90 protein-coding genes and 3 pseudogenes (2 of these 93 only partly in view) are annotated in these 114797 nt (G+C 68.3%); 36 read left to right on the forward strand and 57 right to left on the reverse strand.

Annotated elements, in window-relative coordinates:
- From PHLH3_RS13895 to PHLH3_RS30410, 5 genes and pseudogenes are all read left to right on the forward strand, one after another.
- On the forward strand, window positions 1-653 hold the 3' portion of the coding sequence (locus PHLH3_RS13895) for an aldehyde dehydrogenase (NADP(+)) (RefSeq protein WP_213629936.1). It extends 925 nt beyond the left edge of the window; 653 of the gene's 1578 nt are visible here — the last part of the coding sequence; its start codon lies beyond the left edge, outside the window; it ends in the stop codon at window positions 651-653.
- A 2-nt stretch (window positions 654-655) separates the two neighbouring features.
- A complete protein-coding gene (locus PHLH3_RS13900; RefSeq protein ID WP_213629938.1) occupies window positions 656-1915 on the forward strand; it encodes an FAD-dependent oxidoreductase in 1260 nt (419 codons plus the stop codon).
- A 69-nt stretch (window positions 1916-1984) separates the two neighbouring features.
- A complete protein-coding gene (locus PHLH3_RS13905; RefSeq protein WP_213629940.1) occupies window positions 1985-2425 on the forward strand; it encodes a hypothetical protein in 441 nt (146 codons plus the stop codon).
- Window positions 2426-2851: 426 nt separating this feature from the next.
- Window positions 2852-3447 (forward strand): annotated as a pseudogene (locus PHLH3_RS30405) (cache domain-containing protein); the annotation flags it as partial.
- A gap of 198 nt (window positions 3448-3645) precedes the next feature.
- Window positions 3646-4353: a methyl-accepting chemotaxis protein gene (locus tag PHLH3_RS30410; RefSeq protein ID WP_244863069.1), complete on the forward strand. Its 708-nt coding sequence runs from the start codon at window positions 3646-3648 to the stop codon at window positions 4351-4353.
- Window positions 4354-4448: 95 nt separating this feature from the next.
- Here the strand turns inward: PHLH3_RS30410 and PHLH3_RS13915 are convergent, their stop codons facing one another.
- The 3 genes from PHLH3_RS13915 to PHLH3_RS13925 form a co-directional block, all read right to left on the reverse strand.
- The gene (locus tag PHLH3_RS13915) at window positions 4449-5135 is read right to left on the reverse strand and encodes a hypothetical protein (protein ID WP_213629942.1); all 687 of its coding nucleotides are present in this window, start codon (window positions 5133-5135) and stop codon (window positions 4449-4451) included.
- A 228-nt stretch (window positions 5136-5363) separates the two neighbouring features.
- Window positions 5364-5669, reverse strand: a complete 306-nt coding sequence (locus PHLH3_RS13920; protein ID WP_213629943.1) for a cyclic-phosphate processing receiver domain-containing protein — start codon at window positions 5667-5669, stop codon at window positions 5364-5366.
- A gap of 3 nt (window positions 5670-5672) precedes the next feature.
- Window positions 5673-6209 carry a hypothetical protein gene (locus PHLH3_RS13925; protein WP_213629945.1) on the reverse strand — a complete coding sequence of 179 codons (537 nt, stop codon included), beginning with the start codon at window positions 6207-6209 and terminating at the stop codon, window positions 5673-5675.
- Window positions 6210-6440: 231 nt separating this feature from the next.
- On the opposite strand from PHLH3_RS13925, the gene PHLH3_RS13930 reads away from it, so the two are divergent.
- Both PHLH3_RS13930 and PHLH3_RS13935 read left to right on the forward strand, forming a co-directional pair.
- Window positions 6441-7847 carry an aspartate aminotransferase family protein gene (locus PHLH3_RS13930; protein ID WP_213629947.1) on the forward strand — a complete coding sequence of 469 codons (1407 nt, stop codon included), beginning with the start codon at window positions 6441-6443 and terminating at the stop codon, window positions 7845-7847.
- A gap of 163 nt (window positions 7848-8010) precedes the next feature.
- Window positions 8011-8628 (forward strand): thioesterase domain-containing protein, encoded by a 618-nt coding sequence (locus PHLH3_RS13935; protein ID WP_244863034.1) that lies wholly within the window; start codon window positions 8011-8013, stop codon window positions 8626-8628.
- A 9-nt stretch (window positions 8629-8637) separates the two neighbouring features.
- Here the strand turns inward: PHLH3_RS13935 and PHLH3_RS13940 are convergent, their stop codons facing one another.
- Window positions 8638-9828, reverse strand: coding sequence for a PepSY domain-containing protein (locus tag PHLH3_RS13940; RefSeq protein WP_213629949.1), 1191 nt, complete (start codon window positions 9826-9828; stop codon window positions 8638-8640).
- Between the two features lie 261 nt (window positions 9829-10089).
- Here PHLH3_RS13940 and PHLH3_RS13945 point away from each other — a divergent pair, with 261 nt between their 5' ends.
- From PHLH3_RS13945 to PHLH3_RS13960, 4 genes are all read left to right on the forward strand, one after another.
- Window positions 10090-16575: a non-ribosomal peptide synthetase gene (locus PHLH3_RS13945; protein ID WP_213629951.1), complete on the forward strand. Its 6486-nt coding sequence runs from the start codon at window positions 10090-10092 to the stop codon at window positions 16573-16575.
- On the forward strand, window positions 16565-26866 hold the full coding sequence (locus PHLH3_RS13950; RefSeq protein WP_244863035.1) for a non-ribosomal peptide synthetase: 10302 nt from the start codon (window positions 16565-16567) through the stop codon (window positions 26864-26866). The genes PHLH3_RS13945 and PHLH3_RS13950 overlap by 11 nt, the downstream gene beginning before the upstream one ends.
- On the forward strand, window positions 26863-30060 hold the full coding sequence (locus PHLH3_RS13955) for an amino acid adenylation domain-containing protein (protein ID WP_213629953.1): 3198 nt from the start codon (window positions 26863-26865) through the stop codon (window positions 30058-30060). Before PHLH3_RS13950 ends, PHLH3_RS13955 begins: the two co-directional genes overlap by 4 nt.
- Before the next feature lie 456 nt (window positions 30061-30516).
- Window positions 30517-32931 (forward strand): TonB-dependent siderophore receptor, encoded by a 2415-nt coding sequence (locus tag PHLH3_RS13960; RefSeq protein ID WP_244863036.1) that lies wholly within the window; start codon window positions 30517-30519, stop codon window positions 32929-32931.
- Between the two features lie 455 nt (window positions 32932-33386).
- Here the strand turns inward: PHLH3_RS13960 and PHLH3_RS13965 are convergent, their stop codons facing one another.
- The 7 genes from PHLH3_RS13965 to PHLH3_RS13995 form a co-directional block, all read right to left on the reverse strand.
- Entirely contained in the window at window positions 33387-33749 is a 363-nt protein-coding gene (locus PHLH3_RS13965) for a DUF5064 family protein (protein ID WP_213629957.1), read from the reverse strand.
- 106 nt (window positions 33750-33855) lie between these two features.
- Window positions 33856-34404 (reverse strand): PqiC family protein, encoded by a 549-nt coding sequence (locus PHLH3_RS13970; RefSeq protein WP_213629959.1) that lies wholly within the window; start codon window positions 34402-34404, stop codon window positions 33856-33858.
- Window positions 34405-34421: 17 nt separating this feature from the next.
- Entirely contained in the window at window positions 34422-36071 is a 1650-nt protein-coding gene (locus tag PHLH3_RS13975) for an MlaD family protein (protein ID WP_213629960.1), read from the reverse strand.
- Complete coding sequence (locus PHLH3_RS13980; protein ID WP_213629962.1) at window positions 36052-36696, reverse strand: paraquat-inducible protein A; 645 nt, start codon at window positions 36694-36696, stop codon at window positions 36052-36054. Before PHLH3_RS13980 ends, PHLH3_RS13975 begins: the two co-directional genes overlap by 20 nt.
- Window positions 36693-37289, reverse strand: a complete 597-nt coding sequence (locus tag PHLH3_RS13985; RefSeq protein ID WP_213629965.1) for a paraquat-inducible protein A — start codon at window positions 37287-37289, stop codon at window positions 36693-36695. Before PHLH3_RS13985 ends, PHLH3_RS13980 begins: the two co-directional genes overlap by 4 nt.
- 153 nt (window positions 37290-37442) lie before the next feature.
- A complete protein-coding gene (locus PHLH3_RS13990; protein WP_213629967.1) occupies window positions 37443-38147 on the reverse strand; it encodes an NAD(P)H-dependent oxidoreductase in 705 nt (234 codons plus the stop codon).
- A gap of 103 nt (window positions 38148-38250) precedes the next feature.
- On the reverse strand, window positions 38251-39219 hold the full coding sequence (locus PHLH3_RS13995) for a helix-turn-helix domain-containing protein (RefSeq protein ID WP_213629968.1): 969 nt from the start codon (window positions 39217-39219) through the stop codon (window positions 38251-38253).
- A 570-nt stretch (window positions 39220-39789) separates the two neighbouring features.
- Between PHLH3_RS13995 and PHLH3_RS14000 the strand changes: the two genes are divergently transcribed.
- A complete protein-coding gene (locus PHLH3_RS14000; protein WP_213629970.1) occupies window positions 39790-40215 on the forward strand; it encodes a GNAT family N-acetyltransferase in 426 nt (141 codons plus the stop codon).
- A gap of 103 nt (window positions 40216-40318) precedes the next feature.
- Here PHLH3_RS14000 and PHLH3_RS14005 read toward each other — a convergent pair whose 3' ends face one another.
- The 5 genes from PHLH3_RS14005 to PHLH3_RS14025 all read right to left on the reverse strand — a co-directional run bounded on the left by PHLH3_RS14005 (window position 40319) and on the right by PHLH3_RS14025 (window position 44847).
- On the reverse strand, window positions 40319-41497 hold the full coding sequence (locus tag PHLH3_RS14005; RefSeq protein WP_213629972.1) for a PDZ domain-containing protein: 1179 nt from the start codon (window positions 41495-41497) through the stop codon (window positions 40319-40321).
- Window positions 41498-41753: 256 nt separating this feature from the next.
- Window positions 41754-42497, reverse strand: coding sequence for a class I SAM-dependent methyltransferase (locus PHLH3_RS14010; protein ID WP_213630550.1), 744 nt, complete (start codon window positions 42495-42497; stop codon window positions 41754-41756).
- A gap of 45 nt (window positions 42498-42542) precedes the next feature.
- Window positions 42543-43022, reverse strand: a complete 480-nt coding sequence (locus PHLH3_RS14015) for a hypothetical protein (RefSeq protein ID WP_213629974.1) — start codon at window positions 43020-43022, stop codon at window positions 42543-42545.
- A gap of 97 nt (window positions 43023-43119) precedes the next feature.
- Window positions 43120-43809: a GNAT family N-acetyltransferase gene (locus PHLH3_RS14020; protein WP_213629976.1), complete on the reverse strand. Its 690-nt coding sequence runs from the start codon at window positions 43807-43809 to the stop codon at window positions 43120-43122.
- Between the two features lie 282 nt (window positions 43810-44091).
- Window positions 44092-44847, reverse strand: coding sequence for a hypothetical protein (locus PHLH3_RS14025; RefSeq protein WP_213629978.1), 756 nt, complete (start codon window positions 44845-44847; stop codon window positions 44092-44094).
- Window positions 44848-45078: 231 nt separating this feature from the next.
- Between PHLH3_RS14025 and PHLH3_RS14030 the strand changes: the two genes are divergently transcribed.
- On the forward strand, window positions 45079-45513 hold the full coding sequence (locus PHLH3_RS14030; RefSeq protein ID WP_213629980.1) for an anti-virulence regulator CigR family protein: 435 nt from the start codon (window positions 45079-45081) through the stop codon (window positions 45511-45513).
- 11 nt (window positions 45514-45524) lie between these two features.
- Here the strand turns inward: PHLH3_RS14030 and PHLH3_RS14035 are convergent, their stop codons facing one another.
- Entirely contained in the window at window positions 45525-46271 is a 747-nt protein-coding gene (locus PHLH3_RS14035) for a transporter substrate-binding domain-containing protein (protein WP_213629982.1), read from the reverse strand.
- Window positions 46272-46413: 142 nt separating this feature from the next.
- Window positions 46414-46776 (reverse strand): DUF5064 family protein, encoded by a 363-nt coding sequence (locus tag PHLH3_RS14040; protein WP_213629983.1) that lies wholly within the window; start codon window positions 46774-46776, stop codon window positions 46414-46416.
- 246 nt (window positions 46777-47022) lie between these two features.
- Between PHLH3_RS14040 and arcD the strand changes: the two genes are divergently transcribed.
- Both arcD and PHLH3_RS14050 read left to right on the forward strand, forming a co-directional pair.
- A complete protein-coding gene (gene arcD, locus PHLH3_RS14045) occupies window positions 47023-48450 on the forward strand; it encodes an arginine-ornithine antiporter (protein WP_213629985.1) in 1428 nt (475 codons plus the stop codon).
- 156 nt (window positions 48451-48606) lie between these two features.
- Window positions 48607-49938, forward strand: coding sequence for a BRCT domain-containing protein (locus tag PHLH3_RS14050; RefSeq protein WP_213629987.1), 1332 nt, complete (start codon window positions 48607-48609; stop codon window positions 49936-49938).
- A gap of 64 nt (window positions 49939-50002) precedes the next feature.
- Here PHLH3_RS14050 and PHLH3_RS14055 read toward each other — a convergent pair whose 3' ends face one another.
- Entirely contained in the window at window positions 50003-51175 is a 1173-nt protein-coding gene (locus tag PHLH3_RS14055) for an alkane 1-monooxygenase (RefSeq protein ID WP_213629989.1), read from the reverse strand.
- 23 nt (window positions 51176-51198) lie between these two features.
- Window positions 51199-52233 carry a 2Fe-2S iron-sulfur cluster binding domain-containing protein gene (locus PHLH3_RS14060; RefSeq protein ID WP_213629991.1) on the reverse strand — a complete coding sequence of 345 codons (1035 nt, stop codon included), beginning with the start codon at window positions 52231-52233 and terminating at the stop codon, window positions 51199-51201.
- 142 nt (window positions 52234-52375) lie between these two features.
- Here PHLH3_RS14060 and PHLH3_RS14065 point away from each other — a divergent pair, with 142 nt between their 5' ends.
- Both PHLH3_RS14065 and PHLH3_RS14070 read left to right on the forward strand, forming a co-directional pair.
- Window positions 52376-53416 (forward strand): AraC family transcriptional regulator, encoded by a 1041-nt coding sequence (locus PHLH3_RS14065; protein WP_213629993.1) that lies wholly within the window; start codon window positions 52376-52378, stop codon window positions 53414-53416.
- A gap of 554 nt (window positions 53417-53970) precedes the next feature.
- Entirely contained in the window at window positions 53971-55293 is a 1323-nt protein-coding gene (locus PHLH3_RS14070; protein WP_213629995.1) for a glutamine synthetase family protein, read from the forward strand.
- 35 nt (window positions 55294-55328) lie between these two features.
- Here PHLH3_RS14070 and PHLH3_RS14075 read toward each other — a convergent pair whose 3' ends face one another.
- From PHLH3_RS14075 to PHLH3_RS14085, 3 genes are all read right to left on the reverse strand, one after another.
- Window positions 55329-56519, reverse strand: a complete 1191-nt coding sequence (locus PHLH3_RS14075) for a GGDEF domain-containing protein (RefSeq protein WP_244863037.1) — start codon at window positions 56517-56519, stop codon at window positions 55329-55331.
- Window positions 56520-56855: 336 nt separating this feature from the next.
- Complete coding sequence (locus PHLH3_RS14080; RefSeq protein WP_213629997.1) at window positions 56856-57392, reverse strand: hypothetical protein; 537 nt, start codon at window positions 57390-57392, stop codon at window positions 56856-56858.
- Window positions 57393-57549: 157 nt separating this feature from the next.
- Window positions 57550-58167 carry a TetR/AcrR family transcriptional regulator gene (locus tag PHLH3_RS14085; protein ID WP_213629999.1) on the reverse strand — a complete coding sequence of 206 codons (618 nt, stop codon included), beginning with the start codon at window positions 58165-58167 and terminating at the stop codon, window positions 57550-57552.
- A 120-nt stretch (window positions 58168-58287) separates the two neighbouring features.
- Here PHLH3_RS14085 and PHLH3_RS14090 point away from each other — a divergent pair, with 120 nt between their 5' ends.
- From PHLH3_RS14090 to PHLH3_RS14120, 7 genes are all read left to right on the forward strand, one after another.
- Window positions 58288-59124: an enoyl-CoA hydratase-related protein gene (locus tag PHLH3_RS14090; RefSeq protein ID WP_213630001.1), complete on the forward strand. Its 837-nt coding sequence runs from the start codon at window positions 58288-58290 to the stop codon at window positions 59122-59124.
- 48 nt (window positions 59125-59172) lie between these two features.
- Window positions 59173-60696: an NAD(P)/FAD-dependent oxidoreductase gene (locus PHLH3_RS14095; RefSeq protein WP_213630003.1), complete on the forward strand. Its 1524-nt coding sequence runs from the start codon at window positions 59173-59175 to the stop codon at window positions 60694-60696.
- Complete coding sequence (locus PHLH3_RS14100; RefSeq protein ID WP_213630005.1) at window positions 60689-61852, forward strand: FAD-binding oxidoreductase; 1164 nt, start codon at window positions 60689-60691, stop codon at window positions 61850-61852. The genes PHLH3_RS14095 and PHLH3_RS14100 overlap by 8 nt, the downstream gene beginning before the upstream one ends.
- A 77-nt stretch (window positions 61853-61929) precedes the next feature.
- Window positions 61930-63594: an AMP-binding protein gene (locus PHLH3_RS14105; RefSeq protein WP_244863038.1), complete on the forward strand. Its 1665-nt coding sequence runs from the start codon at window positions 61930-61932 to the stop codon at window positions 63592-63594.
- 51 nt (window positions 63595-63645) lie between these two features.
- Complete coding sequence (locus PHLH3_RS14110) at window positions 63646-64752, forward strand: alpha/beta fold hydrolase (RefSeq protein WP_213630009.1); 1107 nt, start codon at window positions 63646-63648, stop codon at window positions 64750-64752.
- A gap of 143 nt (window positions 64753-64895) precedes the next feature.
- Window positions 64896-65345: a GNAT family N-acetyltransferase gene (locus PHLH3_RS14115; protein WP_244863039.1), complete on the forward strand. Its 450-nt coding sequence runs from the start codon at window positions 64896-64898 to the stop codon at window positions 65343-65345.
- A 191-nt stretch (window positions 65346-65536) separates the two neighbouring features.
- On the forward strand, window positions 65537-65974 hold the full coding sequence (locus PHLH3_RS14120) for an EF-hand domain-containing protein (protein ID WP_213630011.1): 438 nt from the start codon (window positions 65537-65539) through the stop codon (window positions 65972-65974).
- A 138-nt stretch (window positions 65975-66112) separates the two neighbouring features.
- Here the strand turns inward: PHLH3_RS14120 and PHLH3_RS14125 are convergent, their stop codons facing one another.
- Both PHLH3_RS14125 and PHLH3_RS14130 read right to left on the reverse strand, forming a co-directional pair.
- Window positions 66113-68311 (reverse strand): OsmC domain/YcaO domain-containing protein, encoded by a 2199-nt coding sequence (locus tag PHLH3_RS14125; RefSeq protein WP_213630013.1) that lies wholly within the window; start codon window positions 68309-68311, stop codon window positions 66113-66115.
- A gap of 154 nt (window positions 68312-68465) precedes the next feature.
- On the reverse strand, window positions 68466-69428 hold the full coding sequence (locus tag PHLH3_RS14130) for a helix-turn-helix domain-containing protein (RefSeq protein ID WP_213630015.1): 963 nt from the start codon (window positions 69426-69428) through the stop codon (window positions 68466-68468).
- 108 nt (window positions 69429-69536) lie between these two features.
- Between PHLH3_RS14130 and PHLH3_RS14135 the strand changes: the two genes are divergently transcribed.
- A complete protein-coding gene (locus tag PHLH3_RS14135) occupies window positions 69537-70082 on the forward strand; it encodes a thioesterase family protein (protein ID WP_213630017.1) in 546 nt (181 codons plus the stop codon).
- A gap of 47 nt (window positions 70083-70129) precedes the next feature.
- Here PHLH3_RS14135 and PHLH3_RS14140 read toward each other — a convergent pair whose 3' ends face one another.
- From PHLH3_RS14140 to PHLH3_RS14150, 3 genes are all read right to left on the reverse strand, one after another.
- Window positions 70130-71170 (reverse strand): NADP-dependent oxidoreductase, encoded by a 1041-nt coding sequence (locus PHLH3_RS14140; protein WP_213630019.1) that lies wholly within the window; start codon window positions 71168-71170, stop codon window positions 70130-70132.
- 74 nt (window positions 71171-71244) lie between these two features.
- Entirely contained in the window at window positions 71245-72579 is a 1335-nt protein-coding gene (locus PHLH3_RS14145) for a DUF1329 domain-containing protein (protein ID WP_213630021.1), read from the reverse strand.
- Complete coding sequence (locus PHLH3_RS14150) at window positions 72572-72865, reverse strand: hypothetical protein (protein WP_213630023.1); 294 nt, start codon at window positions 72863-72865, stop codon at window positions 72572-72574. The genes PHLH3_RS14145 and PHLH3_RS14150 overlap by 8 nt, the downstream gene beginning before the upstream one ends.
- Window positions 72866-72999: 134 nt before the next feature.
- Here PHLH3_RS14150 and PHLH3_RS14155 point away from each other — a divergent pair, with 134 nt between their 5' ends.
- The 3 genes from PHLH3_RS14155 (at window position 73000) to PHLH3_RS14165 (ending at window position 74394) form a co-directional block, all read left to right on the forward strand.
- Entirely contained in the window at window positions 73000-73485 is a 486-nt protein-coding gene (locus PHLH3_RS14155; RefSeq protein WP_213630025.1) for a helix-turn-helix domain-containing protein, read from the forward strand.
- Between the two features lie 116 nt (window positions 73486-73601).
- A complete protein-coding gene (locus PHLH3_RS14160; protein ID WP_173175663.1) occupies window positions 73602-74123 on the forward strand; it encodes a hypothetical protein in 522 nt (173 codons plus the stop codon).
- A 37-nt stretch (window positions 74124-74160) separates the two neighbouring features.
- Complete coding sequence (locus PHLH3_RS14165; protein ID WP_213630027.1) at window positions 74161-74394, forward strand: hypothetical protein; 234 nt, start codon at window positions 74161-74163, stop codon at window positions 74392-74394.
- 34 nt (window positions 74395-74428) lie between these two features.
- Here PHLH3_RS14165 and phnE read toward each other — a convergent pair whose 3' ends face one another.
- Genes phnE through PHLH3_RS14185 form a run of 4 tightly spaced genes read right to left on the reverse strand, consistent with a single transcriptional unit; the run spans window position 74429 to window position 77659 of the window.
- Complete coding sequence (gene phnE, locus PHLH3_RS14170) at window positions 74429-75196, reverse strand: phosphonate ABC transporter, permease protein PhnE (protein WP_213630029.1); 768 nt, start codon at window positions 75194-75196, stop codon at window positions 74429-74431.
- A complete protein-coding gene (locus tag PHLH3_RS14175; protein WP_213630031.1) occupies window positions 75193-76020 on the reverse strand; it encodes an ABC transporter permease subunit in 828 nt (275 codons plus the stop codon). The genes phnE and PHLH3_RS14175 overlap by 4 nt, the downstream gene beginning before the upstream one ends.
- Window positions 76014-76811: an ATP-binding cassette domain-containing protein gene (locus PHLH3_RS14180; protein ID WP_213630033.1), complete on the reverse strand. Its 798-nt coding sequence runs from the start codon at window positions 76809-76811 to the stop codon at window positions 76014-76016. Before PHLH3_RS14180 ends, PHLH3_RS14175 begins: the two co-directional genes overlap by 7 nt.
- Entirely contained in the window at window positions 76808-77659 is an 852-nt protein-coding gene (locus PHLH3_RS14185; protein ID WP_213630034.1) for a putative selenate ABC transporter substrate-binding protein, read from the reverse strand. The genes PHLH3_RS14180 and PHLH3_RS14185 overlap by 4 nt, the downstream gene beginning before the upstream one ends.
- 151 nt (window positions 77660-77810) lie before the next feature.
- Between PHLH3_RS14185 and selD the strand changes: the two genes are divergently transcribed.
- Entirely contained in the window at window positions 77811-78845 is a 1035-nt protein-coding gene (selD, locus tag PHLH3_RS14190; RefSeq protein ID WP_213630036.1) for a selenide, water dikinase SelD, read from the forward strand.
- Window positions 78845-79945, forward strand: a complete 1101-nt coding sequence (gene mnmH, locus PHLH3_RS14195) for a tRNA 2-selenouridine(34) synthase MnmH (protein WP_213630038.1) — start codon at window positions 78845-78847, stop codon at window positions 79943-79945. Before selD ends, mnmH begins: the two co-directional genes overlap by 1 nt.
- Before the next feature lie 45 nt (window positions 79946-79990).
- On the opposite strand, the gene PHLH3_RS14200 is transcribed toward mnmH, so the two are convergent.
- From PHLH3_RS14200 to PHLH3_RS14230, 7 genes are all read right to left on the reverse strand, one after another.
- A complete protein-coding gene (locus tag PHLH3_RS14200; protein ID WP_213630556.1) occupies window positions 79991-80743 on the reverse strand; it encodes a UTRA domain-containing protein in 753 nt (250 codons plus the stop codon).
- A 47-nt stretch (window positions 80744-80790) separates the two neighbouring features.
- Window positions 80791-81387: a nicotinamide riboside transporter PnuC gene (pnuC, locus tag PHLH3_RS14205; protein WP_213630040.1), complete on the reverse strand. Its 597-nt coding sequence runs from the start codon at window positions 81385-81387 to the stop codon at window positions 80791-80793.
- Window positions 81388-81398: 11 nt separating this feature from the next.
- Entirely contained in the window at window positions 81399-82241 is an 843-nt protein-coding gene (locus PHLH3_RS14210; protein WP_213630042.1) for an HAD family acid phosphatase, read from the reverse strand.
- Window positions 82242-82251: 10 nt separating this feature from the next.
- Window positions 82252-84420, reverse strand: coding sequence for a TonB-dependent siderophore receptor (locus tag PHLH3_RS14215; protein ID WP_213630044.1), 2169 nt, complete (start codon window positions 84418-84420; stop codon window positions 82252-82254).
- A gap of 102 nt (window positions 84421-84522) precedes the next feature.
- Window positions 84523-85404 (reverse strand): rhodanese-like domain-containing protein, encoded by an 882-nt coding sequence (locus tag PHLH3_RS14220; RefSeq protein WP_213630046.1) that lies wholly within the window; start codon window positions 85402-85404, stop codon window positions 84523-84525.
- A gap of 9 nt (window positions 85405-85413) precedes the next feature.
- Window positions 85414-86565, reverse strand: coding sequence for a phosphotransferase (locus tag PHLH3_RS14225; protein ID WP_213630048.1), 1152 nt, complete (start codon window positions 86563-86565; stop codon window positions 85414-85416).
- Window positions 86562-87482 carry an ABC transporter substrate-binding protein gene (locus tag PHLH3_RS14230; protein WP_213630050.1) on the reverse strand — a complete coding sequence of 307 codons (921 nt, stop codon included), beginning with the start codon at window positions 87480-87482 and terminating at the stop codon, window positions 86562-86564. Before PHLH3_RS14230 ends, PHLH3_RS14225 begins: the two co-directional genes overlap by 4 nt.
- A 271-nt stretch (window positions 87483-87753) precedes the next feature.
- Between PHLH3_RS14230 and PHLH3_RS14235 the strand changes: the two genes are divergently transcribed.
- Window positions 87754-89649, forward strand: a complete 1896-nt coding sequence (locus tag PHLH3_RS14235; protein ID WP_244863040.1) for a diguanylate cyclase — start codon at window positions 87754-87756, stop codon at window positions 89647-89649.
- 24 nt (window positions 89650-89673) lie between these two features.
- On the opposite strand, the gene PHLH3_RS14240 is transcribed toward PHLH3_RS14235, so the two are convergent.
- Window positions 89674-90558, reverse strand: coding sequence for a LysR substrate-binding domain-containing protein (locus tag PHLH3_RS14240; protein WP_173175699.1), 885 nt, complete (start codon window positions 90556-90558; stop codon window positions 89674-89676).
- A gap of 99 nt (window positions 90559-90657) precedes the next feature.
- Here PHLH3_RS14240 and PHLH3_RS14245 point away from each other — a divergent pair, with 99 nt between their 5' ends.
- Window positions 90658-91644, forward strand: a complete 987-nt coding sequence (locus tag PHLH3_RS14245) for a DMT family transporter (protein ID WP_213630052.1) — start codon at window positions 90658-90660, stop codon at window positions 91642-91644.
- Window positions 91645-91656: 12 nt separating this feature from the next.
- Here PHLH3_RS14245 and PHLH3_RS14250 read toward each other — a convergent pair whose 3' ends face one another.
- On the reverse strand, window positions 91657-92049 hold the full coding sequence (locus PHLH3_RS14250) for a RidA family protein (protein ID WP_213630054.1): 393 nt from the start codon (window positions 92047-92049) through the stop codon (window positions 91657-91659).
- A gap of 143 nt (window positions 92050-92192) precedes the next feature.
- Between PHLH3_RS14250 and PHLH3_RS14255 the strand changes: the two genes are divergently transcribed.
- Window positions 92193-93119: a LysR family transcriptional regulator gene (locus tag PHLH3_RS14255; protein ID WP_173175705.1), complete on the forward strand. Its 927-nt coding sequence runs from the start codon at window positions 92193-92195 to the stop codon at window positions 93117-93119.
- Window positions 93120-93168: 49 nt separating this feature from the next.
- Here PHLH3_RS14255 and PHLH3_RS14260 read toward each other — a convergent pair.
- Window positions 93169-95204, reverse strand: a pseudogene (locus PHLH3_RS14260) (TonB-dependent receptor).
- Between the two features lie 398 nt (window positions 95205-95602).
- On the opposite strand from PHLH3_RS14260, the gene PHLH3_RS14265 reads away from it, so the two are divergent.
- On the forward strand, window positions 95603-95947 hold the full coding sequence (locus PHLH3_RS14265) for a hypothetical protein (RefSeq protein ID WP_213630056.1): 345 nt from the start codon (window positions 95603-95605) through the stop codon (window positions 95945-95947).
- A 10-nt stretch (window positions 95948-95957) separates the two neighbouring features.
- Window positions 95958-96182 (forward strand): hypothetical protein, encoded by a 225-nt coding sequence (locus PHLH3_RS14270; protein ID WP_173175711.1) that lies wholly within the window; start codon window positions 95958-95960, stop codon window positions 96180-96182.
- Between the two features lie 54 nt (window positions 96183-96236).
- Here the strand turns inward: PHLH3_RS14270 and PHLH3_RS14275 are convergent, their stop codons facing one another.
- The 15 genes and pseudogenes from PHLH3_RS14275 to katB all read right to left on the reverse strand — a co-directional run bounded on the left by PHLH3_RS14275 (window position 96237) and on the right by katB (window position 114300).
- Window positions 96237-97163: a hypothetical protein gene (locus tag PHLH3_RS14275; protein WP_213630058.1), complete on the reverse strand. Its 927-nt coding sequence runs from the start codon at window positions 97161-97163 to the stop codon at window positions 96237-96239.
- A gap of 15 nt (window positions 97164-97178) precedes the next feature.
- The gene (locus PHLH3_RS14280; RefSeq protein WP_348529846.1) at window positions 97179-97883 is read right to left on the reverse strand and encodes an HNH/endonuclease VII fold toxin-2 domain-containing protein; all 705 of its coding nucleotides are present in this window, start codon (window positions 97881-97883) and stop codon (window positions 97179-97181) included.
- Window positions 97863-98243 (reverse strand): annotated as a pseudogene (locus tag PHLH3_RS30810) (DUF4150 domain-containing protein); the annotation flags it as partial. The pseudogene PHLH3_RS30810 and the gene PHLH3_RS14280, both read right to left, overlap by 21 nt.
- A gap of 135 nt (window positions 98244-98378) precedes the next feature.
- On the reverse strand, window positions 98379-99302 hold the full coding sequence (locus PHLH3_RS14285) for an alpha/beta hydrolase (RefSeq protein ID WP_213630060.1): 924 nt from the start codon (window positions 99300-99302) through the stop codon (window positions 98379-98381).
- Window positions 99303-99318: 16 nt separating this feature from the next.
- Window positions 99319-101571 (reverse strand): TonB-dependent siderophore receptor, encoded by a 2253-nt coding sequence (locus PHLH3_RS14290; RefSeq protein WP_213630062.1) that lies wholly within the window; start codon window positions 101569-101571, stop codon window positions 99319-99321.
- Between the two features lie 316 nt (window positions 101572-101887).
- Window positions 101888-103225 (reverse strand): histidine kinase sensor domain-containing protein, encoded by a 1338-nt coding sequence (locus PHLH3_RS14295; RefSeq protein WP_213630064.1) that lies wholly within the window; start codon window positions 103223-103225, stop codon window positions 101888-101890.
- Window positions 103225-103947: a response regulator transcription factor gene (locus tag PHLH3_RS14300; RefSeq protein WP_213630066.1), complete on the reverse strand. Its 723-nt coding sequence runs from the start codon at window positions 103945-103947 to the stop codon at window positions 103225-103227. Before PHLH3_RS14300 ends, PHLH3_RS14295 begins: the two co-directional genes overlap by 1 nt.
- 57 nt (window positions 103948-104004) lie before the next feature.
- Window positions 104005-105573 carry a sensor domain-containing diguanylate cyclase gene (locus tag PHLH3_RS14305; protein WP_213630068.1) on the reverse strand — a complete coding sequence of 523 codons (1569 nt, stop codon included), beginning with the start codon at window positions 105571-105573 and terminating at the stop codon, window positions 104005-104007.
- A 118-nt stretch (window positions 105574-105691) separates the two neighbouring features.
- On the reverse strand, window positions 105692-106366 hold the full coding sequence (locus PHLH3_RS14310; RefSeq protein WP_173175729.1) for a nitroreductase: 675 nt from the start codon (window positions 106364-106366) through the stop codon (window positions 105692-105694).
- 150 nt (window positions 106367-106516) lie between these two features.
- Window positions 106517-107347: a hypothetical protein gene (locus tag PHLH3_RS14315; protein WP_213630070.1), complete on the reverse strand. Its 831-nt coding sequence runs from the start codon at window positions 107345-107347 to the stop codon at window positions 106517-106519.
- A gap of 94 nt (window positions 107348-107441) precedes the next feature.
- Window positions 107442-108935 carry an NAD(P)/FAD-dependent oxidoreductase gene (locus PHLH3_RS14320; protein ID WP_280527456.1) on the reverse strand — a complete coding sequence of 498 codons (1494 nt, stop codon included), beginning with the start codon at window positions 108933-108935 and terminating at the stop codon, window positions 107442-107444.
- Window positions 108936-109144: 209 nt separating this feature from the next.
- On the reverse strand, window positions 109145-109444 hold the full coding sequence (locus PHLH3_RS14325) for a hypothetical protein (RefSeq protein ID WP_213630072.1): 300 nt from the start codon (window positions 109442-109444) through the stop codon (window positions 109145-109147).
- 66 nt (window positions 109445-109510) lie between these two features.
- Window positions 109511-111577 carry a hypothetical protein gene (locus PHLH3_RS14330; RefSeq protein WP_213630073.1) on the reverse strand — a complete coding sequence of 689 codons (2067 nt, stop codon included), beginning with the start codon at window positions 111575-111577 and terminating at the stop codon, window positions 109511-109513.
- A gap of 680 nt (window positions 111578-112257) precedes the next feature.
- Complete coding sequence (locus PHLH3_RS14335; protein WP_213630075.1) at window positions 112258-112788, reverse strand: ankyrin repeat domain-containing protein; 531 nt, start codon at window positions 112786-112788, stop codon at window positions 112258-112260.
- 48 nt (window positions 112789-112836) lie between these two features.
- A complete protein-coding gene (katB, locus tag PHLH3_RS14340) occupies window positions 112837-114300 on the reverse strand; it encodes a catalase KatB (RefSeq protein ID WP_244863070.1) in 1464 nt (487 codons plus the stop codon).
- A gap of 266 nt (window positions 114301-114566) precedes the next feature.
- Between katB and PHLH3_RS14345 the strand changes: the two genes are divergently transcribed.
- Window positions 114567-114797, forward strand: the 5' end (the start) of a protein-coding gene (locus PHLH3_RS14345) for a hydrogen peroxide-inducible genes activator (protein WP_213630080.1). It continues 672 nt past the right edge of the window; the window shows 231 of its 903 coding nt (coding positions 1-231); its start codon is at window positions 114567-114569; its stop codon lies beyond the right edge, outside the window.

Here is a 114797-nt window from a genome sequence, read left to right on the forward strand (position 1 = left end):
TCGCGCCTCGCGGTGCGGCGCTGGATGCCTTCCTGGCCCACGCCGCCGAGCAGCTGCGCCCGTGCAAGGCCCAGGTGATGCTCACCCCCGGCATCCACCAGGCCTACGCGGCCGGGGTCGCGGCCCTGGCCGGGCACCCGCAGGTGCGCCGGGTCGCCAGCGGCGAACCCGGGGAAGGGCCGAACCGCTGCCAGGCACAGCTGTTCGTCACCGACGCCGAGGCCTTCCTCGCCGACCCGCAGTTGCACGGCGAGGTCTTCGGCGCGGCGGCGCTGGTGGTGCAATGCGAGGGCGCAGAGCAGGTGTCCCGCATCCTCGATGCCCTGGAGGGCCAGCTCACCGCCACCCTGCACCTGGACGACGCCGACCTGGACGCCGCCCACGCGCTGTTGCCGACCCTGGAGCGCAAGGCCGGCCGCGTGCTGGTCAACGGCTGGCCGACCGGGGTTGAGGTGTGCGATGCCATGGTCCACGGTGGGCCGTTCCCGGCCACCTCGGATGCCCGTTCCACCTCGGTGGGCACCGCCGCCATCCAGCGCTTCCTGCGACCGGTGTGCTACCAGGGCTTCCCCGATGCCTTGCTGCCGGCGGCGCTGCGCGAGGCCAACCCCCTGGGGCTGCGGCGGCTGCTCGACGGCAAGCGGGAGGCCTGAACATGGGCGATCACCAGCCAGCGGATGTGGATGTCGCGGTGGTCGGCGCCGGCGTCATCGGTGTCGCCTGTGCCCTGCAGCTCGCGCGCCAGGGGCTGCGGGTGCAGGTGTTCGACCCGGACGGCGTGGGGCAGGGCGCCTCCTTCGGCAATGCCGGGCACCTGGCCACCGAGCAGGTGTTCCCGATCGCCGACCTGTCGATCCTCAAGCGCCTGCCGGGCATGCTCCTCGACCCCATGGGCCCGCTGCGCCTGGACTGGACCTACCTGCCACGCGCCACCCCCTGGTTCCTGCGCCTGCTGCTCAACCTGCGGGCAGCGCCCTTCGCCCGCACCGTGGCCGGCCTGCGGGCCCTCAACGAAGCCAGCCTGGGTGCCTGGCGCCGCCTGCTGCAGGCCGTCGAGCGGCCCGACCTGCTGCGCGAGGACGGCTCGCTGCTGGTGTACGAGCAGGACGCCTCCCACGTGGCGCTGCAGGCCCTCCAGGCACGCATGGCGGGGCAGGGCGTGCCGGTGGCGTCCTGGGGGGCGGAGGCCGTTCACGCGGCGGCGCCCCAGCTCAGCGACGGGATTCGCGGCGGGCTGTTCTTCCCGGCCACCGGGCACTTCATCGACCCGCACCGCGTGGTCGTCGAACTGGCGCGGGCGGCCGAAGCGCTGGGCGTCACCTTCCATCGCCAGCGCGTACTCGACGGCCACCGGCTGGCGGAGGGCGTCGCCCTGAGGCTGGACGACGGCAGCCTGCGAGCCCGCCAGGTGCTGCTGGCCTGCGGCGCCCACTCCGCGCCCCTCACCGAGCGCCTCACCGGCACGCGGGTGCCGCTGGACACCGAACGCGGCTACCACCTGATGCTGCCCCGGGAGCAGGGGCGGCTGCCGTTCGCCGTCACCAGCCTCGAACGGCGCTTCATCATGACGCCCATGGCCGGCGGCCTGCGCCTGGCCGGCACCGTGGAGTTCGCCGGGCTGGAGAAGCCGGCGAACATGCCCCGCGCCTGGCAGCTGCACCGCCTCAGCCAGGGGCTGTTCCGTGACGAACTGGACACCGAGGGCGCAAGCCCCTGGATGGGCTTCCGCCCCTCGCTGCCGGACTCGCTGCCGATCATCGACCGGGTGGGCGAGGGCCGCGTCCTGCTCGCCTTCGGCCACCAGCACCTCGGGCTGACCCAGGCCGCCGTCACCGCCGAGTACATCGGCCAACTGGCCCAGGGGCAGGCCGTGGCGGGGCTGAAGGCGTACCGGCTGGGGCGCTTCGCGAGCTAGTGCACCCGGGTGCTGGCGCAGGCTGCTGAGGGCATCCAGAATGGCGGGCCTCTGCACAGGAGCTTCGCCATGGACGACCTTTTCCCCAACCCCTTCCTGCTGGCCGGTGGCGTCCTGAGCGCCATCGCCGCGCTGCTGCACCTGGGCTGCATCCGCTACGGCGCACCCTGGTATCGCTTCTTCGGTGCCGGTGAGCGCATGGCGCGCCTGGCCGAGGCCGGCAGCCCGGTGGCCACGCTGGTCACCCTGGCCATCGCCACGGTGCTGGGGCTCTGGGCGCTCTACGCGCTGCTGGCCGGGCTCGGCCTGCCACTTTCCCTGACACGGCCGGTGCTGTGCCTGGTCACGGCGGTGTACCTGCTGCGGGGGCTCGGCGGGCTGTTGCTGGTCAAGCGCGGGCTGGGCCGCAGCGCCGCCTTCTGGCTGTGGAGCTCGGCCATCTGCCTGACGCTGGGCGGGCTGCACCTGGTGGGGCTGGCGCAGGTGTGGGGCGCGATCCAGGGGACCTGACCCGCGAGCCGGCTGCCCGCCGGTGATTGCGCCGTAGGGGCATGCCGGCCCCGGGGGCCGGACGGGTGCGAACCCGCCGTGCGCCTGTGCCCACGTCCTCCCGCCCGACCACGGCAGGCCGTGCGCCTGCTGCCTGCGCGAGCGCCTGCGTCGTTTCCTGGTGACGATGAGGGGCTCGGCCGGCGCTCCGTCGTCCAGGCTGCCACCGTGCTAGAAGGCCCCGTCGACACTCACAGAGGGAATGACGGGATGAATCGCTTATCCATCAGGCAGAAGATCCTCCTCCTGGCGCTGCTGCCGGTCCTGGCGCTGGCCACGATCAGCGCCTGGCTGTTCGTATCCCAGGCCCGGGAACTGCGCGATCTCAGCCGCGACGACCTGCGCGAGTCGTTGCTGGCGGCCAAGCGCGAGCAATTGGCCAACTACATGGAACTGGCACTGAGCGCCGTGGCGCCCCTGGCCAACGGCGGCTCGGCAGCGGGCCGCGAGCGCATCAAGGAGGCGCTGCGCAGCCTGCGCTTCGACGGCGGCAGCGGCTACTTCTTCGCCTACGACAGCCAGGGCGTGCAGGTGATGAGCGCCGACAACCCGGCCCGCGAAGGCACGATCTACTGGGACTCCACCAGCCCCGAGGGTCGCCATCTGGTGCGCGAGTACGTCGAGGCCGGCGCCGCCGGGGGGGCTACGTGGAATACGGCTGGGCGCGGCCCGGCGAGGAGGAGCCCTCGCCGAAGCTCGCCTACGTGGTGCCGATGCCCGACAGCGACTGGGTGCTGGGCACCGGCTTCTACATCGACGACCTGGAAACGCAGCTCGCCGGGCTGGAGCGGGAATTCGCCGCTGCCGTGCGCCTGAGCTTGATCCGCAGCGCCGCTTCCGCCGCCCTCCTGCTGGCGCTGATCGCCGCCCTGGCGACCCTGCTGGCACGCAGCATCCATCGGCCCCTGGACCAGGCGGTGCGGACCATGGAGAACATCGCCCGGGGCGAAGGCGATTTGACCCGCCGCCTGGACCCTTCCGCCGGCCATGAGCTGGGCACCCTGGCGCGGGCCTTCAACCACTTCGCCGAACAGGTCCGCCAACTGGTGCGGCAGACGCGCTCGTCCGCCGCCACCCTGGGGGCCGCCAGCGAGGAGCTGGGTGCCTTCATGGAGCAGACCGGCCAGGGCATCGCCAGCCAGCATGTGGAAAGCGATCAGTTGGCTACCGCCATGGAGCAGATGTCGGCGGCGGCCCTGCAGGTCGCCAGCAGTGCGGCCGGCGCGGCGCAGGCGGCCCAGGCTGCGGAGAACCGGGTGCAGGGCGCGCAGGACCTGGTGCGCAGCGCCGCCGAGGTGATCGACGGGCTGGAGGGGCAGGTGGAAAGCGGGGTCGAGATCATCCGCCGGCTGGGCAGCGAGTCCGAGGGCATCGGCGGCGTGCTGGATGTGATCCACGGCGTCGCCGAGCAGACCAACCTGCTGGCGCTCAACGCCGCCATCGAAGCCGCGCGTGCCGGTGACCAGGGGCGCGGCTTCGCGGTCGTCGCCGATGAGGTGCGCACGCTGGCGGGGCGCACCCAGAGCAGTACGGCGGAAATCCAGGAAATGATCGGCCGCCTGCAGGCCGGCGCTCGCGAGGCCATCGCCGCCATCGGCCAGATCCGCGGCGGCAGCGCCCGCGCCGTGGTGGAGGTGGGCCGGGTCGGCCAGGCCCTGGAGGCGGTCGTCGAGGCGACCACCACCATCAACGGCATGAACGCGCAGATCGCCGCTGCGGCGGAGGAGCAGACCCAGGTCTGCGAATCCATCAACGCCAACGTGCACCAGATCGCCGCCATCGCCGAACAGACCGCCGCCGGCTCGCGCACCGCCAGCGACATCACCCAGCGCCTGGGTGAGATGGCCGGTGGATTGCAGCAGCTGGTGGGGCGCTATCGGGCGGATTGAGGGAAGAGGGCGGGTGCGTTGCCGATCGTCTCGGCGACGCACCGGGTGGCCTGCATGGCGGTGCATGGGCTCCCGGGCTGAAACCCGGGCCAGGCCTAGATATCGGTCAGGGATACCAGCACTTCCAGGCGCGCCGCCGGGGCACTGTGAGCGGCTAACTGCATCCGATTGAGCCAGTCGAGCGTGGCTTCCGTGCTGTCACGTACGGCCTTGGAAGAGAGGTCGAAGGTCACCGAGTGGCGCAGCGAGTGCAGCAGCTCCCAGAGTTGGCAGGGGGCCTGGCTCTCGTTGATGATCTTGAGTATCTCGCTATTGATCTCGCTGATGCGGCTATGGATCAGGCTGCTGGTATTGCCCGTGGGGAACAGCTCCTTGGCTTTGAGGCGGATGGCACTCATGCGCTTCACATGCAGGCTCGGATCGTCCTTGGTGTCTTCGTAGGTCGAGCTGTCTCGCAGGTAGGTCGCGAACTGGTCGATGCTCTTGCGAACGATCTCGATGGCCTTGTTGATGTCGGCCCTGTCCGGTACCAGGTTGGCCGGCGTGCTGTTCAAGCGTTTGGCAATCATCAGCATCACCCCATCCGGGGTACTGGGGATGCGCTTCCACTTCCTGGATATCAAGGGAGCCGTCAGGTTCCGGTAGAAGTCCTTTGTCGATATGGAGTCGCTCTTCAAGGCGTTGAAGGTGGCTTCGGCCAGCTTGCGGATGACCTGGCTCCAATGGAGCATGTGACGCCTGTCCTCCACATGGCCCTTCTTGGCGTTCTGGTTGACCTTCACCTTGGTCGCCTGGGAGGTCCAGGCTGGCCGGCCCTTGATCCTGATCTTCCGCGTGATCGGGTCCGATTCGATCCGGAATCGGCTGGTCTTCCTGGGGCCCCGTGGCATTTGGCGTTCCTCCTTGGATTGGCTGCTGCGAAAGACTAGACCAGATCGCCTTCCGTGCATGCGCCTGATCCAGCAGGTGGGGCGTGGCGCAGTGCCCGGGCTCCCGGGCTGAAGCCCGGGCTACGTCTGGCGGTTGCCTTGCGCCAGGGCTTCGATGGAGCGCACGCCGGCCTGCATCTTCAGCACCGCCGAGGCGTTGGCCGAATGCACGGCGATGCGCGGCGGCACGAAGCCGTGCAGGGCCACCGCTTCCTCGATCCACAGGATCACGTCGTAACCGGTGCCGCGCTCGTCGTCGCCCAGGTCGTGGTCCAGGCTCAGTTCGCTGACCTGGCCCGTCTTCAACAGCTCGATCACCTCGAGCGGCCACCAGGCGCGGACCCAGCCGTCGGGCGTGGCGCGTTCGTCGTCCAGATAGACCTTCATTGCTCAGGCTCCTGTCGCCCAGCTGTAGAGCAGCCAGGTATCGCGGGTTTCGCAGAAATAGAGCTTCTCGTTCCAGTTGTCCTGCAAGGCCAGCACCGATTCGGTCAGCGGCTCAGGGAGGATCGGGGTGTCCAGCGGCAGTGGCTGGCCGTCGAGGAAGATCCCCCAGCGGTCGCTGTACCAGGGGCGCGCAGGATTGGCGCGGCGCTCCATGATGGCGTTGCGGATGGCGTCCCCCAGGCTGGCGATCTCATGAGTCGCCTCCTGCGGGTCGATGCTGACAGGACGAGCGTTGACGAGTTCCGGCAACAGCCAGCGCTGCAGCAGGTGGTCGACATGCTCTGGAGTCGTTTCCTCCATCGCCCAATCCTCCACCCGGTGCAGTTCGTGATTGAGCAGCGCGACCAGGGCCTGGGCGGGCGTGGCAACGTCCGACCTGGCGCAGCGGTAGAGCCTGGCGTCACAGAGGCCCTCGTCGTGGGTGCGGAATTCCAGCGTCTCCACGCGGATCGCCAAGGCATGCAGAAGGTGCTGGCGCATCAGGCCAGCTGTGGTGAGCAGTTCATCTACCAGGGAGCGGTCCACTTCGATTCGATTCGCCGTGCGGCCAGCCGGGAGCGGGCAAGGCCGCGCAGTTTATCCTGCGCTGCAACGGGCTTCACGCGTTCCGTCTAAATCCCCACCTTCGCCCATCGTCTCCTCTGCACAAGGCCGAGAAGCGCCACAAGCGCACGGCCCGGAGCTTGATGCCACTTTATCGAGGGTCGAAGGATGCAAGCCGCTACCAGCCTCAATGCCAGCCTGCCGCTGGCCGCTGAAGAAGAGACGCTCTACCAGTTCGAGGAGTCGCCGCTGCTGGCCCGCCAGAAGCAGCAGGAATCCAACGCCCGCAGCTACCCCCGGCGCATCCCCCTGGCGCTCAAGCGTGCGCGTGGGCTGTATGTCGAGGACGTCGAGGGCCGCACCTTCATCGATTGCCTCGCCGGTGCCGGCACCCTGGCGCTGGGTCACAACCACCCGGTGGTGATCGATGCGATCCGCCAGGTGCTCGCCGACGAGCTGCCGCTGCACACCCTGGACCTCACCACCCCGGTGAAGGACCAGTTCGTCCAGGACCTCTTCGGCCTGCTGCCCGAGGACCTGGCCCGCGAGGCGAAGATCCAGTTCTGCGGCCCCACCGGCACCGACGCGGTGGAGGCGGCGCTCAAGCTGGTGCGCACCGCCACCGGGCGCAGCACCATCCTCTCGTTCCAGGGCGGCTACCACGGCATGAGCCAGGGCGCCCTGGGGCTGATGGGCAACCTGGGGCCGAAGAAGGCCCTGGGCGCGGTGCTCGGCAATGGCGTGCAGTTCGCCCCCTATCCCTATGCCTACCGCTGCCCCTTCGGGCTGGGTGGCGAGGCCGGCGTACGCGCCAACCTGCATTACCTGGAGAACCTGCTCAGCGACCCCGAGGCCGGCGTGCTGCTGCCGGCGGCGGTGATAGTCGAGGCGGTGCAGGGCGAGGGCGGCGTGGTGCCGGCGGACATCGAGTGGCTGCGCGGCCTGCGCCGCATCACCGAGAAGGCCGGCGTGGCGCTGATCGTCGACGAGATCCAGAGCGGCTTCGGCCGCACCGGCAGGATGTTCGCCTTCGAGCACGCCGGCATAGTTCCCGACGTGGTGGTGCTGTCCAAGGCCATCGGCGGCAGCCTGCCGCTGGCGGTGATGGTCTACCGCGAGTGGCTCGACGTCTGGGGCCCGGGTGCCCACGCCGGCACCTTCCGTGGCAACCAGATGGCCATGGCCGCCGGCTCGGCGGTGCTGCGCTACCTCAAGGACCACGACATCCCCGCCCACGCCGCCGCCATGGGCGAGCGCCTGGCCGGCCACCTGCGCGAACTTCAGCGCGACTACCCGCAGCTGGGCGATATCCGTGGGCGCGGGCTGATGCTCGGCGTCGAGCTGGTTGACCCGTCCGGCCCCCGTGATGCGCTGGGTCACCCCCCGACCTTCAGCGCCCTGGCCTCGCGCCTGCAGGCCCAGTGCCTCAAGCGCGGGCTGATCATCGAACTGGGCGGCCGCCACGGCAGCGTGGTGCGCTTCCTGCCGCCGCTGATCATCACCGCCGAACAGGTGGACGAAGTCGCCCGCCGCTTCGCCCGTGCCCTGGCCGCCGCCCTCGTCGAACCGGCCTGAGCCCGTTCCCGCCCGCAATGGGCCGCTTGCACGCCCCGCCCGACGGAGGCGTGCGGCGGCCATGCCGTCCATCACGAGCCGAAGCAATGCACGCCCTGTCCGATCGCCACGAGCTGCCGCCCCTTGCCCCGCGTGGGTGGTCGGCTGCCTGTCGGTGGGCTGAATGACGCCCGCTCTGCGACTGTTCTGCGTTGCCTGCCCCGGCGTCGGCGCGGTGGACTACCCGGCCTGGGGCGCGCTGTTGCCTGCCTGGGTGCAGGTCCGCCCCGTGTGGCTGCCGGAGGCGCCCGGGCTGTCCGCAGCCGTCGCCGGGCAGCTGGCGCGAAGGGTGGAGATGGACGTGCGACGCCTGCCCTATGCGGTCATCGGCCACGGCTTCGGCGCGCTGGCGGCCTGCGAGATGCTCTATGCCCTGCGCGAGCGGGGCGCGCCAGGCTCGCTGGGCCTGTTCGCCTCGGGCTCGGTCGCGCCGTCGCGCTGGGCCGAATACCAGCGCGGCATCGCCAACTGGCGGCCCGACGCCGGCGTGCCCCAGGCCGCCTATCGGCACCGGCCGCGTACGCCGCTCGCTTGCCCTGTGCACGTCCTGGCAGGAGTCGACGATGGCCCCCGCAAGGCGCAACTCAAGGCCTGGAGCGAGGAAACCACAGGCCGGCTGCAGCTCAGGCTCTTCGAAGGGGACCATCGCTTCATCCGCGACCGGCAGGCCGACGTGCTCGCCTACCTCGTCCGCCAGCTGGACGGGCTCGCCGGGCGCTGGCCGGGTGCCGAGGCCGTCTGACCCCTTGGCCTATTCCCGGCATGCCACGGGCGGCTCACCCATCGGCCGGATGCCGGCCAGGCGCTGGTTGCGCTTCACCAGCGCCAGGGTCGCCTGGGCGGTGCGCTTGCTCCAGATCAGGAAGCCGCTGAGCACCATCAGGCTCAGCAGCAGGCCGAAGACGAACCAGATCGCCTTGCTCCAGAGGCCGCCGAAGTCGCCCGTGTGCAGCGGGTGCATCGACTCGGTGACGAACTCCAGCGGCGTGCGGTCGCCGAGCCTGCGCACGGCCTCGACATGACCGTCGAACGGGTTGAGCGCAACGGACTGGTACATCAGCGGGTAGCGGCTGTTGCCGTAGATGTACAGGGCGCTGTAGGCGTCCTCGGGGAAGTACAGGGCGTTGGCCTCCAGCGTCGGGATGGCCTGGCTGGCGATCTCGATGGCACGGTCCAGGCCGATCCGCTCCACGGGCTTGCCCGGCTGCGCCACGGGCACGGCGTCCCGCGCCAGCACCGGCGGGATGCCCTCGCTGGACAGGGTCACGTGGTTGTCGACGAGGATCGCCTGGACCAGGAACCACAGGCCGGTGATGGAGATGACCGCGATGAACCAGATCGACCAGATGCCCGACAGGCGATGGAAGTCGCCCCAGAAGATGCGGGCGCCCTGGTCGATGCGCAGGCGCGGCGTGAGAAAGCCCTTCCAGAACCGCTTGTAGACCACCAGGCCGGTGACCAGCGAGGCGAGCATCGGCAGGCCGAGCAGCGACACCAGGTACCAGCCCCAGCTGTAGCCGTTGGTGAAGGGCACCAGCCACCAGCCGTGCAGGGCGCGGGTGAACTGGCGGAAGTCGAAGCTGGAGCTGCGCCCCTGGATCACCCCCGTGTAGGGGTTCACGTAGAGGCTGGCCTCGCGGGTGTCGGGGTAGCTGACGTCGACGACCAGCGCGAAATGGTCCTCGCCCGGCCGGCGGATGGCGCTGATCGAGGCCTCGGGCTGGGCGTCGCGGATGCCCGCGACGATCCGGTCGTAGCCCAGGCGGGGCATGTCGGCCTGTGGCCGGCTCGCGCGGACTTCCGGCTTGGCCAGCCAGACCAGTTCCTGGCTCACCACCGCCAGGGTGCCGGTCACGCAGACGATCAGCATGAAGCACCAGATCGGCAGGGCCAGCCAGCTGTGGACGAGGAACCAGAGGCGGGAGCGGGACTTCTTCGGCATGGGCGGGGCTGTTCCTGGGGAATGACGACGCTGCGCGCTTCGTTGCCCGAAAGCGGCGCTGCCTTATGGACGAACGAGGCCGCGAAAAATTTAGGACGCGCCCGCCGATGGCCCGTTGGGGGCCTTCCTGCCGTGGCGCGGGTGCGGTCGTCGTGCTGTGTCCGTGGCATTGCCGCGCAGGTAATTTTCCGCACCTGCCGTCCGTTCTCCTTGAGCAATCGAGCACGCATTGCGTGCTGCCCACGAGTACGGAAACGACAGATGAACGCAGAAGACTCCCTGAAGCTCGCCCGCCGCTTTATCGAGCTGCCCCTGGAAAAGCGCCGGATGTTCCTGGAGAGCCTGCGTGGCGAAGGGATCGACTTCTCGGTCTTCCCGATTCCCGCCGGCGTCGAGCACGCCGACAGCCAGTGCCCGTCCTATGCGCAGCAGCGCATGTGGTTCCTCTGGCAGCTGGACCCGCAGAGCGGTGCCTACAACCTGCCCAGCGCCGTGCGCCTGAGCGGCCCCCTGGACGGGGGCGCCCTGGAACGGGCCTTCGCCGGCCTGGTGGCGCGGCATGCCTCGCTGCGCACGGTGTTCGACGCCTCCGGCGAGCGCCTGCAGCTTGGCCCCTTGCAGCGGCCGCTGGCCGTGGCATTCGAGGACTGCAGCGCGTGGGCGGAAGCGGCCCGCGAAGAACACCTGCGCCAGGAGGCGCTGGCCGAATCGTTGCGCCCGTTCGACCTCGAACAGGGCCCGCTACTGCGGGTCCGGCTGATCCGGCTGGGCGCGGAGCAGCACGTCCTGCTGCTCACCCTGCACCACATTGTCTCCGACGGCTGGTCGATGAACGTGCTGATCGACGAGCTCGGGCAGCTCTATGCCGCCGCCGTCGAGGGGAGGGTGGCGAGCCTGCCGGACTTGCCGGTGCAGTACGCCGACTACGCCCTGTGGCAGCGCAGCTGGCTGGAGGCCGGCGAGCAGGAGCGCCAGCTGGCCTACTGGCGTGCGGCACTGGGCGACCGCCAGCCGGTGCTGGAGCTGCCCGTCGACCATGCCCGTCCGGCCCGGGCCAGCTACCGTGGCGAGCGCCACGAATTCACCCTCCCCATGCCCCTGGCCGGCGCCCTGCGCACGGCGGCGCGGGAGCAGGGGCTGACGCTGTTCATGCTGCTGCTGGCGGGGTTCGAGGTGCTGTTGCAGCGCTACAGCGGGCAGGACGACCTGCGGATCGGCGTGCCTGTCGCCAACCGCAACCGCGCCGAGGTGGAGGGGCTGATCGGCCTCTTCGTCAACACCCAGGTGCTGCGCGCACGGTTCCAGCCGGAGCTGCGGGTCCGTGCGCTCCTCGAACAGGTCCGCGAATGCGTGCTCGGCGCCCAGGCCCACCAGGACCTGCCCTTCGAGCGCCTGGTGGAAGCGCTGGCCGTGGAACGCACCCTCAGCCATGCGCCGCTGTTCCAGGTGATGTTCAACCACCAGCCGCACGTGGCGGACATCGAAGCGCTCGGCGCGCCGGGCGGGCTGCGCTTCGCACCGCTGGACTGGCGCAGCCGGACCACCCAGTTCGACCTCAGCCTGGATACCTACGAAAAGGGTGGCCAGCTCCATGCCGCCCTGACCTACGCCACCGACCTGTTCGACGCCGCCACCATCGAGCGCATGGCCGGCCACTGGCTGGGCCTGCTGGAGGCCATCGTCACCCGGCCCGATGCGCCCATCGCCGAACTGCCGCTGCTCTCGCCCAGCGAGCGCGAAACCCAGCTGCACGGCTGGAACGCCACGGCCACCGCGTACCCGCTCGATACCCCGGTGCACCAGCTGATCGAAGCCCAGGTGCAGCGCGCTCCCGATGCCCCGGCCCTGGCCTTCGGCGCTGAAACGCTCAGCTACGCCGCACTCAACCAGCGCGCCAATCGCCTGGCCCATGCGCTGATCGCCCGGGGCGTCGGGCCGGACAGCCTGGTGGGCATCGCCGTCGAGCGTTCCATCGAAATGGTCGTGGGGCTGCTGGCGATTCTCAAAGCCGGCGGCGCCTATGTGCCGCTGGACCCGGAATACCCGGCCGAGCGCCTGGCCTACATGCTCGACGACAGCGGCGTGAAGCTGCTGCTGAGCCAGTCGCACCTGGAGCTACCGCTGGCCGAAGGTGTGCAGCGCATCGATCTGGACATTGAGTCGCTGGCTGATTTCCCGGAAGCCAATCCGGGTGTCGTGCTGGATGCCGAAAACCTCGCCTATGTGATCTACACCTCCGGCTCCACCGGCAAGCCCAAGGGCGCCGGCAACCGTCATTCGGCGCTGACCAACCGCCTGTGCTGGATGCAACAGGCCTATGGCCTGGATGACCGCGACAGCGTGCTGCAAAAGACCCCGTTCAGCTTCGACGTGTCGGTCTGGGAATTCTTCTGGCCGCTGATGACGGGCGCCCGTCTGGTCGTTGCCGCTCCGGGCGATCACCGTGATCCGGCCAGGCTGGTGGCGCTGATCGAGCGCGAAAACATCACCACGCTGCACTTCGTCCCTTCCATGCTCCAGGCCTTCCTGCTGGACCCTCAGGTGGAGCGCTGTGTCAGCCTCAAGCGCATCGTCTGCAGCGGTGAAGCCCTGCCGGTGGATGCTCAACAGCAGGTGTTTGCGCGCCTGCCGCAAGCCGGGCTCTACAACCTCTACGGCCCCACCGAGGCGGCCATCGACGTCACCCACTGGACCTGCGTCGACGAAGGCAAGGATGCGGTGCCCATCGGCCAGCCCATCGCCAACCTGGGTTGCTACATCCTCGATGCCAACCTTGAGCCGGTGCCGGTGGGCGTCCTCGGCGAGCTGTATCTGGCTGGCAAGGGTTTGGCCCGGGGTTATCACCGTCGCCCAGCGCTGACTGCCGAGCGCTTCGTCGCCAATCCCTTCGTGGCCGGCGAGCGCATGTACCGCACCGGTGACCTGGCGCGCTATCGCCAGGACGGCGTGATCGAGTACGCCGGGCGTATCGACCACCAGGTGAAGATCCGTGGCCTGCGCATCGAGCTGGGCGAGATCGAAGCGCGGCTGATGGAGCTGGATGAGGTCCGGGAAGCCGTGGTGCTGGCCGTCGACCAGCGACTGGTGGGTTATGTGGTGCCCGCTCAACGCGATCTGGACACCGAACAGCTGGCCAGCCAGCTGCGCCAGGGGCTGCCGGACTACATGATCCCGGCCCAGTGGGTGCTGCTGGAGGCCATGCCCCTCAGCCCCAACGGCAAGCTGGAGCGCAAGGCGCTGCCGCAGCCGGATGCCGTGCAGTCGCGCAAGGAATACGTGGAGCCGCAAGCCGGCCTGGAACGCCAGCTGGCGGATATCTGGCAGGCCCTGCTCGGGGTCGAGCGGGTTGGCCGCCACGACGGCTTCTTCGAGCTGGGTGGGCATTCGCTGCTGGCCACCCAGGTGGTGTCGCGCGTACGCCAGCAACTGCAACGGGAGGTGTCGCTGCGCACGCTGTTCGAGCACCCGCAGCTGAGCGATTTCGCCCGGGCCATCGAGCGACCGCTGGCCCAGGCCGAGCCGCCGCTGCTGCCGGTTTCCCGCGAGCAGCCGCTGCCGTTGTCCTATGCCCAGGAGCGCCAGTGGTTCCTCTGGCAACTGGAGCCGGAAAGCGCCGCCTATCACATCCCTTCGGCGCTGCGCCTGAAGGGCGAGCTGGATATCGCCGCCCTGGAGCGGGCGTTCAGCGACCTGATCGCACGGCATGAATCGTTGCGCACCCGCTTCATCCAGGACGGGGAGCAGCTCTGGCAGGTGGTGGATGCACCGCAGGCCGTGCGTATCCAGGCCGAGGCGCTGGCGCCGGAGGACCTGGAGAACGCCATCGCCCAGGAAGCACGACGGACGTTCGACCTGCGCCAGGGACCGTTGCTGCGGGTGCGCGTGTGGCGCCTGGCGGCGGATGAGCACGTACTGCTGTTGACCCAGCACCACATCGTTTCCGATGCCTGGTCGATGCGGGTGATTGTGGACGAGCTGCTGGCGCTCTACGCCGCTCACCAGCGCGGCGAGGCCGCGTCACTGCCGGCCTTGCCGATCCAGTACGCGGACTACGCGCAGTGGCAGCGCCAGTGGATGGGCTCCGACGCGCGCCACCGGCAACTGGATCACTGGCTGGCGCAGCTCGGCCAGCCGACGACGCCGCTGGAGCTGCCCACCGACCATGGGCGGCCCCTCGACCGGACGATGCGAGCGGCGCGTTTCGACCTGGCCGTCGAGGAGGCCCTGGCCGAGCAGGTCCGAGCCTGCGCCCGGGAGCAGGGCGCCACGACGTTCATGGTCCTGCTGACGGCCTTCCAGGTCTTGCTGGCGCGCTACAGCGGCCAGGCGGACATCCGCATCGGCGTGCCCATCGCCAACCGCAACCGCCTGGAAACCGAAGGCCTGGTCGGTTTCTTCGTCAACACTTTGGTGCTCAGGGGCGAGGTGGACGGGCAATCCTCGTTCACCCAGCTTCTGCAGCGCACCCGACAGACGACGCTGGAGGCGCAGGCCAACCAGGACCTGCCGTTCGAGCAACTGGTCGAGGCGCTGCAACCGGAACGCAGCCTGGGCCGCAGCCCACTCTTCGACGTGGCCTTCAACCACCAGCACGATGTCCAAGCGGAGCGTCCCGGGCTGCCGGGGCTGGCCTTCGAGCAGATCGCCGTGCATGGCCGCGATGCCCAGTTCGACCTGACCCTGGATATCGTCGAGGGAAGGGGGCTGCAGGCCATCTTCACCTACGCCAGCGACCTATTCGAAGCGACCACCGTAGAGCGCATGGCCGATCACTGGCGCAACCTGCTCGGCGCCATGGTCGCCAGCCCCAACCAGCGCCTGGCCGAGCTGCCGATGCTGTCCAGCGCCGAACAACAGGCCAACCTGCTGGCCTGGAACCCCGCGCCCACGCGCTTCCCGGTGGAGTCCTGCCTGCACTCGCTGTTCGAACAGCGCGCCGCCGAGGCGCCCGACTCCATCGCCCTCAGCTTCGAAGGCCAGACCCTCGCCTATGGCGAACTCAACCGCCGCGCCAATCGCCTGGCCCATCGCCTGATCGCCGAAGGCGTGCGACCGGACACCCTGGTCGGCCTCGCCGCCGGGCGGGGGCTGGAGGTGATCGTCGGCCTGCTGGCGATCCTCAAGGCGGGCGGTGCGTACGTGCCGCTGGACCCGGCCTACCCGGAAGATCGCCTGGCCTACCTGATCGAAGACAGTGGCTTGCAACTGCTCCTGGCTGAAGACAGTGCCCGCGAGCGGCTGGTCATTCCCGCTCAGGTCCGCGTACTGCCCCTGGAAGCCGATAGCGGTGAAGGCCGTGACGACAACCCCAACGTGGCCCTCAGCCCCGCCAACCTGGCCTATGTGATCTACACCTCCGGCTCCACCGGCCAGCCCAAGGGTGCGCTGCTCAGCCACGCCAACGCCCTGCGCCTGTTCACCGCCACCGACGCCTGGTTCGGCTTCGGCCCGCAGGATGTGTGGAGCCTGTTCCACTCCTTCGCCTTCGACTTCTCGGTGTGGGAGATCTTCGGTGCGCTGCTCCATGGCGGCCGCCTGGTGATCGTCCCGCAGTGGGTGACCCGCTCGCCCGATGAGTTCCACGCACTGCTTTGCCGCGAAGGCGTCACGGTGCTCAACCAGACCCCGTCTGCGTTCAAGGCGCTGATGGGCGTGGCCTGTGCGGCGAGCGATCAGGCGTCGGCACTGCGCTATGTGGTCTTTGGCGGTGAAGCGCTGGAAGTAAAAGGCCTGGCGCCCTGGTTCGAGCGTTTCGGCGATACCCAGCCGCGCCTGGTGAATATGTACGGCATCACCGAAACCACGGTTCACGTGACTTGGCGTCCGCTGTCGAAGGCCGACCTGCACCAGGCCGCCAGCAGCCCCATTGGCGAGGCCATCCCCGACCTGACCTGGTACCTGCTCGATGGCGCCCTCAACCCGGTGGCCCAGGGCTGTACCGGCGAGTTGTATGTCGGCGGCCCCGGCCTGGCGCGGGGTTACCTCAAGCGCCCGGCATTGAGCGCCACACGCTTTGTGCCGGACCCGTTCTCGGCAACAGGCGAGCGGCTGTACCGCACCGGCGACCTGGCGCGCTACCGCAGTGATGGCGTGATCGAGTACATCGGCCGCCTGGACCAGCAGGTGAAGATCCGTGGCTTCCGCATCGAGCTGGGCGAGATCGAGGCGCAGCTGCTGGCGCACGCGTCGATCCGCGAAGCGGCGGTGCTGGCCCAGGACGGCAACGGCGGCCCGCAGCTGGTGGCCTACCTGGTGCCTGGCGGCGACTTCGACGAAGCCAGCCTGCGCGAGGCGCTGAAGGCCCACCTGCGCGAACACCTGCCGGACTACATGGTGCCGGCGCACCTGCTGTTCCTCGACCACCTGCCGCTGACCACCAACGGCAAGCTCGACCGTAAGGCGCTGCCGGCCCTCGATGCTGCGCTGCAACAGCGTGCCTATGCCGCGCCGGCCAGCGAGCTGGAAGAGCGCCTGGCCGACATCTGGCAGGGCCTGCTGGGGCTGGAGCGGGTGGGCCGCCACGACAACTTCTTCGAGCTGGGTGGGCACTCCCTGCAGCTGGTCATGCTGTCCTCGCGCCTGCGCGAGGAGCTGGGCATCGAGGTGCCCCTGCGTGATTTCTACCTGGCCCGCACCCTGGCCGAGCTGGCGGCCTACCTGGAGCCCAGGCTGGGCGCGGGCGGGCTGGAGGATGAGTACGACATGATTTTCGACGCGCTGGACGAACTGGAGAAAGATGATGCTTAAGCAAGGCGCCGCACGGGATATCCGCGCCGAGGAACTGGTCGAGCGCCTGCGTGGCCTGGACGCCGGCAAGCGTCGGCAATTCTTCGCCAAGCTCGGGCAGATGGGCATCGATGTGGCGCGCCTGCCCATCGTCCCGGCCTGCGAGCGCGGCCGCCATGCGCTGTCCTACGCGCAGCAGCGGCAATGGTTCCTTTGGAAGCTCGACCCGCACAGCGCCGCCTACCACATCCCCGTGGTGCTCCGGCTCAAGGGGACAGTGGATGCCGGCGCGCTTGAGCAGGCCTTCCACGCCCTGATCGAGCGCCATGAAAGCCTGCGCACCCGCTTCGTCGAAGAGGATGGCGAGGTCTTCCAGCAGGTCGAGGCGATGTTCGACTTCAGCCTGGAGACGACCCGCCTGCCGGTCGCCGAAGGGAGCGGGGAAGGGCGGCCGGCGCTGCACGACTACCTGGAAGCGCGCATCCTGCAACCCTTCGATCTCGAAAGGGGCCCGCTGATCCGTGCGGCCCTGGCGCGTACGGGGGAGGCGGAGCAGGTGCTGGTGATCGTGCTCCACCACGGCATCACCGATGGCTGGTCCATGGGCGTGATGGTCGACGACCTGCTGGCGTTCTATAAAGCCGCCGTCGATGGCACCGCGGCGCAGTTGCCACCCTTGCCGATCCAGTTCCGCGACTACGCCGCCTGGCAGCGCCAATGGCTGGAAGCCGGTGAGCGCGAGCGCCAGTTGGACTGGTGGAAGGCACGCCTGGGTGAAGGCCGGTCCATGCTCGAACTGCCGACCGACCATGCCCGCCCGCCGGTGCAGAGCCACCGTGGCGCCCGCTTCGCCATCCCGGTGGCTCCGCAGCTGGCCCGGGCGCTGAAAGGCCTCGCCCGCCAGCAGGACACCACGCTGTTCTCCCTGCTGCTGGCCTCTTTCCAGGTGCTGCTGCACCGCTACAGCGGCCAGGCCGAGGTGCGCGTCGGCGTGCCCATGGCCAACCGCAACCGCCGCGAGTGCGAGCGGCTGATCGGCCTGTTCATCAACACCCAGGTGTTCCAGGGCGTGATGGACGGCAACACGCGCTTCAGCGAGCTGCTGCAACAGCTGCAACGGATGGGGCTGGAAGCCCAGGCCTACCAGGACCTGCCCTTCGAGCAACTGGTGGAAGCCCTGCAACCGGAGCGCAGCCTCAGCCACAACCCGCTGTTCCAGGTGATGTACAGCCACCAGGCCAAGGCGGCGGGGCTCTCCGGGCTGCCCGGCCTCAAGGTCGAGGGCGTGACCTGGGACAGCGGCACCGCGCAGCTGGACCTGACCCTGGAAACCTGTGACGAGGGCGACGGCCTCGCCGCCGCCCTGGTGTACGCCACCGACCTGTTCGAGGCCGCTACCATCGAGCGCATGGCCGGCCACTGGCTGGGCCTGCTGGAAGCCATCGTCACCCGGCCCGATGCGCCCATCGCGGAGCTGCAGCTGCTCTCGCCCGACGAGCGTGAAACCCAGCTGCACGGCTGGAACGCCACGGCCACCGAGTACCCGCTCGTTATCCCCGTGCACCAACTGATCGAAGCCCAGGCACAACGCACCCCCGATGCCCCGGCCCTGGCCTTCGGCGCTGAAACGCTCAGCTACGCCGCACTCAACCAGCGCGCCAACCGCCTGGCCCATGCACTGATCGCCCGTGGCGTCGGGCCGGACAGCCTGGTGGGCATTGCTGTCGAGCGTTCCATCGAAATGGTCGTGGGCCTGCTGGCGATTCTCAAAGCCGGCGGCGCCTATGTGCCGCTGGACCCGGAATACCCGGCCGAGCGCCTGGCCTACATGCTCGACGACAGCGGCGTGAAGCTGCTTCTGAGCCAGTCGCATCTGGAGCTGCCGCTGGCCGAAGGCGTGCAGCGCATCGATCTGGACCAGGCGCTATTCGATGACTTCCCGGAGACCAATCCCGGTATCGCGCTTCACGCCGAAAACCTCGCCTATGTGATCTATACCTCCGGCTCCACCGGCAAGCCCAAGGGGGCCGGCAACCGTCATTCGGCGCTGACCAACCGCCTGTGCTGGATGCAGCAGGCCTATGGCCTGGATGCCCGCGACAGCGTGTTGCAAAAGACCCCGTTCAGCTTCGACGTATCGGTCTGGGAATTCTTCTGGCCGCTGATGACGGGCGCTCGCCTGGTCGTTGCTGCCCCGGGCGATCACCGTGATCCGGCCAGGCTGGTGGCGCTGATCGAGCGCGAAAACATCACCACGCTGCACTTCGTGCCTTCGATGCTTCAGGCCTTCCTGCTGGACCCGCAGGTGGAGCGTTGCACCCGCCTCAAGCGCATCGTTTGCAGCGGTGAAGCGCTGCCAATGGATGCTCAACAGCAGGTGTTTGCGCGCCTGCCTCAGGCCGGCCTGTACAACCTCTACGGCCCCACCGAAGCCGCCATCGACGTCACCCACTGGACCTGCGTCGACGAAGGCAAGGACGGCGTGCCCATTGGCCAGCCGATTGCCAACCTGGGCTGCTACATCCTCGATGCCAACCTCGAACCGGTGCCGGTGGGCGTCCTCGGCGAGCTGTATCTGGCAGGTGCCGGCCTGGCCCGGGGCTACCACCGTCGCCCGGCACTGACCGCCGAGCGCTTCGTCGCCAATCCCTTCGTGGACGGCGAGCGCATGTACCGCACCGGTGACCTGGCGCGCTATCGCCAGGACGGCGTGATCGAATACGCCGGCCGTATCGACCACCAGGTGAAGATCCGTGGCCTGCGCATCGAGCTGGGCGAGATCGAAGCGCGGCTGATGGAGCTGGATGAGGTCCGGGAAGCCGTGGTGCTGGCCGTCGACCAGCGACTGGTGGGTTATGTGGTGCCCGCTCAACGCGATCCGGACACCGAACAGCTGGCCAGCCAGCTGCGCCAGGGGCTGCCGGACTACATGGTCCCGGCCCAGTGGGTGCTGCTGGAGGCCATGCCCCTCAGCCCCAACGGCAAGCTGGAGCGCAAGGCGCTGCCGCAACCCGAGGTGGGGCAGTCGCGCAAGGCCTATGTGGCGCCGGCCACGCTCGTGCAGCAGCAACTGGCTGCGATCTGGCAGGCGGTGCTGGGCATCGAGCAGGTGGGCGCGCGGGACAACTTCTTCGAACTGGGCGGCGATTCCATCGTCTCCATCCAGGTGGTCAGCCGTGCGCGCCAGCAGGGCCTCCTGATCACCCCCAGGGACCTGTTCCAGCACCAGAGCATCGAAGCCCTGGCCGCCGTCGCCCGCCGTGCCGAGGCGCAGGAACTCGCGGAGCAGGGCCCCCTCAGCGGTGCCACCGCCATGCTGCCGGCGCAGACGATGTTCTTCGCCGCCGATTTCCCCGACGCCCATCACTGGAACCAGTCGGTGCTCCTGCAACCGACGCAGGCCCTGGATGCCGCTGCCCTGGAGCAGGCCCTGGCCGCCCTGGTGAAGCGCCACGACGCGCTGCGCCTGCGCTTCGCCAGGGGCGCCAATGGCTGGCAGGCCCGGTTCGCCGCGCCGTCGAACGCGCCGCTTCTGGCGCACCGCCGCCTGAGCGACGAGGCGCAGCTGCCGGCGCTGTGCGACGAGGTGCAGGGCAGCCTGGACCTGGAGCACGGCCCCTTGCTGCGCGTGGTGCTGATCGACTTGCCCGATGCCAGCCAGCGGTTGCTGGTGGTCATCCACCACCTGGCCGTGGACGGCGTGTCGTGGCGGGTGCTGTTCGACGAGTTGCAGCAGGCCTATGGGCAGGCGGCTACGGGCGCCACCCCTGCCTTCGCGCCGAAGAGCGCGTCGGTCAAGGCCTGGGCCGAGCGGCTGCAGGCCCATGCCAGCCGCGCCGGAGCGGAACAGGAACTGGGCTTCTGGCAGGCCTACCTGGGCGGCGCCGAAGTCGGCCTGCCGCAACGGCGCGAGGGCCGTGCCAGCTACCGCCAGGCGGCGCACGCCAGCACGCGCCTGGACAAGGACCTGACCCGGCGCCTGCTGCAGGACGCGCCTGCGGCCTATCGCACGCGCATCAACGACCTGCTGCTGACCGCGCTGGCGCGGGTGCTGTGCCGCTGGACCGGCCACGCCTCGGCCCTGGTGCAGCTCGAAGGCCACGGGCGGGACGGCCTGCCCGACGGCCCGGACGTCAGCCAGACCCTGGGCTGGTTCACCAGCTTCTTCCCCGTGCACCTGCACCCGCAGGACGACCTGGCCGGGTCGATCAAGCGGATCAAGGAAGACCTGCGCCGCGTGCCGGACAACGGCATCGGCTTCACCGCCCTGCGCTACCTGGGTGGCGAAGAGATGCAGGCGCGGATGGCGGCCCTGCCGCAGCCGGGCGTCACCTTCAACTACCTCGGGCAGCTCGATGGCAGCTTCGCCGGCGAGGGCGGCCTGTTCGTTCCGGCGCGGGAGCCGGCCGGGCGGGAGCAGAGCCTGGAGGCGCCGCTGCCCAATCGCCTGGTGCTGAACGGCCAGGTCTACGACGGGCAACTGGCCGTCGACTGGTGCTTCAGCCGCGAGTGCTTCGACGAGGCGACGCTGCAAGGCCTGGCCGATGCCTATGCGCAGGCGCTGCGCGAGCTGGTCGAGCACTGCTGTGCCAGCGACAACCGTGGCGTTACGCCGTCCGACTTCCCGCTGATGCCGCTCACCCAGGAGCAACTGGACGGCCTGCCGCTGGCACCGGCGCAGCTGCAGGACATCTACCCGCTGTCGCCGATGCAGCAGGGCATGCTGTTCCACAGCCTCTACCAGGGCGCGCGAGCGGAATACATCAACCAGCTGCGCGTCGATGCCGACGGCCTGCAGCCGCAGCGCTTCAGGGCGGCCTGGCAGCAGGCGATGGACCGCCACGACGTGCTGCGCAGCGCCTTCCTCTGGCAGGCCGACATGGAGCGGCCGCTGCAGCTCGTCCAGCGCCAGGTGGAGGTGCCCTTCGAGGTGCTCGACTGGCGCGGGCGCGACGGTCTCGACCAGGCCCTGGATGACCTGGCGGCCGCCGAGCACGCGCGCGGCTTCGACCTGGGCGTCGCGCCGCTGCTGCGCATCAAGCTGGTGCTGCTGGCTGAGGGGCGCTGCCACCTGGTCCTGACCCACCACCATATCCTCGTCGATGGCTGGAGCCTGTCCCTGCTGCTGGGCGAGGTGCTGCAGCAGTACGCCGGGCAGGCGCTGCCCAGCCGTGCGGGGCGCTACGCCGACTACATCGCCTGGTTGCAGCAGCGCGACGCGCAGGCCGGCGAGCGCTTCTGGCGGCCGTTGCTGGCGAGCCTGGAAGAACCGACCCGCCTGGCCAGGGCCAACCCCATGCCGCTGGCCGGCAGTGGCCATGGGGACCACCGCGTGCAGTTCGACCGTGCAGCCAGCCAGCGCCTGCAGGACGCGGCCCGGCAGGCCAAGGTGACCCTCAACACTCTGGTGCAGGCCGCCTGGCTGCTGCTGTTGCAGCGCTACACCGGGCAGGCGACGGTGGCCTTCGGCGCGACGGTCGCCGGGCGCCCGGCCGAACTGGAGGGCATCGAGGAGCAGGTCGGCCTGTTCATCAACACCCTGCCGGTGATCGCCGCCCCCGCGCCGCAGCAGCGCGTGGCGCAGTGGCTGGAGCAGGTGCAGTCGCTCAACCTGGCGCTGCGCGAACACGAGCACACGCCGCTCTACGACATCCAGCGCTGGGCCGGGCAGGGCGGTGAGAGCCTGTTCGACACCCTGGTGGTGTTCGAGAACTACCCCATGTCCGCCGCGCTGCAACAGGGCGCCCCCCAGGGGCTACGTTTCGGCGAGGTGGCCAATCACGAGCGGACCCATTACCCGCTGACCCTGAGCGTGAGCCTGGACGACGGCCTGGTGCTGGAGTTCAGCCATGACCGGGCGCACTTCACCGATGCGGTGGTGCAACGCCTGGCGGGCCACCTGACCTGCCTGATCGGGCTGATGGCCGCGCACCCCCACGCCGCCCTCGGCAGCCTGGACTACCTGGCGGCGGACGAGCGGCAGCAGCTCGTGGAGGCCTGGAGCAGCGCGACGCTCGACTACCCGAGCGAGCGCTTCGTGCATGAGCTGTTCGCCACCCAGGCGGCCGTCACCCCGGACGCCGCGGCGCTGCTGTTCGAGGAGCGCGAGCTGTCCTATGCCGAGCTCAACCTGCGTGCCAACCGCCTGGCCCGGCACCTGATGGCGCTGGGCGTCGGGCCGGACGTGCGGGTCGGCCTGGCCGTGGAGCGGGGGCCGGACCTGGTGATCGGCCTGCTGGCGGTGCTCAAGGCCGGCGGTGCCTATGTGCCGCTGGACCCGGGCTACCCGGCCGACCGCCTGCTGTGCATGATCGAGGACAGCGGCGCGGCACTGGTGCTGACCCAGCAGACCGTGCTCGACAGCCTGCCGATCCCCGCCGGCCTGCCACGCCTGTGCCTGGACCAGGGCGATGCCTGGCAAGGCCTCGAAGGCAGCGACCCGCAGGTGCGCCTGCACCCGCACAACCTGGCCTACGTCATGTTCACCTCGGGCTCGACGGGGCGCCCCAAGGGCGTGGGCATCAGCCACCAGGCGCTGGCCCGGCATGCCTGGGTGGCCCTGGACTTCTTCGACCTGCGGGCGCAGGACCGGGTGCTGCAGTTCTCCACCTTCAACTTCGACGGTTTCGTCGAGCAGCTCTACCCGGCGCTGATCTGCGGCGCGGCGGTGGTGCTGCGCGGCAACGAGATCTGGGACAGCGAGACCTTCTACCGCGAGCTGATCGCCAAGCGCATCAGCGTCGTCGACCTCACCACCGCCTACTGGAGCATGATCGCCCGCGATTTCGCCGAGGTCGGCCCGCGCCCCTACGGCGCGCTGCGGCAGGTGCACAGCGGCGGCGAGGCGATGCCGCCGGAAGCGCTGTCGGCCTGGCGCCAGGCGGGCCTGGGCGGCATCCGCCTGCTCAACACCTACGGGCCCACCGAGGCCACCGTCACCGCCACCACCCTCGACTGCGCGCCCTATGTGAGCGAGGCGCGGCCCCTGCCGCTGACCCTGCCCATCGGCCGGGTGCTGCCGGGGCGCAGCATCTACCTGCTGGACGAAGTGGGCCTGCCCGCGCCGGTGGGCATGATCGGCGAGCTGGTGATCGGCGGCGCGCTGCTGGCACGGGGTTACTTCAACCGCCCGGGCCTGACCGCCGAGCGCTTCATCCCCGACCCGTTCTCCGCCGAACCGGGCGCCCGCCTGTACCGCACCGGCGACCTGGCGCGCTACAGCGCCGAGGGCGAGATCGAGTACGTCGGCCGCGTCGACCACCAGGTGAAGATCCGGGGCTTCCGCATTGAGCTGGGCGAGATCGAGGCGCGCCTGCTGGAGCAGGACAGCGTGCGCGACGCCGTGGTCCTGGCCCTGCCGGGTGCCAACGGCCTGCAGATCGTCGGCTACGTGGTGCCCCAGGACAGCACGCTGCTCGGTGCCGATGCCGAGCAGCAGGCGAGCTGGCGCGCAGCGGTGGGCGAGCGGCTCAAGGCGCAGTTGCCGGACTACATGGTGCCCGCGTGCCTGGTGCTGCTGGAGCGCTTCCCCCTCAGCCCCAACGGCAAGCTGGACCGCAAGGCCCTGCCGGCCCCCGATGCCGCCTCGCAACAGCAGCGCTTCGAGGCCCCGGCCGATGAACTGGAATGCCGCCTGGCCGAGGTCTGGCAGGGCGTCCTCGGGCTGGAGCGGGTCGGCCGTGGCGACCACTTCTTCGAGCTGGGCGGGCATTCGCTGCTGGCCACCCAGGTGGTGGCGCGGCTGCGCCGCTGCATCGAGCAACCGGTCAGCCTGCGCGACCTCTTCGAGGCGCCGGTCCTCGGCGCGCTCGCCCAGCGCCTGCGCAGCCGTTCCCCGGAGCCTGTGCAGGTCGCCAGGCCGCCGGTCACACCGCGCCGCGGTGCGCCGACCTTGTCGCTGGCGCAGCGGCGGTTGTGGGTGATCGAGCAGTTCTCCGCCAGCGGCGCCTATGGCATGCCCATGGCCCTGCGCCTGACCGGCGAGTTGCAGGCCCCGTTGCTCGCCCGCGCGCTGAACGCGGTCATCCGCCGCCACGACGTGCTGCGCACCGCCTATGTGGCCGATGACGAAGGCGACCCGCAGGCCGTCGTCACCGAGGACCTGGAGATCGAGCTGCCGCTGCTCGATCTGTCCGCGCTGCCGCCCGATGCGCGCAGCGCCTGCGTGGCGGAGGCGGTGGAAGACAACGCGCGCAGCCCCATCAGCCTGCTGCAGGCGCCGCTGCTGCGGGCGCGCCTGCTGCGCCTGGGCGCCGAGGAGCATGTGCTGCTGTTCGCCATGCACCACATCGTCTCCGATGGCTGGTCCCTGTCGGTCCTGGCCGGCGAGGTGATGGAAATCTACGGCCGCCTGCGCGACGGCGACGCCTCGCCATTGCCGCCACTGCCCCTGCAGTACGCCGACTTCGCCGAGTGGCAGCTGGGCCTGGAACGCACCGGCGTGCTGCAGGCACAGGCCGGGTTCTGGGCCGGTGCGCTGTCCGGCTACTCCGGGTTGCTCGCGCTGCCGACGGACCGCAGCCGCCCGGCCAACCCCACGCTGGCGGGCCGCGAACGCTCGTTCGTGATCGCGCCGGCACTGGGCCGCCGCCTGAACGCGCTGGCCCGCGCCCAGGGCACCACGCTGTACAACGTCCTGCTGGCGGCGTTCCAGCTGATGCTGCACCGCCTCGGCGGCAGCGACGACATCGTCGTCGGGGTGGATGTGGCCGGGCGCGAGCAACTCGAGCTGGAGGCGCTGATCGGCTTCTTCGTCAACGTGCTCCCGGTGCGCTCGCGGTACGAGGCCGGCAAGGCCTTCTCGGCCTTCCTCGACGAGACGCGGCAGGCCGCGCTGGACGCCTTCGAGCACCAGGACCTGCCCTTCGACATGATCGTCGAGGCCGCTGCCGCGCCGCGCCACAAGGGCGCCAACCCGCTGGTGCAGGTGCTCTTCGTGATGAGCAACCTGCCGCTGGCGAGCCGCTCCATCGCCGGGATGCGGATCGAGCCGATCGACTCGGCGACCGCCTATTCCAAGTTCGACATGGCGCTGTTCGTCGAGGCGGACGGCGATGCCCTGCAAGGCACCTGGCAGTTCGCCAGCGACCTGTTCGACGGCGAGCGCATCGGCGCGCTGCTGGAGGGCTGGATCGGAATTCTTGAACAGATCACAGGCGACCCGAATATCAGATCGGAGGATATCGACATGCCGACTCACACAGCGGCCAGCGCCGAGGCGCCGGTCCGCAACAAGGCGGACAAGCTGGGCAAGTTCCTCAAGAAGGCCCAGGGCGGGGCACCCGCGAAAGCCCAGGGACCGATCCGGGAGACCCTCGTGGTGCCCGGGCAGGACTTCCCGCTGATGATGGAGCCCAGCGACCCGGGGATCGACCTGGTGCTCTGGGCCAAGGCCAACCGGCCGCTGCTGGAGGAGAAGCTGGCCCGCCATGCCGCGATCCTGTTCCGTGGCTTCGCCCTGCGTGACATCCACGACTTCGAGGCCTTCGCCGAGGCGGTGCAGCCCGGGCTCTACGGCCAGTACGGCGACCTGCCGAAGAAGGAGGGCGGCAAGAACACCTACCGCTCCACGCCGTACCCCGAGCAGAAGATGATCCTGTTCCACAACGAGGGTTCGCACCAGGACCGCTGGCCGCGCAAGCAGCTGTTCTTCTGCGAGCTGCCATCGCCCATCGGCGGCGCCACGCCCATCGTCGACTGCCGGCAGATGTACCGGCGGATGCCCGAAGCCCTGCGCGACCTGTTCGAGAGCCGTGGGCTGCTCTACGTGCGTACCTTCAGCGGTGACCTGGACGTGCCCTGGCAGCACTTCTTCAAGACCGAGGTACGCGCCGAGGTGGAGGCGCGTTGCGAGGCCGCCGGCATCCAGTGGTCGTGGCTGGAGAACGACGGGCTGCAGATCCGCACGCCGTGCCCGGCGATCATCCGCCACCCGGTGACCTTTGAGAAAAGCTTCTTCAACCAGGTCCAGCTGCACCACATCCACTGCCTGGACGCCGACGTCCGCGACGACCTGCTGGCCCTCTACGGCCTGGAGCGCATGCCGCGGCACGTCTACTTCGGCGACGGCTCGCCGATCAGCGACGCGATCATGCAGCAGGTGGGCGAGCTCTACGAGGCCTGCGCCGTGCGCCCGGGCTGGCAGAAGGGCGATGTGCTGCTGCTCGACAACATGCTCGCGGCCCACGCCCGCGACCCCTTCGAGGGGCCCCGCAAGATCGTCGTCGCCATGAGCGAGATGTTCGATCGGCGCGAACTCGAACGCCCGTCCGCGGCGCAGGTGCAACAACTGGATAACGAGGTGCAGGCATGAGCATGGATGCAGTGAACAGCGGGTTCCCCTTGCTGCCGGAGCAGCAGCGCCTGCTGGACAAGGCCGCGCAGCAAGGCACCTGGGCCGAGGTGGCGCACCTGGTGCAGGTCGAGATCGCGGGCGAGCTCGACCTGGCCCGCCTGCGGGGCGCGCTGGACGCTTTGGTGCAGCGTTTCCCGGTGCTGGCCACGCGCATCGGCCAGGTGCCGGGCTACAACGGCCTTCGGCAACTGGCGGGCGAGGGGGGCGGCTTTCCCTTGCAGGTGGTGGCCGAGCCCGGCCCGGCGGCATCGGTGGCGGCGCTCTTCGAGGCGTGGGCCGGTGCGTCCCACCCGATCCCCGGCGGGGTCCACCTGGGCGGCCTGCTGCAATGCCTGGAGCCGGGTCGCTGGCGCCTGAGCCTGGGCGTGGCGCGCTTCATCGTCGATGCCCGCAGCATGGGGCTGCTCTGCGAGGCGCTGTTCGATGCCTATGCGGGCCGTGGACAGGGCGCTGGCGATGACGACGCGGCGGCCAGCTTCGAGCAGTACCTGGAATGGCACGCGGAGGTGGCGGTGGATGAGGACGCCGCCGAGGGCAAGCGCTACTGGGCGGAGCACCTGGGCGCGGGCGGTGCGTCCCCCGACCTGCCCTACCGCCGCAGCGGGCGCGTCGCGACCGGCCGTGGGGAGGTGCTTGAACGGCGGCTGGCCCCGGCGCTGGTGGCCGGCCTCGAACGTCTGGCGCGGGCCGATGGGCTGCCGGTGGAGCGGGTCCTGCAAGCCGGGTGGTGGGCGCTGCTGGCCCGCATCAGTGGCCGTTCGACCCTGCTCGCGGCGTGGCGGCACGATGCCCGCTGCACCTATGAATTCTTCGCCGGGGCACCCGGCGTGCTGGAAAGGACCCTGCCGCTGTGCCAGGCGCTCGACGGCGATGGGCGCCTGCGTGCGGCCTGCACCGCGCTGGCAGCGCGCCTGGAGCAACACGAAACCTGGCAGGAATACTGGATCGCCGGCAGCGGGCCCGCCGCCCCCACGCTGGCCTGCGGGTTCACCAGCCGACCGGCGCTGCCCGGGCGCGAGATCGCCGGCAGCACCTGGCAGGCGCGGGCGCTGCCCGACCAGGCGGCGGAGTTCGACCTGCTGCTGCAGGTGCTGAGCGAGGAGGGCGTGCCGGCGACGCTGGCGCTGGAGTACCGCGCGTACCTCTACGGCCAGGCCGCCATGCACGGGCTGCTGGAGCAATACCTGGGCCTGCTGCAGGCGATGCTGGAGGGTGACCCCCAGCTGTGCGAACTGCCGCCGCCGGGTGAGGCGGAGCGCGCGCGCCTGCTGGCGCTCAACCCGGCACCCCGCGATCTCGGGCAGGCCGAGGGGCTGCTGCCGCAACGCATCGCCCGCTGGGCCGAGCGGACGCCGGACGGCATCGCCATCGCCTGTGGCGAGGAGGCCCTGACCTGGCGCGAACTGGACGCCCAGGTGCGCCAGCTGAGCGCCAGGCTGCACCGCAGCGGTGTCGGCGCGGGCGATCTCGTCGGCCTGGCGCTGCCGCGCTCGATCGCCTGGGTGGTCTCCCTGCTGGCCGCCTGGCGGCTCGGTGCCGCCTACGTGCCGCTGGACCCGCTGTGGCCCCCGGCGCGCCAGGCGCAGGTGCTGGAACAGGCCGGGGCGCGCCGGGTCCTGGTGGCGACCGAGGTGGCCGATATCGCCGGCGTGAAGGCCTTGCAGGTCCCGGGCGGGCCCGACGAGGCCGCGGGGGACGCGCCCCCGGCCCATGCCACGACGGGGGAGGAGGTGGCCTATGTGCTCTTCACCTCCGGTAGCACCGGCCTGCCCAAGGGCGTGGTGATCGAGCACCGCAACCTCTTCAACTACACCGCCGCCGCCAGCGAGGCGATGGGGCTGGAAGACTGCCGCCAGGTGGCTTTCTCCTCCAGCGTCTCGGCCGACCTGGGCAATACCGCGCTGTTCGGGGCGCTGTACAACGGCGCGACCCTGCATGTGGCGGATGACCCGACCATGCAAAGCCCCGCGGCCTTCGCCCGCTACCTGGAGGCGAACCGGATCGACTGCCTGAAGATGGTGCCCTCGCACCTGGCCGCCTTGCTGGAGGCCGAGCGGCCGAACCTCCCCCGCACGCTCGTCCTGGGCGGGGAAGCCTTGCCGCCTGCGCTGGCGGAGCGGGTGCTGCGCATCCGTCCCGACTGCCGGCTGTTCAACCACTACGGGCCGACCGAGACGACGGTGGGGGTGCTGGTCCATCCCGTGGTCGAGGCCGACCTGGGCGAGCTGGGCATCCCGCTGACCCGGGTGCTGGCGAACAACCGCGTGCATGTGCTGGACGAGCAACGCCGGCCGGTGCCGGTGGGCGTGCTCGGCGAGCTGTACATCGGCGGGCAGCAGGTCAGCCGTGGCTACCTGGCTGCCAACGCCGAGCAGCGCGAGGCCTTCGTCGCGGATCCCTTCGACCCGGGTCAGGTGCTCTACCGCAGCGGCGACCTGGCGCGCTACCGGCCCGAGGGCGGCATCCAGCTTTACGGGCGCAAGGACCAGCAGGTGAAGATCCGTGGCCATCGGGTGGAGCCGGCCGAGACCGAGCAGGCATTGCTGCTGCTGCCCGCGGTCACCGAGGCGGCGGTGGTGGTCCGGCACCCGGGCGAGGGGGCTGAACTGGTGGCCTTCGTCGTCGTGCAGGGGACGTTGCCGGAGGACCCGGCCAGCGAGCTGCGTGGCGCCCTGCGGGCCTACCTGCCCGAATCGATGCTGCCGGCACAGGTGCAGGTACTGGCGGACATGCCGCGCCTGGCCAATGGCAAGATCGACCGCCAGGCCCTGCAGGGCCGCGAGCTGCAAGCGGTGCAGCGTGACTTCGTGGCACCCCGGGACGCCCTGGAAGAACTGCTCTCCACGCGCATGGCGCAACTGCTCGGGCTGGAGCGCCTGAGCATGGACCAGGACTTCTTCGCCGCCGGCGGGCATTCCCTGCTGGTGATCAAGCTGGTGGCCGGCATCCGCAAGCTGCTGCAGTGCGAGGCCAACCCGGGCATCGTCTTCGACCACCCGACGCCGGCCGCCCTGGCGCAGGCCCTGCGGGCGCTGGAAACGGTGCCGGGGCAACTGCTCAAGCTGGCCCAGGCGCGCCTGCGGCTCGATGCCCTCAGCCCCGAGGAACGGGCGGTGCTGCTGGAAAAGGCGCGTCAGCTGCAAGCCACCTGAGGCGCCCACGACGACGCCCGGCCCCAGGGCCGGGCGTCGTGCATCCAGGCGATTTCGCAGGATGTCGGGCGGCGTTCCGCGAGCGCAGCGAACCCCATCACGCGGCGCCGAGAGAAGGGCCTGGCCATCCAGGCATGGAACGCACTTCGGGCTGTCGAAAGGCGGCCTTTGACTGATTCGATGTACCCGGGTTCACCGTTCGATTAAATTTTTTTTATCGCTATCCGTCCTGTAAGTGCCCTCATCCATAACCGCATTCCCCAAGGGCGCAGTCGGCAGGGCACATCCGAACATCGGCGCTTCACCAGCGAAGTGGCGCCGCACTCTCACGACAGGACGGTAAAGCATGCAGAAGTACGATGTTGAACGGCGTTCATGGAGATTGCCCTATGCCTCGCGGCGGCCATTGAGCGCGCTGTTCTCGGCGATGGTGCTGGGGCGGTCCTGGGCGGGCCGGTGAGTGCAGCCCCGAAACAGCTGGATATCCCCGCGCAAGCCCTCGACCGGGCGCTGACCGCCCTGAGCGAGCAGACCGGCGTGCAGATCCTCTACAGCGCCGATCTGGTCAGGGGCAAGCTGTCGACCACCGTGAGCGGCAACATGGAGGTGGAAGCCGCCCTGGAAACCCTGCTCAGGGGCGCTGGCGTCACCTACCGCATCGAGAACAACACGGTCCTCCTCACCGGCGGCGCCGGGGAAAGCAGCGTCCTCGACCTGGGCACCACCTTCGTCTCCGGCCAGGGGATGGGCGAGGCCACCGAGAATTCCGGCTCCTACACCACGGGGCTGACCAGCGTGGGCTCCAAGACGCCTACCAGCCTCAAGGAAACCCCGCAGTCGGTGTCGGTGATCAGCAGCCAGCTGATCGAGGACCGGCGCATGACCACGCTGTCCGACGCGATGAAGATGACGCCGGGCATCACCGTCAAGAACGGCACCTACCGCCTGCCCAAGCTGGCCTCCCGTGGCTTCGGCATCGACAACGTGCAGATCGATGGCGCGGCGCCGATGGACATCGGCTCCGGCGTGGGCACCTTCTACGGCAACAAGCTGTACAACCTGGCCGAGTACGACCACATCGAGGTCCTGCGCGGCTCCTCCGGCCTGCTGGGCGGCACCGGTGACCCGGGCGGCATCATCAACCTGGTGCGCAAGCGCCCGCTGGACCAGTACCAGCTGAAGTTCAACGCCTCCGCCGGCAGCTGGGACAACTACCGCACCGAAGCGGACGTCACCGGCCCGCTGGGCTTCGACGGCAAGCTGCGCGGCCGCGCCGTGGTGTCCTACGAGGACCGCCAGTACTTCATGGACAACCGCAGCACCGAAGAACCCTTCTTCTACGGCGTGCTGGAGGCCGATCTCACCCCGGACACCATGGTGACCGTCGGTGCCAGCTACGCCCGCACCCACGAGAACGGCACCGGCGACGGCCTGCCGCGCTACTCCCGTGGCGGCGACCTGCACCTGCCGCGCCACACCTGGTACACCACCGGCCAGGCCTACATGGACGGCCACGACGAGGAAGTCTTCTTCAAGATCGACCACTACCTGTCGGAATTCTGGAAGCTCAACACCAGCTACACCTACACGTACAACAAGTCCGACACCGAAGGCATCATCCCCTACGGCTCGGTGGACGAGACCACCAACATCGGCCCCTACTGGTGGGGCAGCTACGTGTCGTCCTGGAGCAAGCAGTCGGTCTTCGACGTGAACCTCAGCGGCACGTTCGACGCCTTCGGTCGCCAGCACGAACTGCTGGTCGGTGCCGACTACCAGAAGGTCACCAGCCGCTGGCGCGCCGCCGACGGCATGCTCGGCAAGGGGGGCTACATCGACCTGTGGAACCCCGGCGCGTCGCCGTTGCCCACCAACGCCACCGACCACGACTACTGGCGCGACTACAGCCCCAACACCCGCGAACAGTACGGCGTCTATTCCACTGTGCGCCTGCAGCTGACCGACCCGCTGAAGCTGGTGCTCGGTGCCCGTGCGCAGCGTTACAAGTACGAGCAGGACTACAAGATCAAGACCGCTGGTGTCTGGAAGTACGAGCCCTCGACCCGCTACCGCGAGCCGACCAAGCTGGTGCCCTTCGGTGGCCTGATCTACGCGCTGGATGACGAGTGGTCCACCTACGTCAGCTATGCCGAGATCTTCAAGCCCCAGGCACAGAAGCGCAAAGGACCGGTCGGCAATCCCGACGTCGTGGAGCCCATGACCGGCAAGACCTATGAAATGGGCCTGAAGGGCGAGCTCTTCGACGGTCGCCTGAACCTCTCCGGCGCGCTGTTCTACACCAAGCGCCTGAACGAGGCGATGACCGACCCCGCCTATCGTCGTCCGCCGGACAGCTACAGCGTCAGCTGCTGCTTCATCGGCCAGGGCAAGATCATCAGCAAGGGCATCGACCTGGAAGCCGCCGGCGAGATCACCCCCGGCTGGGAAGTGATCGCGGGCTACACCCTCAACCTCACCGACAACCAGACCGAAAAAAGCGACTACACCAGCATCACCCCGCGCCACCTGGCCAAGCTCTGGACCGTCTACACCCTGCCGGGCCAGCTCGAGAAATGGCGCGTGGGCGGCGGCGTGGAGGTGCAGAGCACCAACTACGTGTCCGGCATGGCCTATGACTTCGACTCCATCGGCAATCCAATCAACGAGACGCCCTACGACTTCACCCAGGGCGGCTACGCCGTGTACGGCGCGATGGTCGAGTACAAGGTGGACGACAACTGGACGGTGGCCGTCAACGGCAACAACCTCTTCGACCGTCGCTACTACGAGACCGTGGGAACCTCCGAATACGGCAACTACTACGGTGCTCCGCGCAACTTCATGCTGACTCTGCGCGGCGAGTTCTTCTGATCCAGGCCCCACAGGGCTACGCGACACCAGGCTCCAGCGATCCCGGACGATCATGAAACCAAGAGGCCCATGCACAAGCATGGGCCTTTTGCATTGCAGCGCCGTTTCAACGACGCGCGGGCTACGGACGTGCTTTCGTAGGATGGCGTAGAGCGAAGCGAAACCCATGCTGCGGGCGTTCCAGGCGTCCACTGCCTTGCCTGGAACACCGAGCGGCGGTGCGCGCGGCACACCCTACAAGAGCCCAACCCCTGGCACCGTAGTCCGGGCTTCAGCCCGGGGATGGCACGGAGTTGTTCCCGGACTGAAGTCCAAGCTACGGACGTGCTTTCGTAGGATGGCGTAGAGCGAAGCGAAACCCATGCTGTGGGCGTTCCAGGTGGCCTGGAACACCTTGCGGCGGCACACCCTACATGAGCGCAGTCTTCGGCACCGCAACCCGGGCTACCGACGGGTCATTCCAGATGCTCGGGGTTCACCGGGTCGCCGGATTTCATGTTCAGTTGCGCGCGCACGTCCTCGAACATGGCGTCGTAGTGCTTGTGCATGGAGCCGATGCCGCTCATGGCCTTGGGTATGCCGTATTTCTCGGCGATCTTGGTCACGTTGCTGGCGAAGTTGTAGGCCAGGTCCTTGGGCAGGAAGAAGGTCTCCTTCAGGTCCTTGCCCATGATGCTGCCGTGCAGGGTGAAGAGCATGCCCTTGCCTTCCTTCGGGTCCTGGGAGACTTCGTAGTCGATGCACAGGTTGTAGCTGACGTCGTGCTCGTTCAGCGCGTGACGCTCGATGTGCAGGTGGCCGGGTTCGAATGTCGCCATGACGTTTCTCCTTCCTCAATCGCGTGGAATCGCTGAGCCAGCGCCAAGAATAGAACAGACTCGCCAGGGCCTGGAACCGGCTTCTGCCCGCCCTGGCCTGGGTCTTCTACGGGCACTGCCCCTTGTCGCTGCCGGTCGTCCGGACGATGGCTTCGGCCAGGCGCTCGATGTTCTTCTGGTGGGCAATGACGAGGGCGTCGATGCTGGGGCCGGCGGGTGTCTGCAGGGTGCTGCGGCAGCTCAACAGGGCCTTGTCGCCGGCGTCGGTGGGGCGTAGCCGCCAGCGCACGTCGAGCAGCGCGTAGCGGCCGGGCACGGAGTCGAAGCGCTGCACGTCCAGGCGCACCGAGGCCCGGCGCGGCAGGCTGCTGTTGGCGAGCTGGTTCTCCAGGGCGCTGCTCAGCTCGTCCACCAGGCTCGCCCCCCACCATTCGGTCTCCAGGATCACCAGGCCACTGTCGCCCTGGCGGATGACGATCTGCGGGCGGTCCACCTGCGGTGGCACGCTGATGCCTTCGATCTGGATGTCCGCTCCTGCCGGCCGGCCATCGCCGGCCTGGAGCGGTGTCAGGGTGTGAAAGTTGATCGGGTCGCTGCGGCAGGCGGCGAGCAGCAGCAGGGCGGCGCTGAGCACGAGCTTGATCGGGACGGCCATGGGTGTCACTCCTGTGTTCATTGGCCCGGCGGTGCCACCAGGCCACCGGGGGTGGCGTTCTCGGGCCGCCCGCGGATCAGCGATTCCGGATGCCGTCCCAGGTAGTCGGAGAGTTCGCGCAGCGAGCGCGACATGCGCTCCAGCTCGTCGAGGGTCTGCGTCAGTTGCTCGCGCTGCGGCGAGTCCTCGGCGAGCGTGGAGCTGGCCGACTGCAGCGTCTTGCTGACGTCTTCGAGGGTGGTCTGCACGCCGGGCAGCGTCTTGCCGTTGAACTGCGAGAGCACCTTGCGCAGCTCCACCAGGTTGTTGTCGAGGTTGTTGGCGATCCGGTCCACCGGCAGCTTGCTGAGCTTGTCGACCACGGCCTGCAACTGCTCCTGCACCTTCTCGAAGCTGCCGGGGATGGTGGGGATGCTCACGGGGCGGGCGCTGGGGTCGAAGGCCACCTTCGGGGCCTTGGGATAGAAGTCGAGGGAGATGTACAGCTGCCCGGTCAGCAGGTTGCCGGTGCGGGCCTGGGCGCGTAGCCCCTTGTCGATGAAGGTGCCCATGAGGCGGGCGCCGCCGGCCTCGTCGCTGGGGTCGTGCTGCATCGCCTGGAGCAGCTTGATGTGCGCCTGGCCGAGCAACTGCGGGTAGATGACGATGCCGACGTCCACCGGGAAGCTGTGCTTCTGCGCGTCGTAGTCCAGGTTGACCGTGACCACCTTGCCGATCTCGACGCCGAGGAATTCCACCGGGGCACCCACCTTCAGGCCGCGCAGGGACTGGTCGAAGCGCAGGCGCAGGTATTGCGCCTTGCCGCTGGGCGGGGCGAGGGCGGCCTGCTGGTCGTCGAACAGTTCGTAGGCCCTGTTCTCGGCAGCGGGCTGGTCGTTGGGGCTGTATTCGGGGGCGCGGAAGGCGATGCCGCCGACCAGCAGCGACGACAGCGATTCGGTCTTCACCGCTACGCCGTTGGCGCCGAGGTTCACGTCGATGCCGCTGGCGTTCCAGAAGCGCGTGTTCTCGGTGACGAACCGGTCGTTGGGCGCATGTACGAACACTTCGATGCTCACTCCCTTGCCGTCTTCGTCGAGGTTGTACGCCACCACCTGGCCGACGGGGATCTTGCGGAAGTACAGGGGCGAGCCGATGTCCAGCGATCCCAGGTCCGGGGCGTGCAGGGTGAAGCGCCGGCCGGGTTCGCCATAGGTGATCGGCGGCGGGTTCTCCAGGCCGACGAAGGATTTGGCGCGGCGGGTGGCCTGGCCGGTGTCGGCGCCGATGTAGTCGCCGGAGAGCAGGGTGTCGATGCCCGATACGCCGCCCGCGCCGATGCGTGGCCGCACCACCCAGAACTGCGAGTCCTCGCGGGTGAAGCTTTCCGCTTCCTTGGCCAGTTCGAGGGTGGCGTCGACGCTTTTCTGGTCCTTGCTCAGCGCCACTTCGGAGACGTGGCCGATCACCACGTTGCGGTACTTGACCTCGGTCTTGTTGGCCGTGAGGCCGCTGCCGGTCTTGAAGGTGACGGTGATGGTCGGGCCGCGCTGCATCCAGCTGTGCACCACCAGCGACAGGCCCACCAGCACCGCGACCATGGGCACGATCCAGACCAGTGAAACACTGAAGCGGCGGGTCTTCACCAGGGGGCGGCCGGGGCCTGCATCACGGGTTTCCGCGCTCATCCCTGACCTCCTCGTCATCGGGCGTATCCCAGATCAGCCGGGGGTCGAAGCTCATCGCGGCGAGCATCGTGAACACCACCACCAGGCCGAAGAAAAGAATCCCCGCGCGCGGTTCGATCTCGCCCAGGGACTGGAACTTCACCAGCGCCGCCACCAGGGCGACCACGATCACGTCGAGCATCGACCAGTAGCCGATCAGTTCGACGAAGCGGTACAGGCCGGAGCGCTCCCGGCGCGCCCAGGAGGAGCGGCGCTGGACGGTGACCAGCAGCAGCGTGAGCACCACGAACTTGAGCCCCGGCACCGCGATGCTGGCGATGAAGATGATCAGGGCGATGTCCCAGGCGCCGTGCTGCCAGAACTCCAGCACGCCGCTCATGATGGTGCTGTCGGAGCCGTTGCCGAACAGGCTGGTGTTCATCACCGGGAGCAGGTTGGCGGGGACGTAGAACACCAGCGAGGCGAGCAGGAATGCCCAGGTGCGGCCCAGGGAATTGGTCTTGCGCGCATGCAGTGGCGCACCGCAGCGCTCGCACCGGTGCGCGTGGTGGCTGATGTCGCAGGCCTTGCCGCAGCTGTGGCAGAGGCACAGGGCGAGCTCGCTGGCCAGCGGCGGCGTGCTCATGGCAGCCCCCAGAGTTCGCGCACGTCGCGCCCGGCGATGCGGATCAGCAGCAGGGCGAGCACGGCCAGGGCGAACAGGCCGATGTGGGGGATGACCTCGAGCATGCCGGCCAGCTTGAACACCGCCACCAGCGCGCCCAGCAGGCAGACCTCGAGCATGCTCCAAGGGCGCAGGGATTCCAGCCAGCGCATGCATAGGCAAAAGCCCGGCGCGCGGCGCTGGCGCAAGCCGAAGGCGAGCACCCAGCACAGCAGCAGCAACTGGAAGAGCGGCGCGATGATGATGGAGATGGCCGCCACCAGGGCGATGAAGGTGATGGGCCCCAGGCTCAGTGCCAGCACCGAATCCCACAGCGTGGCGCTGCTCTTGAGGCCCTTCAGGCTGATGCTCATGACCGGGTAGAAGTTGGCGAACACCCAGAGCACCAGGGCGGTGAGGCTCAGCGCCAGGCGCTGCTCGATGCTCAGGCCGTTGTAGCGCTGCAGCACGCCGCCGCACCGCGAGCAGTGCGCCGTCTGGTGCCGGGCCAGCGTGAGCTTCTCGAACACGCAGTCGCAGTGCTCGCAGATGATCAACTCGTCGCGATTCGCCATACGCCTCTCTATCGAGTACCGAAGCCGTGCTGCTCGCGTCCTGGGGGAGTACGAACAGCGTCAAAGCAAAACGACACCGACAGAAGTGTGGATCAAGGAATCCCGAATGCGAGCGCGAGGGTGCAGAAAGCCGCGGGCCCCGAAATCGGTGCCTCAGCGGATGCGTGCTTCGAAGTGGGCGTCGTAGTCGCCTGTGAAGGGCATCTCCAGCGGCGCCTGCCCGTCGATGCCGGCCAGCCGTTGACGCCAGTCGCCGAGAATGGCGCCGCGCGCCGCATCGTCCAGGTAGGGCACGTGGTAGGCGAAGAAGGGAGCCAGCACATCGAAGCCGGTGTAGCCCAGGGTGCCCTTGAGCAGCGGGCGGAAGAGCTCGCGCAGATCGTCGTGGATGCCTTCGGCGGAGAACATCCGCTCGCGCCCGCCCAGGGTGGCGCAGACCAGCGCTCGCTTGCCGCGCATGCCGCCCTGGTCGAAGATCCGCCGCCCGCCGTAGAACAGGCCGGAGACGAACACGCGGTCGATCCAGCCCTTGAGGAGGGCGGGCATGGAATACCAGTAGACCGGGAAGCTGAGGATCAGCAGGTCGCAGCGGCGGACCTTGTCGATCTCCGCCTGGATGTCCGGTTGCAGAAGGCCGTGCTTCACCGCGTTGCGCTGCTCCAGGGCATAGACCAGGTAGTCGGCATCGGCCCGTTCGGTGAAGTCCCGCTCGCTCGCCACCGGGTCGAAGCCCATGGCATGGAGGTCGGAGACTTCCACGCTGGCGCCGAGGCCACGGAAGTGCTCGGCCGCCGCCTGGCAGAGCGCCGAGCAGAAGGACGCGGGTTCGGGATGGGCGTGCACGATCAGGACGTTCATAAAGGCACCTCGGTTGGACTGGGCGCCAGGGTAGGGGGCCGGGCGCCGCTGTCACAGAGGCAAAAATGACGCTGGATATGCGGATGCCGACAAGGGGCTCCGGTCAGTCGAAACGGAACTTGCGCCGATAGGCCGCCGGCGTCAGGCCGATGCGCTCGCGGAACAGGCGCACGAATGAGCTGCCGTCCTGGTAGCCCACGGCCTGGGCGATGTCTTCCACGCGCTGGTTGCCGGTTTCCAGCAGCGCCCTGGCGGCCTCGATGCGCAGGTTCTGCAGGTAGGCCAGGGGCGTCGTCTCCACGGCCTGCTGGAAGCGCCGAATCAACGTGCGCTCGCTCACCGCCAGGCGCCGCGCCAGGTCCGCCAGGCGGATGGGCTCTGCCAGGTGCCGCTCCAAGTGGTCCTGGGCCTGGCGCACCAGCGCGTCCTCGTGGGAGCGGTGCGCAAGAAGCGGCAGGAAGGGGGTCTGCAGAGTCTGGCTGACATCGATCAGCAGGCTCTTGGCGCAGCGCGCTGCCAGGGCCGCCCCGGAGTGGCGCTCGACGGTCTGGATCGATTGCAGGTGGTAGGAGGACAGCGCCCCGGCGCAGAACAGCCGGTCGGCCTGGGTGAGGATGGGCGCCATCTGCAGGTCCACCGCCGGGAACCAGGAGCGGAACTGCTCCTCCAGCCACCAGGTGGTGGTCGCGACCCGGCCATCGAGCAGGCCGGTGTCGGCCAGCAGGAAGGTGCCGGTGCAGGTGGCGATCAGCTCGGCGCCCATCTCCCACTGGCGCACCAGCCACTGCGGGCGTTGCCGGTCGAGCAGGGCGCGGAAGCCGTGGTAGCCCGGGTAGTGGCAGGCGGGGATGTAGACGATGTCGAAATGCTCGTCCGCCTCGGCCCGCCGGGACTTCAGCGGCAGCCCGTTGCTCGCCGTGACCTGCCGCGCAGCGGAGATGAACGACCAGCTGTACTGCTCCGCCGAGCCCTGTGCGGCGAGGTGTGCATTGGCCACCTGCATGACATCGGCGAAACCGCTGACGCTGGAGGCGTAGCACTGGTCGTAGAGGTAGATGGCCGCAACGGGCATGTTGGCGTTATCCGCATGGAAGGAGCGTCTTTTTACACCTGCGTGGGGGCGCACGCAAAAGCTCCGGCCCATCCCATCTCACCAGTGCGGCCCGCCGAGCCACTGCGCGGGTGTGCTCTCCGTAGGATGGGTAGAGCTGTGCGAAACCCATGCTGTGCCGTGCCACGGTGGAACCGCGCATGGTGGACGGGTGAAGCGTCGTCCACCCTACATGGGCGGCATGCGCGAAGGTGGGCGATGGGGCCTGCGGTGGTCGGCTGGGAGTAATCGCGAATGAATTCGCTCCCACAAGAGCGCTGGGACGGCGCGTGGATATTGATGTGACGGGGCCGAGATATCGCTGTGTTGGACCTCGCTGCGCTCGGCGTCAACCTACGGATCCGTGCTGCCCTGCGCGTGGAGCCGATCGACTGTAGGGCGGGTGCAACCCGCGTGGATGGCGCGCAAGCGCCCCATTGGTTTTCCGCGAATCCGGATATTTACTCGTGCGCCCGGCATCGACATAGTGGCCTGCCGGTTCGAGGAAGGGCCGGTCTGTTTCCACCCATCTCAATGTCTAAGGACTGGCGCATGAACACCCGTATCGACGTGACGACGACCCCTAGCGAGGAGGACCGCGCGGCCATCCTCGTGCCCCTGCGGGCCCACAACCGGGCCAGGGCCGGTGACCCGCAGCGCGAAACGCTGGCGCTGCTGGTGCGTGACGAGCGGACCGACGAGGTGATCGGCGGGCTCTACGGGGAAATCTTCTACCGCTGGCTGTACATCGAACTGCTGGCCATCCCCGAGCAGGCGCGGGGGCAGGGCACGGGGTCGCAATTGATGGAAATGGCCGAACGCGCGGCTCGCGAGAAGGGCTGCGTCGGCATCTGGCTGGACACCTTCGACTTCCAGGCGCCGGAGTTCTACAAGCGCCACGGCTATACCGCGTTCGGGCAGGTCGAGGACTTCCCGCCGGGGCACCGGCGTTTCTTTTTCCAGAAGCGGTTGGGCTGACGGGCGGGTGCCCTCAGTGTGATGACACGAAGGGCGATGCGCTTCCTGTAGGGCTCGCCGCGATGTCCTCAGTCCGTCGTTACTCCGTGGTTCGCCTGTGCGATCAGGGCCACTCGACCGTCACGGCCTGCGGGTCACCCGGGCGCATGGTGTTGACCTCGGCTTCGGCCAGGGCTTGTGTCGGGTGGCAGAACTCGAAGGCGTTCTGGGTCTTGCCCGAGGGCCCCTTGGCTTCGGCCATGCACACCACGGCACCCGGTGCGCAGAGACCGGGTTTGAAGGTGAAGGTCCCCCACTTGCCGGGCTGCACCTGTTTCACCTTTGCGATGTAGCGCTCCAGGGACGGCTGCATGCCGCTGGCGGCTCCCGGGACCAAGGTGACCGGGCTTACGGTGGCGCCGTAGGTGTGCTGGGTGGCGACCACGGCGTGGCAGTACAGGGCGCCGGCCTGCACCGGCTGCGCTACTGCCGCGGCAGGCGCGGCAACGGGGGCCAGGGGCGCGGTTGCCACCTGCGGCGTGGCGGGCCCCACGGTGACGGGAATGACGCTGAATGCGCGGTCGCGCCAGACCATCAGTTTCACTTGCGAGCCGATGGCGGCCTTGGCGATTTCCACCCGGGCGTCGATCGGGTCGGCAACCGGCTGGCTGTCGACCGCGACCACTACGTCCTGGGGCAATAGGCCCGCCTGCTGGGCGGTGCTGCCCGGCAGGGTGCCCAGCACCACTACGCCAGCCGAGGGAGCCGACAGGGCCAGGGCGCGGTGCGGATCGATGGTTTCCAGCTTGGCGCCGATCCTGCCCTGAGGCAGGTTGGAGGTCTTGCAGCCTTTCTCCGCCCATACCTGTCCGGCTGCAGCATTGCGCAGGACGCCGATCTGCCGAACCAGCGGCTCGGGGCTCGCCTGGTACGTCGGCACTTCACCGAGCGCTATCTCGATGTACTCGCACGATTTGGGGCGATACCGATCCGGGGTTTCCCGGGTGACCAGCGCTTGCAGCTCCGTGCCCGGTTGCGCTGGGGACGCGGTGACGTCAGCGGGGGGCACGGCCGAGACGCTGCCGTCGTCGGCGGTCGCCACCGACGAGACCACATAGGTGGTGGCCGCCACGCCGACGGCGGCGTTTACCAGGCTGGGGTCGACATTGGCGGGCATGGGCAGGAGCAGGGCGCCGACTGCGGCGGCCTCGCCCAACCCACCATCGGAGGCACAGCCGGCCAGGCCTGCGAAAGACAGCGCGATGGCAAGCCGGCTGGTGGTTTTGAAGGCATTCGCAAGCATGGCGCGTCCCTGTGCTGATGTTCGAGGCGGTGGTGCGGCATCATGGCAAAGTGCCTTTATCTTGTATATCGGGCGCTGCCCAATGGTGCGGCGATTCGCCGATGGGGCTTCGCCAGTGGCCCGCTCGGCCAGCCACGATGGGGCTGCGTATCTGCGGCGTGACGCTCGATGTTCGCAAGGCGAAGCAGAGCCCTGTGTGCGATGGGCATCGCGGCGGGCAACTGGTCGTCCGGCTGCCTGAAACGACGGACGAGGCTCAGCGCTTCACGCAGACGAACAGGGCGTTGCCGGAGGTGCCGTTCCAGGGGGTGATACGTTCGTAGTCATGCTCGAACAGGTGCACCTCGAACTGCGGCTGCAACAGCGCCTGCAACTCGGCGAAGGTCAGGGCGACCATGGGGTGTTCGTCCTGCCAGCTCTCGGTGACCCCCGCCGTAGTCTTCTCGATGCCGAGGCGCAGTGCCTGGCGGTCGCCTTCCCCCGGGTAATGCCAGCCGGAACCGAAGGTGAACAGGCTGCCCTCGTGCTCCACGTTGTGGCGCACGAAGGAGCGGTTGTCGATCTGCCCCTTGTCCACCGTGTTGAAGCAGAACACGCCGTCCTCCGCGAGCGCGTCATGGACGCTGGCCAGGCACGCCCGTAGCTGCTGCAGATCCGGGTTGTAGTGGATGGAGTAGAGGAAGCAGGTGATCAGGTCCTGGGGTTCGTCGACCCGGAAGCTGGCCATGTCCTGCCGGCTGAACGCGGCCTCGGGACAGCGCGCCTGGGCGATATCCAGCATCGGCTGGTTGATGTCCAGGCCGGCGCTGCGGTAGCCGAAGTCGAGGAAGTGGCGCACGTGCGGGCCGGTGCCGCAGGCGAGGTCCAGGTGCCTGCGACCCGGGTTGCCGAACAACTGCTGCAGCCGCCGCACGCTGTTGCTTTGTGCGCGGTAGTCGATGTCGGCGCACATCAGGTCGTAGTAGTGGGACAGGTCGGTGTACAGCGCGTTGGAGGACATAGGCGGCCAGAGGGGGTCGATGGAGTGTCGGCGCGGCATGGTACTTCAGCGGCGCGAATTCCTCTCCTGCAGGATGGCCGAGGCCTGGTTATAGGCGGTCTGGAAGGCGTCGCCTTCCATCCATTCCAGGGCCGTTTCCGGGTCTTCACCGTGGAAGAGGTCCCGGTAGGTCGTCAGCAGCGCCATGAGGAAATTGATCGCCGAGTCCGGCGTCTGCTCCGCCAGCACCCGTTCCAGCACCGGGTACTGGAGGAATACCACGCACATCGCCAGCAGGCTGATGCGCTCGCCGTACCTCATCATCCGGAACAGGTCGTCGTAGTCCGCCGGGTTGAAACCATTCTCTTCGATGTCCTTGAAATCGAAGGTGTCCAGGTCGATCAGCACCCCGTGAAACGGCTCGTTGATCAGCGGGTCGGCCAGCAGAGGATGCAGGGCGGTGGTCCTGGGTTTCCCCGAGCGGGTCTGTTTCGCCTTGGCTTTGGCTCGCTGGGCTCGTTTTCGCTGTTTGTCGGCGGATGCCATGAGTGGACTCCTCATTGGGTGTGACTGTGTTCGTTTGGCGCAATGCTCATCCGGCCCGGGTCGAGCGCCTGGGCTTCATGCCTGTTGGCTGGGGCCTTCAGTGAATCGTGGGGAAGCGCTCCTTCACCAGCATCTCGGCCTGGTAGGCCATCTGGTCGAGCAGGCGGTCGCGTTTGCTCTCGGCCTCGCTCAGGGCCTTCTTGCCGTGCTGCTGAACCAGGTAGGCGTGGATCTGCCGCACTTCTCTGGACTCGAATATCGGCGCGAGGTTCTGTACCGCCACCATGCCGTTGGAGCGATGGGCGCGTGTGTTCAGCAGGACATGCGGCCCCTGCGCGGCCAGCACCCGGAAGCCCATCGCCTCGAAGACCGGCGCCTTGCTGGCCGCGCAGGCCACCTCGACATGGGGGCGCTGCTCGATCATGCGCTGCAGCATGGCCCGGGCGATGCCGTTCCGACGGTGGCTGGCCTGGACGGCCAGATAGGCCAGCGTGGCGGCCTCGGCATCGTCCTGGCTCGGCAGGTACAGGGCGAAGCCGCGAACCTGGGACGGGTCTTCATCGTCCAGGGCCAGGACCAGGCGTGCGGTGCTGGCCAGGGCGGCGTCCATGGCCTGCAGGTAAAGGTGCACCTCGTAGCCGATCACGTACTGGTACAGCTGGTAGAGCGGGTTGCTGGGCGTCAGCGGCACCGGGCTGATGTCGCTGAAGTAGTCCACCACCATCTGCAGAACCTGATTCTTCAGGGATTCGGGCGGCGGTGTGTCCAGGTGTACGAGGGTGAACATGGTGAAGCGGGCTCCGGGCGTGCCCGATCCGGGGAATCGGCGCGGGCGACATTGTAGCGCCGGAGCGCGTGTTCGCCGCCCCTGCCGGAGCGTTTTTCAAGCACATGCATTCGAGCCGGGAGGGGACACGCATCGGGACGACGCCTGCTCATGCGTCGTCGAACTCACTCGCATCGGCCGCTACCTGATCGCGACGGACAAGAACGGCGGCGGCATGAACGTGACCGCCGGGATCGAGCACGCCTTCCCGCTGCCACTTGGCGAGCGAGTTCGGGCCAGCCTCTACATCTGGATTTCCGCCAACGCTCTTCGTAGCGGTGCGTCGGAAATCTGGATGGGGCCGTGGAAGGGGATGTCCATGTCCAGCACCAGATAGACCGAGGCCGCGATCAGCATCGCCGAGGCGGTGAACATGCTGACCACCATCGGGTTGCGCGGTGCCCGGTAGCCGAAGCTTGCATAGATCAGGGTCATCCAGGCGATCAGCATGCCGATCAGGGGCAGGGGCATCGTTCCCTCGGACTGTTCGACGATTCTCCAGCGCTGTTCGACCAGCGAGTGATATTGCTGGCGAAGGTCGCTCAGTTGGGTTTCCTGGTACCGGTTGTGGGGCCTGATGGCAGCGAGCGCCACGCCGATCTGGTCCAGGAGTTGCGTGGCGGGGCTTGTGCGGTGCTGCAGGGCTTCATCGCCGCGGTAGGGGTTGGCGATCGCGCGTTCGACATATGCGGCCAGGCGTTTGCGTGTGTTCTCTGCGTCATCGCCATAGTTTTTCAGCGTACGGTCGAAAATGATCAGGCTCGTGGCGTAGCCGTGCATGCTGGCGTCGATGCCCTCGAATGTGTTCTTGGCCGAATTGATCATGAGGCCGAACACCAGTGACGTCATGACGACGAAGATGTTGGCGACCAGCCGCACCACGGTATTGGTGTCCTCGTCGCGGTGCCGGGCCGAGAGCTTGGGGTACAGCTGCATCATCAGCAGAGATGCTGCCAGCAGGCTGGTGAAAGTCCCTAGCGCAATCCAGATGGGTTCCATAGGCGTCGCTCTCGTTGTCCGCGCAGGCAGGGGTGGGGGCCAGTACCAAGTTAGCTGCGCGAGCAGCTCGCCGCCGTGCTTTTGCAAAGGTACCGGTCCATTTGGTTCTGGCGACTCCGGTTCCCTTGGAGTTCGCCTTACTCTGCACAGGCTGGTAGCTGCCAGCGTCGGCGGGACGTCGCGCAACGACTAGACTCGGCAGATGGTCATGTCTCTACAGGAGGGGGTCGTATGTCCAGGCTCAACGCATTGCTGTCGGCGCTTCTCGGAGCGGTCCTGATCATCGCGGCACCGGCGATGGCCGATCCGGGAAACGGCAAGGGCAACAAGCATGACAAGGGCGGCCAGCATGGCAGCCAGGGGCACCAGGGCCAGGGTGACGACTGGCGAGGTGGTCCGACGGTCGATGTCGGCGGCGTGCGGATCATCCTCGATGACAGCCGCGGCTACTGGAGCCCGGGCCCCTCGCTGCCACCGGGCATCCAGAAGAACCTGGCGCGGGGCAAGCCGCTTCCGCCCGGGATTGCCAAGAAGCTAGATAGCCGGCTGCTCGACAGGCTTCCCCATTACGAGGGCTACGAGTGGCAGCAGGCCGGTACGGATCTGTTGCTGATCGCCATCGCCACGGGCGTGATCCAAGAAGTGCTGCACGATGTGCTGGACTGACTCGGGTTCCACTACGGCTCGGCGGGCGATTCATAGCGGCGGCGGATGCGCTCCAGCTCGCCCGAGCGCCGCAGCTGCTCCAGCGCGCGGGCCCAGGCGTCGATCAGCGCGTCGTCGCAATCGCGGCTGAAGGCTATGTACAGGGATGAGCGATAGACCTCGACGGGCACCCGGCGCAGGGTGCCCGGCGCGATGCCCAACTGGTGGCTGTAGTAGTTCACGCCCGCATCGGTGTCGCCGATGATCAACTCGGTGCGCCTGGCCAGCAGCATGCGATAGAGCTGCTGGCTCTCGGCTGCGCTCTTGTCGAGGTTGGTGAAGCCGAGAGACTCCAGCACCCTGGGCACCAGGCCGGCGTGCCGGGTGGTGAGGCGCGGTGCGTGCATCAGCTGCTCCAGGGAATTCACCGGGATGGGGGCATCGGACAACTGGTAGGGATGGATGGACTCTTCGACGATAGGCCCGACCCACTTGTACAGCGGTTCGCGGTCAGGCGTGCGGAACATCGAGTACATGATGGTTCTGGGGCGGGTCTGCAGTGTATGGGCGGCGCGCATGCTGGGCACTACCGCGATCTCGAAATCGTCCCCGGTGCGCGCCATGATGGTCCGCACGACCTCCGTGGCCATGCCGGTCAACTGGCCGTTTTCCAGGTAGTTGTAGGGCGCCCATTCTTCCGTGACGACCTGGTATTGCCCGGCCCTGGCCGTGGTGCCGAGCAACAGGCAGAGCAGCGCTGCAGTAAGGACCGACTTCACATGTTCTGCCTGGTGGACTGGGGGCTGTTCGAGGGATGGAACTGGCGGCGAGCATAGCCGCAGGATCGCCCCGGATGCACCGGAAAACGTCGAGAAACGCTGCTCGTGCCGCCTGGGACGGTATGGCACGGCCAGAGACGAGCTACTCCAGGTGCTCGGGCTTCACTGGTTCACCGTATTGTGCGTTCAGTTGCTCCCGTACATCCGCGAACATCGCATCGTAGTGCTTGTGCATCGAGCCGATGCTGCTCATGGCCTTGGGAATGCCATATTTTTCGGCGATCTTGGTCACGTTGCTGGCGAAGTTGTAGGCCAGGTCCTTGGGCAGGAAGAAGGTCTCCTTGAGCTCCTTGCCCATGATGCTGCCGTGCAGGGTGAAGAGCATGCCCTTGCCTTCCTTCGGGTCCTGGGAGACTTCGTAGTCGACGCACAGGTTGTAGCTGACGTCGTGCTCGTTCAGGGCGTGGCGCTCGATGTGCAGGCGGCCGGGTTCGAACGTGGCCATGGTGTACTCCTCCTTAAGGTGCCGGGTTGCCGGTTGTGGCCGGGTTTCGCCGGGGCGGGCGGGGCGTTGGTCCTTGAACGCTAGTTTGTCTTCGGGCTTTGTAAAGCGGGCTTCCCGACGGGGCGTGCAGGCGGAGTTGCCTGCCCGTTGGCATTCGCCGGCGAGCGAAACCGTGCTTTTTGTGCTTGTTTGAATCACTGGGTGGCGGCCTCGCAATGAGGCCCTTCTGGCAGGGGAGCCACGAACATGTCGCAACCGACACAGAAGCTTCGCTTGAGTGCACTGATCGCCCTGGTCGTGGGGTCGATGATCGGCGGCGGGATCTTTTCCCTGCCGCAGAACATGGCCGAGCGGGCCGATGCCGGCGCGATCCTGATCGGCTGGTCGATCACAGCGGTGGGCATGCTGACGCTGGCCTTCGTGTTCCAGAGCCTCGCCAATCGCAAGCCGGAATTGAACTCCGGCGTCTATGCGTACGCCAAGGCCGGGTTCGGCGACTACATGGGGTTCTCTTCGGCCTGGGGCTACTGGATCAGCGCCTGGCTCGGCAACGTCGGCTACTTCGTCCTGCTGTTCAGCACGCTCGGCTATTTCTTCCCGGTCTTCGGCCAGGGCAATACGCCGATCGCGATCGGTTGTGCCTCGCTTCTGCTGTGGTGCGTACACTTTTTGGTGATGCGCGGTATCAAGGAAGCGGCGTTCATCAACCAACTGACCACCGTGGCCAAGGTGGTACCGCTGGTGATGTTCATCGTCATCGCCGCCGTCGCCTTCAAGGCCGATATCTTCACCCGCGACATCTGGGGCAGCAACAACCCGAAGTTCGGCAGCGTGATGGAGCAGGTACGCAACATGATGCTGGTGACGGTGTTCGTCTTCATCGGCATCGAGGGGGCCAGCGTGTATTCGGCGAGGGCCGAGAAGCGCGCCGACGTGGGGCGTGCCACCGTCATCGGTTTTCTCGGGGTGCTGGCACTGCTGGTGCTGGTGAACCTGCTGTCGCTCGGCATCATGAGTCAGCCTGAGCTCGCGCAGTTGCAGAACCCCTCGCTGGCGGCGGTGCTGGAACGCATCGTCGGCCCCTGGGGTGCGTTGCTGATCAGCGTCGGGCTGGCCATCTCCCTGCTCGGGGCCTTGCTGTCGTGGGCGCTGCTCTGCGCGGAGATCCTCTACGCCACGGCCAAGGACCGGACCATGCCGGCATTCCTCAGCCGGGAGAACGCCCAGCACGTGCCGGTCAACGCCCTGTGGCTGACCAATGGGATGATCCAGCTGTTCCTGCTGATCACGCTGTTCTCCGCCGGCACCTACACCAGCCTGATCTACCTCGCGTCATCGATGATCCTGGTGCCGTACCTGTGGTCCGCCGCCTATGCGCTGCTGCTGAGCCAGCGCGGCGAGACCTACGAGGAAGCTGCCGGAGCGCGCGTCCGCGACATGTTCGTCAGCGGCATCGCGCTGAGCTATGCGGTGTGGCTGCTGTACGCCGGCGGCGTGAAGTACCTGCTGCTTTCGGCCCTGCTCTACGCGCCCGGGGTGCTGCTGTTCGCCAAGGCCAAGTACGAGCAGGGCGAACCGCTGTTCACGCCGATCGAGAAGGGCATCTTCGCCTGCGTGATCCTTGGCGCCGGGGTGGCGGCCTATGGCCTGTACAGCGGGTTGCTGACGTTGTGAGGCGAGCGAAGAGATCCAGGACAGGGTGGCGATGAGCGCCAGCTGCGATAGCACGCGGAGTTCGGTGTGATTTGCGCGGCTGCCTCACGGAATTTTCCCGCGCTTTGCCGCACGCTCGCCGTCCATCACCAAGCCGACACTTCACGGAAGAACCCCATGTCATCGCTCTCTCTGAACCTGTACATGAAAACGGACGGTGCCGCCGCGCAGCAAGCCATCCGCACCTTCGTGCGCCACGTGAACGCGCAGGACTACGCGGCGGTGGAGGCGATGGACGTCGAGGAGACGCTCTACGACGTCGACGACATCTTCGCGGCGGCCATCACCCTGCGCGAGAGGGAGGGGCTCTTCCACCTGGAATTCGAGTCGGCCAGCTCCCTGGAGGTCGAGGTGCTGGTGGCGTTCTTCCATTTCCTGGGCGCGACCGAGATCGAGATCAGCGCCTTCGACTCAAGCACCGCGGAAACCTTCTACATGGATGACGCGTGCGAGTACTTCGACGACCATGCCGCGCGGCCCTGGCGCTGGCTGCCTTCGCCGGCCTCCGGCTTCGTCGGCCGGCACGTGGTGGTCACCGGTGCATTCAGGGACTACACCCGGCCGCAACTGGAGGCGCTGATCGCCCAGAAGGGCGGCATCATCCAGAAGTCCGTCAACGGCAAGACCACGCTGCTGGTGATGGGCAGCAAGCCGGGGGCCGACAAGACCGGCAAGGCCGAAGCCCTTGGCGTCAGGACCATGGACGAGGACGAGCTGCTGGATGTGCTGGCAGGTGGCGAGACGCTTTCGGTCGATCCCGAGGCGCCTCCGCCGGAGTCGCAAGGCAGCCCCGTCATCGCCTACCAGTATTGCTTCCCGGACAAGGACGCCCCGGTCGTCTCGCTGCCCGGCGAGGTGCTCGACGACCTGCTCGCCGTGCTGCGTGGGTGCGGCTACCTCAACGAGCACTACTATCAGGCGCAGCTCGAAAGCGCGCGGGAGTGGTATCCGGGCGTGGCCGCGAAGTTCGAGGCGTATCGGCATGCGCGGGACATCCCGGCCGAATTGCGTGGCCCGCTGGACCCGAAGACGGCATGGGACATCTCCCACTTGTTCCGCGACCACAACACGAAGATCACCAGCTACGCGCCTTACCTCTTCGAGGCCGACGAAAAGGGTTATGGGCATGCGCTGGCGCGGATCGCGACCTACTCGGGGCTGCCGCTGGAGGACATCCGGTACCAGAGCAAGCCGGGCACCCAGGGCAGCTTCACACTGAGCTGCCGTTTCGAAGGCAGGCCCTACAGCGCGTCGTTCAAGTTCTCCGAGAACACCTTTCCCAAGCCGTTCCTGCGGCTGCTGCACGACATGGCCTCGGAGAGCGAGGCGTGGGACTTCATCTTCCACACGCGCCCTGGCGAGCCCTCGTACGCGGTGATACCCCGTGCGCTGGCGCAAGGGTTGGCGCGGCACGGCTTTCTCAAGCCCCTGCACACGCGGGCCATCTGAACGAAGGTGTCCGAGCGGTCACCGGGGCAGGCGGCGCCGCTCGTTGCATCCGACAACCCTTCGATCAGGCCTCGTTCGCCATCGCCACCATCGCGGGTATCCTGCTGCGCCGGTTCGCCTCGTTCGCCAGCCGGAGTTCTTCCTCGCTGGCGAAGTCACGGTCCCAGGCCAGCACCTTGGGCGTCATCAGGCGGTGCCACAGCGGCGGGATCATCGCCACCAGGATGGTGGTCAGGTAGCCGCCGATCATCATCGGTGCGTCCGGGAAGGGGCGCAGCTCCTGGTAGGGCACTTCGCCCTGGGCATGGTGATGGGAGTGGCGGGTCAGGTTGAACATGGCCCACGAGCTGATGCGCCGGTTGGTGTTCCAGGAGTGGCGAGGCTGCACCGGGGTGGCCGGGTTGCGGACCATGCCGTAGTGCTCCATGTAGTTGACGATCTCCAGCAATGCCTTCCCCCACAGCGCGCAGGCCACGAAGAACAGCGCCGCCGGCCAGCCGCCGATGCCGAAGGCGACCGCCACCAGCAGCAGGCTCATGCCATGCCCGCGCAGCACGGCGTTGTGCCAGCCGAACAGGCTCTGCCCCTTGCGGGCGAGCCGGCGCCTTTCGATGCGCCAGGCGCTCAGGTTGCCCTTGAGCGTCGAGGCGAGCACATGGACATAGACGTTGCGCCCACGGGGTGCCGTGGCCGGGTCTTCGGTGGTGGAGACGTAGCGGTGATGGCCATAGACGTGCTCGATGGAGAACACCGTGTCGAAGCTGAAGGCCAGCAGCCAGCGCCCGATCAGCATGGAGACCGGGTCCCAGGTGCGATGGGTGAGTTCATGGGCGGTGATGGTGCCGATCATGCCGATCATCAGCCCGGTGAGCAGCCAGGCGGAGAGGTGGTGGCCGATGGTGGTGGCGTCGCGGGCGGCGAGCAGGTCATGCCCGCTCAGGCGGCCCAGGGCGGCGCCGAAGCCCAGCGGGTCGCCCTCGCTGACGCTCCAGAGCGCCGTGAAGACGATCAGGCCCAGCAATGGCAGGGCCAGCCAGAGCTGGGCGGTGAGGATGGCAGGGTACTTGAAGCATGGGGTGCTGGTGTCGTCCCCCGCGAACGCATCGCCGATCAGGTAGAAGGCCAGGACGGCCAGCAGCCCACCGGTCGTCCAGGGGCCGCCGGCGAGCAGCGACAACACGGCGAGCAGCCCGACGAAGTGGAACAGGAAGAATTTGAGGTAGTGCAACGGATTCATGGCGGTTTCTCTTGTTGTAGGGTTCAGGCGCCAACGGTCGCCGGGTGCGGGGCCGTGGTGAAGCGGTCGGCGTGGAGGGCGCCGGGTGGCAGCCCCAGCTCGCGGAGCAGGGCGGTGGCGCTGTCGATCATCCCGGGCGGGCCGCACAGGTAGGCGTGCGCACCCGTCTCCAACAGCGCCGGGATGTGCTCGGTGACCAGGCCGCGTGCGCCGCTCCAGCGCGTATCTGGTGTGCTCTCCGACAGCACCGGGACGAAGCGGAAGGGGGCGGGCCACTGCGCGGCGAGGCTGGCGATTTCGTCCAGGGCGTAGAGGTCGTGCTCCTGGCGCGCGCCGAACAGCAGCGTGGCGGGGCGCCCGGGGTTGCCGGCCAGGGCGCCCTGCAGGATCGCCAGCAAGGGTGCGAGGCCGCTGCCACCGCCCACCATCAGCAGCGGTGCTGCCGAAGGACGCAGGTGGAACTCGCCCTGCGGCCCCTCCAGGCTCAGGCCCTGGCCGAGCAGCGAGCGCTCGTCGACCAGGCCAGTGAACGATCCGCCGGGCACCTTGCGGATGAAGAAGGCCACCTGGCCATCCGGGCGCGGGGGCGTTGCGAAGGAGAACAGGCGCGGCTGGCCGGGCAAGGCATCGAGCGTCAGCGCCGCATACTGGCCCGCCTTGTAGGGCAACGCTTCCTGCAACTGCACGACCAGCCGGGTGATGTCGTGGGTGAGTCTCGCCTGGCCGACGACCTTGCCGCGCACCCGGCGCATGGCCGTGTGGCGTGTGAGGTCGACCTCGATGCGCAGGTCCCCCAGCGGCACGCTCTGGCAGGCGAGGATGTAGCCCTGGTCGAGCGCCTCGTCGTCGAGGATGTAGCTGGCCTCGGTCAGCTCGCGCACGCGGCCCGCTACCAGCCGGCACTTGCAGGTGGCGCAACCGCCGACCCGGCAGCTGTGTGGGAAGTCGATACCGTGGCGCAACGCGGCGTGCAGCAGGGTCTCCCTGGGGTTCGCCCTGATCTCGACATCGTTGACCCGCACGGTGCTCGGGCGATGCCTGGAAAGGAATGCAAACATGCGTCCTCCTGTTGTGATTGTTAGGTCGGGACGGCTGAATCCTAGGGGCGTTGCGTGCTGCCCGGAGAGGGCCTCAATTGACATTGTAGGGGTCATTAATTGACACTTTTTCCCTGCCCACCCCCGCGAAATACAGACGCCGATGCCTGACTTCCTGCTTCCCGTGCAGTACCTGCGACAGATCGCCGAGCAACTGCGGGTGATGGGCGTGGCGCCCGCCGAGTGGCTCGGCCATTGCGGCGTTGGGCTCGAACAGCTGGATGACCCGCACTACCAGCCCCGGGTCGAGCTGTTCGGCGAACTCATCCAGCAGGCGTTGCGCTTGAGCGAGCAGCCGGCGCTGGGGCTGCTGATCGGCGAGCGGCTGGGTGTCGGCACCCATGGCGCACTCGGTTTCGCCGCGCTCCAGGGCGGCTCGTTGCGCCAGGTCGTCGAGCTGCTGGAGCGCTACCTCGCCGTGCGCATCACCCTGGTGCGGGTGCAGCTCGAACAGGATGAAGCGGCGCAGCAGGAGCACTTGCGGTTCGTGCCCACCCATCCGCTCGGGGCGATCGAGCAAACCGTGATCGAGGCGGTGATGCTGGCGGTGAAGAACATCTTCGACGCCATCACCCCGGGCGGCGGGGCGATCAGCCGGATCAGCCTCCCGTTTCCCGAGCCGGCCTACGCCGAGCTGGCCAGCCAGATTTACGGCTGCACCGTGTGCTACGCGCAACCCCGGGCCGCCTTCACCCTCACCACGGCGCTGCTCGATACCCCGCTGCGCATGGCCGACCCGGCCGCCTTCCGGGAGGCGGAGCTGATCTGCCAGCGCGAGCTGAGGAAACTGGGGGAAACGAGCTCCCTGGGGGGCCGGGTCCGTCGGCTCATCCTGGAGCGGCAGAACGCCTTCCCGAGCCTGGTCGTCACTGCGCGACTTCTGTGCATGACACCGCGCACGCTGCACCGCCGCCTGCTGGCCGAGGGCACCAGCTACAAGCAGGTACTCAAGGAAGTCCGCCATGCGCTTGCCCTGGAGCACATCAGGGCCGGGCGGCTCTCGGTGGAGGAGATCGCCCAGGTGCTCGGCTATAGCGACGTGGCCAACTTCCGGCGGGCGTTCAGGCAATGGGAAGGCGTGGCGCCCTCGGAGTACCTGCGTGCCCAGGGCGAGCTGCCCGGAGCCGCTTCCCGAGCAACTTGATGTATGGGCTCGGGGGCTGGCTGGTCGTTCCCGCGCGGCTGTTTCTACGGATTCTTTATGACCCGCCGCCTTGGCCATCTAGCTTCGTAACGCAGTAGCAGCGGATTCTCGATGCGACCCAGCGGGCCAGCCTCGCACCTTGCGCAAGCCTGCCCGGCCACCTAGAGAAGATGTGATCCCATGTTGAACACCATGCCTCGAAGCCTGCTCACGGGCCTCGCTTTCGCCCTGGCGGCGGCGGTGACTACGCCCGTCGACGCCTACCCACACCCGCGCAGCGCTGGGCAGGGTCCGTCCGGCCCTGACATCCAGAACCCCTGGTACGAACCGCGTGGCAAGGCAGCGGCCCCTGGTGAGCCGATGAACCTTGCTGTGGTCCAGGTCGTCAGTCCGTGCCCTGTGATGGGGGCTGGACTGGCGCCCGTCGCGCCATTCGCCCTGTCTGTCCCGAGGGCGGGCGACGCACCGTCATACTGAACACCGCAGCGCGCAATGGACCCGGTGACCCAGGGCCCTGTCCGGTCACCCTGATGCGGATCGTAGGAGAAGCAAACGTGGATTCCCTCTGCTCCGACCTGCTGGCCGAGGTGCGCGCCTTCCGTGCGCAGCACCCGCAGGTGCGCCATGTCGACCTGATCTCCCTGGACATCCCGGGGCATTTCTACGGCAAGCGCTATCCCGTTGAGCTGCTCGAGAAGGTGGCGGCGGGAAGTACCTTCAGGCTGCCACAGAACTGCGTGTTACTGGGGGCGCAGGGTGGGATGTTCGAGATCGGCCGGTACTGCTTCAACGATGGCGACCCGGATGCCCGGCGTCGCCTGGTCCCTGGCACCTTGAAGCCGGTCGGCTGGGAGGCGCAGCCGCTGGGGCAGATGCTGATCACCTCGGAGGGCACCGAGGCACCCATCGTCTTCGAGCCTCGTGAGGTCCTGGCGCGGGTGCTGGCGCGCCTGCGGGGCAAGGGCATCCATCCGGTGGTGGCTTTCGAACTGGAGTTCTATCTGTTCGCCGCTCAATTGAGCGAAGGCCTGCCGCAGTTTCCTCGCGATCCGCTGACGGGCGATGCGGACGACCAGCCGAACATGCACATTGAGCGCGTGTCGCGTTTTTCCGTGGTGCTCGATGAGATGGTCGAAACGGCTCGCGCGCAGGGTATCGACGCCACGACCATCACCGCCGAACGTGGACCCGGCCAGTTCGAGATCAATTTCGGCCACCTCGCCAACGCCCTGCGGGCAGCCGACTGGGCGGCCCTGTTCTGTCGCAGCACCAGAGGCGTGGCGCTCAAGCATGGCTACCGCGCCAGTTTCATGGCCAAGCCCTACCTGCAGCACGCGGGCAGCGGCATGCACGTACATGTCAGCCTCTACGACGAAGCGGGTGACAACCTGCTGGCGGTCGGACGGCAGCTGGCATTGCGGCATGCGGTAGCCGGTTGCCTGGAGCTGCTGCCGCATTGCATGCCCGTCTTCGCGCCGAACCACAACGCGCTGCGCCGTTACCGCGGTGCTGTGTGGGCTGGCTGGGGCTTCGAGGACCGCAACGCCTGCCTGCGAATTCCCGAATCGGACCGGCACAACCTGCGCATCGAGCACCGACTGGCCGGTGCCGATGCCAATCCCTATCTGGTGCTGGCGACCATCCTCTGCGGAATGGAGGCCGGGTTGGAGCGCCAGTGCGAGCCGGAGGAAAACCCGGTCGGCGGCCTCGTGTTCCCCCAGGAAATGATCGAGGCGGTTCACGCCATGCAGCACCGTCCGGAACTGCGCGAAGGGCTGGGGGCGGAGTTCGTCGATGTCTACTGCGAGAACAAGCGCCAGGACCACCTGGCCTTCATGCAGGACATCGGAGCGAACGAATACCGTTGGTACCTGTAGAGCAGGGCGCCGCCCAGGCGATGGTGGCGGCTGGCCTAGGTGGCAGGCTGTTGTGCCAGGGCCGGCTCGACGCGATTGCGCCCCGACTCCTTGCCCCGGTAGAGCGCGGCATCCGCCTGCTGCAGGGAGTCATCGAGCGCCTGGGGGTGGGTGAAGTCATCCGAGACGCCGATGGTGGCCGTGCAGCGGATCGGCTGTCCCTGCTCGATGCCGGGCACCTCGCTGCGTTCGATCGCCGCCCGCGTGCGTTCGGCCAACTGGAGGGCGCCGGCCCTGTCGGTACCGAGGCTGATGAGCACGAACTCCTCGCCACCCAGCCGGCAGACCAGATCGTCCTGGCGAGCGGTGGCCTTGAGGACCTCGGCGACGCGGCAGAGGACGAGGTCCCCCACCTTGTGGCCATGGGTGTCGTTGATGCGCTTGAAGTGGTCGATATCCACGATCAGCAGGTGCGCCGGCCCGGCGCCGCGTATGCGGAAGTGCGCCTCCAGCCCATCCATCAGGCCTCGCCGGTTCAGCAGCCGGGTGAGCGGGTCGTGGGCGGCCATGGTGCGCAGCTCGTCGGTGAGGCGGCGCAGCACCAGCCAGACCGCGCAGGGCGGCAGCACGGTGCCGAGGAACGACATGTAGAGGTAGAAGGTCTTCTGGAAGCCGGTGTTCAGGTCCAGCGTCGCCATGCCGCCGGAGAGGATCATCACCAGCTTCGCGGCATTGAGGGCGCAGATGCCGCCGATCAGCACGGCGAACACCACCATTTCCACGCGCAGGTCCCTGGCGACGGTCCACCCGGCACGGAGCACGGCCACCATCATGGCCAGGAACAGCGCGGTACAGGAACCCGCCAGCAGGGCGTGACGCGCTTCGTCGCCGAGCGTCGCCTGTACCACCGCCTGAGCCGCCGTGTAGCCGGCCGCCAGCGCCAGCAGCGGACGCAACACGGGAGTCGGGCGATCGAAGAAGCGCAGCGCGCCCAGGACATAGGCGACGGGGGCGCACAGGGTCAGCGTGTGGTTGACGACACTCATTAATCCCCAGCCTGCGGGCCCACCCAGCAACTGCAGGATGTAGGCGAGCCCGAGCAGCAGGTTGCCCAGCGCGAAGACCTCCATGCCCATCTTCTTGCCGTTCAGCCGGGCGCTGATCAGCAGGAACATGACGCAGAAGCAGAGCAGGTGCACGCAGAGCATGCCGAGGATGACGGTGGTGACCATGGAGTTCGCGTACATGGGAGGAGAGCGGCAGGAGCCTGGCACCGTGAAACGACGGAAGCGCTCATGCTGGCGTGCACGAGCGCTTTCACGCCGTTAGTCGTGGCGATTTGATATTGCGAATCGTAGTCACATGTATGCCGGGAAGGCAATTTCCTGAACGGTTCCAGGGCCTGCATCGAGGCCTGCAGGGGTCACCGCAGGGCGAGGGGCGCCGAGGGACTGGGGTAGGGACGTCCGGAACAAAGGGGCACCGACTCCGCCGGTGCCCCTGGCGATGACTGCATCTGCCCACGCCGATCTGCGGGTTGTCGCGTCGGAGTCCAGGCCGCGAGTCGCAGGGCCGGTACGGGCTTACTGGGTGCTGTAGTTCCGCCCCCACAGGCGCACCGACTTCGGCCCTTCCACCGGGCCCTGGAACAGGAACTTCTGGCGTACGCCGGTCTTCGGCGGCACGGTGACTTCATCGACGTTTTCCATCGGCACCAGGTTGGTGGAGTAGTCGTCCTGGTCGATGGCCAGCAGGGCGCCGTTGTGGGTGAGGTTGATCAGGCGCAAGGGCTTGTCGGTGAGGTTCTTGAAACCGAGTACGGCGCTGAGATTGTCGTCGACGGCCTCGACCTTCAGCAGCTTGACCTCGACCTTGCCTTCCAACTGGTCGAGTTGGGAAATGGACGTGGCGCCGTCCGCGCCCTGGGCGGATTCGCGGCCCTGGGTGACGCCTTCCGTCGCGCCGCCGATCAGGTTCTTGCCGGCGGAGATGGCCGAGGAAACCGCGGCCTTGGCTGATTCCTTGAGGGCGCTGGTGCTCTGCGCCGGCTCTTCGGCGAGCGCGGTGCCCGCAGCCAGCAGCAGCGCCAACGCGATTCCGCTCCGTGAGTAGTTGCCCATGCTTGTCGCTCCTTTGTCAGCGCTGATCGGCCAGATGGTCCGGGCGGCTTTTTTAGCACAGGCACGGCCGGAAAACAGCCGAGCGCATCCAACTCGGCGGCTTTGTTTTCGTGCAGTGGTGTTCCGTTCGTTGCGTGCCGCTCGACTCCGCAGCGACCTATCCCCCGACCTGGAACAGGTGCTCGAAGCCCTTGAGGGTGCTGTCGACGAAGCGGGCGTCGCTGGTGGAGTCGGGCAGTTGCAGCACGCCGTGGATGACCAGGGAGGCCAGGCCGTGGGTGTAGGACCAGCCCGCCAGGGCGGCGCGGCGGACTTCGGCGCTGTCCAGTCCTTGTCCGAGTATCTCGGCGATGATGCGCTTGAGCTCGCCGAAGGCCTCGTCGCGGGCTTCGCGGTAGTCCACGGACAGGTCATCACCACCCAGCTCCGGGCCGAACATCAGCTGGTACAGCGCGGGGTTGGCGCGGGCGAAGCTGAAGTAGGCCAGGCTGGCGTCGCGCAGCTTCTGCAGGCCGGCATTGCCCTTGTCTTCCCGGCGCAGCGCGATGCCCAGTTCACGAAAGCCCTGGGCGGCCAGTTGGCCCACCAGTTCGGCGCGGTTGGCGTAGTGGTGGTAGGCGGCCGTGGAGCTGACGCCGACCCGCTCCGAGACCGCGCGCAGCGACAGCTTGGTCGGCCCCACTTCCTCGAGCATCTCCCGCGCGGCCTGCAGCAGCTGCGGGGCGAGGTTGCCGACGTGGTAGGTATCGCGGGCACGCTGGGGTGTCTTGCTCATGCGGGGCGGGGCCTTTGTTCCGGGGGGTCGGGGCGGGGCGATCTTAGCATCGGGAAATATCTTGACGGTGCTAAGATTTAAATCTTAGCATCGCTAACATTCATCCCAGAGGTGCATCCCATGGATTCAACCTACGCGTGTTTCGCGCTCAGCGTCGACAGCGGCGTCGCCCACCTGCAACTCAACCGCCCCGACAAGGCCAACAGCCTGACGCGGGCCTTCTGGAGCGAGCTGCCGGAAGCGGTAGGGCGCCTGAGCCGTTCCGGCCAGGTGCGGGCGCTGGTCATTTCGGCGCAGGGCAAGACGTTCTGTGGCGGCCTGGACATGCAGATGTTCTCCACGGCCAAGGAATTCCATGCCAGCAGCCCGCAGGAGCGGGAGCTGCTGCAGGTCAACCTGGAGCGCATGCAGGGGGCGCTGAATGCCCTGGAGCAGGCGCGCTTCCCGGTGATCGCGGCGGTGCAGGGCGCCTGCATCGGCGGCGGCTTCGACCTGATCGCCGCCTGCGACCTGTGCTTCGCCAGCGAGGCGGCCACCTTCCGCATCGAAGAAACCAACGTCGGCATGATGGCCGACCTGGGCGTGCTGCAGCGCCTGCCACGGCTGATCCCGGCCGGCGTGGCGCGCTACCTGGCGTTGACCGGGGACACCCTGGGCGCCGCCGAAGCCTACCGCCTGGGTCTGCTGGCCAAGCTCTTCGCCACGCCCGAGGCGCTGCTGGAGGGGGCCTTCGCCGCCGCCCGCAGGATCGCCGAGCGCCCGCCGGTGGCGATCAACGGGATCAAGCGCGCGATGCTCTACAGCCGTGACCACGGCGTCTACGAATCCCTGCAGCACACCGTTCTGCTGCAGAGCGCCATCCTCAGCGGCCAGGACATTCTGCGTTCGGTGGGCGCGCGGGCGACGGGGACGCCGGCGCAGTTCCCCGACCTTCTCGAACTGCAGGAAACCTTCTGAGGCCTTTTTTCCAACCAAATCTTATCGTTGATAAGTTCGAGGTGATCGATGACGCATTACGACGCCGTGGTGATCGGCGCCGGCAACGCCGGGCTGACCGCCGCCACTGCGCTGCAGCGGGGCGGCAGCCGCACCCTGCTGGTGGAGCGCCACAACATTCCCGGGGGCTGCGCGACCTCCTTCGTGCGCGGCAACTTCGAGTTCGAGGTGGCGCTGCACCAGCTCAGCGGCCTGGGCACCGAGGACAAGCCGTTCGTGATGCGGAAATTCTTCGACAAGCTCGGGGTGCTGGACAAGGTCGAGTTCATCCAGGAGCACGCCCTGTACCGCCTGGCGGTGCCCGGTGAGCTGGACGTCACCCTGCCGGCCAGCTGGTCGGGCATCCGCCGCCTGCTGCAGGGCATGTACCCCGCCGAAAGCGAGGCCATCGAGCGCTTCATGCTGGTGTGCGAGAAGGTCACCCTGGAAAGCTTCATGACCCTGCCGCAGGCCAGCCGCGGCGACAGCGAGGCGATGCTCAGGTCGCTGTGCCCGTACTACGTGCAGTACGGCTTCCGCCCGGCGCGGGAGGTGCTGGACGAGTTCTTCGCAGACGCCAAGCTGAAGAACATCCTCGCCACCTACTGGCTCTACCTCGGCGTGCCGCCGAGCATGCTGCCCTTCGCCGATCTCGCGACCATGCTCTACGCCTATGCGGTGTTCAAACCCTGGCACATCAAGGGCGGCTCCCAGGCCATGTCCAACGCGCTGGTGGGGTCCTTCCTCGAAGCGGGTGGCGAGGTGCGCTTCAACTGCGCCGTGGAGCGGATCCACACCGAGGATGGGCGCATCTGCGGTGTCACCCTGGAAGACGGCGAGCGGGTCGGTTGCGACGCGGTGGTGTCCAACGCCAGCCCGCTGATCACCTTCAACGAGCTGCTCGACCTGCCGCACCCGCCGTCGAAGGTGCGGCAGGACTTCAAGTCGCGGCGCATGGGCACCTCGGCCTTCGTGATCTACCTCGGCCTGGACTGCACGCCGCAGGAGCTGGGGGTGACCACCGCTTCCAGCTTCATCTACGAGACCCTCGACGAGGAGCAGATCCACGCGCGCATGGGCAGCCTGGAGCCGCCGCTGGGCGGCATGCTCACCTGCTACAACCTGGAGGACCCGAGCGCCGCCCCCGAGGGCAAGAGCCAGGTGGTGCTGGTCTGCCTGCAATACGGCGATGTGTGGAAGTCGGTGAAGCCGCAAGACTACGCGCAGACCAAGTACGCCTTCGCCGAGAAGCTCATCGCGGTGATCGAGAAGGTCTATCCGAAGGTGCGCCAGTACATCGAAGAGGTCGAGGTGGCCACGCCGCTGACCATGATGCGCTACCTCAACACGCCCGGCGGCGCCATCTACGGCTTCCAGCAGAGCGCGCAGGACTCGGCGCTGCTGCGCGAGCGCCTGGATGCGGTACCGGGCCTGTACATGGCCGGCGCCTGGACCTCCATGGGCGGTTTCCAGCCCACCTACATGGCCGGCGAATCCACCGCCCGCGCCGTACTCAAGCACCTGAAGGCGAAGAAAGAGGTGGCCCATGCCTGAGCACAACCCGTTGAATGCGATCGCCGGCTACGCCGAGGCCTTCGCCGCCAAGCTGGTGCTGGAGGAGGGTGGCAGCGACTTCCAGGAAGTGCGCGGCGAGGTGGGCAGCACCGTGGTGCAGCTGCACCCCAAGCGCCTGGCGCTGGAGGTGGCCGAGATCATCGACGAGACCCCGAGCACCCGCACCCTGCGCCTGGTGGCGGCCGACGGCCAGCCGCTGCCGCCGTTCCAGGCGGGCCAGTACGTCAACCTGTTCGTCGAGATCGACGGAGTGCACACGGCCCGGCCCTACGCCATGTCCTCCTCGCCGCTGCAGCGCATGCACTACGACCTGACGGTGAAGCGGGCCCAGGGCGGCTTCGTCTCCCACTACCTGCTCGATGGCGTGAGCGTGGGGCAGCGCCTGACCAGCTCCGGGCCGATGGGCACCTTCCACCACAACCCGCTGTTCCATGGCGACGACCTGGTGTTCCTCGCCGGTGGCTCGGGCGCGGCGCCGGCCCGCAGCATCCTGCTGAACATCCTCGACCGCCAGCTGCCGCAGCGCTTGCACATGGTCTACGTGAACAGCCATGTGGACGACGTGATCTTCGCCGAGGAGCTGCGCGAACTGGCCGTGCGCCACGCCAACTTCACCCTCAGCGAAGTGATCTCGCGCCCGCCGGCAGGCTATGCCGGGCACAGCGGTCGCCTGACCCTGGAAATGCTCCGGGCGCTGTTGGGCGAGGTCGGCGAGCGGATGTTCTACATCTGCGGGCCGACGCCGTTCAACGACAGCTGCGTGGCACTGCTCGGCGAGCTGGGCGTGGCCCGGCGGCGCATCCGGGTCGAGGCCAACGGTGCGCCCAAGGCCCCGGACCAGCAGGCCGGCTGGCCGGCGGGCGTGGCGCTGGAGGATGAAGTGCAGGTCACCGTGCGCGGCCGTGGCAGCTTCCGCAGCCAGGTCGGCGAGCCCCTGCTCAATGCCCTGGAGCGCAACGGCTACTTCGTGGAGAACGCCTGCCGCTCGGGCGAGTGCAGCCTGTGCCGGGTCAAGCTGCTGGCAGGCTCCGTGTTCAACCCGCAGGAGGCGCACCTGCGCCAGTCCGACCGCGACTTCGGCTGGATCTACGCCTGCGTGGCGTTCCCCACCGGGGACATCGAAATCCTGCTGTAACGCGGCGCGGGCGGCTCGTCATCGCGGGCCGCTCGCCGGCAACCCACCCCGACAAGAACAACAAAAGGAGCATGAGGATGACCACCCGCCGTTGGGAAAAACACTATCCACCGCACCTGCAGGGCTACCGCCTCGACCCCGGGGCGCTCGCGGGCAACCTCGCGGCGTTCGCCCGGGACGCGGCGCAGCGCTTCGCCGAGGCTCCGGCGTTCACCCTGGTGCTGCCCAATGGCCTGCACGCCGATCTCTCCTTCAGCGAGACCGAGCGCCTGTCCAGCGCCTTCGCCGCCTACCTGGTGCGCGAGCAGGGCCTGCAGGTTGGCGATGTGGTGGCGCTGCAACTGCCCAACAGCCTGCACTATCCCATCGCGGTGCTGGGCGCCTGGAAGGCCGGGCTGATCGTCACCAACGTCAACCCGCTGTACACCGAGCGCGAGCTGGACGCGCAACTGGCCGACAGCGGCGCCAAGCTGCTCGTGGCCTGCGACCTGTTCGCCCAGCGCGCGCAGCCGGTGGTCGAGCAACGCGGCATCGCCCTGGTGCTGACCCGCCTCAGCGACTTCTTCCCCGAGCCCCAGGCCCGCGCCATCCAGCACGTGCTCGAAGCGCAGGCCGGCGGCGACCTGACGCCACAGGTGGCGTTCCAGCATTTCAGCCAGGCGCTGGAGCTCGGGCAATCGGCGGACGTGGCGCTGCGGCAGCACCCCGTCGCCCTGTACCAGTACACCGGCGGCACTACGGGCAGGAGCAAGGGCGCGGTGCTGACCCACGCCAACCTGCAGGCGGTACTGCGCATGGCCGAGGACTACCTCGCCGGCTTCGGCGCGCGGGTCGAGCCGGGCGAGGCCATCGTCACCCTGCCGCCGCTCTACCACATCTTCGCCTTCAACTTTAATTTCCTGCTGTTCTTCCGCCGTGGCGCGCGCAACCTGCTGGTGCCCAACCCGCGCCCGCTGGCCAATGCGCAGCCGGCCTTCGAACGCTTCCCGGTGCTCTGGATGACCGGGGTGGACACCCTCTACGCCGGGTTGCTGGCCGAGCCCTGGTTCCAGGCCAACCCGCCGGATCTGAAGCTCGCGGTCTCCGGCGGCACCTCGCTGCGGCCGGTCACCGGCGAGCGCTGGCGGGCGACGGTGGGGCAGATCCTCGAAGGCTACGGCCTGACCGAGAGCTGTTGCTTCGTCGCCTTCAACCCGCCGGGGCCCAAGGAGCGCCCGGGCACCGTCGGCCTGCCGCTGCCCGGCTGCGATGTGCGCATCGCCGATGCCGAAGGGGGCGAACTGGCGCCCGGCACGCCCGGCGAGCTGCTGGTGCGCGGCCCGCACATCATCGAGCGCTACCTCGACCGCCCGGAGGAAACCCGCGAGGCCTTCGTCGAGGGCTGGTTCCGCACCGGCGACATCGCGGTGATGGACGAGGACGGCTACATCCGCATCGTCGACCGCAAGAAGGACATGGTCCTGGTCTCCGGCTTCAACGTGTACCCCAACGAGGTGGAGGCGGTGATCGCCGAGCACCCGGACGTCAGCGAAGTGGCGGTGATCGGCGTGCCGGACGAGGCCACGGGGGAGGCGCTCTGTGCCTTCGTCGCGCTGCACCGGCCGGGGCTCGACGCAGGCGCTGTGATCAACCATTGCCGCGAGCGGCTGACCGCGTACAAGGTGCCCAAGCGCATCGAGTTCCGCGCGCAATTGCCCAAGTCGCCCATCGGCAAGATACTCCGGGCCCAGCTGCGCACCTGAGCGGGCATGGGCCCCTGCCGGGGCAGGTTTCTGCCTGATTGAGGAGTTCCGATGTCGATCTGGATCACCGCCTTGCCCGTGCTGGCGGTCGGGCTCGGCGCCCACTACCTGCGCACGGCGGCGCGCAAGCCGGAGCTGGTCTACCAGGCCAACCCGGAGAACCAGGCGCTGATCGCCCAGGTGCCGCGCCTCACCCGGCGCTTCTGGGCGACGCCCTGGCTGTTCAACGGCCACCTGCAACTGCTCGGCCTGGGCCTGAAGAAGGCCTTCGCCCCGCGCCTGGCCTACGACCGGGTCGACACCCTGCGCATGGCCGATGGCGGCACCACGGCGCTGCACTGGCTCGGCGCCGAGCTGCCGGCGGAGGTGCCGACCCTGGTGGTGCTGCACACCATCACCGGCTCGCCCCACAGCATGCGCGGCTTCGTGCGGGACCTGCAGCGGCTCACCGGCTGGCGCGTGGTGTTCTGCGAGCGCCGTGGCCACGGCCGGCTGCCGCTGACCAGCCCGCGCTTCAACACCATGGGCGACACGGCGGACCTGCGCGAGCAGCTGCGCCTGATCGGCGAGCGCTACCCCCGCTCGCCGCTCTACGCCGCGGGCATTTCCGCCGGCACGGGACTGCTGATCCGCTACCTGGGCGAGGAGGGCGAGGCGACGCCGTTGCGTGGCGCCTTCGCCTACTGCCCGGGCTACGACATCCGCGTGGCCTTCGCCCGTTCGCGCGCGCCCTACACCCGACTGATGGCGCGCAAGCTGGTTCGCCAGTTCGTCGCCCCCAACCGCGAAGCGCTGGCGCACCTGCCCAGCCTCGCCGCCCTGGAGGGCGCGCAGAGCCTGGATGAATTCCACCGGCACCTGTACGAGTGCGCGGGCTACCCCAGCCAGCAGGCCTACCTGGAGAGCTGCAACCCGATCACCGTGATGGAGACGGTGAGCATCCCGCTGCTGGTGCTCAACGCCGAGGATGATCCGGTGTGCGTGGTGGGCAACGTGCGCGACCACCAGCACGCCATGGCACGCATGCCCAGGACCGTGCTGGCGGTCACCCGGCGGGGCAGTCACTGCGCCTACCTCGCCGGGTTCACCGCGCGCTCGTGGGCGCATCACCTGGCGGCCGAGTTTCTCCGGGCGGTGGACAGGCAGGCCCGGCGCTAGTCGCCACGCGGACGCCCGAAGGCATGTTCAGACGGCCATCGGTTACGTAATCTCGGCGCTGGCTCAGGGCGATATCCAAGGACATGAGCCGCATCTGGCCGGCGCCGGGACCGGCCCTATCAAACTCGAATACGGTGACTCGATTGACTGACTATGCCTGCCTGCTGGAAACCCCATCGGTCCAGGTCTACCAGGCCCTGCGCCTGGGCGCCGGCCTTAGCGGCAAGACCGATGAGGCCGCGGCTCGAGGGCTGCCCAATACGCTCTTCGCCGTCCAGGTCCTGCATGGGGAACAGCCCGTGGGGATGGGGCGGGTCATCGGTGATGGCGGCTGTTTCTTCCAGGTCGTGGACATCGCCGTCCTCAGGGAGCACCAGGGCAAGGGCCTGGGGAAACGGATCATGGGCGAGATCCTCAAGTACATCCAAGCCCATGTTCCGGTGAGCGGTTATGTCAGCCTCATAGCAGACGGCCAGGCGCAGGACCTGTATGCGCAGTTCGGGTTCGTCCATACCGCGCCGCGCTCGGTGGGCATGGCGTACAGGCCGTCCGAGGCGATGGGCCAGAGCCGGTTGACCGATAACGACTCCTGACCCGAACGGCCCCCTTGGAGGTCATGGGGCAGGGGATGAAGGCACCCCTTCACCCGGGGCGGCTCCGCGCGGCCCTGGGCTAGTGCGAGTGTGCTAATTGACCCCCCGCCCATGGCGCCTCTAGATTCCAGCGCTCACCAGCGGGGTGCCTGTGGCGCCCGGCTGCCACCTCGGCAAAGGATGGGCCCGCCATGCGTTCTTCCCTCGTGCATCCGTTGTTCGCCCTGCTGCTGGTCACCCCCCAGGGGATGGCGGCCGACGTCGAGGCGATCTTCCGCTCGCAGGACACCGACGGTGATGGCGCGATCTCCGTGGCGGAGGCGCGGGCCTCGGCGCCGGCGGCCTTCGCGGCCATCGATCGCAACGGCGACGGGGTGGTGGGCGTGGACGAGATCGCCGCGCACATGGTCGCCGAGAGCGGCCCGGACATGGCCTGGCCGGCACCGGTGCTGAATTCGGTGGCGCAGAAGACGCTGGAGTACTGGGATGCCGACCACGACGGCAAGGTGACCGGGCCGGAGTACGAGGACGCCTCGGTTGCCCTGATGCTGCTGGCGGACTCGGACGGTGACCGCAAGGTGACCCGCGAGGAGCTGCTGCGCTTCCGGGGCGAGGCACCCGCGCCCTGAGTGAGCGGCGCCGGGATCCGAGGCGACGCGCTTCGAGCGCCTCGGTCATTGCCGGCTCCTGGCGCGTCACCCCCGCGAACCCGGGGGCCACTGAACCCACCTCTCGCAAGCCGAGGCTCGCGGATTGCGGCCGCCCGGTCAGTTGGCAGCCGCTGCCCTGGCCCGCGCCGCATGCAGCTTCTTGTAGCTATCGACCAGGCGCTGGTGCCGGTCCAGACCTTCCAGCTTCAGGCTGGTGGGCGTCAGGCCGTGGAAGCGCACGCTGCCCTCCAGCGAGCCCAGCACCGCGTCCATGCGCTCGTTGCCGAACATGCGGCGGAAGTTGGCCTCGTAGTCGGCCATGTCCAGGTCGTCGTCCAGGGTCACTTCCAGCGCCGCGTTCAGGGCCTGGTAGAACAGGCCGCGCTCGACGGTGTTGTCGTTGTACTGGAGGAAGGCCTCCACCAGTTCCTTGGCGTCTTCGAATTTCTTCAGCGCCAGGTGGATCAGCAGCTTCAGCTCCAGGATGGTCAGCTGGCCCCACACGGTGTTGTCGTCGAACTCGATGCCGATCAGCGTGGTGATGTCGGTGTAGTCGTCGACCTCGGTGTTCTCCAGGTTGCGCAGCAGCGACTTCAGCTCGCGGTCGCCCAGGCGGTGCAGGTTGAGGATGTCGGCGCGGAACAGCAGGGCCTTGTTGGTGTTGTCCCAGACCAGGTCCTCCACCGGGTAGATCTCCGAGTAGCCGGGCACGAGGATGCGGCAGGCGTTGGCGCCGAGGTCGTCGTAGACCGCCATGTACACCTCCTTGCCCATGTCTTCGAGGATGCCGAACAGGGTGGCGGCCTCCTCGGCGTTGCCGTCCTCGCCCTGGCCGGAGAAGTCCCATTCGACGAATTCGTAGTCGGCCCTGGCGCTGAAGAAGCGCCAGGACACCACGCCGCTGGAGTCGATGAAGTGCTCGACGAAGTTGTTCGGCTCGGTCAGCGCGTGGCTTTCGAAGGTCGGCTGCGGCAGGTCGTTGAGGCCCTCGAAGCTGCGCCCCTGGAGCAGTTCGGTGAGGCTGCGCTCCAGCGCCACTTCGAAGCTCGGGTGGGCGCCGAAGGAGGCGAATACGCCGCCGGTGCGCGGGTTCATCAGGGTCACGCACATCACCGGGAATTCACCGCCCAGGGAGGCGTCCTTGACCAGCACGGGGAAGCCCTGCTCCTCCAGGCCCTGGATGCCGGCGAGGATGCCGGGGTACTTGGCCAGCACGGCCTGGGGCACGTCCGGCAGCGCCAGCTCGCCTTCGAGGATCTCGCGCTTGACCGCCCGCTCGAAGATCTCCGACAGGCACTGCACCTGGGCTTCTGCCAGGGTGTTGCCGGCGCTCATGCCGTTGCTGAGGTAGAGGTTCTCGATCAGGTTGGACGGGAAGTACACCGTCTCGCCGTCGGACTGGCGCACGAAGGGCAGGGAGCAGATGCCGCGCGCGGTGTTGCCGGAGTTGGTGTCGTACAGGTGCGAGCCGCGCAGCTCGCCGTCCGGGTTGTAGATCGCCAGGCAGTGCTCGTCGAGGATCTCGGCCGGCAGGGCGTCCTTCGGGCCGGGCTTGAACCAGCGCTCGTTCGGGTAGTGGACGAAGTCGGCGTTGGCGATGTCCTCGCCCCAGAACTGGTCGTTGTAGAAGAAGTTGCAGTTCAGCCGCTCGATGAACTCGCCCAGGGCCGAGGCCAGGGCGCTTTCCTTGGTCGATCCCTTGCCGTTGGTGAAGCACATTGGCGAGCTGGCGTCGCGGATGTGCAGCGACCAGACGTTGGGCACGATGTTGCGCCAGGAGGCGATCTCGATCTTCATGCCCAGCCCGGCGAGCAGGCCGGAGAGGTTGGCGATGGTCTCTTCCAGCGGCAGGTCCTTGCCGGGGATGCAGGTGCGCTGGCCGCCACTGGTGGGGATCAGCAGCGCCTGGGCGTCGGCGTCGAGGTTCTCCACCTCTTCGATGATGAACTCGGGGCCCTGCTGCACCACCTTCTTCACCGTGCAGCGGTCGATGGAGCGGAGGATGCCCAGGCGGTCCTTCTCGGAAATGTCGGCCGGCAGCTCCACCTGGATCTTGAAGATCTGCGCGTAGCGGTTCTCCGGGTCGACGATGTTGTTCTGCGACAGGCGGATGTTGTCGGTGGGGATGTCGCGGGTCTGGCAGTACAGCTTGACGAAGTACGCCGCGCACAGGGCCGAGGAGGCCAGGAAGTAGTCGAACGGCCCCGGCGCCGAGCCGTCGCCCTTGTAGCGGATCGGCTGGTCGGCGATCACCGTGAAGTCGTCGAACTTGGCTTCGAGGCGGAGGTTGTCGAGAAAATTGACCTTGATTTCCATGCGGGATACCGGCGTAAGGAGTCGAGCGGTGAAGGAGGGCGGTGTGGCCAGGCGGGCAGTTTACGCCGGGCGGCGCGTGATGCCTTCCCTTCAGGGGGACGGCATGGAAGCCGTCCGCCCGACGGAAGTCAACCCCCGGAACGCCGGGGCGCGGTCATGCGGCCCGCGAAAAGCGCTTGCGGAAGGCTGCCGGGGAAATGCCGACACGCTGGCCGAACAGGCGGCGGAAGGAGTTGCTGTCCTCGTAGCCCACGCGGCTGGTGATCTCGTCGAAGCCCAGGCGCGTGGTCTCCAGCAACTGCTTGGCCTTCTCCAGGCGCAAGGCCTGGAGGTAGGCCAGCGGCGTGGAGCCGGTGGCGTCCTTGAAGCGCCGCTTGAAGTTGCGCACGCCGAAACCGAAGCGCGCGGCGAGTTCGTCGATGCCCAGCGGGGCAGCGAAGTGGGCCTCCATCCAGTCCTGCACGCGCAGCACCGCCTCGTCGCCATGGCCACGCGGCATCGACCAGCTGACATAGACGGATTGCTCGCTGCGCGTGCCGTCGATCAGCAGGTAGCGGCTGCACTGCTGGGCCAGCTCGCGCGAGGCGAAGCGGCGGATCAGGTGCAGCAGCAGGTCCATGGCCGCGCTCGCGCCGGCGCTGCTGATGAGGCGGCCGTCCTCGCAGATGATGCGCCGCTCGTCCAGCCGGACCTCCGGGTAGCGACGGCGCAACAGGTCGGCGAAGGCCCAGTGGGTGGTGGCCTCGACGCCGTCGAGCAGCCCGGTGTCGGCGAGCATGAAGCTTGCCGTGCACATCGATGCGATGACCGCCCCCTGTCCGTGCTGGCGGCGCAGCCAGGCGCGATACCGTTCGAAAGCCGGCAGGGCCTCGCGCAGGCTGAAGAGGAAGCCGGGAATCAGCACCAGGTCGGTTCGCGCCACGTCATCGAGTGCGGCGTCCACCGCCATGGTCCGTCCCGAGGCGTTGGCCACCGGCTGCCCGTCCAGCGAAGCCACGCTCAGGGTGAATGGCGCGGGGGCGGGGGCGGCGAAGCGATTGGCCGCATCCAGTATCTCCAGCGCCAGGGCGGCGCTGGCGTGCGAGCTGTACTGGGCGAGCAGGAGCGTGACGTGCATGGGGATTCTCTTGCGCAAGTCGCATGGTATTAGTCATTTGTGCACCTACCTTATCGCAACCGCGCGCTCTAGAGTGCGGCACTCGTCGTTCAAACAGGTGTTCGCTAGATGAACCTATGGTTTCGCCTTCTGTTGATGCTGCTGCGCCGCCCCTGGCGCAAACCCGTACACGGGCTCGCCACCACCGTGGTGCGGCTGCGCGTATGGCCACTGGACCTGGACCTCAACCGGCATGTCACCAATGGCCGCTATTTCACCCTGGCCGACATCGGGCGGATGGATTACGTACTGCGCAGCGGCGCCTATCGCGTGGCGTTGCGGCATCGTGCGCTGCCCATCGTGGGGGATGTGTGGGGCAAGTTCCGCCGCGAGCTTAAGCTGTTCGAGCGCTTCGAGATCCACTCGCGGATGCTGGGCTGGGACGAGAAGTGGAGCTTCATGGAGCACCGCTTCGTCAAGGACCAGCGGGTGATCGCGGTGGTGGTGATGCGGGGGTTGTTCCGCGGCCCAAAGGGCACCGTGGCGCCTGCTGAGTTCGCGCGTGAACTGGGCGTGGACGAATCGCCGGCGTTGCCAGGGTGGCTGCAGGACTGGTCGGCCAGTTGCGACGGCCTGAGCGAGCACCTGCGCGAGGCGGAGGCGCCGCTGCGATAGGTGCACCCGGGCACGCCGCCCGTGCCATCGCACGGGCGGCGGCCTCGTCAGTGGGCGACGGGGTCCGGTGTGGCGGCGTGCACGGGCTGCCGGACCCTGACCACGACCTTTCCCCTGGCGCGGCCCGTCTCGACGTAGGCCAGGGCGTCGTCCGTCTCCTCGAACGCAAAGACCTTGTCGATCACCGGCCGGATCGCGCCGTCGCCGATGATCTCGCCGAGCTCGCGCAATTGCCTGCCGCTGGGCTGCATGAACAGGAACGAGTAGCGGACCTGGTGCCGCCTGGCCTGCTTGCGGATCTTCCGGCTGATCAGGCGGATGACCAGTTGCACCAGCTTGGGCATGCCGGCGTTCCTGGCGAAGTCCGGGTCCGGCGGGCCCGAGATGGAGATCAGCAGGCCACCTGGCTTGAGCACGCTCAAGGATTTTTCCAGCTCATCCGTGCCCAGGCTGTGCAGGACCACATCGTAGCCACGCAGGGTCTTCGCGAAGTCGTCCTTGCGGTAGTCGATGACGATGTCGGCGCCAAGGCTTTTCACCAGCGCGACATTGGCCGTGCTGGTGGTGGTCGCCACGCTGGCGCCCAGGTGCCTGGCCAATTGGATCGCGATGCTCCCGACCCCGCCTGACCCCGCATGCACGAAAACCTTCTGGCCTTTCTGCAGGTTGGCCTTCTCTACCAGCGCCTGCCAGGCGGTCAGGGCGACCAGGGGGAGGGAGGCCGCCTGCTCCATGCTCAGGCCGGCCGGTTTCGGGGCGACGTTGGCCTCGGCCACGGCGATGTATTCGGCGAAGGCGCCGATGCGCGCGGTGTCGGTGCGTGCATAGACCTCATCGCCTGGCTTGAAGGCCGTGACCTTGGCGCCGACCTGGCTCACCACGCCGGCCAGGTCGTTGCCCAGGACCAGCGGCATGCGCAGGGGCACGACCCGTTTGAGAGCGCCACTCTTCAGCTTGATGTCCAGCGGATTGATGCTCGCGGCGTGGACCTGCACCCGCACATCGTGCTCGCCGAGCGTGGGCTCCGGCACGTCCGCCGGTTTCAGGCGCTCCTGCTTTCCATAACGTTCGATGACGAAGGCTTTCATGGGTATCACCTGTTCAGCCGCGCGGGCGCTATCGGCCTGCGCGCGGCTCGATGGTTGAATGTCGAGGTGCGGGTTCAGCGGATCCCCTGTGCTCTCAGGGCGGCGGGAGTGAACTCCGATTTGCTCGCCTTGAAACCGAAGGTGATGGGTTGCGCGCTGTTATAGATCAGCCCGAACACCAGGTAGCGGTTACTGCTGAAATCATAGATCGCCTCACCGGCGTACCAGGGGGTGTCGGCGTAGTCGTACTGCACGTGGAAGCCCTCGGAGAAGCGCCACAGTTCGCCACGGCTGTCGTAGTGCTCCGCCAGGGCGATCTGCCAGGTGTCCTCGTCGATATAGAACACGCGCTTGGCATAGATGTGGCGCATCCCCGGCTTCAGCGTGCCGACCACTTTCCACACCCGGTGTTTTTCATAGCGCAGGTATTCCGGTGCGAGGTGCCCCTTCTCGATCAGCTTGGCCGAGGTGAGCTCGTGGCTGGTCAGCCGGTAGTTGTTGTAGGGGATATAGAGTTCCTGCTTGCCTTCGAGCACCCACTCGTAGCGATCGGGCGACCCCGTGTACATGTCGTAGTTGTCGGAGGTCCGCAGGCCGTCCGCCGCGGTGCCGGGGCCGTCGTAGGCCACTTGCGGGGCACGCCTGACGCGTCGTTGCCCGGAGTTGTAGAGCCAGGCGAGGCGTGGTTGTGCAACCTGGTCGACGGTTTCGTGCACCAGCAGGATGTTGCCCGCCAGGCGCGCCGGGGCCGTCACTTTCTGGGTCGAGAAAATCATGATGTTGGCATCGCGCACCGGGTCGAAGCCGGTCAGGTTTTCCGGCCAGGCGGCGCGGTCTTCGAGCCGGACCTCACTGAACGCGCCGCTGGGCTGGGTGATCACCTGGGTGTGTTCGCGGAACAGACTGCCGCCGCGGTATCGCATGAAGTGATTCCACAACACTTCCACGCCGCTCTTGGGGTGGCTGAACGGCACGTAGCCCTCGTAGTCGAGCACCCCGTTGCCGCCGGGTGCCAGCCTGGCTGTCTGCGCGTTCTTGCGCGCCGCCTCGTAGACATGCTCGGGATACCGGGCGGTACGCCGGGTTTCGTAGACGTTCAGCCGGTAGCCGTCCGGGTTGCGGCGCAACTGTTCGATTTGCCCGGGCGTCAGGTTGTCCCGGTAGGTTTCATAGTTGCTGGCGTCGATGGAGAACTTCACCGGATCGCCGGCAAAGGGGTCGACGAACTGCTTCGGGATGTCGTTCCAGGTGATGCCGCGGCTGAACCCGCCGGTCCAGGCGGGGATGGACCCGTCGGCGTTACCGGCCGCCTCGGCACCTAGCGGTGTGAGCGCTTCGGCGGCAGCGGTGAAGCTGGCCGCCAGTGCCATTGTGGCCATCAGGGCGGAGAGCACGCGTGGCTTAGTCATTTGCCTGCCCCGCTTGCTGCAGCTGCCGTTCGGCGGCGTCCAGATGCTTCTGGGCCTCACTTGCGCCGAGCTTCCGAGCCTGCTGGAACCAGCTGTGGGCGTATTCCAGCGCCGCTACGCTGCCGTCCTGCGTGGCACGGGCCATATGGCAATTGCCCACCACCAGTGCCATTTCTGCGGTGATCACGCTCTCGTCCAGTTCATTGGTGACGCAGGTGTCTTGGGGGGCGGCCTGTGCGGCCGCGACGACGAGGAGGGTCGTCGCGCCCAGGAGTTGCTTGATCATGGATAGACCTCGAAGGGAAGATTTCCGTCAGGTTCTATTACAGAACCATTGAGCGGAAAACTAGGTGCTATCATGAAACCTGTCAATCGCTTTCTCGATAACCGCTCAACCGCACCCACGACGGAGGCTTCACCGTGGAAAGAGTCACGTTCGAAGATCGAAACTGTTCCATCGCCCGTTCCACGGACGTGCTGGGCGACTGGTGGAACCTGCTGATCATCCGCGAGTTGCTCTGGGGAACGACGAAGTTCGACGAATTCCAGCGCAACCTGGAGATTTCCAAGGGCATCCTTTCCAAGCGCCTCAAGCTGCTTCAGGAACACTCGATCATCATCAAGACACCGGTCGGCACCGGCACCGAATACACCCTGACCGACAAGGGCCGGGCCCTGCACGTCATCATCATTGCCATGCTCCAGTGGGGGGATGAATGGAACCCGCTGCCGGAGGGCCCCCCGTTGATACCCATCAACCGGAAAACCGGGGCGACCCTCGCGCCCTTGCAGCTGGTAGACAGTGATGGTGAGCCCCTCGCCCTGAAGGACCTGGGCCTTCGCCCCGGCCCCGGTGCGGACGCGACGACCCTGGAGCGCCTGGACAGGCTGCGCAAAGCCCGCTGACCGGCGCGGCGTGCAGGCCCATCGCAGCGGGGCGAGCACTGGTCGGCGGTAATTTCCTAGCCGGACGCTAACATCCGCGCCAGAACGCCCCCTCCAGCTATTGCGGACTCCACCTGATGAAATTGCGCCTGCTGCCCCTCAGCCTGCTTCTCGCCTCTTCCCTGACCCTCGCCGCCGACCCGGAACCGGTGCCCAAGGCGCTGGAGGAGCAGGTCGGGCGCCTGGTGGAGCTGCTCAGGGACAGCTACGCCACCGGCTACCCGGAGGCGACCATGACCCAGACCCTGGATACCGGCGAGGAAAGCCAGGTCACCCTGGCGGTGTTCACCGTCGAAGGCTTCGGCATGGGCAACAACTACGCCCAGTTCCTGGCGGCCTTCACCCCGGAGGCGAACGAAGAGGGCGTGCCGCACTACAGCCTGATCGACGTGGTGCGCATCGGTGGCGACAGCTGGCGCTCGATCGAGAAGCTCAACGCCCGGCTGGTCAGCGACCCCGCAGGCGACAAGACCCTGATCGACATCCCGGTGATGGAGAACACCGATGACGATTCGCCGAACTTCCCGACCCGTGCCGGCGTGATCCACCTGTCCCTGGACGACTCCTCCCAGGCCACCCGCCTGCTGGAACTGAAGTGACCCCGGCCGTGTCCATCCCCGGCCGCGATGGCCGGCCATGAAGGTCTGTGACCACTGCGGGTTCCTCGTCTTCGAGGTGCACCGCCCGTGCGTGCGATGCGCCGAGGACGCGCGGCTGGCGCTGGAGGCCCAGGTGCCCAGGCCCAGGCCGTCCGTGCTGCCGAAGGTCCTGAAATGGCTGTTCATCGGCATCGCGGTGCTGGGCCTCGCCGCCGCGGGCGGGATCGCCTGGATCCTGCATTCGCTGGGGCCGATGCCCTCGTTCGGTTGACGGCGGCCAGCAGGCACCGCCGACACCGCAGGCGCTAGGCCCGCACCCAGCGCTGGCGGGTCCAGCCACTCAGGGCGTCGACCGCGAGCACCAGCACCAGCATGGCCAGGATCACGGTGCTGGCGCGGGCTTCCTGGAACAGGCTGAGGCTGACATAGAGCATCTGCCCCAGGCCGCCGGCGCCGACGAAGCCGAGCACGCTGGCCATGCGGATGTTGTTTTCCCAGCGGTACAGCGAGTAGGCCAGCAACTGCGGCCACAGATTGGGCAGGGTGCCGTAGCAGAAGGCCGCGACCTGGCCGCCGCCTTGCAGGCGAATGGCTTCGGCCGGGGCGCTCGGCGTGTTCTCCAGCGCCTCGGCGAACAGGCGGCCGAGCACGCCCGCCGTGTGCAGGGCCAGGGCCAGGGTGCCGGCGTTGGGCCCGAGGCCGGCGGCGAGAACCATCAGCGCCGCCCATACCAGCTCGGGTATCGCCCTCAGGCCATTGAGCAGCAGGCGGGTCAGGCCCTGCGGCAGCGTGCCGAAGCGCCCGGCGGCGGGCAGCGCCAGCAGCAGGCCCAGCAGCGCGGCGAGCAGCGTGCCCAGGGCCGACATGGCCAGGGTCTCCAGCGCGCCCCGGGCGATGGCCAGCAGGTGGGAGTCGCTGAGGTCGGGCTGCAGGAAGCGCATCACGTACGCCCCCATCTGCTTGAGGTTCCCCGCCTCACCCAGGGCCGGCAGGTCCAGGCCCAGGTAGAGGAAGGAGGCGATGACGGCGGCGAGGATCGCCAGCAGCAGGGCGGTGTCGACCAGGCGCTTCATGCCAGCCTCCCACGCAGCACGCGGCTGAGCAGGTCCGCCAGCAGCACCAGCAGGAGGAAGGTCAGCAGCATGCTCGCCACCTCGCCGCCGGCGAACATGCGCAGCGACAGGTCGATCTGCTGACCCAGCCCGCCCGCGCCGACGAACCCCATCACCACCGAGGCGCGGATGGCGCACTCCCAGCGGTACACGGTGTAGGAGGTCAGCTCGGCAGCGGCGTTCGGCAGCAGCCCGTAGAAGAAGGCGCCCAGGCGCCCGGCGCCGCCCTGCAGCAGGGCGTGCATGGGGCGCTGGTCGACCGACTCGAGGATTTCCGCATAGACCTTGCCGAGCATGCCGGCATAGGTGATGGCGATGGCCAGCACGCCTGCGGTCGGGCCGAGGCCCACGGCCCGCACGAACAGCAGTGCCCAGACGATTTCCGGCACGCTGCGCAGGACGATGAGCAGCCCCCGGACCGGCCAGCGCAACGCCCGGCCGAGCACGCCGGGATGGCCGCCCCGGGAGGCCGCCGACAGCGACAGGGCACGGCTGGCGAGCAGCCCGGCGGGCACCGCGACCAGCAGCGCCAGGACCATGCCGGCGGTGGCGATGGCCAGGGTCTGCAGGGTGGCGTCCAGCAGCAGCTTCAGGAAGGCCGGGTCGTGTGCAGGTGGCCAGAAGCCGGCGAGAAAGCGGCCCATCTCGCTCTGGCTGTCCGCGGCAAGGAGCACGCCGGGGTCCAGTTCGGCCAGGCGGATGCCGGGCCACAGCAGGGCCACCGCCAGCAGCGCCAGCAGCAGGCGGGGCAGGGTGGCGGGGTCGCGGTGATCGGCTCTCAGCATCGGGGAATCTGCAATTGCAGGGTCACGGCCCGAGGCTGCGGGGACTGCAGCTGCTCATTGGCGTAGAGGGCGTCGAGCAGCGCCTGGTCGACCTCGCCGGCCGGGCGATCGAAGGCGATGCGCCCCTCGCGCACGCCGACGATGCGCGGGAAGTGCGACAGGGCGAGTTCCACGGCATGCAGGCTGGCCACCAGCGTCATGCCATGGGCCTCGGCGTGCTGGCAGAGCACGCGCATCGTGTGGTCCGCGAGCACCGGGTCCATCGCGGAAACCGGCTCGTCCGCGAGCAGGAGCTCCGGCGCCTGGTACAGCGCCCGGGCGATGCCGACGCGTTGCAGTTGCCCTCCCGACAACTGCTGGCACTGGGCGAACAGCTTGTCGGCCAGGTCCAGGCGCGCCAGCGCGGCGCGTGCACCGGGGATGTCCAGTGGATGCAGCAGGTTGAGCAGGCTGCGGCCCAGCCCCCATTGGCCGAGCTTGCCGGCGAGCACGGCGGTGACCACCCGCTGCCGGGGCGGCAGCGGTGGCGACTGGTGGATCAGGGCGATGCGCGAGCGCAGATGCTGCCGGGCACGGGAGGACAGCTGCCAGGGGTTCTGCCCGAGCGCCTCCACCTGGCCCGCGCTCGGCTGCAGGGCGCTGGCGAGCAGGTTCAGCAGGCTGGATTTGCCTGCGCCGGAGGGGCCGATGATGGCGACCCGTTCTCCGCGGGCGATGCGCAGGTCGATGCCGCGCAGGGCGTGGACCCCATTGCCGTGCTGCAGGCAGGCGCCCTCAAGGCGCAGGCTCATTTCAGCAGGTCGGCGGCGCGGGCGGCTTCCTCGATGCCCTTGTAGTTGTCCGGGGTGGTCTCGATGAAGCGGCTGGCGGCCTGCAGGTCGAGGATCGCCTTGTGCTCGGGGTTGGCCGGGTCGAGGGCGAGGAAGGCCTTCCTGATCTTCTCGGCGAGGGCCGGGTCGAGGGTGCCGCGCACGGTCCAGTTGTAGTCGTAGTAGGCCGGTGTGGTGGCGAACACCCTGACCTTGGCGGTGTCGACCTTGCCGGCGGCGACCAGCTTGTCCCACACGCTGGCGTTCAGCACGCCGCCGTCCACCTTGCCGGCCTGGACCCAGGCGGCGGTGGCGTCATGGGCGCCGGAATAGCCGATGCGGCTGAAGTACTGCTCGGGCTTGATGCCGTCCTTGAGCATGAAGTAGCGCGGCATCAGGCTGCCCGAGGTCGAGGAGATGGAGCCGAAGGCGAAGGTCTTGCCCTTGAGGTCGGCCAGCGACTTCACCTCCGGGTTGGCGGTGATGAACTTGCTGGTGAACTGCGCATCCTGCTCGCGCTGCACCAGCGGGATGGCGTTGCCGGTCTTCAGGCGCACCTGGACGAAGGTGAAGCCGCCCAGCCAGGCCATGTCCAGGCGGTCGGTGGCCAGGGCCTCGACCACCGCCGGGTAGTCGGCGACCGGGACGAACTGGACCTTCATGCCCAGCGTCTTCTCCAGGTAGGCGCCCAGCGGCTCGAACTTGCGCAGCAGCTCGGTGGGGGCTTCGTCGGGGATGGCGCTGACGCGCAGCACGTCGGCGGCCTGGGTGGCCAGCGTGAACAGGGACAGGGCGAGGCCGGCGGTGGCGGCCAGGATGCGCTTGAGCATGAAGATTCTCCGGTTCAATGGCGGAAAAGGTTCGCAGTCACGCGCCGTGCGCGCTTGCAGAGGGTAGCCGAATCGGCGGCGATTATAGGGATGGAGGTGTGAAACGCCAGCTTTGCTAAAATCCGCCGCCATCAGAATCACGAGGTGTGCAATGAACGAGCCGATCCGTTTGACCCAGTACAGCCACGGCGCCGGTTGCGGCTGCAAGATCTCCCCCAAGGTACTGGACGTGATCCTGGCCGGCAGCGGCGCACAGAACCTCGACCCGCGCCTGTGGGTCGGCAATGCCTCGCGTGACGACGCCGCGGTGTACGCCCTGGACGAGGAGCGCGGGGTGGTCTCCACCACCGACTTCTTCATGCCCATCGTCGACGACCCCTTCGACTTCGGCCGCATCGCCGCGACCAACGCGATCAGCGACATCTACGCCATGGGCGGCGACCCGCTGATGGCCATCGCCATCCTCGGCTGGCCGGTGAACCTGCTGCCGCCTGAGTTGGCCCGCGAGGTGATCCGGGGAGGCCGCGCGGTGTGCGATGCGGCGGGCATCCCGCTGGCCGGCGGCCACTCGATCGACGCGCCGGAGCCGATCTTCGGCCTGGCCGTGACCGGCGTGGTGAACAAGGCGCACATGAAGCGCAACGACACCGGAACCGTCGGTTGCCGGCTCTACCTGACCAAGCCGCTGGGCATCGGCATCCTCACCACCGCCGAGAAGAAGGCCAGGCTGCGCGAGCAGGACGTCGGCCTGGCGCGGGACTGGATGTGCACCCTGAACACCCCCGGCTCGCGCTTCGGCCGCCTGGCGGGCGTCCGCGCCATGACCGACGTCACCGGCTTCGGCCTGCTCGGCCACCTGGTGGAGATGGCCGACGGCGCCGGCCTCACGGCTCGGCTGGATTACGCCAGCGTGCCGCGCCTGCCGGGCGTCGAGCATTACCTGGCGGAGGGTTGCGTGCCCGGCGGGACGCTGCGCAACTTCGACAGCTATGGCGACAGGATCGCGCCGATCTCCGAGGCGCAGCGGGACCTGCTGTGCGACCCGCAGACCAGCGGTGGCCTGCTGGTGGCGGTGGCGCCCGAAGGCGAGGCCGAGTTCCTCGCCGTGGCCGCCGAGCTGCGGCTGGACCTCTCGCCGATCGGCCAGCTGGTCGAGCGACAGAGACACGCGGTCGAGGTGCTCTGATGCGCGACAACACCACCGACTACCGCGAGCTGTTCCTCAACGATGTCCCGATGATGGACATGCGTGCCCCGGTGGAATACTCCAAGGGCGCGTTCCCCGGCACCGTGAGCCTGCCGCTGATGACCGACCTGGAGCGGCAGAAGGTCGGCACCTGCTACAAGCAGAAGGGCCAGCAGGCCGCCATCGAGCTCGGGCACCAGCTGGTGTCCGGCAAGGTCAAGGCGCAACGGGTGGAGGCCTGGGCGTCCTTCGCCAAGGCCCACCCCGAGGGCTACCTGTACTGCTTCCGGGGCGGCTTGCGTTCGCAGATCGTGCAGCAGTGGCTGAAGGAAGCCGGCATCGAGTACCCCCGCGTGATCGGCGGCTACAAGGCGATGCGGACCTTCCTGATCGAAACCCTGGACCGGGCCGTGGCCGAGTGCGAGTTCGTCGTCGTGGGCGGCATGACCGGCACCGGCAAGACCGAGGTGGTCAAGGCCCTGGCCGACAGCGTCGACCTGGAGGGCCACGCCAACCACCGTGGCTCTAGCTTCGGCAAGCGTGCGACCGGGCAACCCTCGCAGATCGACTTCGAGAACCGCCTGGCCATCGACCTGCTCAAGCGCCGGGCGCGTGGCCAGCAGCTGTTCGTGCTGGAGGACGAAAGCCGCATGATCGGCATGTGCTCGCTGCCGCTGTCGTTGCACCAGGGCATGCAGCACTTCCCGCTGGTGTGGCTGGAGGACAGCCTCGAAGGGCGCATCGAACGGATCCTCAAGGACTACGTGATCGACCTGGCCGCCGAGTTCCGCGCCGTGCACGGCGATGAGCCGGGCTTCGAGCGCTTCGCCGAGCGCCTGCTGCAGAGCCTGGACAACATCCAGAAGCGCCTCGGCGGCGAACGCTACCAGCGCCTGCGGCTGATCATGCAGGCGGCCCTGGACGAGCAGCGTCGCAGGGGTGCGGTGGAACTCCACCGTGGCTGGATCGAGGGCCTGCTGCGCGAGTACTACGACCCGATGTACGCCTACCAGCGCGAGAACAAGGGCACGCGCATCGAGTTCGCCGGGGACGCGCCGGCCATCCTCGACTACCTGGCGCATCGCCGGGCGCGGCGCTAGGGGCTGTCGACCAGGGGCGGACTCGCGGTCGTACGTCGCGCTGACTCATGGGTGCCGGACCGCTTCCGGGTGCTGGGTACCGAGGACCACGGCGAGGGAGTCCGGGCGCCAGAATTCCTGGTCGAACTCCACGCTCTGGCCGTGCTCGCCGTAGCTCAGGCGCTCCAGGTAGAAGCTGCCGGACCCCGGCGAGACCTGCAGCAGCTCGGCCTGGACGTCGTTCATCGTTTCCGGATGCATGAGCAGTTCGCTGCGTGACTGCACGCGGCCGAAGCGCTCGCGCAGCAGGCGGGTGAGCGAGGTGTTGAGGTCGGTGGTGAGCAGCTCCGGGCACCAGTCCACCAGCAGCACGTTGCATTCCAGCAGCACCGGGCGCTGGTCGACCCAGCGGCGCCGTTGCAGGTAGAACACCGGCTCCTCGGGGTGCTCCAGGCCCATGCGCTTGGCCAGCCAGGCGCCGGCGGGGCGGCGTTCGGCGTGCAGGCATTCGGTACGCGGCACGCGTCCCTGGGCCGCCACGTATTCCATGAAGCCGATGATGCCGGTGGGGTCGTAGCGGATGCGTGGCGGGCTGACGTACCAGCCCCGGCGGTTCTGGCGGTAGATCAGGCCGTCGGTTTCCAGCAGCTGCAAGGCCTGGCGCAGGGTCACCCGGGTGCAGCCGAAGCGCTCGGCCAGCTCACGCTCCGCCGGCAGCTTGCTGTCACTGGGGAGGACGCCTTCGGCCAGGTCCGTCACCAACTGGTCGCGGATGCGCAGGTAGTGGGGCTGGGAGGCCCGCCAGCTGCCCTGGGGCAACGACTCGGTGACGAACGAGGGGCGCGACGGGTTGAGCAGCGCGCCGTTCACGCCGTTGCCTCGGCTGCCGGTGCCAGGGGCCGCTCCTGGTGCCGCAGGTCCTTGCGCCAGGCGTGCAGGCCATAGCCGGCGAGCACCACGAAGCCGGCGTAGAGCGCGGCGGTGAGCTGCAGGTCCTTGTAGAGGAAGAGGCCGACGTAGGCGACGTCGAGGATGATCCACAGCCCCCAGCTGGCCAGGTACTTGCGCGCCGCCCAGAAGCTGGCCACCAGGCTGAAGGCGGTGAGCAGGGCGTCGACCCAGGGCACGGCGGCATCGGTGAAAAGGTGCATCAGGCTGCCCAGCAGCACGGCTCCGAGCAGGCCGGCGAGAAGGCTGAGGACGGCTTCGCGCAGGGGCAGGCGCTCGACACGGACCTTGCCGCCGACGCTCTGGCCGCTGCTCCAGCGCCACCAGCCGTAGCCTTGCAGCACGGCGAAGACCAGTTGCAGGAGCATGTCGGAGTAGAGCTTCACGCCGAAGAAGATCCAGGCGTAGAGCAGCACCGCGACCACGCTGACCGGCCAGCACCAGCGGATGCGCTGGGCGGTGAGCCAGACGCCGAGGATGTTGACGATGACGGCGACGATTTCCAGTGATGACATCGATGAGGCCCTCAGTAGGTGGGGTACTGCGGTTGCAGCGCCCGCTGCTTGAGCGCGCGCTTCTCGCTGGCCGGCAGGTCCTCGCGGCCCTGGTAGGGGGCGCTGTACCAGTGGCCGTAGGTGGGGTTGGGCAACAGGAACCAGCGCTCGCCCAGCCAGCCGAGGTAGGGCGCGGCCACCCGTTGCTGATCGGCCAGGCTGCCCTTGCCGGCGATGAAGTCGCCGAAGCTGTCGCCGACCAGCATCAGCACGCGGGCACGGCTGCCGACCCAGTGGCGTCGGCAGGTCTTGTCCGAGCCCGCGTCCGCGCAGCCGCCGATGGCCGTGCCCGCCGTGAGGATCTGCGCGGTGTCGTCGATGGGGAAGCCGGCGCGGCGCAGGTTGACCAGGGTCGCCTGCTCCTGGCCGGGCTCGCGGTTGGTCAGGTAGTAGGGGGTGATGCCGCGCTGCGCCGCCGCCTGCAGGAAGGCCACCGAGCCCGGTAGCGCCCTGGCCTCGGCGCGCTCCACCCATTGGTTCCACTCCGGATAGTCGTAGGGGCGGTCTTCGAGGATGGTGCGGGCGTTCAGCGGCACGTTGTCGAGCAGGGTCTCGTCGATGTCGACGATCACCGCCGGCGGCAGCCCGGCCAGCTCGCGAGGCGCTTCGGCCAGGGCGTCCCAGCCGGGGTCGGCCAGGGCCTTGTCCAGTTGCCGCGTGGCGCTGGCGTAGACCTGGCGGAACAGCAGGTCGTGCTCGATGGAGGTCTGGGTCCAGAGCACCGCGTCCAGCTGGTCGTTGGCGGGCGGGTGCTGCTGGCAGCCGGCCAGGAGTGCGGCGAGCAGGGCGGTGGCGAGCGGGGTGGCGATGCGCACGGCAGGTTCCTCAGAAGTTCACGGTGGCGGAGAGGCGCGCGGTACGCGGGGCGCCCTGGAACAGGTAGCCGTCGCCCATGTACTCGCCGGCGTCGCGCCAGTAGCGGGCGTCGAAGAGGTTGTCGACGGTCAGGCGCAGCACCGTCTCGTAGCCGTCGATATCCAGGCTGTAGCGGCCGCCGAGGTCGAATACCGCGTAGTCGTCCACCTTCACGTTGCCGGCCTGGCTGGCGTACTTGCTGCCGCTGTACTGCACGCCGCCGAGCAGGGCCAGGCCCTGGATGCCGGGGATGGCGTAGTCGGCATGCAGGCTGGCGCGCAGCTCGGGCACGTTGATCGCCTGGTGGCCTTCGTAGGCGGCGGTGCCGCTGCCGGTGACCCGCGCGCGGATGGCCGCGGCGCTGGCCGAAACCTGCAGGCGGTCGGTGACCCGGCCGGTGGCGGAAAGCTCCAGGCCGATGTTCTTCTGCTCGCCCTGCTGCACATAGGTGAAGGTGGTGTCGCCGTTGGGCCGCGCGTACTGGTAGGCCTTGGTGATCTGGAACAGCGCGGCGCTCAGGCTCAGGCGCTGCCAGTCGCGCTTGATGCCCAGCTCCAGCTGGCGCGAGACCGTCGGCGGCAGGATTTCGTCGGCGTTGGTGGTGAACCAGGCCGCTTCGCCGCCCAGGGACAGGCCCTTGCTGTAGCTGCCATAGAGGGAGATGTCCGCGCGCGGCTTGTAGATCAGCGCGACGCTGGGCAGGAACTCCGAGCGCTGGGTGTGGCGGGTGGTGTTGCCGTCCTTGTCGAAGGCCTCTTCGTCCAGGCGCACCTGGCGCCCGCCGATCACCGCCTGCCAGTGTTCGCCGTAGCTCACGCGGTCGCTGGCGAACAGGCCGTACTGGCGGCTGTCCAGGCGGCGATAGGTGTGGCCGAGGGGCACGTCGGTGGGCGGGAAGTCGGGCGGGGGCTGGTGGATGTTGGCGGTGCCCACCCATTCGTTGGTGGATTTGCGCCGGTCCAGCAGGCGGCGGAAGGCGCTGCTGCCGATGGTCAGCTCGTGGCTCAGCGGGCCGCTGTCGAAGCGGCCGGCGAGGGCGGCTTGCAGCTCGTCGTTGCGGCGCGTGTCGCCCGGGTTGCGGAAGTCGTAGATGTCGTAGTCGCCTTCCGGGCTGAAGAAGTTCGGCACGGCGGAGCCGGCGCAGCTGGCCGAGCCGTAGCAGCCCCAGGCGAAGGCGCTGTAGTCGTCGATCACCACGCGGCTGCGGGCGGCGCTGAGGCTGCCGGTCCAGTCGTCGTCGAAGCGGTATTCGAAGCGGCCGTTGAGGTTGAGCGAGTCGATCTTCACGGGCTTGGACCAGCTCTGGTCGCCGAGGCGGTCGCTCGGGTCGATGCCGCTGGGCACCACGCTGCCGCCCAGCAGCTGGTAGCCGGGCACCGAGCGCTGCTCGCGGGTCTGGTACTCGGCGTCCAGCTGCAGCAGCGCGGCGTCGCTGATGTTCCAGTCGCTGGCCAGGGAGAGGAAGTCGCGCGTGCCGTCGGAGTTGTCGACGTAGGAGCGGATGTCCTCGTGGGCGACGTTGGCGCGCAGGCCGAAGCGCTGCTCGTCGTCGAGCCAGGCGCCGATGTCGGTGGCGATGTAGCGCTCGCCTTCCTCGTTGGTGGCCAGGGTCACCGAGCGCACGGCCTCCGGGCGCTTGGTGACGTAGTTGACCAGCCCGCCGGGTTCGGAGACGCCGCTCTGTAGGCCGGAGAGGCCCTTGAGCACTTCGACCCGCTGCTTGTTCTCCAGGGCGACGTTCTGCTCGCCGGTGATGGTGCGGCCGTTGATCTTGTAGCTGCTGGCGGCGTTGAGGGAGAAGCCGCGGATCACGAAGTTCTCGTAGTAGCCGATGGGCGCGTAGCTGTCGCCGACCGAGGCGTCGTTGCGCAGCACCTCGCTGAGCAGCTTGGCCTGGCGATCCTTGATCAGCTCCTCGGTGAACACCGAGACGGAGGCAGGGGTATCCAGCAACGGGGCCTCGTCGAAGCCGCCCACCGAGGCGCTTCGGGCCTGGTAGCCGTCGCCCTCGTCGCCGTGCACGGTGACGGTGTCCAGGGTGACGGCGCCTTGCGCCCAGACCAGTGACGGGCTCAGTGACAGGGCCAGGAGCGCCAGCGCGAAACCGTGGCGGTGCTGCAGGAACAGGGATGAAGCCATGGACGAACTCCTCGATGGACGCCGGCAGGCAGCGGGGGCGGGCGAGGTGTCGCCCGGCTCGCGGTGCTGGCGTGCCTACTGCTGAAAGACGGAAGAAGAACCTCAGGCCGGAGCTGCTCCGGTGGACATTGGCAAGGCTGGATCGGCCGCCCATTCCTGCAGCGAGCCGTCGTAGATCGAGACCCGTCGCCGGCCCAGGAGGGTCAGGGCGAGGGCCGTGGCGGCGGCGGATATGCCGCCCCCGCAGTAGAGGATCAGTGGCTGCTCGCCCTCCAGCAGCGTGCCCAGGGCCCGGGCCAGCTGCGGCGCGGGCAGGTAGCGGCCGCTCGCGTCGAACAGGCCGCGTGCCGGGTGGCTGAGGCTGCCGGGGATATGGCCGCGCCGGGCATAGCGGGTCACGGCGCTGCCGTCGAAGAGCGCGGCGGACAGTGCGCAGACCAGCGTGCCGGGCGCGCGGCCCTCGACCACGGCGATCACGTCCTGGCGATCGGCCCAGAAACCCGTCTGGGGGGCCAACTGCGGCAACGGTCCGCCGCCACCGGGCTCCTCGCCCTGTGCCAGGGGCAGGCCGGCCTGGCGCCAGGCCTTGAGGCCGCCATCGAGCACGGCGGCGGCGATGCCGAGGCTGCGCAGCATCCACCACAGGCGCGCGGCCCAGAAGCCGTCGTGGCGGTCGTAGAGGACGATGCGCCGTGCCGCGCCGACGCCCAGGCGTGCCAGGGGGGGCTGCAGCGCGGCCGGGCTCGGCAGGGCGAAGCTGAAGCCCGCCGTGGTGTCGGCCAGCTCGTGCAGCAGGTCCGCGTGGCGGGCGCCGGGGATGTGTTCCTGGCGCCAGGCCGCCTCGCCGCTGGCCACGCGGTAGTCGCCGTCGAATGCGGCAGCGGCCAGTTCGACGCTGGCATCGAGCAGCAGCAGGCCGGGTTCGGCCAGGGCCTGGTGCAGGGCCTGCGGGGCGATGAGGATGGCGGGGTGGTGCGTGGGCATGGCGGTTTCCTAGTTGCGTGTGCGGGCGAGCCGGTCGAGGTGGGCGAGCAGGCGGGTGCCCTCGCTGTCGCCGAACCAGCGGGCATGGCCGACCAGGAAGGCGTGGTAGGCGATATCCGCGCTGGCCCGGGAGCCGACGATGCCTTCGAAGTAATCCACCTCGGCGAGGGCGAAGTCGGCGTGCACCAGCGGCAGCAGTGCCTTGAGGGTGAACAGGTCGTTGCGGTCGAGGGGCCGCTGGCTCGTGTAGCCGGCCAGCAGCGCATCGACGGCGTCGAGGTCGGCCGGGGCGCGGCCGCCATCATCCAGTTCCAGCCAGGGAACGCAATTGCGTTCCAGCGCGGTGGCGAGGTCGAACAGGGCGAAGGTGAGGTCACTGAGGCCGAAGTCGAGGACGCTCTCAACCTCGGCCGAGCCACCTTCCGCGCGCCACAGCAGGTTGGAGGCATGCCAGTCGTTGTGGGTCCAGAGCGCTGGCTGGCCGGCAAGCAGCGGTCGCAGCTCGCGGTGCCACGGCAGGTGCAGTTCCGCCAGGGTCCGGCGCCAGTCCTGCCCGGCCAGGTAGCGGGCCAGGGCGGGTTGCCGGGGCAGGGCCTGCTCGATGGCCTGCAACGGGTCGCGCTGACTGAAGAAGCGCAGGTTGGAGACCAGCACCGGCGCTTGCCGGGCACTGGCGGCGAAGCCTTCGGCGGCGCGGTGCAGGCGGGCGAGGGCGGCGCCGGCGGAGCGCGCCTGGTGCAGGTCGAGGAAGGGCGTCCAGGACAGCGCTTCGCGATAAAGATCTTCACCGGCGGCGCGGGGCAGCACTTCATAGGTCCAGTCGCCGAGGGCCAGCGCGCTGTTGCCCTGCATGTCGGTCAGCGGGCTGACCACCGGGGCGCCATGGCTTGCCAGGTGGCGGATGAAGCGGTGTTCCTCTTCCAGCCAGGCCGGCTGGCGCACGCTGCGGTGATGGCGTTTGACGAACAGCTCGCCACGGTCCGTGTGCACCTGGGCGGCGGCGGAGAAGGGGCGCGGGCTATGCCAGCCGAGCTGTTGCAGCGTGCCCAGTTGCGGGAAGCGTTGCAGCACCTGCTCGACGTCCCGCTGTTGCAGGGCAGGCCAGTCGGCTTCCACCGGTTGCGCGCCCATACCGTGGGCGATGCGTGCGGGTGCGCTCATGGCTGCGGCTCCGCCAGGTAGTCATTGCGGGTGGCGTGGCGCCAGGCGTCCGCGTCGGCGAGCACACCGTGCGCGTGCAGCCAGTGCGCATAGGGTGCGAGCAGCTCTTCACGCTGCTGGCCCCAGCGCTGCTCGTGCAACCAGGTGGTGGCGATGCGTTGCAGCGACTGGCTTAGCAGCTCGGTGGGGAAGTAGGGGATGGCCGCCTCGTAGGCGGGTAAGGCGCTTTGCGGGTCGGCCGCCACGGCGCGGAAGCCGCGCTCGGTGGCGGCGAGGAAGGCGCGTGCCGCTTCGGCGTTGTTGTCGAGCCAGTCCTCGCGGCCGCCCAGCAGGTAGCTGTGGTAGCGCGGCGCGCCGATCTCGTCCACCGGCCAGACCACGCGGCGTTCGGCCGGGATGGGGCTGTCCATAAGCGCTTCCCAGGCCCAGTAGCCACCGAAGCTGGCGTCGGCGACACCGGCGGCCAGTTGTTCGGGGCGCAGCTCGCGCACCTTGCTGTCGACGATGATCACGGCAGCCGGATCGCCACCGTCGGCGGCCACCAGGTGGCGCACCATGGCCAGGCCGCGCGGGGTGGGGTTGAGCGCCAGGCGCTTGCCGGCCAGGTCACGGGGGCGCTGGATGCCGAGGCCGGTCAGGGTCTGGATGGACTCCAGCCCGCAATGGTTGATGGCGGCCACGCCCAGCAGGGGCTGGCCGACGCTGCGCCGGACCAGCAGGCGGTTGCTGGGGAATACGCCAAGATCGGCCGCACCCTGCAGCACGTGTTCGAGCGTGTCGCCCCGGAAAGGGTCCGGCACCTGTAGTTGTACATCCAGCCCGGCGTCGCGGTACCAGCCGCGTTCCCGCGCCACGTAGAAGCCGGCCGAATTCGGCCAGGGATGAAAATATTCCAGCATTACCCGTACAGCGATCATCCATCTTGCTCCGCATTGCCCAGTGGGCTCATGGGGGCGGATTTAAAGGGAGGGGCTCTGGTATATACCAATATCGTTCAGCGCTATTGATATCCCTTCATGGAATAAATGGCTTGCTGCTAATTCGATTGAGGATTAAGTGCCGGCATGCCGGCGCAACCGCCAATGGTGCGGGCGGCGCAGGCTCCGCACCCTTGCGTATCTGTCGGCGCCCCGGGGTTGTCTTGTAGACTTCGGCACCGTCAGGGCGCGTCGGCCGGGTTCGATCCGGATGCCTCCCTGGCTCCCCTGGGCCCTGCTGGTACCCCGCCGCATGCACGCCACCCATCGACGTCGACAGCCGTTTTTCGCGCTCCTGCTGGCTCTGCTCCTGTTGCCGTTCCAGGCCGGGGCGGGTGGGCGGGTGGTCGATGCCGCCACCGTGGACCAGGCGGCGCTGTCGCTGACGCCCTTCGTTTCGCTGCTGGAGGACCCGGACCGTTCCCTGACCCTGGCGGACGTGCAGGCGCCCGGAGGTGCGGCGCGCTTCCAGGGCGACCTGCCGCCAGGCAACGCCCTGGCGCTGGGTTTCACCCGCTCCGCCTTCTGGCTGCGCCTGGTGTTGCGCAACCCGGGCGACACCCCGCTACGGCGCATGCTGGTGGTGGAGAACCCGCGCATCTCCCATGTCGAGGCGCATATCCCGGATGCGCAGGGCATCTACCACGTGACCGCCACCGGCTGCGACGTCGCGCCCTCGAGCAAGGCCTACCCCAACCGCAATTTCGTCTTCCCCCTGCACCTGGGCGCCCATTCGGAGCAGGTGCTGTACCTGCGCGTGGAGTCGAGCGTGGGGCTGCTGGTGCCGCTGCAGCTGTGGCCGGTGGAGGCTTTCCACGCCTACGAGCGCGACGACTATGTGAGCAAGGTCTGGTACTTCGGCATCGCCACCGCGATGGTGCTGTTCAACCTGATGCTGTTCGTCGCCCTGCGCGACCCTGTCTACCTGCTGTACGTGGCCTTCGTGGCCTCCACCGCCTTCACCCTGGCGATCAAGAACGGCCTGGCGCCGGATTGGTCCATCGCCGGCCTGCCGCTGAATTCCAACGTGGCCTATTACTCCGGCGTCTCCCTGGCCCTCGGCGCGATGCTGCTGTTCACCCGGCGCATGCTGCGCACCGACCAGGTGATGCCGAGGGTCGACCGCCTGCTGCTGGCGATGGTCGCCCTGTACCTGGTCACGCCACTGCTCTATGCCTTCGCGCTGCCGCTGTTCTCGCGCCTGGCGGTCTACTTCAACCTGGCCACCGCAGTGGTGGTGCTGGGCGTGGCGCTGGCGGGGGCGGTCAGGCGCCAGCGCAGCGCCTGGTTCTTCCTCGCGGCCTTCGCGCTGCTGATGCTCGGTGGCGCCATGACCACGCTGCGCGCCATGGGCGTGGTGCCCACCACTATGTTCACGGTGGATGGCATCCAGCTGGGCTCGGCGATGGAGATGATCGTGCTGGCCTTCGCCCTGGCCGACCGCTTCGCCGTGATGCGTCGCGAGAAGATGCGGGCGCAGGAAGCGCTGTTGCAGGCCCAGCGCAAGCTGGTGGAGACGCTGCAGGCCTCCGAGCACGAGCTGGAGCTGCGCGTGGCCCAGCGCACCGACGAGTTGCAGGAGCTCAACAGCAGGCTGGAAACCCTGAGCCTGACCGACGCGTTGACCGGCATCGCCAACCGCCGCCACTTCGACGAGGTGCTGCAGCAGGAATGGCAGCGAGCCCAGCGCACGGGCGAGCCGCTGGCGCTGGCGATCCTCGATGTCGACTGGTTCAAGCGCTACAACGACCACTACGGCCACCCGGCCGGTGACGCCTGCCTGCAGCGCATCGCCCAGGTGCTGGCGAGCACCGTCGGCCGCTCCAGCGACCTGGTGGCCCGCTACGGCGGCGAGGAATTCGTCTTCCTGGTGCCGCTGACCGATGCGAGCGGAGCCCAGGGCATCGCCCAGCGGCTGGTGCAGGCCATCGAGACGCTGGACCTGCCGCACCAGCTCTCGACCTTCGGCCGCGTCACCGTGAGCATCGGCGTCGCCGCCATGACACCCGGGCAGGACGACGTGCCGGAGACCCTGCTGCGACGTGCCGACGAGGCGCTGTACGAGGCGAAGAAAGCCGGGCGCAACCGTGTCTGGCGCTTCCTGTAGGTCGCCTGCTGCACGAGCCCGCTGTCAGGGTGCGGACAGGTGGGTCAGCAACTGCCGCGCATGGGAGGACAGCGCATCCCACCCCTTGATGCACAGCCGCAGTTCCCGCGTCGCCCAGGTGTTTTCCAGGCCGACGATGGCCACCGGCATCTCCTGCGCCAGGCGCGTGGCCGCAGCCTCCGGAAGCATGGCGATGCCGGCGTGCTGGGCCACCAGCTGGGCGATGGCGTCGAAGCTCGGCGCGCGCACCCGTACCTTCAGCGGCAAGGCGTAGTTCACCGCCATCTCCTCGATGAAGCGCTGCATGGCGCGCTCCGGCGGCAGGCAGACGAAGGGAAAGCCCAAGGCCTCGCGCATATGCGCCTGGCGGCGTTCGGCCAGGGGGTGGTCCCGGGGCACCAGCAGCACCAGCCGGTCATCGCGAAAGGGCATCGAGACCAGCCCGCCGGTGGGCAGGTTGCCGTCGTAGACGCCGAGATCGAACTCGCCCGCCTGCACGCCGCGCAGCACGTCGCGGCTGTTCAGCTCGGTGAGCTGCAGGTCCACTTCCGGGTAGTCGGCGAGGAAGGGCCCGAGCGTGGCGGGGAGGAAGGTGCTGTTGGCCACGGTGCTCGCCGCCAGGCGCAGGGTGATGCGGCGCTGCCCGGCCAGCTCCTGCAGGGTGTCCCTGAGTTTCTGCGCCTCGTGCAGCACGCCGTGGCAGGACTCCAGCACAAGGCGTCCCGCCGGTGTCGGCACCATGCCGTCGGCCTTGCGCACGAACAGGGCCAGAGCGCAGCGCTCCTCGAACTGGCGCAGCCGCGTGCTCGCCGCCGAGACCGCGACCGGGAAGGTGGCGGCGGCCTTGCTCAGGCTGCCGGTGGCGGCGATGGCGGTGAGCAGGCGCAGGTCGGTGAGGTCAAAATGCATGGGCATTCTCTTTTCGCGAAGGGGCTTTTCGGCAAAAAGCGATTCTAGCCAAATCGCCTTCGCTTCAGAATAAGGCTCCTTCACTGCTGACCGATGCCGATGAACGCTTTGCTCTCCCTTTGCCAACGTGGCGCCCGCAACGGCAGCCTTTACGCCGTGCTCTCGGCGGCCGGATTCAGCCTCAAGGCGATCTTCGTGAAGCTGTCCTATGCCGCCGCTCCGGTGGACGCCGTCACCGTCCTGGCCATGCGCATGGGCCTGGCGCTCCCCTTGTTCGCCTGGCTGCTTTGGTTGAGCCGTGGCGCCGGGGGCGTGGCCTTGTCGTCTAGGGATTGGGTGCGCGTGCTGCTGTTGGGGATGTTCGGCTACTACCTGTCCAGCCTGTTCGACTTCTACGGGCTGGAGTCCATCAGTGCCGGCCTGGAGCGGCTGATCCTGTTCACCTACCCGACGCTGGTGCTGATCTTCCAGGCGCTGATCCTCCGCGAGCGGCCGAGCCGCCGCACCCTGCTCGCCATGGGCCTGTGCTACCTGGGGCTCGGTATTGCGCTGATGCACGACATCGGCAGCACCGACATGGGCGCGCAAGTGATGGTCGGCGCGGCCTGGGTCTTCGCCAGCGCCGTGACCTACGCCCTGTATTACCTGGGCACAGGCGTGGTGGTGAAACGCATCGGTTCCATGCGCCTGGCCGGCCTCGCCGGGGGGGCATCGGCGCTGATGGTGCTGGCGCACTACGGCGTGGCGGCCGACTTCTCCCTAGTGGCGACGCTGCCGGCGTCGGTGTGGTTGTACACCGCGCTGATGGCGCTCTTGTCGACCGTGCTGCCGATCTACTGGATGGCCCTGGCCATCCAGCGCATGGGCACCACCCAGACCGCCGCCGTGGGCAACCTGGGACCGGTGCTGACCATCCTGGCGTCCTGGGCGCTGCTGAACGAGGCCATCTCGGCCTACCAGTTGATCGGGTTGGTGCTGGTGCTGTTCGGTGTGTCGCGGTTGAGGCCGGCGGCGCCCAAGGCCGCGACTTCCGAAGGCGCGGCGCCGTCGCCCGCTCACAGCCCCAGGGGTTCCGGGCAGGCCTGAGGCCGCCTCCGATCAGCTCGGCAACCGGGCGATCACCTTGATCTCGAAATCGAAGCCGTAGAGCCAGGTGACGCCGACGGCGGTCAGCGTCGGGTGGGGCGCCGCGCCCCAGAACTCCGGCACCACCTGCCAGATGGCTTCGAATTTCGACTGCGGGTCGACCATGAACACGGTGACGTCGACCACGTCGTCGAAGCTGCAGCCGGCCTCGCCGAGAATCGCATTGAGGTTGGTGAAGGCCTGGCGCACCTGGGCCTTGAGGTCCGGTTCCGGCGAGCCGTCGGGGTGGCTGCCCACCTGCCCGGAGACGAACAGGAAGCCATTGGAGCGGATCGCCGGCGAGTAGCGGTTACGCTCGTAGAGCGCCTGGCGGCCGGGCGGAAAAACGACGTCGCGTTGGGTCATGGGGGTACTCCGGTGGTGGGTCGATGCGACCCGGGATCAACGATGGAGGCGACTCTAGGCCCTTGCGCAGGGGCGATAAACGCGCAAGCTTGTCCATCACTGTTTGCAAATCCCAAACAATCCGCTGGAAATCTGGAGCGTCCATGGACCGTTTCGATGCGATGCAGGCCTTCGCCCGGGTGGTGGAGGCGGGCAGCTTCACCCGTGCCGCCGACACCCTGCATATGAGCAAGACCAGCGTCACCCAACTGGTGCAGCAGCTGGAAGCGCGCCTGCGCGTGAAGCTGCTCAACCGCACCACGCGACGCGTCGCCCTCACCGCCGACGGCGCCGCCTACTACGAGCGGGTGGTGCGCCTGCTGGCCGACCTGGACGACGCCGAGACCAGCCTCTCCAGCGCCTCCGCCTCGCCCCGCGGCCGCCTGCGGGTGGATGTGCCGAGCCCGCTGGCGAGCATGATCTTGGTGCCGGCGCTGCCCGAGTTCCATGCACGCCACCCGGACATCCAGATCGACATGGGCGTCAGCGACCGCATCGTCGATGTGATCGGCGAGAACGTCGATTGCGTGGTACGCGGCGGCGAGCTGAGCGACCAGTCGCTGGTGGCGCGGCGGGTCGGTGACCTGCGCCTGGGCGTCTACGCGGCGCCGGAGTACCTGCAGCGCCTGGGTACGCCGACCCACCCGCGCGAGCTGGAGGATTCACCCCACCGCATCGTCGGCTTCCTCTGGGCACGCACCGGCAAGCCGGTGCCCTACGCCATGCGCAAGGGGGACGAGGAGATCCGCGTGAACGGGCGCTACGTGCTGGCGGTGGACGACGGCAACGCCTACCTCGCCGCTGGCCTCGCCGGGCTGGGCGTGCTCTGGCTGCCGGAGTACATGGCCCGGCCCAGTCGGGCGAGCGGTGCGCTGGTGCCGCTGATGGAGGACTGGACGCTGGACCCGATGCCGATCTACCTGGCGTTCCCGCCGAACCGGCACATCAGCGCCAAGCTGCGGGTGTTCATCGACTGGGTCGCCGAGCTGATGGCGCGCCACGCGCCGGTGATGACCCACCCGGGCGCGTGACGCAGTGAAGGGATGACGACGGGGCCGCAATGGCGCCGTCGCCCTTGGCTCAGAACGCGACCCGGACCCCGGCCTCGACGCTGCGACCGGCCGCCGGCACCTCGTCCCGCAGGATCGAGCTGGCGTAGCGCACGGTCTGGTCGTTGAGGTTGTCGCCCTTGAGGAACACCAGCCACTCGCTTTGCGCCAGGTCGAAGCGGTAGCCGAGGGTGGCGTTGAGGGTGGTGTAGCCGTCGGTGCCGCGCTCCTCGGCGGGGACCCGGCGCTGGGCGCTGGCGTGCTCGACGCCGACGCTGGCCTGCCAGCTCTGGTAGTTCCACAGCAGGGCGCTGTTCAGGCGCAGGGGCGAGATGCGCGGCAGCGGCTCGCCGGTCTCCTTGTTCTTCGCCCGGGTGTAGTCGGCGGAGCTCTGCAGGGCGAAGTCGCCGTAGGCGGTCTGCGCCAGGCGCCAGTGGTCCTGCGCCTCGACGCCCCAGAAGTCGGCCTTCACGCCGCTGTAGAGGTATTCCGGCAGCGCATCGGCATCGCTCGGGGCGACTTCCTGGCCGTCTTCGTCCAGGTAGCGGCCGCTGCCCAGCAGGCCGATGTAGTTGGAGAAGCGGCTGTAGAACACGCCGACGCTGCCCTTGTGGGTGCCGTCGTCGAAGCGCAGGGCCAGGTCGGTGGACCAGGACTTCTCCTTCTCGGCATCCGCGTCACCCACCTCGTAGGTGCCGGTGGCGGCGTGGGGGCCGTTGGCGTAGAGCTCGTAGAAGGTCGGCGCGCGCTCGGTGTAGCCGAGGGTGCCGGCCAGGGACCAGATGTCGGTGAGGCGGTAGATGGAGCCGAAGGACAGGCTGCCGGCGGTGAAGCTGTGGCTGTCGTCGGCGCCTTCGAAGCGCTCGTTGCCGCCGGCGTCCGGGCGCAGGCGGGTGTGTTCGAGGCGGCCGCCGAGGCTGAGTTCGAGGCGCTCGGTGGCCTGCCAGCTTTCCAGGGCGAAGAGGGCGCCGCTGTCGGTGTCGGTCTCCGGTACGAAGGCTTCCTCGCCCAGGGCCTGGAAGCGGCTGTTGGCCACCTGCACGCCGACCACGCCCTGCAGCGGGCCGATGGGCGCGTGGCGGGCTTCGAGGCGGGCCTCGTAGCCTTCGTTCTTGAAGGTGGTGCCGACCTCTCCGTCCTCGATCTCGCGGTGCTCGTAGGTGGTGTGGCCGACGTCCAGCTTCAGCGAGCTGAAGGGGCCCTCCAGGTCGCGGATTTCCGAGGCCAGGGCGGAGTGGCGCTGCTCCATGTCGATGCGTACGTCGTCTTCGGCGGGCGAGCCGTAGTTGCTGTCGTACTCGTCGTATGAGAGGCCGACGTAGCCGTGATCCCAATGGTAGGCACCCCCACGGCGCCGCCGTCCTGGCGGCCGTCGCTGTTGTTCACCCGGTGCCTGGCGTCGTTGCCGTCCACGGCGCGCTGGTCGCGGGAGCGGGCATGGCCGGGGATGCGCGTGTCGTTGAACTGCCGCGAGCTGGCGTCCAGGTGCAGGGCGAAGTTGCCGTCGCCGGCTTCCAGCTTGCCGGCGGCGCTTCGAGTGGTGTCGGCGCCGCCGTAGCGCAGTTCGCCACCGCCGTGCAGGCCGTCCGCCGGCTCGGTGGGGATGCGGTTGTCGAAGGTGTTGACCACGCCGCCCACCGCATTGCCGCCATACAGCAGTGCCGCCGGGCCGCGCACCACCTCGATGCGCTCGGCATTGGCCGCGTCATAGGGCACGGCGTGGTCGTAGGAGAGCGAGGAAGCATCCAGCGCGCCGACGCCATTGCGCAGGATGCGGATGCGGTCGCCATCGAAGCCACGGATCACCGGGCGACTGGCGGCCGGGCCGAAGTAGGTGGAGGAGACGCCGGGCAGGCCGTTGAGGGTTTCCCCCAGCTGCGCCGCGCTGCGCAGGCTCAGCTCGTCGCCTTCCACCACGCTGGTGGGCGAGGCGAGGGTTTCGCTTTTCAGCGGATTGGCGGTGATCACCTGCTGGTCGAGGACAATGGGCTGCGCGGCGAAGGCGTGCTGCGCCATCAGCAATGCGGTGGCGATGGGCGTGTGGAGGCGGAGGAATCGAGCGGACATCGGAGCCTTTCCTGTGGATTGGAATTGCAATGTTACAACATAACAATTTCGGCGCCAGCAGTTTGCGTGCCCGCCGTAGAGCGCTCCCCAGGGGCTGGGGGGTAATCAACAGGCTCGCTTACGCGTGACGCGCTCTTGCGGAAGCCAACTGCCCGACCTGGCCCTCTGCACCGCCCCGGGCTGGATGCCCCGCTGCGCCGGCGGAGCTTCATCGGCGGCTGACCGACCAGTGCAAAATGCCGCGTGGCGCGTGGGCGATCTTGCAGATTGCAATTCGCCCTGGCTCGGAAATTGATTCCAACCCCTTGTTCTACAAGGCTTTATTAGGTTGTGCGGAGCTGGCATGTTGCGTGCTCCTCCCTCCACCACAAGCCCTATGAGTGAGCAGGAGGATGCCCATGAATGTCTGTGTCAGAGAGATCATCGAAGCCTTTCCCGACCGGGAAGTGACCCTCACCACCCGTCCGGACGGTCGCCTGTCGCTGACCATCGTCGGCGCGGCCCAGCCTGCCTTCCACCGGGTCATCGATTGCGATGCCGTGTTGTCGCGGGCCCAGGTCGGCAGCCTGATCGACCAACTGGTGGAGGACGTGCGTGCCGGTGCCGACAGCCGCCAGCCGGGGCAGGGCGCCCGCTGGTTAGCCCGGGGGCTGCCGATCCCCGCTGTCGTTCCCCCCTTCATCGCTGCCCGGGCGTCCAGCGCCCCGGCAGGCGAACCGCGCCTTGGGCGCGCGACCTGCTGAGGGCAGCGCCATGGAGCACTTTCTCATCGTCAAGGACCACCAGGAGTGGGCGTGCCGCCGGTTCGGCAGCCTGGAGAACCTGTTCAGTTCGGCCAGCAAGGCGGACGTCATCTGCATGGCCGCCGCCCAGGTCGGGCACCTGCAATCGTCGGTGAAGATCCACGGCGAGGATGGCGCGCTGGAAGAGGAGCGGATCTACCCGCTGCTCAGCGGTGATCCGCTGCGGTACCTGTGAAGGCCGGCGTGATGGTGCCTGCCAGGTGAGCCCCGGGTTCGAGCCCGGGTGCTGCTACAGCTCGTTGCCCAGGACCGGAAACTGCTCCCAGGTGCCGTCCGCCCGTTTCACGAAGACATGGTCGGCGCCGAACGACCACAACTCCGTGCCGGTGGATATGAGGCGATGGAAGGTGGGCGAGGCGATGGTCTGGCTGACGATCTCGGGCTGCCATTTGTCGCGGACACGCACCAGCAGGCGTCCGGGCTCGCACGCGTAGATCAGGTCTGCGTGGCGGGTCACCGACCAGAGATTGCCCAACGGGGCGTCCACCGAGAGGTCCCAGATGCTGTCGTTGTGGTCCATCTCCAGCACGACCCCGTTGTTCCCGCACAGCAGGTGCCGCCCGGGGCCGTCGGCGACGAGGGTGGAGAGGATCGCGGTGGTGGGGCAGTCGATGCGCTCCCAGTCCCGGGGCGTCCTCCGGTAGACCGCGCCCGCCCAGCCGACGGCGATGGGCAGGCCCTGGGCATCCAGGCCGATGTCTTCGAAGTCCGGCGACTCGGCGATCGGTCCCGTGAAGCTCAGGTCCAGCCAGTTGCCGTTCCTCAGTTCGAGCAACTGGCCGCCCAGGCCACACACCAGCACGCGGCCATTCAGCGCGCGAACCCTGAAGAGCTCGCCGCGCTCCTCGGGGTCGACGACCTCCTCCTGGCTGAAGGTTCCGGCTATCGCTGCCGGAGAGAAGCCGGGCCCCTTGCCGCCCAGGCTGTACATCACGCCGCTTTTGCCAAGCATGTACAAGGTGCCGCTGGCCGGGTCGAAGGCCAGGGAGCGGATCAGGTCTTCGTCGAAATCTATGTAGGTCCACTGGCCTTGCAGCTTCAGCAGGACTCGTGAGGCGTCCACATCCGGGTAGGCGTTGTACTGCGCGGCGAGCGCCACATCGCCCGAACCCAGGGGCACGCCGTCGAGGAAGAAATAGTCGGGTTGGCGGGTCATCGATCGATCCATGTCCTATTTGGGGGGCGCCGGCGTCGCCAGGGGAGAGGCGGCGATCTTCGGTTTCTTGAACAGCGGAACATTGGCTTTCTGCTTGCTCTTGAACGCCTTGTCGGTGGGTTTCACCTCCAGCTTCGTGTGGCCTGCCTCCAGCTGTTTGCGTACGCAGGCCTCGTCGCAGCCCATGGCGGACGAGACGGCTTGCGCTCCGCAGTCCAGGGCGATGCTGAAGTCGTATGGGTCGCCCAGTTTGGACTTCTTGGGAATCCGGTCGTTGCGCAACTGGGCAAATTTGGCGCCCACCCGGCCATGCTCGTCCAGCTCGGTGGAGACCGGGTTGCGAGAGTCATGGTCCTTGCCTTCCACGCAGACGCAGGGGGCGGCGCCTTCGGAGTACTTGGGGTAGCGCGGTTGCCCGCGGGCCTCGCCGGCCTTGCGCTGTTCGGACAGCTCGGCGACGGGAATGGGGTGGTGCGGTGTCTTGTCTCCACAGCCCACGCAGCTGTTCGGGCTGAAAGGCACGAGCACACAGCGGCGGGCCTTGCAGCAGTCATCGGAACAGTCGCTGGCGATGGGTTTCTTGCAATTGTCGTTGACCTTCTTGGCATCGCCGGACTTCGCACAGGGGTGGTCGTCCAGGGCCAGCGCGACCTCGTCCAGGTAGGGCCAGGGCACGGTGTTGCCTTGCGAACCGTGGTTGTGGGTCGTCAGGTCGGACATGCGGTCCACGTTCTGGCCTTCGAACTTCACGTCCATCGACCAGGCGGTGAAATACACCTTTCCCTTGATCTTCGAGGTGATGACGCCTTACTTCGGCGCGCAGCCGGCCTCGTCGCCGTAGCTGGTCTTGAAGTAGCTCTTGTCCTTGAGCATCACTTCCTGGCCGGAGATCTTCACGGTGCGCGAGCCGTTGGATGTGTCGCTCGCCATGCCGGTGTTGGGGTAGGGAATGGGCACGCCCGGGGGCGTCGCGGGGGTTTGCGGAGGGGTGAAGCACACATCGGGAAAGCAGGCCACGGACTTGCCCTCGGCCGCCTTGCAGGAAATCTCAAGTCCGTTCGCGAAAACCTGGTTGGCCATCTCTCCTCCCGAGAGCCCTCTGCATCCCTGTCGGGTCGGATTCAATCTAGCAGCCGGCCGGCCGCTCGCTAGAGCCGCTCGGCGGTTGCCGAGTGCAGAGGCCGCGGTGCCCTGGGCCGCTCGTGACGGGGCCTGTCATTCCAGGGCTTCGGTCGTCGCGGTGAAGCGCTCGCGCAGCAGGTGGCGCAGGGATGCGCCCAGCGCCTCGCCGTGGCCAAGGCCTGCGAATGACTGGAAGCGGGCGTCGAGGCCGGGGACCTGGGCGAGGTCCTCGACCAGCTTGGTGGCGGCACGTTCCGGGTAGGGCTCGGCGGTGCCGCGCGGGTTGGCCGGCTCCTCGCTGCCGCGCATCAGCAGCAGGCGCGCCGGGTGGCCGGCGATGCGCTGCTCCAGCCCCGGGCGTTCGGCGAGGATGACGCCATCGGCCCACCAGAGCGACGGGCTGGCGGCGGCGAACTGGCTGAACTGCTGCGGCCGGGTGAACAGCGCATGGAGCACCAGCAGGCCGCCGTAGGAGTGGCCCCAGAGCGTCTGCCGGCTGGCGTCGAAGGGCGCTTGCGCCGCCACCGCCGGGCGCATTTTCTGCTGCAGCAGATCGAGGAAGGCATCGGCACCGCCGCTGGGCTGGCCGGTGAGCGGGTCGCGCTGGCCGGGTTTGCCGGGCTGTCGGGGCGTGTAGTCCAGGGTGCGGGCATTGCGCTCGATGCGTTGCGGGGTCTGGTAGCCGATGGCGACCAGCAGCGGTGCGTCGCCCTTGGCCAGGTCGTTCAGCAGGGATTCGTCGAGCACGCCGAGGGCGGCGTTGCCGTCGAGCATCCACACCACCGGGTAGCCGCTGGCCGGGGCCGGGCTCCTGGGTCTGGCGATCCACAGCTGGTAGTGGCGCTGGCCGTCGGCGGAATCGAGTTTCAGGCTGCTGAAGGCGTAGGGCAGGTCCTGGCGCTGCAGCAGGCGCGTGTCCATCAGGGCGTTGGGGTCGGGTCGCGCCTGGGGCGCGACGCCGGGGAATGCCGCAGCCAGGGCGAGGGCCAGGGCGGCGGTGAAGCGGGGCAGTCTCATCAGGTGGTCTCGACGGTCAGAACGAGGCGGTCATGCTGGTGTAGAGGGTGCGGCCGGGCTCGTTGTAGGTCGCCGCGCCGGCACCATCGATATTGTTCACGCCCTGGGCGTTGCCCTCGCGGTACAGGCGCTTGTCCAGCAGGTTGTCGACGCCGACGGTGAAGCTGAGGTTTTCGCTCAGGTCATAGGTGCCGCTCAGGCCCAGCAACGCGTAGGGCGAGAGCTGGTTGTTGGCATTGCCGGTGACGCGGTTGCCCTGGTAGCCGTATTTCTTCGGCTTCTGCTTGCCGTACCAGGCGACGCTGGCCTGGAAGGACAGGTCGTCGCGGGCCTGCCAGTCGAGCATGGAGTTGAGGGTGTAGGCCGGGGTCACCGAGAGGACGTCGCCGGTTTCCTTGTTCTTCGATCGCAGCATCCAGGTCAGGTTGTTGGTCCAGGTCAGCTGCTCGGTGAGCGGCAGGGTGAGGTTGCCCTCGAGGCCTTCCACCAGGGCCTCGGGCACGTTCTCCCACTGGAAGATGCGGGCGTTGGCGTAGTTCACGCCGCCGACCACCTGGCCGCCGGTGGCGTTGCCGATGGAGGCCATGCCGGACTCGATCTTGTTCCGGTAGTCGTTGCGGAACCAGGTCAGGCCGGCGACCAGGCCGTCCTTCTTGTACTCGATGCCCAGTTCCTTGTTGACGCTGGTCTCGGCATCCAGGTTCTCGTTGCCGCGCAGGTAGCAGCTGGTGCTCTGCCCGGAGCAGCCCTGGCCACGGCTGTAGAGCAGGTAGTCGGGGTTGAGCTGGTACAGGTTCGGCGCCTTGTAGGCGCGGGCGATGCCGGCCTTCAGGGTCAGGGTGTCGGTCAGCGCGTGGGACAGGTTGAGCGACGGGCTCCAGTTGTTGCCGACGATGTCGTGGTGGTCGAAACGCAGGCCCGGGGTGAGCATGGTGCCGGGCGCCAGCTCGATGTTGTCTTCGGCGAACAGCGAGAAGATCCGTGCCTCGGAGGTGGTGTCGCGGCCGCTGCTGGCGAGGCCGCCGATGGCGCCGCCTTCGGTGGTGGTCTGGGTGTTGGAGCTTGGGTCGTCCAGCTGCTGGCGGGTCCATTCGCTGCCCAGGGTGAGGGTCTGCGGCAGGCCGGCATCCAGCGGCAGGTTGAGCTCGCCGTGGGCGGTGAGGTCGCGCAGTACGGCGGTGTAGTAGCCGCTGTTGGCGAAGATGCCTTCGGTGCCGCCGGCCAGGCCTTCGTTGATGCGGTTGTTGCGGGTCTTCTCGTACTGCAGGTAGGCGAGCGAGCTGCCGAAATCCCAGTCGCCACGGTGGGTCAGGGCATAGGTCTCGCGGAAGGTGCGGTTGGTCTCGTGGCCGAGCATCTTCTTCACGGTGGCGTTGCTGTTGGTGTTCTGGGTGTCGCCGGTGTAGAGGTTGCCCTGGCGGCTGAAGCCGGTTTCCAGCTCGAGGGTCTGCTCCGGGGTGAAGCGCCAGCTGAGCAGGCCGTTGACGTCCTTGTTGCGCACGCCTTCGCGGCCGGCGGGCAGGGTGCCGGCCTGGTTTCCGGTACGGGCGGACTCGTGTCCGGCGTTGATGTCCCAGTCGTCCGACTCGGTCTTGGCGACGTTGCCGTAGACGCGGTAGCTGAGGTTGTCGGTCAGCGGGCCGTTGAGGCCGAAGCTCAGGCGCTGGCTGGCGCCTTCGTCCTTGTGGGTGGGGAAGGAGGTGTAGACGGTGGCGTTGCCGTGGGTCGTGGCGCCGGCCTGCCGGGTGATGATGTTGACCACGCCACCCGCCGCGCCATTGCCGTAGCGCGCGGCCGCCGGGCCACGGATGACCTCGATGCGCTCGACCTGGTCGGCCGGCACCCAGTTGGTGTCGCCACGGCTGTCACGCTCGCCGCGCCAGCCGTAGCGCACGGCGTTGCGGCTGCTCACCGGCCGCCCGTCCACCAGGATCAGGGTGTTCTCCGGGCCCATGCCGCGGATGTCGATCTGGCGGTTGTTGCCGCGCTGGCCGCTGGTTGAGTTACCGGTGAGGTTCACGCCCGGCATGGTGCGGATGATCTGCGACAGGTCGTTGGCCGGCGGGCGCTTCCTGATGTCCTCGGCGGTGATCACCGACACGCCCGGTGCCTGCTTGGTCTCTTCCTCGGCGGTGGCGATGACGTTCTGGGCGTCCAGCACGAGGCCGGAGCCGCCGGTTTCGGCGCTGGCCGCGTGCACGGCGAACGACAGCAGGCAGCTGGACAACAGCAGGAAGGGGATGGCGGTGGAAGACGGGCGAGGCGACATGGACGATCTCCGGTAATGCCGAGTGAACGCGAAGATCACGAATGATATTAATTGTTATTTGAGAGTAAAGCGCATTAACTTTCTAAACACTTCGTGAGTGCCCGGTTACGGCCTCCTTCGCTGGGTCCTGCGGCGGGTCGGCGCTTGCCGTTCAGTGGATCCCCGCCTGCGCGGGATGACGAGGCGGGGAGGTTGTGCGTACGCCGTCACCCTCGCGAACGCGGGGGGCCACTGTTGAGCGTTCGTAGCCCGGGTTTTAGCGCGGGGTTTACATGGCGCCGTTCCCGGGCTGAAGCCCGGGCTACATGAGGGGACATCACGCTGCCGGCAGGCGCAGGTGCAGGCACAGGCCCGGGTGGGCGTTGCTGGCCCAGAGCCGGCCGCCTTGCAGTTCGATGGCGCGGCGGGCGATGGCCAGGCCCAGGCCGAAGCCTTCGCCGGTGCCGCCGTCCAGGCGCTGGTAGGGCAGGAAGATGCGTTCCAGGTCCGCCTCGGCGACGCCCGGGCCCTGGTCGCGCAGGCGCAGGTGCCAGGTCTCGCCGTCGCGCTCGCCGTCGAGGCGCACCGTGCCCCCTTCCGGGGAGTGGCGGATGGCGTTGCGCAGGAGGTTTTCCAGGGCCTGGGCCAGGCTGTCGAGGTGGACCTGCACGCAGCAGTCGGCGTCCAGGCTGCAGGGCAGTCGCGCGGCGTCCCAGCCGCTTTCGAAGCAGGCGTCCTCGCGCAGGGCTTCCCACACCGACAGCACCTGCACCGGCTCGGTGGGTAGTTGCGGGCGTTCGGTGTCCATCCAGGCGAGGTCGAGGGTGTCTTCCAGCAGGCGCTGCATGTCGGTGATCTCGCGACCCAGCCGCTGGCGCAGCTGTTCAGGGGGCAGGTCGCTGTCGTGAGCGATGCGCAGCCGGGCCAGCGGGGTGCGCATCTCGTGGGACAGGGTGCGCAGCAGTAGGCGCTGCTGGCCCAGGCTCAGGCGCAGGCGCTCGGCCATGTGCTCCAGGGCTTCGGCCAGTTCGCCCAGTTCGTCGCGGCGGTCGGCCAGCGGCGTGCCCAGCGGCGCGGTGTCGAGTTCGTCGGCGCGCAGGGCATCGGCGCGGTCACGCAGGCGGTTCAGCGGCACGACGAGATGGCGGTAGATCAGCAGGCCGAGCAGGGCTGCCAGCAGCGTCGGCACCACGCCGTGGGTGACGAGGTGGGTCCAGGGCGTGAGGCCGCCGGGCAGCAGGCGTTCGGGCAGTTGCAGCACCAGGCGGCCATTCTCCGGGTGCTCGGGGAACTCGATGCTGACGAAGGGCAGTTCGTCTTGCAGGCGCCGGCTCATGGGCCAGTCGAGCTTGCGCATGAAGGTCAGGTGGGCGGATTCCTCCGCGCTGAGCGGCGTGCCGTCGAGGCTTTCCAGGCGCGGGCCGAGCACGGCCACCCAGGTGCCTTCGCGGCGGCTCAGTGCCTGGCGCAAGCGTGCCACGCCCGCGGCGCCTCCGTTCTCCCAGGCCTGTTCGGCCTGCTGCGCGTATTGCGCCAGGTAGTCGCGGTCGGCCGGGGCGAGGAAGTAGGTGCTGCGCTCCACCGACAGGCCCCAGGTGTAGATGAGCCAGGTGAGCAGCAGGCAGAAGCCGACCTGCAGAAGCGCCAGCTTCCACAGCAGGGGGTGGCGGCGCATCAGGAGCGTTCCGTTTCGACCAGCAGGTAGCCCTGGCCGCGCACGGCCTGGATCTGCAGATGGTGGATGCCGATGTCGGCCAGTTTGCGGCGCAGGTTGCAGACGTGCACGTCGAGCCCGCGGTCCAGCCGCGTGTAGGCACGGTGCAGCACGCATCGGTAGAGGAAGGGCTTGCTCAGCGCCTCGCCGGGGTGCGCCTGCAGGGTGGCCAGCAGGCGGTATTCCGACGGTGTGAGCCCGGCCGCGCGGCCTGAGAGGGTCACGTCCTGGGCCTGCTCGTCGAGGTGCAGCGATGGACCCGGGCGTTGCGCCGCCTGGCGCCGGTCGAGGCGCACGCGGCGCAGCAGGGCATCGGTCCGGGCGTCCAGCTCGGCGAGGCTGAACGGCTTGGGCAGGTAGTCGTCGGCTCCCCGGGTGAAACCCGTGATGCGGTCCTGCTCGGCCCCCAGTGCGGACATCAGCATCACCGGGGTGTCCTGCCGCTGGCGCAGGGCCTCGAGCAGCTGCAGGCCGTCGAGGCCGGGCAGCATGATGTCCAGCAGCACCAGGTCGAAGGGCGCGCATTCGGCGGCGGCCAGGCCCAGGGTGCCGGTGGCGCAGGCGGTGACGGCGAAGCCGCGCTGGCGGAAGTGCAGGTCCAGGTCTTCGCGCAGCCGGGGATCGTCTTCGACCAGCAGCAGGCGCGGGGAGGGGGTGGGGTTTTCGATATGAGAATGTTTCACATTTGAAAATATCTCATTGCCAGGGGGTTCCTGGCAATCGCGCGATGGTCGCAGGGGTCAGTGCGTGGCGGGCTCCACCACCACCTGGTTGCGGCCCTGGCGCTTGGCCCGGTACATCATTTCGTCGGCCTGCTTGAAGGTGGCTTCCAGGCTCCGCCCGCCGGGCGTCCACTCGGCCACGCCGAGGGAGATGGTCACCTGGCCGACGCCTTCGGTACGCGCCTCCTCCACCGAGTGGCGCAGGCGTTCGGCGACCTCCGAGGCTTCCGCCAGCGTGGTGCCGGGCAGTAACAGGAGGAACTCCTCGCCGCCCACGCGGCAGGCCAGGTCGCGGTCCCGCGAGCAGGCCTGCATCACCGTGGCGATCACCTTGAGCGTGCGGTCGCCGGCATCGTGGCCGAAGCGGTCGTTGACCTTCTTGAAGTGATCGATGTCCAGCGCCACCACCGCGAGGTCGCGCTCGCCGCCCTGGATGGCCACCAGGGCTTCGTCCATCGCGCGGCGGTTCAGCAGGCCCGTCAGCGGGTCGGTCTGCGCCTCGTGGTTGAGGCGGCCGAGCTTCTCCTGCATCAGGGCGATGCCGGTGATCAGCGCCTGCTTGATGTGCGCGGCCTCGAAGTACCAGGCGCGCACCGTGGCCAGGCGTTCCGAGCTGCCCGGCTCGCCCATCTGGCGGGCGCCGGCGGCCAGCTGGCGCAGCGGGTCGGCGATCAGCTGTGTCGTCCACCAGAGCACCGCGAAGCCCAATAGCGCCAGGGGCATTGCGGCGACGAGCACGTGATGCACCAACCCCTCCAGCGCCACCAGGGTGGCCTCGCGCGGCTGCTGCGAAACCACGCCCCAGCCGGTTCCCGGGATGCCGGCATACCCGGCGAGCATCTCCACGCCCTTGGAATTCACATAGGCCAGGGTGCCGCTGCGCCCGGTGAGCACGGCATCGTCGACGGCGCTGGCACCGACCTGCTGGCCGATGCGCGCGGGGTCCGGGTGATAGAGCAGCCGGCGGTTGGCGTCGATCAGGTAGACGTAGGCGTCCTGGTGGAAATGCAGGCCGATCAGGCCGTGCAGCAGGTTGTCCTTGCGCATGTAGATCGAGCCGCCGACCAGGCCCAGGTACTGGCCGTCGGCATCGCGCACCGGCTGCGAGACGAACACCACCAGCCGCCCGCTGGCGGCGTTGAAGGGGGCGCTGATCAGCGCGCGGCGTGCGTTCAGCGCCTCCTCGAGGCCGGGGGAACGGCCGCTTCCATCGAGCTGTGGCGCCTCGGGCACGGCGGCCAGCACGCGGCCATCGGCGGCGACCACGGCGATGGCGTTGAAGCCGGCATCCTGCAGGTCGAGCCGGCGCGCTTCCTCGGCGAGCAGCTGCGGGTCATCGAAGTGCTTGCCCAGCAGCGCCGCGCTGTACGCCAGCTGTTGCTGGGCCGCCTGCAACTGGGCACCGATACTGCTGGCCAGCTTCTGGGCGTAGGCGTGGTTGTTCTTCAGCGCGCCGTCCACCAGCGAGGTCTTCTGCACCCGGTAGGCCGCGTACAGGCCGTTGGCCAGCGTGGCGATGCAGGCCATCAGGACCAGCAGCAGGATCAGGTGGCGGAGCCGCGTCGCGGGGAAGGGGGTGGGGTTCATCGACGACGACGCTCCTGCGACGCTTGGGGGGACCGGCGCGCGCCCAACGGCGGCGTGCAGCCGGGGCGGCGTCAGCAGTGTAGCCAAGGCGCGGCGGCCCGCCCCGGGGCCCTGGCCTTCAGTCGAAACCCTTGAACACGGCGAATTCCTCCACCGGGGCACGTTCGGAGCGCAACTGGTTGATCGGTGCGGTGCGGTCGGCGTGGCCGAGCGCCATGGCGCAGTAGAGCAGTTCGTGCCCGGGCAGCCCGAAGTGGGCATGCAGGCTCTGGCGCACCATGCCCCAGGCTTCCTGCATGCAGGTGGCGAGGCCGCGCTCCTCGGCCACCAGCGCCAGCGACTGCATGAACATGCCCAGGTGCGCCCATTGGCCGTGGCCCATGGAACGGTCGATGACGAAGAACAGCCCGACCGGCGCGCCGAAGAACTGGAAGTTGCGCGACATGGCGCGCAGGCGGGCGGCCTTGTCCTCACGGGGGATGCCGAGCCTGGCATAGAGCGCCTCGCCGATGGCATGGCGGCGGGTGCGGTAGGGCTCGGCCAGCCCCTCGGGGTAGATGGGATGGTCGCCGGCCTCGCCGGCGGGGTTCTTCATCAGGGTTTCCAGGGCGATGCGCTCGACCTCGGCCTTGGCGGCGCCACTCACGGCGATCACCTTCCAGGGCTGCAGGTTGCCCCCCGAGGGTGACCAGCGTGCGGTGTCGAGCAATGCGCGCACGGTGGCGGCGTCGACGGGCTCATCGGTGTAGGCGCGGACGGAGATGCGTTGCTGCAGCATTTCGGCTACGGACATGGCGACGTTCCTCGGCAGGTGATGGCGCGGCCAGGGCCGCGCGCGGGCCCGGCCGAACTTAGCGAAAAGCCCGTGCTTGACGCCACAGGCAGAACTGCCAAGAACCATCACCCGCGTGCTCCTCGCCGGTCGCGCGGGCGATGGCCGGGTTCATTGCGAGGGGGTGCCGGGCTGCTCCCAGAAACGCGGGAAGGTTTCGTGCGGGTATTGCTTGCCGTCGTACTTGAGGGTCTTGCGCACGGTGCGCAGGTACTTCTCCCCGGCGGCCGAGTCGCCGGTCACCTTGGCAGCCAGGACCAGGTCGGCGAAGCCGTTGCTGCTCGTCCTGGCGAGGTTGAGGGTGACCTTGGCGCTCTCGGTCATGAAGTCCGGGTCGTTGATGCAGAGGGTGCCCTTGATGGTGGTCCATTCGCTGAGGTAGGCCTTGAGCACCGGCCGCAGGGCCTTGCCAGCCGGGGCGAACAGGGTCAGCTCCTCGTCCGAGCCGCCGTCCGGGCAACTGGCACCGCGGGCGGTGCTGTCGAACACCAGGCCGAAGGCGCGCACGCCCGGCGCCAGGTGGTAGCGGGCGGTGTCCAGCCACAGGCTGTCGCCGCTCACTTCGGTGGCCGCGTCCTCGTCCAGGGTCGAGTCGTAGCGCTCCAGCAGTGCGCCGCTCCTGCCGTCCACCTTGGCCACCAGCAGGGCCAGGCTGCGTTCACCCTGGGCGACGCCTTCATCGCCCGGCCGCACATAGGCGAGGGCGACCACCGACTGGGCCTTGTCGTCCGGCCAGGGTTTGCAGGCGGCGGCCACCAGCGGGCCTTCGCCGTCGCTGTCGGGCGTCGTCCAGCCGCTTTGCCCCAGTTGCTTGGCCAGGGCCTTGACCAAGGGGGCGGCGCAGGGTTGCGGGTCGCGGGCCTGGGCCGGGTTGGCGAGTACGGCACAGGCGAGCAGCGCGAGGTGGGGGGCGAAGGAGGCGAGGCGGCGGTAACGCTCCATGTCGACGGTTCCTTGAGGGGGAGAGGGCGACATTCTAGCGGCCGCCGCCGGGTTCGGTGTGGCTGACCGGTTCGCATTTCCGCCGATTGGTCGGCTAGCCGGCGCTGGTGGCCAGTGGCGCTCCGACCTGCCCGCGGGCGGGCTCGAACTCCAGAGCAGGGTCGGCGATGGGCTGGCGCAGGAGCATCTCGCGGTCGCGCTCGTAGTGGTTGAGCACGCGCCAGGGCAGGTGCCGGCCCTGGCGCGGCAGCAGGTCGGAACCGCGCTGCACGTAGCCCGACTGCAGGGCGCCCATGACGCTGCCTTCCTCCATCTCGCCCTCCGGTGCGCGCGGCGTGCACACCTCCAGGTCGTGCTTGCGCATGTGGTTGAACAGCCGGCACAGGTAGCTGGAGGCGATATCGGCCTTCAGCGTCCAGGGCGCGTTGGTGTAGCCGAACACCGAGCCCATGTTGGGGATGCCCTGGGCCAGCACGCCCTTGTAGGTGAGGCGGTCGGCCAGGCTTCGGCGCTGGCCGTCCACCAGCAGGTCGATACCGCCGAGCGCGCGCAGCTGCAGGCCGGTGGCGCTGACGATGATGTCCGCCGGCAGCTCGGTGCCGGATTCGAGGGCGATGCCCCGTTCGGTGAAGGTGGCGATGCGGTCGGTGACCACCGAGGCGCGGCCCTCGCGCAGGGCGGCGAACAGATCGCCGTCGGGCACCGCGCAGAGGCGTTCGTCCCAGGGCATGTAGCTGGGCGTGAAGTGGCGCATGTCGACCTTGCCGCCGAGCTGCTTCCTGACGCTGCCCAGCAACCAGGCGCGGACCTTCTCCGGCCAGCGCCGCGCGGCCTTGTAGATGACCCGCTGCAACCAGATGTTGCGCTTGCGGGCCATGGCGTAGACCCAGCGCTCGGGCAGCACGCGGCGCAACGCGGCCGAGACCACGTCCTTGCCGGGCACGCTGATGATGTAGCTGGGCGAGCGCTGCAGCATGATGACGTGCCCGGCGCGCCCGGCCATGGCCGGCACCAGGGTCACGGCGGTGGCGCCGCTGCCGATGACCACCACGCGCTTGCCGTCGTAGTCGAGGTCTTCGGGCCAGTGCTGCGGGTGGACCAGGCGGCCCTGGAAGCGCTGCATGCCGGGGAAGTCCGGCTGGTAGCCGCGGTCATAGTCGTAGTAGCCGACGCAGGAGACCAGGAAGCGACCGGTGAACACCCGCTGCACGCCGCTGGCCTCGTCGCGGGTCTTCACGGTCCACACCCGCTCGTGGCTGGACCAGGAGGCTTCGGTGCAGGCCAGGCCGAAACGGATCTTGCGGTCGACGCCATGCTCGCGGGCGGTGTCTTCGATGTACTGGCGGATGGTGTCGCCGTCGGCCAGGGTCTTGAGTCGGTCCCAGGGGCGGAAGGCGAAGCCGAAGCTGAACATGTCGGCATCCGAGCGGATGCCGGGGTAGCGGAACAGGTCCCAGGTACCGCCCACGGCCTGGCGCCGCTCGATGATGGCGAAGTCCATCTGCGGCGCTTCGCGCACCAGGTGGCAGCCCATGCCGATGCCCGAGAGTCCGGCACCGATGATCAGCACGTCGTGATGGTCGTTCAAGGTCTGCCTTCCTTTTTTGTTCTTGTGTGGAACCAGTCATAGCAGGCTTTCTCCAGCCTGCCCGCCGGCTCTTTGGCGGGTTTTCCGCGAGCCCGTCCCGGCTCGGCGTGTCGTGGGGAATATGGGAGCGGCTTCGACCATGAAAGCGCATCACGAATGAATGCGCTCCCACGGGTTCGTAGCCCGGGGGTTGCAGGACGCGCGCGCGGTCAGTGCTCGCGTCGGTAGCTGAAGCGGCAACCGCTGGGGTCGGTGAAGGTGAGGCCGTCGGCGTCCAGGCTGTAGCCATAGCTCACCAGTGCATCGTTGGCGATGGAGAGGGTGACGCGGCCGGGCCCTTCGATGTGCCAGGTGCCACTGTCCCACCAGGTGAAGCCGCCGGTTACATCGGGGGTGCCGCTGTACAGGCCGTTGGCATCGAAGCGCAGGCTGCTGGCGTACTTCGCCGCGCAGGCCGGGGACGTGCTCTTGCGCCACTGTCCCAGCAGTTGGTTATCCAGGTCGGTCATCTCAGGCTCCGTTCACACCAGCAGCGGGGCGCCGCATGGAGGCGCCCCGTGCCAGCCGTTTCAGTCCTACTTGGCACCGGCCGCCAGGCCCGTGGTCCTGGCCCGTGCCTTCGGCGCCTTGCCCAGCTCCTTGAGCACGCCACCGGCATCGCCGAGCAGTGTCGTCAGTTTGCTGCGTTCGGTGTTGCTCATCACCGTATCGTAGTCGAGCAGCACGCTCGCGCCCTTCGGATCGGCCTTGCGCTTATGGAAGCGCTTGGCCAGCCGCTTGGCTGCGATGGCGGCGAAGTGCGGTTTGAGCACTGCCGAATCCATCGCCGCCTGGATGGCGTCCAGGCCCTCGGTGAGGTGGTCGCCGCCGATGGCCAGCACCAGGTGCGCGTCCGGCGTGGAGAGTACGCGGTGGGCAGCCTCGGCATGCCGCGCCTCGACCGCTGCCGTGACCATCACCGTGGCGCTGCCAGCCGCATGAGCGACCATGCCATCGATTTCCCAGTGCACCTCCACCTTCACCTCGTGCACGCCGGGCACGCCGAACAGCGCCCCTTCGGCTCCGCGCATCAGGGTCATGGATTCGCTGATCCGCTCGCCCGGCTGCAGCAGCGCGTAGGGTTGGTCCTCGATGCAATGCACCAGGGTGCGGAAGCTGCGCACGGTGCCGGATGGATCACTGACGCTACCGCTGACGAAGTCACTCTTCAGGCTGAGGTTGGCCGGCACCTTCACGGGCTGGTCGCCACGGTTGACCAGGGCTATGCCGACGCGCACCGGAGCGCCAAGGGGCACTTCGCCGAGCAGCGGGGTGACGTCCACGTCGAGCCCCAGGACTTCGGCTTCCAGGTCCGTCGGGGTGATGTTCGGGGCAGCCGTGGAGGCACCGCCGAAGGCCACCGAGCCGGGCCGTACGAAGGGGTCGGGGTAGTGGCGCAGCTGCTTGAGGTTGTCCGGATGGAAGGACCACTGGATGTTGCTGGGGAAGGGCGTGGCCGGGGTGCCGGCGGCGGCGATCACGTCGCTGGTGCACATGAAGCCGAAGTCCGCCGAGTTGTGATAGAGCCCCATGGCGTGGCCGATCTCGTGTACGGCGGTGCGGAAGTAGGGGGCTGCCGCCGTGCCGAAGCGCTTGCCGCTGACCATCCCCCAGCCGGCCGCGATGGTCCAGTGCGAGGCGATGCCGATGCCCTCGCGGGGCACGTTGTTGGAGTCGGTACCGCCGTTGTCGTACATGATCCCGCGCGGGGTGGAGTCGATGTTCTTCACCGCCAGCACGTGGTAGCGCCACTCGGTATCCAGGTTGACCACCGCGCGCCGGGCCAGCATCGCCGCGTGCATCTCGGCATCGGACCAGGACGCGCCGCTGGCCTCGGCGACATTGGTGTCGCTGGCGTGCACGGTGACCTGCCAGCCCACTGCATCCATCACCGTCTGCCAGGTGTGGCCGAGGCCGCTGTTGGTCGGTTGCTCGGAGCCAGAGACGGTGTCGATCTCCACGGTGCAGCGGCGGTAGTAGCTCGACAGCCAGCCCATGGTCAGGCGTCCGATCACGGCGTTGGCCGCGTTCTTCACATCGCCCTCGGCGTAGTCACCGGAGGAGGGGTAGCCCGCCGGCGCGGCCATGCGCACCATCTGGGTGGTGAGGGTGGAGTCCAGCGCCCAACTGTTGGGCGCGGTGAAGCGCCACAGCTCGAAGCCGAGGCTGAAGCTGTTGCCCAGGTAGAAGTGCTCCGGCAGCGAGGTGACGCGGATGTAGTAGCGGTAGCGTGAGCGCGAGAGGATAGGAATGCCCGACGCTGGGTTGGGCCCGGCCAGGAGGATCGGCTTCAGGCTGGTTTCCGGGCGCCCGCCCAGCAGGGGGATCGGCGAGGCGATTGGCAGCGGCAGGAAAATGGTCGGGCGCTGGTAGAGGTCGCCGCTGGCGGTTCGCCCGGCAGCGTGGGATTCCACGCGCAGGGTGCCGTCATAGGACACCAGCGGCGCCCCGGTGGGCTTGTAGTTGAGCAGCCAGCAACCGGGGCGGATGCTGCGCAGTGGCGGCACGATGATCGGGCCGGGGATGGGCTTGGGCAGTTCGGTCATGGGAAGGGCGGCGGCCGCTCGGGCGTCTTCCTGCTCGGGCGGCAGTACATCGGGCATGGGAGGGATTCTGTCGAGGCTGGACATCGTTGAACACTCCTATTCAACAAGGGGCGCACCCTGCCCGTACTCCCAACCACGCGAGCCATTGCATGACGCCGGTACGACACCCCTGGAAGGTTCCTTTTTTAGGGTCGTGTCATGCGTACCGCGTGCGCATGGCCCCGTGAGTATGCGACTGCCCGGGGCCCTGCATAGTGCCGCCCATCGCCCGCAGGACGGGCGGCGTGACCGATTGTCGGAGCGCCCGCAAGCCCTGTAAGGGCGCCGCTACACAGCCCCGTGCAACCGAACTTTTCGTGCTTGTCGATATGCCGTAAAGGCGTTTGCGTGGGGAGGGGGCGAGGGGGGTGGTCGGCCGTGGGAATCGGTGGGCTGAAGCCCACCCTACGCCCACCCTACGCCCACCCAAGCCCACCCGCCCGCGCCGAGCCTACCTTTGCAGGTGCGAATTCATTTGAGCGTGCTCATGAGTCATCGGCTCTGCCTGTGACGATTTGAATCGAGAGCCCTGCAGGATGAACGCGTGCCGCAGGGTGTGCGGTGCGTACCGCCGCTCGGTGCTTCCGGCGAGCTCCAGGTGCGCGCAGCACACCCTACGTCTTGAGTGAGCGTTGCTGCATGCCCCGAACCAGGGCGTGGATGTTTACCCGCTTAACGGCGCGCGCTCCGGACCGCTGTCAGCGGGTACGGATCTCCCCCCGCGCCAGGCTTTGGGCATCGTTGCCCAGCGCGTCCTTCAACGCCATGTCGGCGCCTTTCTCGCGCAGCTGGTCCAGCAACCGGGTGCGCTGGAACAGGGCGGCGTACATGGCGGCGGTCTGCCCGGCAGCGTTGCGCTGGTCGGTGGGGCAGGGGGTGTTCATCAGGCGGTGGGCGATGCCCAGTTCGGCCTTGAAGATGGCGCCCATCAGGGCGGTGTTGCCGCGGCCGTCCTGCAGGCAGGGATCGGCGCCGGCGGCGAGCAGTGCGTCGACCGCTTCGGCGTGGCCGTGGTAGGCGGCGAGGATCAGCGCGCTGTAGCCCCTGGCATCCTGGATGTCGAGGTCGTAGCCGGACTCGATGAAGGCCTGGAGCACCTCCAGCCGGCCTTCGCGCGCGGCGTCGAGATAGCGCTGGGCCAGCTCGGCCCTGATGGCGGCCGGGTCGGGCGCCGGTTCGGCCTGGGCCAGGCCGGCACAGAGCAGCAGGGCGAGGAGTGCATGGTTCATCTAGGGCTCCTGGGGCCGGCCCGCGCGTGCGGGCCGGCGCTTGGCGGGTCAGTCGGCGAGCGTGGCGGCCAGGGCCTTCACCCGGGCCAGGTCGCCCCCGGCCACCTTGGCGACGCGGGTGCCGTAGTCGCTGTCGGCCTTGTACAGGTAGGCGAGCATCAGGTGCTTGCTCTCGCTGTCGGTGCCGGCGAGGGATTGGCCGAAGCTGTCGACCAGGTCCTGCTGGTCCTTCTTGCCGTAGGAGCGGTACAGGTCACCGGCCTGCTTGAAGTTCTGCTCGCGCTGGATGGCGCGTTGCTGGGTGGTGCCCTGCAGCGGCGTCTCGACGTAGCGGGCGCTGGCGGTGGCCTCACGCGGTTGCAGGCGGCTCGGCTCGTAGTTCACGCCGCTGGTGGTGTGGCCGGCGTTCATGCTGCCGTCCTGGTTGCCGTTGTTCACCGCGCCACGGGGCTTGTTGACCGGCAGCGACAGGCCGTTGCTGCCCACCCGGTAGAGCTGGGTGTCGGCGTAGGCGAAGACGCGGCCCTGGAGCAGGCGGTCCTCGGAGGGTTCGATGCCGGGCACCAGGTTGGACGGTGCCATGGCCACCTGCTCGGTCTCCTGGAAGAAGTTGTCGACGTTGCGGTTCAGCACCATCTGGCCGATCTTGCGCTCGGGCACGTCGGGCCAGACCTTGGTGGCGTCCAGCGGGTCGAACTCGAAGCGCGCCAGGTCCCTGGGCTCGAGCACCTGGATGTACAGGTCCCATTTCGGGAAGTCGCCCTTGGCGATGGCGTTCACCAGGTCGTGGGTCATGTGGCTGTAGTCCTTGCCCTGGACCGCTTCCACCTGCTTCGGGTCGAGGTTGCGGATGCCTTGCAGGCTCTTCCAGTGGAACTTCACGTAGTGCGTCTCGCCCTTGGCGTTCACCAGCTTGTAGGCGTGCACGCCGTTGCCGTCCATGAAGCGGTAGCCGGCCGGGGTGCCCTCGTTGGAATAGAGCAGGGTGAGGGTGCGGATGGCCTCGGGGTGGTGGGAGAAGAAGTCGAAGCGGCGTGAGTCGTCGTCCAGGTTGGTGCGCGGGTCCGGCTTGAAGGCGTGGACCATGTCCGGGAACTTGATGGCGTCGCGGATGAAGAAGGTGGGGAAGTTGTTGCCCACCAGGTCCCAGTTGCCATCGGCGGTGTAGAACTTGGTGGCGAAGCCGCGCGGGTCACGCAGGGTTTCCGGCGAGTGGTTGCCGTGCACCACCGAGGAGAAGCGCACGAAGACCGGCGTGCGTTCGCCGTTGCGGAACACCTTGGCGATGGTCAGGTCGGCGAGGTCGGCCGTGGCGGTGAACTCACCGTGAGCCCCGGTGCCACGGGCGTGCACCACGCGCTCGGGGATGCGTTCACGGTCGAAGCGCTGGAGTTTCTGGATCAGCTGGACGTCCTGCAGCAGCACGGAACCCTTCGGTCCGGCTGTCTGAGAATTCTGGTTGTCGCCTACGGGGGCGCCGTTGTCACGGGTCAGTGGTGCGCCCATGGCCATGGAAAATTTGAACAGGCATGCCGCCGCCAGCAGGCCGGTGGCGGTGCGTTGGAATCTGGACATTTGCGTCTCCTGATGTCTCTGGTTCGGGTGTTGCGGCCTGAACCATAGGGAGCGCGGAAGGGCTCGGATAATAGGATTTCGTCAGCCTGGCGATTAGGAAATATTAAAGGTCCTGCGCGCGCCGCCTCCCTAGAGTTCTCGGGTACAAGCCGCACCCCGGATTCACAGGAGGCCGCCACGGCGGCCCGCACGCAGGATGACCGATGACCCTGACCGAATTGCGTTACGCCGTTGCCCTGGCGCAGGAACAACATTTCGGCCGCGCCGCCGAGCGCTGCCATGTCAGCCAGCCCACCCTCTCGGTGGGCATGAAGCGACTGGAGGACTACCTGGGCGTGCTGCTCTTCGAGCGCAGCAAGGGTGCCGTCTACCTCACGCCCATCGGCGAGAGCATCATCGAGCAGGCGCAGAAGGTGCTGGCCGAAGCCAATGCG

Origin of the sequence: Pseudomonas sp. Pc102, from assembly GCF_018408275.1 — a bacterium.
Classification (GTDB): domain Bacteria; phylum Pseudomonadota; class Gammaproteobacteria; order Pseudomonadales; family Pseudomonadaceae; genus Metapseudomonas; species Metapseudomonas tohonis.

Bases quoted from the DNA above. Each gene is read 5' to 3' on its own strand.
- PHLH3_RS14050 (WP_213629987.1), top strand. From the start codon at position 48,607: ATGTCATCGCTCTCTCTGAACCTGTACATGAAAACGGACGGTGCCGCC.
- PHLH3_RS14225 (WP_213630048.1), bottom strand. From the start codon at position 86,565: ATGAGCGCACCCGCACGCATCGCCCACGGTATGGGCGCGCAACCGGTG.
- PHLH3_RS13970 (WP_213629959.1), bottom strand. From the start codon at position 34,404: ATGGCCGTCCCGATCAAGCTCGTGCTCAGCGCCGCCCTGCTGCTGCTC.
- PHLH3_RS14000 (WP_213629970.1), top strand. From the start codon at position 39,790: ATGAACACCCGTATCGACGTGACGACGACCCCTAGCGAGGAGGACCGC.
- PHLH3_RS30410 (WP_244863069.1), top strand. From the start codon at position 3,646: ATGTCGGCGGCGGCCCTGCAGGTCGCCAGCAGTGCGGCCGGCGCGGCG.
- PHLH3_RS14220 (WP_213630046.1), bottom strand. From the start codon at position 85,404: ATGCCCACGCACCACCCCGCCATCCTCATCGCCCCGCAGGCCCTGCAC.
- PHLH3_RS14095 (WP_213630003.1), top strand. From the start codon at position 59,173: ATGACGCATTACGACGCCGTGGTGATCGGCGCCGGCAACGCCGGGCTG.
- PHLH3_RS13945 (WP_213629951.1), top strand. From the start codon at position 10,090: ATGAACGCAGAAGACTCCCTGAAGCTCGCCCGCCGCTTTATCGAGCTG.
- PHLH3_RS14235 (WP_244863040.1), top strand. From the start codon at position 87,754: ATGCCTCCCTGGCTCCCCTGGGCCCTGCTGGTACCCCGCCGCATGCAC.
- PHLH3_RS14230 (WP_213630050.1), bottom strand. From the start codon at position 87,482: ATGATCGCTGTACGGGTAATGCTGGAATATTTTCATCCCTGGCCGAAT.
- PHLH3_RS14085 (WP_213629999.1), bottom strand. From the start codon at position 58,167: ATGAGCAAGACACCCCAGCGTGCCCGCGATACCTACCACGTCGGCAAC.
- PHLH3_RS13950 (WP_244863035.1), top strand. From the start codon at position 16,565: ATGATGCTTAAGCAAGGCGCCGCACGGGATATCCGCGCCGAGGAACTG.
- PHLH3_RS13930 (WP_213629947.1), top strand. From the start codon at position 6,441: ATGCAAGCCGCTACCAGCCTCAATGCCAGCCTGCCGCTGGCCGCTGAA.
- PHLH3_RS14120 (WP_213630011.1), top strand. From the start codon at position 65,537: ATGCGTTCTTCCCTCGTGCATCCGTTGTTCGCCCTGCTGCTGGTCACC.
- PHLH3_RS13925 (WP_213629945.1), bottom strand. From the start codon at position 6,209: ATGCGCCAGCACCTTCTGCATGCCTTGGCGATCCGCGTGGAGACGCTG.
- PHLH3_RS14135 (WP_213630017.1), top strand. From the start codon at position 69,537: ATGAACCTATGGTTTCGCCTTCTGTTGATGCTGCTGCGCCGCCCCTGG.
- PHLH3_RS14255 (WP_173175705.1), top strand. From the start codon at position 92,193: ATGGACCGTTTCGATGCGATGCAGGCCTTCGCCCGGGTGGTGGAGGCG.
- PHLH3_RS14100 (WP_213630005.1), top strand. From the start codon at position 60,689: ATGCCTGAGCACAACCCGTTGAATGCGATCGCCGGCTACGCCGAGGCC.
- PHLH3_RS13940 (WP_213629949.1), bottom strand. From the start codon at position 9,828: ATGCCGAAGAAGTCCCGCTCCCGCCTCTGGTTCCTCGTCCACAGCTGG.
- PHLH3_RS14305 (WP_213630068.1), bottom strand. From the start codon at position 105,573: ATGAACCCCACCCCCTTCCCCGCGACGCGGCTCCGCCACCTGATCCTG.
- PHLH3_RS14140 (WP_213630019.1), bottom strand. From the start codon at position 71,170: ATGAAAGCCTTCGTCATCGAACGTTATGGAAAGCAGGAGCGCCTGAAA.
- mnmH (WP_213630038.1), top strand. From the start codon at position 78,845: ATGCGCGACAACACCACCGACTACCGCGAGCTGTTCCTCAACGATGTC.
- PHLH3_RS13935 (WP_244863034.1), top strand. From the start codon at position 8,011: ATGACGCCCGCTCTGCGACTGTTCTGCGTTGCCTGCCCCGGCGTCGGC.
- PHLH3_RS14295 (WP_213630064.1), bottom strand. From the start codon at position 103,225: ATGCGCCGCCACCCCCTGCTGTGGAAGCTGGCGCTTCTGCAGGTCGGC.
- PHLH3_RS14335 (WP_213630075.1), bottom strand. From the start codon at position 112,788: ATGAACCATGCACTCCTCGCCCTGCTGCTCTGTGCCGGCCTGGCCCAG.
- PHLH3_RS14165 (WP_213630027.1), top strand. From the start codon at position 74,161: ATGAAGGTCTGTGACCACTGCGGGTTCCTCGTCTTCGAGGTGCACCGC.
- phnE (WP_213630029.1), bottom strand. From the start codon at position 75,196: ATGAAGCGCCTGGTCGACACCGCCCTGCTGCTGGCGATCCTCGCCGCC.
- PHLH3_RS14315 (WP_213630070.1), bottom strand. From the start codon at position 107,347: ATGGAGCGTTACCGCCGCCTCGCCTCCTTCGCCCCCCACCTCGCGCTG.
- PHLH3_RS14330 (WP_213630073.1), bottom strand. From the start codon at position 111,577: ATGCCCGATGTACTGCCGCCCGAGCAGGAAGACGCCCGAGCGGCCGCC.
- PHLH3_RS14310 (WP_173175729.1), bottom strand. From the start codon at position 106,366: ATGTCCGTAGCCGAAATGCTGCAGCAACGCATCTCCGTCCGCGCCTAC.
- PHLH3_RS14010 (WP_213630550.1), bottom strand. From the start codon at position 42,497: ATGTCCTCCAACGCGCTGTACACCGACCTGTCCCACTACTACGACCTG.
- PHLH3_RS13920 (WP_213629943.1), bottom strand. From the start codon at position 5,669: ATGAAGGTCTATCTGGACGACGAACGCGCCACGCCCGACGGCTGGGTC.
- PHLH3_RS14105 (WP_244863038.1), top strand. From the start codon at position 61,930: ATGACCACCCGCCGTTGGGAAAAACACTATCCACCGCACCTGCAGGGC.
- PHLH3_RS14080 (WP_213629997.1), bottom strand. From the start codon at position 57,392: ATGGGCAACTACTCACGGAGCGGAATCGCGTTGGCGCTGCTGCTGGCT.
- PHLH3_RS14015 (WP_213629974.1), bottom strand. From the start codon at position 43,022: ATGGCATCCGCCGACAAACAGCGAAAACGAGCCCAGCGAGCCAAAGCC.
- PHLH3_RS14130 (WP_213630015.1), bottom strand. From the start codon at position 69,428: ATGCACGTCACGCTCCTGCTCGCCCAGTACAGCTCGCACGCCAGCGCC.
- PHLH3_RS13985 (WP_213629965.1), bottom strand. From the start codon at position 37,289: ATGGCGAATCGCGACGAGTTGATCATCTGCGAGCACTGCGACTGCGTG.
- selD (WP_213630036.1), top strand. From the start codon at position 77,811: ATGAACGAGCCGATCCGTTTGACCCAGTACAGCCACGGCGCCGGTTGC.
- katB (WP_244863070.1), bottom strand. From the start codon at position 114,300: ATGGCCATGGGCGCACCACTGACCCGTGACAACGGCGCCCCCGTAGGC.
- PHLH3_RS14090 (WP_213630001.1), top strand. From the start codon at position 58,288: ATGGATTCAACCTACGCGTGTTTCGCGCTCAGCGTCGACAGCGGCGTC.
- PHLH3_RS14250 (WP_213630054.1), bottom strand. From the start codon at position 92,049: ATGACCCAACGCGACGTCGTTTTTCCGCCCGGCCGCCAGGCGCTCTAC.
- PHLH3_RS13980 (WP_213629962.1), bottom strand. From the start codon at position 36,696: ATGAGCACGCCGCCGCTGGCCAGCGAGCTCGCCCTGTGCCTCTGCCAC.
- PHLH3_RS13900 (WP_213629938.1), top strand. From the start codon at position 656: ATGGGCGATCACCAGCCAGCGGATGTGGATGTCGCGGTGGTCGGCGCC.
- PHLH3_RS13955 (WP_213629953.1), top strand. From the start codon at position 26,863: ATGAGCATGGATGCAGTGAACAGCGGGTTCCCCTTGCTGCCGGAGCAG.
- PHLH3_RS14150 (WP_213630023.1), bottom strand. From the start codon at position 72,865: ATGATCAAGCAACTCCTGGGCGCGACGACCCTCCTCGTCGTCGCGGCC.
- PHLH3_RS13995 (WP_213629968.1), bottom strand. From the start codon at position 39,219: ATGCCCGTTGCGGCCATCTACCTCTACGACCAGTGCTACGCCTCCAGC.
- PHLH3_RS14175 (WP_213630031.1), bottom strand. From the start codon at position 76,020: ATGCTGAGAGCCGATCACCGCGACCCCGCCACCCTGCCCCGCCTGCTG.
- PHLH3_RS14270 (WP_173175711.1), top strand. From the start codon at position 95,958: ATGGAGCACTTTCTCATCGTCAAGGACCACCAGGAGTGGGCGTGCCGC.
- PHLH3_RS14265 (WP_213630056.1), top strand. From the start codon at position 95,603: ATGAATGTCTGTGTCAGAGAGATCATCGAAGCCTTTCCCGACCGGGAA.
- PHLH3_RS14075 (WP_244863037.1), bottom strand. From the start codon at position 56,519: ATGTACGCGAACTCCATGGTCACCACCGTCATCCTCGGCATGCTCTGC.
- PHLH3_RS14125 (WP_213630013.1), bottom strand. From the start codon at position 68,311: ATGGAAATCAAGGTCAATTTTCTCGACAACCTCCGCCTCGAAGCCAAG.
- PHLH3_RS14240 (WP_173175699.1), bottom strand. From the start codon at position 90,558: ATGCATTTTGACCTCACCGACCTGCGCCTGCTCACCGCCATCGCCGCC.
- PHLH3_RS14215 (WP_213630044.1), bottom strand. From the start codon at position 84,420: ATGGCTTCATCCCTGTTCCTGCAGCACCGCCACGGTTTCGCGCTGGCG.
- PHLH3_RS14280 (WP_348529846.1), bottom strand. From the start codon at position 97,883: ATGTCCGACCTGACGACCCACAACCACGGTTCGCAAGGCAACACCGTG.
- PHLH3_RS14055 (WP_213629989.1), bottom strand. From the start codon at position 51,175: ATGAATCCGTTGCACTACCTCAAATTCTTCCTGTTCCACTTCGTCGGG.
- pnuC (WP_213630040.1), bottom strand. From the start codon at position 81,387: ATGTCATCACTGGAAATCGTCGCCGTCATCGTCAACATCCTCGGCGTC.
- PHLH3_RS14185 (WP_213630034.1), bottom strand. From the start codon at position 77,659: ATGCTCAAGCGCATCCTGGCCGCCACCGCCGGCCTCGCCCTGTCCCTG.
- PHLH3_RS13905 (WP_213629940.1), top strand. From the start codon at position 1,985: ATGGACGACCTTTTCCCCAACCCCTTCCTGCTGGCCGGTGGCGTCCTG.
- PHLH3_RS14005 (WP_213629972.1), bottom strand. From the start codon at position 41,497: ATGCTTGCGAATGCCTTCAAAACCACCAGCCGGCTTGCCATCGCGCTG.
- PHLH3_RS14020 (WP_213629976.1), bottom strand. From the start codon at position 43,809: ATGTTCACCCTCGTACACCTGGACACACCGCCGCCCGAATCCCTGAAG.
- PHLH3_RS14285 (WP_213630060.1), bottom strand. From the start codon at position 99,302: ATGAGACTGCCCCGCTTCACCGCCGCCCTGGCCCTCGCCCTGGCTGCG.
- PHLH3_RS14025 (WP_213629978.1), bottom strand. From the start codon at position 44,847: ATGGAACCCATCTGGATTGCGCTAGGGACTTTCACCAGCCTGCTGGCA.
- PHLH3_RS14040 (WP_213629983.1), bottom strand. From the start codon at position 46,776: ATGGCCACGTTCGAACCCGGCCGCCTGCACATCGAGCGCCACGCCCTG.
- PHLH3_RS13990 (WP_213629967.1), bottom strand. From the start codon at position 38,147: ATGAACGTCCTGATCGTGCACGCCCATCCCGAACCCGCGTCCTTCTGC.
- PHLH3_RS13965 (WP_213629957.1), bottom strand. From the start codon at position 33,749: ATGGCGACATTCGAACCCGGCCACCTGCACATCGAGCGTCACGCGCTG.
- PHLH3_RS14060 (WP_213629991.1), bottom strand. From the start codon at position 52,233: ATGTTTGCATTCCTTTCCAGGCATCGCCCGAGCACCGTGCGGGTCAAC.
- PHLH3_RS13975 (WP_213629960.1), bottom strand. From the start codon at position 36,071: ATGAGCGCGGAAACCCGTGATGCAGGCCCCGGCCGCCCCCTGGTGAAG.
- PHLH3_RS14245 (WP_213630052.1), top strand. From the start codon at position 90,658: ATGAACGCTTTGCTCTCCCTTTGCCAACGTGGCGCCCGCAACGGCAGC.
- PHLH3_RS14030 (WP_213629980.1), top strand. From the start codon at position 45,079: ATGTCCAGGCTCAACGCATTGCTGTCGGCGCTTCTCGGAGCGGTCCTG.
- PHLH3_RS14275 (WP_213630058.1), bottom strand. From the start codon at position 97,163: ATGACCCGCCAACCCGACTATTTCTTCCTCGACGGCGTGCCCCTGGGT.
- PHLH3_RS14325 (WP_213630072.1), bottom strand. From the start codon at position 109,444: ATGACCGACCTGGATAACCAACTGCTGGGACAGTGGCGCAAGAGCACG.
- PHLH3_RS14065 (WP_213629993.1), top strand. From the start codon at position 52,376: ATGCCTGACTTCCTGCTTCCCGTGCAGTACCTGCGACAGATCGCCGAG.
- PHLH3_RS14110 (WP_213630009.1), top strand. From the start codon at position 63,646: ATGTCGATCTGGATCACCGCCTTGCCCGTGCTGGCGGTCGGGCTCGGC.
- PHLH3_RS14180 (WP_213630033.1), bottom strand. From the start codon at position 76,811: ATGAGCCTGCGCCTTGAGGGCGCCTGCCTGCAGCACGGCAATGGGGTC.
- arcD (WP_213629985.1), top strand. From the start codon at position 47,023: ATGTCGCAACCGACACAGAAGCTTCGCTTGAGTGCACTGATCGCCCTG.
- PHLH3_RS14290 (WP_213630062.1), bottom strand. From the start codon at position 101,571: ATGTCGCCTCGCCCGTCTTCCACCGCCATCCCCTTCCTGCTGTTGTCC.
- PHLH3_RS14160 (WP_173175663.1), top strand. From the start codon at position 73,602: ATGAAATTGCGCCTGCTGCCCCTCAGCCTGCTTCTCGCCTCTTCCCTG.
- PHLH3_RS14145 (WP_213630021.1), bottom strand. From the start codon at position 72,579: ATGACTAAGCCACGCGTGCTCTCCGCCCTGATGGCCACAATGGCACTG.